The 114,500-nt window shown below is 73.0% G+C and carries 98 protein-coding genes and 1 pseudogene (1 of these 99 running past the window's edge); 37 read left to right on the top strand and 62 right to left on the bottom strand.

What is annotated here, in order from left to right; genetic code table 11:
- The 13 genes from ABTW87_RS14335 to ABTW87_RS14395 form a co-directional block, all read right to left on the bottom strand.
- The coding region (locus ABTW87_RS14335; RefSeq protein ID WP_350651252.1) for an adenosylhomocysteinase at positions 1 to 797 on the bottom strand (797 nt) is incomplete at its 3' end.
- Between the two features lie 293 nt (positions 798 to 1,090).
- Positions 1,091 to 2,257 carry a mannose-6-phosphate isomerase, class I gene (gene manA, locus ABTW87_RS14340; RefSeq protein ID WP_350651253.1) on the bottom strand — a complete coding sequence of 389 codons (1,167 nt, stop codon included), beginning with the start codon at positions 2,255 to 2,257 and terminating at the stop codon, positions 1,091 to 1,093.
- A gap of 4 nt (positions 2,258 to 2,261) precedes the next feature.
- Positions 2,262 to 3,254, bottom strand: a complete 993-nt coding sequence (locus tag ABTW87_RS14345) for a cation diffusion facilitator family transporter (RefSeq protein WP_350651254.1) — start codon at positions 3,252 to 3,254, stop codon at positions 2,262 to 2,264.
- On the bottom strand, positions 3,251 to 4,447 hold the full coding sequence (locus ABTW87_RS14350) for an SIS domain-containing protein (protein WP_350651255.1): 1,197 nt from the start codon (positions 4,445 to 4,447) through the stop codon (positions 3,251 to 3,253). Before ABTW87_RS14350 ends, ABTW87_RS14345 begins: the two co-directional genes overlap by 4 nt.
- On the bottom strand, positions 4,444 to 4,629 hold the full coding sequence (locus ABTW87_RS14355; protein ID WP_350651256.1) for a Trm112 family protein: 186 nt from the start codon (positions 4,627 to 4,629) through the stop codon (positions 4,444 to 4,446). Before ABTW87_RS14355 ends, ABTW87_RS14350 begins: the two co-directional genes overlap by 4 nt.
- Before the next feature lie 62 nt (positions 4,630 to 4,691).
- Positions 4,692 to 6,077, bottom strand: coding sequence for a phosphomannomutase/phosphoglucomutase (locus ABTW87_RS14360; protein WP_350651257.1), 1,386 nt, complete (start codon positions 6,075 to 6,077; stop codon positions 4,692 to 4,694).
- Between the two features lie 86 nt (positions 6,078 to 6,163).
- Entirely contained in the window at positions 6,164 to 7,330 is a 1,167-nt protein-coding gene (locus tag ABTW87_RS14365) for a hypothetical protein (RefSeq protein ID WP_350651258.1), read from the bottom strand.
- A gap of 216 nt (positions 7,331 to 7,546) precedes the next feature.
- Positions 7,547 to 8,215, bottom strand: a complete 669-nt coding sequence (gene nfi / locus ABTW87_RS14370) for a deoxyribonuclease V (RefSeq protein WP_350651259.1) — start codon at positions 8,213 to 8,215, stop codon at positions 7,547 to 7,549.
- Between the two features lie 73 nt (positions 8,216 to 8,288).
- The gene (locus tag ABTW87_RS14375; RefSeq protein ID WP_350651260.1) at positions 8,289 to 8,483 is read right to left on the bottom strand and encodes a helix-turn-helix transcriptional regulator; all 195 of its coding nucleotides are present in this window, start codon (positions 8,481 to 8,483) and stop codon (positions 8,289 to 8,291) included.
- Between the two features lie 86 nt (positions 8,484 to 8,569).
- Positions 8,570 to 9,016: a hypothetical protein gene (locus tag ABTW87_RS14380; protein WP_350651261.1), complete on the bottom strand. Its 447-nt coding sequence runs from the start codon at positions 9,014 to 9,016 to the stop codon at positions 8,570 to 8,572.
- Between the two features lie 2 nt (positions 9,017 to 9,018).
- Positions 9,019 to 13,476 carry a toxin glutamine deamidase domain-containing protein gene (locus ABTW87_RS14385; RefSeq protein WP_350651262.1) on the bottom strand — a complete coding sequence of 1,486 codons (4,458 nt, stop codon included), beginning with the start codon at positions 13,474 to 13,476 and terminating at the stop codon, positions 9,019 to 9,021.
- Between the two features lie 16 nt (positions 13,477 to 13,492).
- The gene (locus tag ABTW87_RS14390; RefSeq protein WP_350651263.1) at positions 13,493 to 13,822 is read right to left on the bottom strand and encodes a hypothetical protein; all 330 of its coding nucleotides are present in this window, start codon (positions 13,820 to 13,822) and stop codon (positions 13,493 to 13,495) included.
- Positions 13,822 to 14,241, bottom strand: a complete 420-nt coding sequence (locus tag ABTW87_RS14395; protein WP_350651264.1) for a YbaB/EbfC family nucleoid-associated protein — start codon at positions 14,239 to 14,241, stop codon at positions 13,822 to 13,824. The genes ABTW87_RS14390 and ABTW87_RS14395 overlap by 1 nt, the downstream gene beginning before the upstream one ends.
- 75 nt (positions 14,242 to 14,316) lie before the next feature.
- On the opposite strand from ABTW87_RS14395, the gene ABTW87_RS14400 reads away from it, so the two are divergent.
- A complete protein-coding gene (locus ABTW87_RS14400) occupies positions 14,317 to 15,549 on the top strand; it encodes an SUKH-3 domain-containing protein (RefSeq protein WP_350651265.1) in 1,233 nt (410 codons plus the stop codon).
- Between the two features lie 64 nt (positions 15,550 to 15,613).
- Here ABTW87_RS14400 and ABTW87_RS14405 read toward each other — a convergent pair whose 3' ends face one another.
- Positions 15,614 to 17,053: an aldehyde dehydrogenase family protein gene (locus tag ABTW87_RS14405; protein WP_350651266.1), complete on the bottom strand. Its 1,440-nt coding sequence runs from the start codon at positions 17,051 to 17,053 to the stop codon at positions 15,614 to 15,616.
- Positions 17,054 to 17,188: 135 nt separating this feature from the next.
- Between ABTW87_RS14405 and ABTW87_RS14410 the strand changes: the two genes are divergently transcribed.
- Complete coding sequence (locus ABTW87_RS14410) at positions 17,189 to 18,625, top strand: gamma-aminobutyraldehyde dehydrogenase (protein ID WP_350651267.1); 1,437 nt, start codon at positions 17,189 to 17,191, stop codon at positions 18,623 to 18,625.
- Positions 18,626 to 18,628: 3 nt separating this feature from the next.
- Positions 18,629 to 19,900 carry a 4-aminobutyrate--2-oxoglutarate transaminase gene (gabT, locus tag ABTW87_RS14415; protein ID WP_350651268.1) on the top strand — a complete coding sequence of 424 codons (1,272 nt, stop codon included), beginning with the start codon at positions 18,629 to 18,631 and terminating at the stop codon, positions 19,898 to 19,900.
- Between the two features lie 391 nt (positions 19,901 to 20,291).
- Here the strand turns inward: gabT and ABTW87_RS14420 are convergent, their stop codons facing one another.
- The 6 genes from ABTW87_RS14420 to ABTW87_RS14445 all read right to left on the bottom strand — a co-directional run bounded on the left by ABTW87_RS14420 (position 20,292) and on the right by ABTW87_RS14445 (position 25,757).
- Positions 20,292 to 20,963: an RlpA-like double-psi beta-barrel domain-containing protein gene (locus ABTW87_RS14420; RefSeq protein WP_350651269.1), complete on the bottom strand. Its 672-nt coding sequence runs from the start codon at positions 20,961 to 20,963 to the stop codon at positions 20,292 to 20,294.
- Positions 20,964 to 21,076: 113 nt separating this feature from the next.
- A complete protein-coding gene (locus ABTW87_RS14425) occupies positions 21,077 to 21,712 on the bottom strand; it encodes a M15 family metallopeptidase (RefSeq protein ID WP_350651270.1) in 636 nt (211 codons plus the stop codon).
- Positions 21,709 to 22,842, bottom strand: coding sequence for a D-alanine--D-alanine ligase family protein (locus tag ABTW87_RS14430; protein ID WP_350651271.1), 1,134 nt, complete (start codon positions 22,840 to 22,842; stop codon positions 21,709 to 21,711). The genes ABTW87_RS14425 and ABTW87_RS14430 overlap by 4 nt, the downstream gene beginning before the upstream one ends.
- Positions 22,839 to 23,894, bottom strand: a complete 1,056-nt coding sequence (locus ABTW87_RS14435) for a threonine ammonia-lyase (RefSeq protein WP_350651272.1) — start codon at positions 23,892 to 23,894, stop codon at positions 22,839 to 22,841. Before ABTW87_RS14435 ends, ABTW87_RS14430 begins: the two co-directional genes overlap by 4 nt.
- Positions 23,895 to 24,036: 142 nt before the next feature.
- Positions 24,037 to 25,095, bottom strand: coding sequence for a sensor histidine kinase (locus ABTW87_RS14440; protein WP_350651273.1), 1,059 nt, complete (start codon positions 25,093 to 25,095; stop codon positions 24,037 to 24,039).
- The gene (locus ABTW87_RS14445; protein ID WP_350651274.1) at positions 25,092 to 25,757 is read right to left on the bottom strand and encodes a response regulator transcription factor; all 666 of its coding nucleotides are present in this window, start codon (positions 25,755 to 25,757) and stop codon (positions 25,092 to 25,094) included. Before ABTW87_RS14445 ends, ABTW87_RS14440 begins: the two co-directional genes overlap by 4 nt.
- 225 nt (positions 25,758 to 25,982) lie before the next feature.
- On the opposite strand from ABTW87_RS14445, the gene ABTW87_RS14450 reads away from it, so the two are divergent.
- From ABTW87_RS14450 to ABTW87_RS14460, 3 genes are read left to right on the top strand one after another with little or no spacing between them, the layout of a single operon-like run.
- The gene (locus ABTW87_RS14450; protein ID WP_350651275.1) at positions 25,983 to 27,263 is read left to right on the top strand and encodes a GAF domain-containing protein; all 1,281 of its coding nucleotides are present in this window, start codon (positions 25,983 to 25,985) and stop codon (positions 27,261 to 27,263) included.
- 41 nt (positions 27,264 to 27,304) lie between these two features.
- Positions 27,305 to 28,810, top strand: a complete 1,506-nt coding sequence (adh, locus tag ABTW87_RS14455) for an aldehyde dehydrogenase (RefSeq protein ID WP_350651276.1) — start codon at positions 27,305 to 27,307, stop codon at positions 28,808 to 28,810.
- Positions 28,810 to 29,151 (top strand): DUF779 domain-containing protein, encoded by a 342-nt coding sequence (locus ABTW87_RS14460; RefSeq protein ID WP_502891581.1) that lies wholly within the window; start codon positions 28,810 to 28,812, stop codon positions 29,149 to 29,151. Before adh ends, ABTW87_RS14460 begins: the two co-directional genes overlap by 1 nt.
- A gap of 98 nt (positions 29,152 to 29,249) precedes the next feature.
- Here ABTW87_RS14460 and ABTW87_RS14465 read toward each other — a convergent pair whose 3' ends face one another.
- The 9 genes from ABTW87_RS14465 to ABTW87_RS14505 all read right to left on the bottom strand — a co-directional run bounded on the left by ABTW87_RS14465 (position 29,250) and on the right by ABTW87_RS14505 (position 39,053).
- Positions 29,250 to 29,960, bottom strand: coding sequence for a G5 domain-containing protein (locus tag ABTW87_RS14465; protein WP_350651277.1), 711 nt, complete (start codon positions 29,958 to 29,960; stop codon positions 29,250 to 29,252).
- A 264-nt stretch (positions 29,961 to 30,224) separates the two neighbouring features.
- On the bottom strand, positions 30,225 to 31,076 hold the full coding sequence (locus ABTW87_RS14470; protein ID WP_350651278.1) for an endonuclease domain-containing protein: 852 nt from the start codon (positions 31,074 to 31,076) through the stop codon (positions 30,225 to 30,227).
- 234 nt (positions 31,077 to 31,310) lie between these two features.
- Positions 31,311 to 32,324 (bottom strand): agmatinase, encoded by a 1,014-nt coding sequence (gene speB / locus ABTW87_RS14475; protein WP_350651279.1) that lies wholly within the window; start codon positions 32,322 to 32,324, stop codon positions 31,311 to 31,313.
- Positions 32,321 to 33,523 carry a saccharopine dehydrogenase family protein gene (locus tag ABTW87_RS14480; RefSeq protein WP_350651280.1) on the bottom strand — a complete coding sequence of 401 codons (1,203 nt, stop codon included), beginning with the start codon at positions 33,521 to 33,523 and terminating at the stop codon, positions 32,321 to 32,323. Before ABTW87_RS14480 ends, speB begins: the two co-directional genes overlap by 4 nt.
- Positions 33,523 to 34,965, bottom strand: coding sequence for an NAD(P)/FAD-dependent oxidoreductase (locus ABTW87_RS14485; protein ID WP_350651281.1), 1,443 nt, complete (start codon positions 34,963 to 34,965; stop codon positions 33,523 to 33,525). The genes ABTW87_RS14480 and ABTW87_RS14485 overlap by 1 nt, the downstream gene beginning before the upstream one ends.
- Positions 34,962 to 35,801 (bottom strand): ABC transporter permease, encoded by an 840-nt coding sequence (locus ABTW87_RS14490; RefSeq protein ID WP_350651282.1) that lies wholly within the window; start codon positions 35,799 to 35,801, stop codon positions 34,962 to 34,964. The genes ABTW87_RS14485 and ABTW87_RS14490 overlap by 4 nt, the downstream gene beginning before the upstream one ends.
- Positions 35,798 to 36,712, bottom strand: coding sequence for an ABC transporter permease (locus ABTW87_RS14495; protein ID WP_350651283.1), 915 nt, complete (start codon positions 36,710 to 36,712; stop codon positions 35,798 to 35,800). The genes ABTW87_RS14490 and ABTW87_RS14495 overlap by 4 nt, the downstream gene beginning before the upstream one ends.
- Complete coding sequence (locus ABTW87_RS14500; RefSeq protein ID WP_350651284.1) at positions 36,709 to 37,863, bottom strand: ABC transporter ATP-binding protein; 1,155 nt, start codon at positions 37,861 to 37,863, stop codon at positions 36,709 to 36,711. The genes ABTW87_RS14495 and ABTW87_RS14500 overlap by 4 nt, the downstream gene beginning before the upstream one ends.
- Positions 37,864 to 37,868: 5 nt before the next feature.
- Entirely contained in the window at positions 37,869 to 39,053 is a 1,185-nt protein-coding gene (locus tag ABTW87_RS14505; RefSeq protein ID WP_350651285.1) for a polyamine ABC transporter substrate-binding protein, read from the bottom strand.
- A 207-nt stretch (positions 39,054 to 39,260) separates the two neighbouring features.
- Between ABTW87_RS14505 and ABTW87_RS14510 the strand changes: the two genes are divergently transcribed.
- Complete coding sequence (locus ABTW87_RS14510) at positions 39,261 to 39,773, top strand: Lrp/AsnC family transcriptional regulator (RefSeq protein ID WP_130321813.1); 513 nt, start codon at positions 39,261 to 39,263, stop codon at positions 39,771 to 39,773.
- Positions 39,774 to 39,786: 13 nt separating this feature from the next.
- Here ABTW87_RS14510 and ABTW87_RS14515 read toward each other — a convergent pair whose 3' ends face one another.
- Positions 39,787 to 39,981: a DUF397 domain-containing protein gene (locus ABTW87_RS14515; protein WP_350651286.1), complete on the bottom strand. Its 195-nt coding sequence runs from the start codon at positions 39,979 to 39,981 to the stop codon at positions 39,787 to 39,789.
- Positions 39,972 to 40,742: a helix-turn-helix domain-containing protein gene (locus ABTW87_RS14520; protein ID WP_350651287.1), complete on the bottom strand. Its 771-nt coding sequence runs from the start codon at positions 40,740 to 40,742 to the stop codon at positions 39,972 to 39,974. The genes ABTW87_RS14515 and ABTW87_RS14520 overlap by 10 nt, the downstream gene beginning before the upstream one ends.
- Positions 40,743 to 41,257: 515 nt before the next feature.
- Here ABTW87_RS14520 and ABTW87_RS14525 point away from each other — a divergent pair.
- The gene (locus ABTW87_RS14525; RefSeq protein WP_350651288.1) at positions 41,258 to 42,604 is read left to right on the top strand and encodes an aspartate aminotransferase family protein; all 1,347 of its coding nucleotides are present in this window, start codon (positions 41,258 to 41,260) and stop codon (positions 42,602 to 42,604) included.
- 64 nt (positions 42,605 to 42,668) lie between these two features.
- The gene (locus ABTW87_RS14530; RefSeq protein ID WP_350651289.1) at positions 42,669 to 44,045 is read left to right on the top strand and encodes an NAD(P)/FAD-dependent oxidoreductase; all 1,377 of its coding nucleotides are present in this window, start codon (positions 42,669 to 42,671) and stop codon (positions 44,043 to 44,045) included.
- 101 nt (positions 44,046 to 44,146) lie between these two features.
- Here the strand turns inward: ABTW87_RS14530 and ABTW87_RS14535 are convergent, their stop codons facing one another.
- Complete coding sequence (locus tag ABTW87_RS14535) at positions 44,147 to 44,509, bottom strand: DUF3499 domain-containing protein (RefSeq protein WP_350651290.1); 363 nt, start codon at positions 44,507 to 44,509, stop codon at positions 44,147 to 44,149.
- Between the two features lie 153 nt (positions 44,510 to 44,662).
- On the opposite strand from ABTW87_RS14535, the gene ABTW87_RS14540 reads away from it, so the two are divergent.
- Positions 44,663 to 45,112 (top strand): metallopeptidase family protein, encoded by a 450-nt coding sequence (locus ABTW87_RS14540; protein ID WP_350651291.1) that lies wholly within the window; start codon positions 44,663 to 44,665, stop codon positions 45,110 to 45,112.
- Positions 45,113 to 45,183: 71 nt separating this feature from the next.
- On the opposite strand, the gene ABTW87_RS14545 is transcribed toward ABTW87_RS14540, so the two are convergent.
- The 6 genes from ABTW87_RS14545 to ABTW87_RS14570 all read right to left on the bottom strand — a co-directional run bounded on the left by ABTW87_RS14545 (position 45,184) and on the right by ABTW87_RS14570 (position 51,869).
- On the bottom strand, positions 45,184 to 45,441 hold the full coding sequence (locus ABTW87_RS14545; protein ID WP_013731688.1) for a WhiB family transcriptional regulator: 258 nt from the start codon (positions 45,439 to 45,441) through the stop codon (positions 45,184 to 45,186).
- Between the two features lie 446 nt (positions 45,442 to 45,887).
- Positions 45,888 to 46,211 (bottom strand): phospholipase, encoded by a 324-nt coding sequence (locus ABTW87_RS14550; protein ID WP_350651292.1) that lies wholly within the window; start codon positions 46,209 to 46,211, stop codon positions 45,888 to 45,890.
- Positions 46,212 to 46,225: 14 nt separating this feature from the next.
- Entirely contained in the window at positions 46,226 to 47,614 is a 1,389-nt protein-coding gene (locus ABTW87_RS14555; RefSeq protein ID WP_350651293.1) for a DUF4331 domain-containing protein, read from the bottom strand.
- Between the two features lie 97 nt (positions 47,615 to 47,711).
- Complete coding sequence (locus ABTW87_RS14560) at positions 47,712 to 48,119, bottom strand: hypothetical protein (RefSeq protein WP_350651294.1); 408 nt, start codon at positions 48,117 to 48,119, stop codon at positions 47,712 to 47,714.
- Between the two features lie 159 nt (positions 48,120 to 48,278).
- The gene (locus ABTW87_RS14565) at positions 48,279 to 50,789 is read right to left on the bottom strand and encodes a bifunctional FO biosynthesis protein CofGH (RefSeq protein WP_350651295.1); all 2,511 of its coding nucleotides are present in this window, start codon (positions 50,787 to 50,789) and stop codon (positions 48,279 to 48,281) included.
- Positions 50,790 to 50,957: 168 nt separating this feature from the next.
- A complete protein-coding gene (locus tag ABTW87_RS14570; protein ID WP_350651296.1) occupies positions 50,958 to 51,869 on the bottom strand; it encodes a hypothetical protein in 912 nt (303 codons plus the stop codon).
- A 99-nt stretch (positions 51,870 to 51,968) separates the two neighbouring features.
- On the opposite strand from ABTW87_RS14570, the gene cofD reads away from it, so the two are divergent.
- Entirely contained in the window at positions 51,969 to 52,970 is a 1,002-nt protein-coding gene (cofD, locus tag ABTW87_RS14575) for a 2-phospho-L-lactate transferase (protein ID WP_350651297.1), read from the top strand.
- A complete protein-coding gene (locus tag ABTW87_RS14580; RefSeq protein WP_350651298.1) occupies positions 52,967 to 54,055 on the top strand; it encodes a coenzyme F420-0:L-glutamate ligase in 1,089 nt (362 codons plus the stop codon). The genes cofD and ABTW87_RS14580 overlap by 4 nt, the downstream gene beginning before the upstream one ends.
- 27 nt (positions 54,056 to 54,082) lie before the next feature.
- On the opposite strand, the gene ABTW87_RS14585 is transcribed toward ABTW87_RS14580, so the two are convergent.
- Positions 54,083 to 55,072, bottom strand: a complete 990-nt coding sequence (locus ABTW87_RS14585) for an ArsR/SmtB family transcription factor (RefSeq protein ID WP_350651299.1) — start codon at positions 55,070 to 55,072, stop codon at positions 54,083 to 54,085.
- Between the two features lie 298 nt (positions 55,073 to 55,370).
- On the opposite strand from ABTW87_RS14585, the gene ABTW87_RS14590 reads away from it, so the two are divergent.
- Positions 55,371 to 55,970 (top strand): NUDIX hydrolase, encoded by a 600-nt coding sequence (locus tag ABTW87_RS14590; protein WP_350651300.1) that lies wholly within the window; start codon positions 55,371 to 55,373, stop codon positions 55,968 to 55,970.
- Here the strand turns inward: ABTW87_RS14590 and ABTW87_RS14595 are convergent.
- Both ABTW87_RS14595 and ABTW87_RS14600 read right to left on the bottom strand, forming a co-directional pair.
- Positions 55,939 to 57,030, bottom strand: coding sequence for a mannose-1-phosphate guanylyltransferase (locus tag ABTW87_RS14595; protein ID WP_350651301.1), 1,092 nt, complete (start codon positions 57,028 to 57,030; stop codon positions 55,939 to 55,941). The two genes, ABTW87_RS14590 and ABTW87_RS14595, sit on opposite strands and share 32 nt — an antisense overlap.
- Positions 57,031 to 57,091: 61 nt before the next feature.
- On the bottom strand, positions 57,092 to 58,237 hold the full coding sequence (locus ABTW87_RS14600; RefSeq protein WP_350651302.1) for a glycosyltransferase family 4 protein: 1,146 nt from the start codon (positions 58,235 to 58,237) through the stop codon (positions 57,092 to 57,094).
- A 152-nt stretch (positions 58,238 to 58,389) separates the two neighbouring features.
- Between ABTW87_RS14600 and ABTW87_RS14605 the strand changes: the two genes are divergently transcribed.
- Positions 58,390 to 59,076 (top strand): TIGR03089 family protein, encoded by a 687-nt coding sequence (locus tag ABTW87_RS14605; RefSeq protein WP_350651303.1) that lies wholly within the window; start codon positions 58,390 to 58,392, stop codon positions 59,074 to 59,076.
- A gap of 108 nt (positions 59,077 to 59,184) precedes the next feature.
- On the opposite strand, the gene ABTW87_RS14610 is transcribed toward ABTW87_RS14605, so the two are convergent.
- Entirely contained in the window at positions 59,185 to 61,176 is a 1,992-nt protein-coding gene (locus ABTW87_RS14610) for an acetoacetate--CoA ligase (protein WP_350651304.1), read from the bottom strand.
- 218 nt (positions 61,177 to 61,394) lie between these two features.
- Complete coding sequence (locus ABTW87_RS14615; protein ID WP_350651305.1) at positions 61,395 to 61,913, bottom strand: acyl-CoA thioesterase; 519 nt, start codon at positions 61,911 to 61,913, stop codon at positions 61,395 to 61,397.
- Between the two features lie 23 nt (positions 61,914 to 61,936).
- On the opposite strand from ABTW87_RS14615, the gene ABTW87_RS14620 reads away from it, so the two are divergent.
- From ABTW87_RS14620 to ABTW87_RS14635, 4 genes are all read left to right on the top strand, one after another.
- A complete protein-coding gene (locus tag ABTW87_RS14620; RefSeq protein WP_350651306.1) occupies positions 61,937 to 62,584 on the top strand; it encodes a hypothetical protein in 648 nt (215 codons plus the stop codon).
- Positions 62,585 to 62,661: 77 nt separating this feature from the next.
- On the top strand, positions 62,662 to 63,525 hold the full coding sequence (locus ABTW87_RS14625) for a hypothetical protein (protein ID WP_350651307.1): 864 nt from the start codon (positions 62,662 to 62,664) through the stop codon (positions 63,523 to 63,525).
- Positions 63,526 to 63,545: 20 nt separating this feature from the next.
- Positions 63,546 to 64,457 (top strand): hypothetical protein, encoded by a 912-nt coding sequence (locus ABTW87_RS14630; protein ID WP_350651308.1) that lies wholly within the window; start codon positions 63,546 to 63,548, stop codon positions 64,455 to 64,457.
- Positions 64,457 to 66,730, top strand: coding sequence for a BREX system ATP-binding domain-containing protein (locus tag ABTW87_RS14635; protein ID WP_350651309.1), 2,274 nt, complete (start codon positions 64,457 to 64,459; stop codon positions 66,728 to 66,730). Before ABTW87_RS14630 ends, ABTW87_RS14635 begins: the two co-directional genes overlap by 1 nt.
- Positions 66,731 to 66,774: 44 nt before the next feature.
- On the opposite strand, the gene ABTW87_RS14640 is transcribed toward ABTW87_RS14635, so the two are convergent.
- From ABTW87_RS14640 to ABTW87_RS14650, 3 genes are read right to left on the bottom strand one after another with little or no spacing between them, the layout of a single operon-like run.
- Positions 66,775 to 67,830 (bottom strand): hypothetical protein, encoded by a 1,056-nt coding sequence (locus ABTW87_RS14640; RefSeq protein WP_350651310.1) that lies wholly within the window; start codon positions 67,828 to 67,830, stop codon positions 66,775 to 66,777.
- Positions 67,827 to 71,594 (bottom strand): FxSxx-COOH system tetratricopeptide repeat protein, encoded by a 3,768-nt coding sequence (gene fxsT / locus ABTW87_RS14645; RefSeq protein WP_350651311.1) that lies wholly within the window; start codon positions 71,592 to 71,594, stop codon positions 67,827 to 67,829. Before fxsT ends, ABTW87_RS14640 begins: the two co-directional genes overlap by 4 nt.
- On the bottom strand, positions 71,591 to 71,947 hold the full coding sequence (locus ABTW87_RS14650; RefSeq protein ID WP_350651312.1) for a hypothetical protein: 357 nt from the start codon (positions 71,945 to 71,947) through the stop codon (positions 71,591 to 71,593). The genes fxsT and ABTW87_RS14650 overlap by 4 nt, the downstream gene beginning before the upstream one ends.
- Before the next feature lie 35 nt (positions 71,948 to 71,982).
- Here ABTW87_RS14650 and ABTW87_RS14655 point away from each other — a divergent pair, with 35 nt between their 5' ends.
- Positions 71,983 to 73,383 (top strand): aKG-HExxH-type peptide beta-hydroxylase, encoded by a 1,401-nt coding sequence (locus tag ABTW87_RS14655; protein ID WP_350651313.1) that lies wholly within the window; start codon positions 71,983 to 71,985, stop codon positions 73,381 to 73,383.
- Here the strand turns inward: ABTW87_RS14655 and ABTW87_RS14660 are convergent.
- Positions 73,373 to 74,536, bottom strand: coding sequence for an acyl-CoA dehydrogenase family protein (locus ABTW87_RS14660; RefSeq protein WP_350651314.1), 1,164 nt, complete (start codon positions 74,534 to 74,536; stop codon positions 73,373 to 73,375). The genes ABTW87_RS14655 and ABTW87_RS14660 overlap by 11 nt on opposite strands.
- A 242-nt stretch (positions 74,537 to 74,778) precedes the next feature.
- Between ABTW87_RS14660 and ABTW87_RS14665 the strand changes: the two genes are divergently transcribed.
- Positions 74,779 to 76,206 (top strand): UDP-glucose dehydrogenase family protein, encoded by a 1,428-nt coding sequence (locus tag ABTW87_RS14665; protein WP_350651315.1) that lies wholly within the window; start codon positions 74,779 to 74,781, stop codon positions 76,204 to 76,206.
- 160 nt (positions 76,207 to 76,366) lie between these two features.
- Positions 76,367 to 81,304: an SCO7613 C-terminal domain-containing membrane protein gene (locus tag ABTW87_RS14670; RefSeq protein WP_350651316.1), complete on the top strand. Its 4,938-nt coding sequence runs from the start codon at positions 76,367 to 76,369 to the stop codon at positions 81,302 to 81,304.
- 119 nt (positions 81,305 to 81,423) lie between these two features.
- On the opposite strand, the gene ABTW87_RS14675 is transcribed toward ABTW87_RS14670, so the two are convergent.
- A complete protein-coding gene (locus ABTW87_RS14675) occupies positions 81,424 to 81,840 on the bottom strand; it encodes an Hsp20/alpha crystallin family protein (protein ID WP_350651317.1) in 417 nt (138 codons plus the stop codon).
- Positions 81,841 to 82,009: 169 nt separating this feature from the next.
- On the opposite strand from ABTW87_RS14675, the gene ABTW87_RS14680 reads away from it, so the two are divergent.
- A complete protein-coding gene (locus ABTW87_RS14680) occupies positions 82,010 to 82,666 on the top strand; it encodes an AMIN-like domain-containing (lipo)protein (protein ID WP_502891583.1) in 657 nt (218 codons plus the stop codon).
- 36 nt (positions 82,667 to 82,702) lie between these two features.
- On the opposite strand, the gene purE is transcribed toward ABTW87_RS14680, so the two are convergent.
- From purE to ABTW87_RS14695, 3 genes are all read right to left on the bottom strand, one after another.
- Complete coding sequence (purE, locus tag ABTW87_RS14685) at positions 82,703 to 83,173, bottom strand: 5-(carboxyamino)imidazole ribonucleotide mutase (protein ID WP_350651388.1); 471 nt, start codon at positions 83,171 to 83,173, stop codon at positions 82,703 to 82,705.
- Between the two features lie 14 nt (positions 83,174 to 83,187).
- On the bottom strand, positions 83,188 to 84,372 hold the full coding sequence (locus ABTW87_RS14690) for a 5-(carboxyamino)imidazole ribonucleotide synthase (RefSeq protein ID WP_350651319.1): 1,185 nt from the start codon (positions 84,370 to 84,372) through the stop codon (positions 83,188 to 83,190).
- 147 nt (positions 84,373 to 84,519) lie between these two features.
- Entirely contained in the window at positions 84,520 to 86,565 is a 2,046-nt protein-coding gene (locus ABTW87_RS14695) for a thioredoxin domain-containing protein (protein ID WP_350651320.1), read from the bottom strand.
- A 115-nt stretch (positions 86,566 to 86,680) separates the two neighbouring features.
- Between ABTW87_RS14695 and ABTW87_RS14700 the strand changes: the two genes are divergently transcribed.
- Positions 86,681 to 87,709 (top strand): phosphatidylinositol-specific phospholipase C domain-containing protein, encoded by a 1,029-nt coding sequence (locus ABTW87_RS14700; RefSeq protein WP_350651321.1) that lies wholly within the window; start codon positions 86,681 to 86,683, stop codon positions 87,707 to 87,709.
- 153 nt (positions 87,710 to 87,862) lie between these two features.
- Here ABTW87_RS14700 and ABTW87_RS14705 read toward each other — a convergent pair whose 3' ends face one another.
- The 3 genes from ABTW87_RS14705 to mca form a co-directional block, all read right to left on the bottom strand.
- Positions 87,863 to 90,394, bottom strand: coding sequence for a putative bifunctional diguanylate cyclase/phosphodiesterase (locus ABTW87_RS14705; protein WP_350651322.1), 2,532 nt, complete (start codon positions 90,392 to 90,394; stop codon positions 87,863 to 87,865).
- A 188-nt stretch (positions 90,395 to 90,582) separates the two neighbouring features.
- Positions 90,583 to 90,867: a hypothetical protein gene (locus ABTW87_RS14710; RefSeq protein ID WP_350651323.1), complete on the bottom strand. Its 285-nt coding sequence runs from the start codon at positions 90,865 to 90,867 to the stop codon at positions 90,583 to 90,585.
- A 48-nt stretch (positions 90,868 to 90,915) separates the two neighbouring features.
- On the bottom strand, positions 90,916 to 91,797 hold the full coding sequence (mca, locus tag ABTW87_RS14715; protein WP_350651324.1) for a mycothiol conjugate amidase Mca: 882 nt from the start codon (positions 91,795 to 91,797) through the stop codon (positions 90,916 to 90,918).
- 191 nt (positions 91,798 to 91,988) lie between these two features.
- Here mca and ABTW87_RS14720 point away from each other — a divergent pair, with 191 nt between their 5' ends.
- Both ABTW87_RS14720 and greA read left to right on the top strand, forming a co-directional pair.
- On the top strand, positions 91,989 to 92,420 hold the full coding sequence (locus tag ABTW87_RS14720) for a DUF4307 domain-containing protein (protein WP_350651325.1): 432 nt from the start codon (positions 91,989 to 91,991) through the stop codon (positions 92,418 to 92,420).
- A 163-nt stretch (positions 92,421 to 92,583) separates the two neighbouring features.
- Positions 92,584 to 93,081: a transcription elongation factor GreA gene (gene greA, locus ABTW87_RS14725; protein WP_350651326.1), complete on the top strand. Its 498-nt coding sequence runs from the start codon at positions 92,584 to 92,586 to the stop codon at positions 93,079 to 93,081.
- Positions 93,082 to 93,165: 84 nt separating this feature from the next.
- Here greA and ilvA read toward each other — a convergent pair whose 3' ends face one another.
- From ilvA to ABTW87_RS14740, 3 genes are all read right to left on the bottom strand, one after another.
- On the bottom strand, positions 93,166 to 94,386 hold the full coding sequence (ilvA, locus tag ABTW87_RS14730) for a threonine ammonia-lyase (protein ID WP_350651327.1): 1,221 nt from the start codon (positions 94,384 to 94,386) through the stop codon (positions 93,166 to 93,168).
- Positions 94,387 to 94,517: 131 nt separating this feature from the next.
- Positions 94,518 to 95,918, bottom strand: coding sequence for an amidase (locus tag ABTW87_RS14735; protein WP_350651328.1), 1,401 nt, complete (start codon positions 95,916 to 95,918; stop codon positions 94,518 to 94,520).
- 16 nt (positions 95,919 to 95,934) lie between these two features.
- On the bottom strand, positions 95,935 to 97,077 hold the full coding sequence (locus ABTW87_RS14740; RefSeq protein WP_350651329.1) for a cystathionine gamma-synthase: 1,143 nt from the start codon (positions 97,075 to 97,077) through the stop codon (positions 95,935 to 95,937).
- Between the two features lie 148 nt (positions 97,078 to 97,225).
- On the opposite strand from ABTW87_RS14740, the gene ABTW87_RS14745 reads away from it, so the two are divergent.
- The 4 genes from ABTW87_RS14745 (at position 97,226) to ABTW87_RS14760 (ending at position 100,971) form a co-directional block, all read left to right on the top strand.
- Entirely contained in the window at positions 97,226 to 99,394 is a 2,169-nt protein-coding gene (locus ABTW87_RS14745) for a S8 family serine peptidase (protein ID WP_350651330.1), read from the top strand.
- A 90-nt stretch (positions 99,395 to 99,484) separates the two neighbouring features.
- Positions 99,485 to 99,808 (top strand): hypothetical protein, encoded by a 324-nt coding sequence (locus ABTW87_RS14750; RefSeq protein WP_350651331.1) that lies wholly within the window; start codon positions 99,485 to 99,487, stop codon positions 99,806 to 99,808.
- Between the two features lies 1 nt (position 99,809).
- Positions 99,810 to 100,502 (top strand): nucleotidyl transferase AbiEii/AbiGii toxin family protein, encoded by a 693-nt coding sequence (locus ABTW87_RS14755; protein WP_350651332.1) that lies wholly within the window; start codon positions 99,810 to 99,812, stop codon positions 100,500 to 100,502.
- Positions 100,503 to 100,548: 46 nt separating this feature from the next.
- Positions 100,549 to 100,971: an HIT family protein gene (locus ABTW87_RS14760; protein ID WP_350651333.1), complete on the top strand. Its 423-nt coding sequence runs from the start codon at positions 100,549 to 100,551 to the stop codon at positions 100,969 to 100,971.
- Positions 100,972 to 101,025: 54 nt separating this feature from the next.
- On the opposite strand, the gene ABTW87_RS14765 is transcribed toward ABTW87_RS14760, so the two are convergent.
- From ABTW87_RS14765 to ABTW87_RS14775, 3 genes are read right to left on the bottom strand one after another with little or no spacing between them, the layout of a single operon-like run.
- The gene (locus ABTW87_RS14765; RefSeq protein ID WP_350651334.1) at positions 101,026 to 101,529 is read right to left on the bottom strand and encodes a GNAT family N-acetyltransferase; all 504 of its coding nucleotides are present in this window, start codon (positions 101,527 to 101,529) and stop codon (positions 101,026 to 101,028) included.
- A gap of 3 nt (positions 101,530 to 101,532) precedes the next feature.
- Positions 101,533 to 101,721: a DUF397 domain-containing protein gene (locus ABTW87_RS14770; protein WP_350651335.1), complete on the bottom strand. Its 189-nt coding sequence runs from the start codon at positions 101,719 to 101,721 to the stop codon at positions 101,533 to 101,535.
- Complete coding sequence (locus ABTW87_RS14775) at positions 101,712 to 102,512, bottom strand: helix-turn-helix domain-containing protein (RefSeq protein ID WP_350651336.1); 801 nt, start codon at positions 102,510 to 102,512, stop codon at positions 101,712 to 101,714. Before ABTW87_RS14775 ends, ABTW87_RS14770 begins: the two co-directional genes overlap by 10 nt.
- A gap of 238 nt (positions 102,513 to 102,750) precedes the next feature.
- Between ABTW87_RS14775 and msrA the strand changes: the two genes are divergently transcribed.
- The 7 genes from msrA to ABTW87_RS14810 all read left to right on the top strand — a co-directional run bounded on the left by msrA (position 102,751) and on the right by ABTW87_RS14810 (position 111,666).
- A complete protein-coding gene (gene msrA, locus ABTW87_RS14780) occupies positions 102,751 to 103,413 on the top strand; it encodes a peptide-methionine (S)-S-oxide reductase MsrA (RefSeq protein WP_350651337.1) in 663 nt (220 codons plus the stop codon).
- A gap of 273 nt (positions 103,414 to 103,686) precedes the next feature.
- The gene (locus ABTW87_RS14785) at positions 103,687 to 105,471 is read left to right on the top strand and encodes an N-acetylglutaminylglutamine amidotransferase (protein ID WP_350651338.1); all 1,785 of its coding nucleotides are present in this window, start codon (positions 103,687 to 103,689) and stop codon (positions 105,469 to 105,471) included.
- A gap of 2 nt (positions 105,472 to 105,473) precedes the next feature.
- Positions 105,474 to 107,303 (top strand): N-acetylglutaminylglutamine synthetase, encoded by a 1,830-nt coding sequence (gene ngg, locus ABTW87_RS14790; RefSeq protein WP_350651339.1) that lies wholly within the window; start codon positions 105,474 to 105,476, stop codon positions 107,301 to 107,303.
- Entirely contained in the window at positions 107,300 to 108,493 is a 1,194-nt protein-coding gene (locus ABTW87_RS14795; protein WP_350651340.1) for an osmoprotectant NAGGN system M42 family peptidase, read from the top strand. The genes ngg and ABTW87_RS14795 overlap by 4 nt, the downstream gene beginning before the upstream one ends.
- A gap of 662 nt (positions 108,494 to 109,155) precedes the next feature.
- Positions 109,156 to 110,085, top strand: a complete 930-nt coding sequence (locus tag ABTW87_RS14800) for a ribonuclease Z (RefSeq protein WP_350651341.1) — start codon at positions 109,156 to 109,158, stop codon at positions 110,083 to 110,085.
- Positions 110,082 to 110,591, top strand: coding sequence for a GNAT family N-acetyltransferase (locus ABTW87_RS14805; RefSeq protein ID WP_350651342.1), 510 nt, complete (start codon positions 110,082 to 110,084; stop codon positions 110,589 to 110,591). The genes ABTW87_RS14800 and ABTW87_RS14805 overlap by 4 nt, the downstream gene beginning before the upstream one ends.
- A 118-nt stretch (positions 110,592 to 110,709) precedes the next feature.
- Entirely contained in the window at positions 110,710 to 111,666 is a 957-nt protein-coding gene (locus ABTW87_RS14810; protein WP_350651343.1) for a S1C family serine protease, read from the top strand.
- A gap of 58 nt (positions 111,667 to 111,724) precedes the next feature.
- On the opposite strand, the gene ABTW87_RS14815 is transcribed toward ABTW87_RS14810, so the two are convergent.
- Positions 111,725 to 113,095: a cystathionine beta-synthase gene (locus ABTW87_RS14815; RefSeq protein ID WP_350651344.1), complete on the bottom strand. Its 1,371-nt coding sequence runs from the start codon at positions 113,093 to 113,095 to the stop codon at positions 111,725 to 111,727.
- A gap of 77 nt (positions 113,096 to 113,172) precedes the next feature.
- Positions 113,173 to 113,529: a YkvA family protein gene (locus tag ABTW87_RS14820; protein ID WP_350651345.1), complete on the bottom strand. Its 357-nt coding sequence runs from the start codon at positions 113,527 to 113,529 to the stop codon at positions 113,173 to 113,175.
- Between the two features lie 146 nt (positions 113,530 to 113,675).
- On the opposite strand from ABTW87_RS14820, the pseudogene ABTW87_RS14825 reads away from it, so the two are divergent.
- A pseudogene (locus tag ABTW87_RS14825) lies at positions 113,676 to 114,500 on the top strand (SGNH/GDSL hydrolase family protein) (it continues 266 nt past the right edge of the window).

The raw sequence follows: 114,500 nt of genomic DNA on the forward strand, positions 1-114,500 counted from the left end.
ATCCCATCAATCAGCGAATGCCGACACCCGTACTTGTTGTCGAACTTGCTCTTCGTCACCGAATCATTCACGTTGATCGCCGGGAACAACAACGTGCCGGCCCGGTGCATCTCATACAACCGGTGCACCCCGGTGGTGGTCTCCTCCGTCACACCCTTGATCCCGGCAGCGATCCGCGTCCACCGCTGCCCGTCCTCGCCCAGCGAACGCCGCAACAGTTCAAGGATGACCCCGTACTCCTCCGAGTCAGCCGACCCGACCGGCGGCACCACACCCGCCCGCTCGAACTCCACACCCTTGTGCACCAACAACGTGGCATCCCCACCATCATCGAGGATCATGTTCGGACCCTGCCCGTCCGGCCACGTCAACACCCGCTCCGTGCACCACCAATACTCCTGAAGGCTCTCGCCCTTCCACGCATACACCGGCACCCCCGCCGGAGCCTCCGGCGTGCCCTCCGGACCGACCACCACCGCAGCAGCGGCATGATCCTGCGTCGAGAAAATGTTGCACGACGCCCACCGCACCCGCGCACCCAACGCCACCAACGTCTCAATCAACACCGCGGTCTGCACCGTCATGTGCAACGACCCCGTCACCCGCGCACCCGCCAACGGCTGCGACCCCGCGAACTCAGCACGAATCGCCATCAAACCCGGCATCTCATGCTCCGCAAGCCGGATCTCCTTACGCCCGAACTCCGCAAGCGACAGATCCGCCACCTTGAAGTCGCCCTCAGCGAGGGTGCTCGGCCGGGAGGTTCCGCTCGCGGACGCCGGAAGGGTGCTGGTCATGAAAGCTCCTGTCGGACGATTGTGCAGCGCGACCATCCACCTTACGCCCGCGCACCGACGGAGCGCCGCCCGGTCCAGGACAGCGCACGGGGCGGTCGGTTGTGGACGGACTTTCCGTCCACCCTCCGGCCGCCCCGTGCATCCCCCCGGTTTGGTTCCCCGCGCGCTTCTCGGGACCGTCGTCGCGATAACGCTGCGTACCCATAGAGTCACACTGCGCTGATAGCGCGTCAAGCGATTCCGGGAAAGTCGGACTTGTGCCGCGTCGATTCACCCCGGGCGTGGCCGCCCGCTCAGCGCACCGGCCCGCAACTCCCGACGTACGCCTCACCCGTACCGGAGACGTGCAGGTCGCCGGCCGCGGCCGGACCGACCGCCGCCTGCCCCGGCCCGAGCACCACCCTGCCGGTGCCATCGTCCACCGCCAGCCGGCCGGAGCAGCACAGCACCACCCGGGGCCCGGCGAGCGGCAGCGTCACCTCGGGGAGGTCCGCGTCCACCCGCACCCGGTGCAGCGCGAAGTCGTCCACCGGCACCGGCCAGCAGGCCACCCCCGGCGCTACCGTCGTCGCCCCGACCACCGGATCGTGCAGCACCTCGAACCGGAGCACCCGCAGCAGCTCGTCCACGTCCACGCGCTTCGGCGTCAGGCCGCCGCGCAGCACGTTGTCGCTCGCGGCCATGATCTCCACACCCATGCCCCGCAGGTAGGCGTGCAGGTTGCCCGCCGGCATCCAGATCGCCTCACCGGGCTCGATCCGCACCCGGTTGAGCAGCAACGCGACAAGCACCCCCGGGTCGCCGGGGTAGGCAGCCGCCAGCTCCCGGGCCAGTTCCGCGTCCGGCCCGTCGACCGGAGCCGACGCGACCGCCGCCACCATCCGGCCACGCTCGGGGGCGGGCCACGTCAGCAGCAGGCGTACCGCCTCGGACAGGCCCGCGGGCCCGGTCCGCAGCGCGGCCAGCACCGGCTCCAGCTCCGGTACGCCGAACGCGGCGAGCGCCTCCGCCGACACCGCCGGATCCCGGAATCCGCAGAGCGCCTCCATCGGCGAGAGCGCCACCAGGAGCTCCGGCTTGTGGTGCGGGTCCACGTAGTTGCGTTGCGCCGCCGGCAGTGCCGCGTCGGCGGCGTGGCCGGCGAGGGCCTGCTCCGGGTCCGGGTGGGCCTGAAGGCTGAGCGGCGCCTCGGCGGCGAGGACCTTCAGCAGGAACGGCAGCCGGGTGCCGAACCGGTCCACCACCTGCTCGCCCAGCCAGTGCCCCGGTTCGGCGATGAGCAGGTCCACCAGGCTGACCCGCGCGCCGTCCCGGTCCACCGCTGCGGGCGCGCCCGGATGCGCGCCCAGCCACAGCTCCGCCTCGGGCTCGGCGGTCGGGATCGGCCTCCCCTGCAACGTGGCGATCCCTGAGCGGGAGCCCCAGGCGTAGTTCCGGATCGGCCCGTACAGCAGCTCCATGAGGTCAGCCTCCGGACCGCCCCGCGACGTCTCCCGGCTCGGTCGCTTCCGTTTGCGCCGCGCCCTCGGCGGCGGCCTGCGCGGCGGCGTTGTAGATGTCGGGCTCCAGGTAGATCACCCGGGCAGTGGGAACGGCGGCGCGGATCCGCGCCTCGACGGCGTTGATGCCGCGGGCCAGCTCCTCGGCGCTGTCGCACGGTGGCACGCCGATCTTCGCCGCCACCATCAGCTCCTCCGGACCGAGGTAGAGCGTCTTCATGTGGATGATCCGATCGACCTCCGGGCCGGCGACGACCGCCTTCTCGATGGCCTCGACGTCGTGCGCCTCGGCGCCCTCGCCGAGCAGCAGGCTCTTGGTCTCGATCGCGAGGATGACGGCGATCACCACCAGCAGGACACCGATCATCGCGGTGCCGAGCGCGTCCCATTCCCCGTTACCGGTGATCAGCGTCATGCTGACGCCGAACAGCGCGAAGACCAGACCGACCAGTGCGCCCAGGTCCTCCAGCAACACCACTGGCAGCTCCGGTGCCTTGGCCCGCCGGACGAACCGCACCCAGGACTGCGTGCCCCGGACGCGGTTCGACTCGACGATCGCGGTGCGGAACGAGAACGTCTCCATGATGATGGCGACCACCAGCACCACGACCGGCACCCACTGCCAGTTCTCGATCGGGTGCGGGTCCGAGTACTTGTGCCACGCCTCGTACAGCGCGAAGAGGCCACCGACGCTGAACAGCACGATCGCGACGATGAACGCGTAGATGTAGCGCTCCCGGCCGTACCCGAACGGGTGCTGTGGGGTGGCCGCACGCTTGGCGCGCCGGCCGCCGAGCAGCAGCAGGCCCTGGTTGCCGGAGTCGGCGACCGAGTGGATCGACTCGGCCAACATCGACGACGAGCCGGTCAGCATGAACGCGATGAACTTCGTGACGGCGATGCCGACGTTGGCCAGCAGGGCGGCAACGATCGCCTTCGTCCCACCGTTGGCGCTCACTGGTTCGCCAGCTCCTTCATTTCGGTGATGGCCGGAACGGCCATCGGGTCCAGCCCGTGGGCCAGGGCGAGGTAGATCGACGCGAAGTCCGGAACCGCGATCAGCGAGGCCAGGCGTTCCAGCGCAGAGCCACCCTCGGCGGTGACCACGTCGCAGCGCACCCCGCGCCGCTCGGCGAGGGTCTGGACCGCGTCAGCGCGCCGCTCCTCGACCACGAGCGGCTCGTCGGCGTCGTCCTCCGGGTTGAGGCCGCCGTCGCGCAGCAGCACCAGCCGCAGCCGGGTGCCGCTCGGCGCCTCCTCGTCGGGGTCGGCGAAGATGTCCCGCTCCCCCTCGACCAGCCCGCCGAACACGCCGTCGAGCAGGCCGACCCGGCCACGGCCGGCCTCGCCGAGCGCCCCGGAGACCACCGGGTAGCGGGCGTTCGCCGACAGCGTGTCGCCGAACCGGCGGGCCGCGACGGTGGCCAGCGGCGACGAACCCCAGACGATCGGGATCGAGCCGGCCAGGCCCAGCGCGAGCGACTTGGCCGGATTGACGAAGGACTCGGCGGACGGGCGGCTCCGGTCGGCGTCGGCGTCCAGCCGGGCCGCGGTCTCCGCCAGGTCCGCCTCGTTGACCTTCACCAGGCCGAGCGTACGAGCCGCGAGCAGCACCGGCACGGTCAGCGCCCAGAGACTGGCCCGGGCCGGGGCGCGCCGGGGCACCGGAATGAACGGGGCACGGGCGCGCTCCGCCACCGACTGCAGCTGCGAGTCCGGAGCGCCGACCGCGACGAGGCGGGCGCCCCGACGGTGGGCCGCCTCGGCCGCGCCGAGCGCCTCGGGGCTGCGGCCGGAGGCGCTGACCGCGATGACCACGTCGGCGGCGCCAACCCAGCCGGGGACACCGGCGCTGCGGTGCGGGATCACCGGCACCGGGCAGCGCGGCCCGGCGACCGTCGCCAGCACGTCACCGGTGCGTCCCGCGGTGCCGATGCCGGCGATGACGACCGCTCGCGGGCGCCCCTCACCGGCCAGCAGCGACAGGTTGGCCTCAGCGGCGAGGGCGGCCGACTCACGCACCTGCGCCCCGGCCGACGCGGTGTGCCGCAGCATCCCACCCGGATCCCGCTCGGCGAGCGCGTCCGGGTCGTCGAGCAGAGCCTCGTCGGCTTCGCGATGGCCGCTGACCCCGGCCGTACCGTCGATCACGACCGCTCCGCCGGGCCGCCGCGCGCCTCGTCCAGCAGCAGCACCGGTACGCCGTCGCGGACCTCGAAGATCCGGCCGCACTCTGTGCAGGTCAGGGTCTGCTCCTCGGCGTCGTAGTCAAGCGGGGCGTGGTGCGTGTCCGGACAGGCGAGGATCTCCAGCAACTGCGGGTCCAGGGCCACGGCGCGGCTCCTTCCACCTCTGTGGCTTCACCGGTCGGCGGTGCCGACCGGCGCACGGGATCTTATCGGCGAACCCGGTCGAGCACCTCGTCGCGGAGCGAGGTCATCCGTTCCCGGGTCGGGGCCTCGACGTTGAGCCGCAGCAGCGGCTCGGTGTTGGAGGCCCGCAGGTTGAACCAGGCGCCGTCGGGAAAGCGCAGCGTGAGGCCGTCCAGCTCGTCGGCCTCCGCCTCGGGGTACGCCGCCCGCACCTCGGCCACCTTCGCCGCCTGGTCGTCGACGGTGGAGTTGATCTCACCGGAGGCGACGTACCGCTCGTACTCGCCGGCCAGCACCGACAGCGGAAGCGACTGCTCGCCCAGCGCGGCCAGCGTGTGCATCGCGGCGAGCATGCCGGTGTCGGCGAACCAGAAGTCCCGGAAGTAGTAGTGGGCGGAGTGCTCGCCACCGAAGATGGCGTTGGTCCGGGCCATCTCCGCCTTGATGAACGAGTGCCCGACCCGGGCCACCACCGGCTCGCCGCCGTTCTCCCGGATGATCTCCGGGACCGCGCTGGACGTGATCAGATTGTGGATCACCGTCGAGCCCGGGTGCTTCGCCAGCTCGCGGGCGGCGACCAGGGCAGTGATCGCGGACGGCGAGACCGGCTCACCGCGCTCGTCGACGACGAAGCAGCGGTCGGCGTCGCCGTCGAAGGCCAGCCCGATCTCCGCACCGTGTTCCAGGACCGCCCGCTGGAGGTCGACCAGGTTCCTGGGGTCCAGCGGGTTCGCCTCGTGGTTGGGGAACGTGCCGTCCAACTCGAAGTAGAGCGGCACGATCTCCAACGGCAGCGCCGGCAGCGCGGCGTCGCCGAGCACGGTCGGGACGGTGTAGCCGCCCATGCCGTTGCCGGCGTCCACGACGACCTTCAACGGCCGGATCCGGGAGAGGTCGACCAGCTTGCGCAGGTAGGCCGCGTAATCCGCGAGCAGGTCACGCCGGTGCACCGGTGCGGCCGGCTCGCCGGCCGGGCGCGAGCCGCCCGAATCCAGCAGCGCCTGCGCCCGGCCCCGGATCTCGGCGAGGCCGCTGTCCTGCCCGATCGGGCGGGCACCGGAACGGCACAGCTTGATGCCGTTGTACTGCGCGGGGTTGTGGCTGGCCGTGAACATCGCGCCGGGCAGGCCGAGCGACCCGGAGGCGTAGTAGAGCATGTCGGTCGAGGCCAGGCCCAGCTCGACGACCGCACGCCCCTCCGCCCGGACGCCGGCGGCAAAGGCGGCGGCGAGACCGGGACCGGTGGCCCGCATGTCGTGGCCGATCAGCACAGCGTCACCGGGCTCGTCGGAGGCGTTGAGCACCTGGGCGAAGGCGGCCCCGAGCGCCTCCGCCACGCGCTCGTCCCACTGGTCCGGCACCGTCCCACGCACGTCGTAGGCCTTCACGATCTGGGACAGATCAGTCACCGGTTCCGCTCCTCGCGCTGCTGGTCGTCAACGGCCTGAGCGTATCGGAGGGCCGCCGGGCACTCTGGCCCAGACGGGGAGCCGCCCTACTCCGGCTGCCGCGGCATGAACCGGGTGCGGTCGTCCTCGGCGGGCGGGTTGGCGGCCGGAGTCCCGTACTGACCGGGGACGGGTGGGGCCGGTGGGGCAGCAGGACGGCTCTGCGCCGGCGGCCCCGGCGGCATCGCCTGGGTGGCCTCGGGCGGCAACGCCTGGGTGGCCTCAGGGGGCATCGCCTGGGTGGCCTCAGGCGGCATCGCCTGGGTGGCGTCGACCGGGGCACCGTAGAGGCCCGGGGCGGGGCGTTGCGCGGGCGGGGTGCCGTACAGCCCCGGCGTGGCCGGGCGGCCGGCAGCCGGCTGTCCGTACACCTGGCCGGGTCGGCCCGGCACGGGGGGCGGCCCCTGCGCGGAGCGGTAGGTGCCGCCACCGGGGGCCGGTGGGGCGCCGGGCCCAGCCTCCTTGTCCTCGCGGAAACGGCGGACCAGCAGAACGATCAGGACGATACCGACCGCGACCATGGCCAGCCCGAAGAACATGATCATCGAACCGCCGGACGACTGGGCCGCCGCGGGGTCGACCGCACCACCCCCGGGGTCCGCCAGGGCCTCGACCGACGTGCCGTCCTCCGCCGTGGCCGCCTCCGTCACCTCGGCACTCGGCGTCGGGGAAGGTGTCCGTGACCGGGACGGCGTCGGCGAGGCGGAGGCGCGGCCGCCGACCACGCGGGAGCCGTCGGAGCCCCGGCCGAGCACCTGGCCGACCGCGTTGGTGGCCTCGCCGACGACGGCCAACAGGCCCTCCCGGGTGTCGGCGGCGAACGCCACCCGGTACCGGACGGTGATCCGCTTGCCCTTGCAGAGGCGCGGGTTCGCCGGCGAGGTCGCCGCGGTGGTCGCACCGCCCCCGCCACCGCTCAGCGCCACCGGGAACCACTGGCCGCCCGCGTTGACCTGCACCCGGACCTGATCCCCCCGGAGCCCGTCGAGGCGCAGGGCGAGCGCGGTACGCAGCAGCACACAGCCCTCCGTACGCTTGCGCACCTCCACGGCGACGCCCTGGGCCGAACCGCCGGCGGTGAAACGCCCGGCCGCGCTCACCCGCACCGAGTCCTCTTCAGCCAGCGCCGGCGGCGCGTTGAGCGCCACCAGCGCGCCGACGACCGCGCAGACCGTCGCCAGCCGTGCCGTGAGCCGCCCTACCGCCATGATCACCTCGCCGTTCCTCCCCGATCGGGGTTCGCCGGTCAGGCTACTACCGGGCCCGAACAGGCCCCGGTCATAGAGCGCCCCGGATGTGCTCGGCATTACCCTCCCCCACTCCACCCAACGCCCCCTGCCCGCCCTCGCCCCTTCCCCGCCCCTTCCCCGCCGCTTCTCCGTTGATCATGAAGTTGTAGCCGTCGTCGTCGGCGTGTCGCAGCTACAACTTCATGATCGACTGACGGTGGCGGCGGGGTGGGTGGCGGCCAGGGTGTCCCGGCAGAGCCGGTCGGCGGTACGCGTGGTCTCCGGCAGCCGGAAGCGTGGAGTCACCGCGAGCACCTGGTCGACTGCATTCGTCAGGCTCATCCGGTGCCCGACGCTGACGAACACCGGCTTCACCCCGTCCCGGGTCCGCAGCACCGCGCCCACCACCTCGTCACCGTCCACCAGCGGCGTCCACGCACCGCGCTCCCCGGACGGCGGATCCCACCGGCCCACCAGCGGCGTCTTCCCGACCCCGACCGCCGGCAGGCCGGTCACCACCCCCAGATGGCACGCCAACCCGAACCGGCGCGGGTGCGCCAACCCGTGGCCATCACAAACCAGCAGGTCCGGCACCGTACGCAGGCGGTGCAGCGCGTCGAGCAGCGCGGGCAACTCCCGGAAGGCGAACAGCCCGGGAACGTACGGGAAGGCCGGTCGACCGACACTCACCGCCCGGTCGACGACCGTCAGGGTCGCCGCATCCAGCACCGTCACGGCCGCGGCGAGCCGGTCACCGCCCTCGTCGTACGCGACGTCCAGGCCGGCCACCCGGGCGGGTGCGGTGGGCCCGGGACCGACCAGGTCGACGAGAGGACGCAGCCGGTCCTGGGTGACGAGAGCGGCGGCCACGTCGGCGGGAGGCTCGTAAGGAACTGTCGGACGCAGCAAGGTGAGAGCCTCCGCAGCGGGTTGATTCCCAGTTTCAGTCCAGGTCAGAGCGCTTGGCGGCAATCCAGCGCTCTACGTCCTCAGCGAGCCACACGTTGCCCATCGACAGCTCGGCTACCGGCTCAGGGAAGTCTCTGCGACTGGTGATCTGGTAGACGCGCTGACGTGAGATTCCGCCCAGCATCACTCTGATCTCCGCTGAGCCGACCAGCCGCAGCTTCTTCGCCATGAGCAGGACGCTAGGTGTCTGCCTACTAGTCTTTCAACCGCAGGCGATGCTGCACCGCCCTGGATTGGCGGAATGGCAAGTTCTGCTCACGACTCAATCTGCTGGACGAGGCCCGGGTCTGCCGCTGGATCGCCACGATGCCTGAGTTCCTCCTCGAACATCACGTACGTTTGTAGCCTGATGCCGCGTATCAAGGCCAACTCCGTCGCAGTTAACGGTCGCTTCTCACGCTCCGCAACGTCCAGGATCGCTTCCACCGTTTCGTACAAAGCAAAGACAGGCCCCTCTCCGCGCAAATGCCGACCGCGATCGCGCTCGGTCGACTGAATGAACGAGTCGACTGTCAGGTGACTGATCTCGCCACCAACGGCGGACAAGATTTCGCGAACAAGGTCGTTGGCCAGTTCCCAGCCACCAGTCTCGTCGGAGAGACGCCAAGCCTGGATGCCTTCGTCGTCGGTGGCGACCATCTTGACGGGCGACTTGTAGTAGCTGAAGTAGGCAGGAAGGACGAGACCGGGTGCCTGCGCCATCACTACACAACTCCATCCACTGCCGCTTGGAGAGCACGCCAGAAGTGACGCTGTTCCTGCGCGATCACACCGTTCCAGATGGCTCGCTCCATGCTGGACATCGTACGCCCCTCTTCCTCAGCGATCGATTGCATGTCCCGCCGCACTTCGTACAGGGCGTGTTCCCACTCCGCGACTTCGGTCAGGCCACGCAACTCAAGGCGAAACTCGGCGACGTGTCCATTCGAAGTGCTTATACACAACCTGATATCGCGATATCCACTCAATTGTGGGCGCAGAAAACGATCTTCGCATTCAACGATTCGGATCGAATCATCATCCAGGAGCGCTCCGAAAGCAAGGTAAAGCTCCGACAGGGTTTGAAACGTAGTCCGCGCGGCAGCCAGGTCCGTCAGCAGGGACACATCGCCCCGATACTTAACGATCTTGTCATTCGCTCGTTTCCTGTCTTTCGGTTCACGGCGGCCGGTGGCAACAGCACCTTCCGAACAGGAGGCGATGTGTTCGGCCAAGGCGTCCACCTCCTCCTGCGCGCTCACCGAGTCGCGGTACAACAGATTGAGAAACTCTCGCCGATATCCGGCGTCCGCTTTTCTTCTCGCATCGAAGCCAGGCTGACGCGCCTGATCAATCATTGGCGACGCTGCCAGACTTCGAGCGCGTTGGACAGCAGTGAGTGGAGTTGGATCCGGCTGCGCCATGTCACGACCGAAGGCATCCACCCCCCGCGTGTCGATCTCAGCTAGAACGCCGCCGAGGACGTTGACCGCTTGGGGGTGGCCTGCCAGGTGATGAAGCGTCACAGGTCGGGCGGTCAGCGATGCCAGCAACTCGGGGATCGTGTGGACAATCCGAACCAGGTCAGGTGCCTCGATCAGCTGCCGCAGCAGGGTGTCGGCGAACCGCGGCTTGTACCTTTCGGGATCTCGCAGGATCGCCTCGAACATGGAGCGCGTGCGCGCGTCGCCCAGCACCTCGGCGAGGGCGCCTGCGGCCTGTTCGTCGAGATGGGGAGCCGCAGCCCGCAACTCCACCCCGAGACCGACAGCCGACCCGTCTCCGGCGACGGAAGCCAGGAGGGCCGTGAGGTCCCGCCCGGTGCGGTCCGAGAGCCCGGCTGTCCCGGGCTGTGCATCCTCGGATGCCTGATCCCGCAGCCGGGCATCGCTTGCTCGGCTCTGTTCGGCGCCTCCTGGCCGCTCATCGCGAGGTTGAGCCGGCGGTTCCGCCGAACCGGGGCTGGCGAGGAGGTGGAGGCGGTTGAGGTACGGCTCGCCGTACCCCTGGTGTTCGGTGGCGGGCGGGTACGCCGGCAGGTCCGGTCGTTGGCTGAACAGGCCGCGCTGCAGGCCCGCCAGCGGCATCGGCGCCCCGTCGCCACCGATCACGAGGACGTCGACGTCCACCGCGTTGTACGGGTGCGGGACGCCACGGTGGCGGCCCAGCGGCCGGTCGGCGATCTCGCCGGATTGCGGGTCGAGGTAGAGGATGCTGCCGTTCTGGTTCAGCGCCACCCAGATGTGCGAGCCGCCACCTTCCCACTGGTTGATGACGAACGCGAAGCTGCCGTGGCCGCCGACGAGCAGTTGGTCACGCAGGTTGCGGTACCCGGTGTCCAGGACACGGGCCCGTTCGTCGGGCGACGTCCCGGACGGCGGCTGGCACAGGCGCTGGAAGCGCCCGCCGGTGACGTCCTCGATCCGCCCGGGGCCGTTGGCCTCGCCGTTGAGTGGGCGGGTGACGTCGCCGAGGGCGTACGCGTCGAAGGTGCGGGGCGCCGAGACTCGCGGCCGGCCGTGCACCCAGGTCTCGAAGAGGGACAGGGTGCAGTCGACGCAGTTGATGCCACGGGTCGGGTCGGCCTGCGGCCCGCCGTCGTTGAGCAGCCGGAACCAGCTGCCGACGCGGGGGTCGGGCGTGCGCACCATCGTCCCGTCCGCTCGGCGGGGCACCTGCCGCTCGACGTCCCGCTGGTGCAGCGCCAGCGGTGGGCGCAGCCCGCCTCGGCGGTCGTACGGTCGGGAGCGGTCGATCGGCGGTGGGTGGTCGTCTCCCGTCAACGCGGAGCGGTCCTCAACCCGGACGGGACCGCGCGCAAGGTCCCCTACGTCGTCGTTGATCCGCTCGAAGTCCTCGCCGGTGACGGTCACGACGCCGGGCGCGACCGTGCCGGCCAGCACCGCCTCCGCCAGGTCCCGCTGGCGGTGGCACCAGCGCTCACGGTCCCGCCCCTCGGTGAAGAGCTGGTCGGACACCGCCCGGTAGCCGGCCCGGCCCAGGCGCCGGCTCTCGCTGAGCAGCCACCGTGCCTCGTCGTACGCGCGGTCCGCCGCGTAGCGCAGTTGCTCCGCCCGGTCGCGTCGACGGTTCTCCTCGTGGTTGGTCCGCTGGTGCTCGAAGTGCCCCCGGTACCGGCGCCGCTCGAAGGCATCCTGATCGGCCGCCCAGCGCGCCGCGTACCACTCGGGGGTGCGGGGGCGGGGCGCCGCCGGCCGGGCCACCAGCGGCTCATCCCTCGGTGGCAGCGGCGGAGGGACCGGCGGCAGCGGCGGAGCGAAGCCGGCATCGAGCGGCGGCAGCGGCGGAGCGAAGCCGGCGTCGAGCGGCGGGGACGGCGGAGGTAGCTGCGGCGCGCCGCCAGCGCGTGTCGGCGGGGGCGCGGGGGCGGGCGCGGTCGGCCCGGCAAGGGGCTGCACCACCGGACCCGGCTGCGGCACCGGACCCGGCTGCACCACCGGACCCGGCTGCGCCAAAGGACCCGGCTGCGTCGGCCCGGTCACGGGCGGGACCGGTACGGCTGCCACCAGCGGCACCAGCCCGGCGGTCACCGGGACGCCCGGCCCGGGAGCAATCAGCGCGTTCGGCCCGGCCCCGACCGGTCCTGCCGGGCCAGCGGTCACGGGAGCGACCTGCCCGGCGGTCGCAGGCGCGACGGGCCCGGCGGCTGACGGTCCCGTGTGGCTCGCGTGTGCCAGCGGACCGGTCGTGACCGCCGCCGGACCCGTGGAGCTGGATGCCGGTGGGCCGGCCGCACCTGAGCCGGCGAGGGATGGCGCGGAAACCGCCGGTGCGGCACCCGAGCCGGTGACCGGCGCCGAAGGCCCGTCGGCGACCGAGGAGAGCGTCGGGCTGGCGGGTGACGGGGGCGTCTCGGGCACCGCCCGGTCCACCGACGACGGGACGCCCGACCGGGACGCGTCGGCCGCGAGAGCACCGTCACCGACCCCCGGCGACGTCGGCTCGGCTGCCCGCGTACCCCCGGTGGACGCCTCGCCGCCGATTACCGGTGCCGGCGCGACGGCGGCCGTGGGGCCGTCGCCGGCCCGCTGAGTGGGCACGACGGCGTCCACCGGGACGGCGCCGGCCGCGGTCGGACCCGCGGCGCCGGCCAGGAGCGCCGACGACCCGTCCGGCCCTGGAACGGCGGACGGCATCCCCGCCAGCGCGTCGAGCCGCCCGTCGAGGCGGGCGTGCAGAGCCGCGTCGGCCTGGGTGGTCACCGAGCCACGGGCACCCGAGACGGCCGCACGGACGGCCTCCTCCACGGACGCCGGCCCCTGGCCGGTGGCGAGGCTCGCGGCCTGCTCGGCGAGCACCTCCCCGGTCATCTCCCGGGCGACGTGTTCGCCGATCCGGGCACCCCGGCCGGTGGCGTGCCGACCGAGACCGGCGAGCGGCGCGACCGCGCCGCCGGCCAGCCCACCGACCGCGGAGGCGGTCAGGTCGGTCACGTCCAGGCCGTGCCGGCGGCCGGTGGAGTTCTGGTACGCCTGCGTGGCGAGCGTGATCCCGGACTCCTCGGCCGCCTCGGACAGGCCGCCGGCCGCCGCCCGCCGGGCGAACCCGCGGACGCCGCCCTCGGCGACCTCCTTGGCGGCGCGTTCCCCGACCTCCTTCAGCCCCCGCTTGAGGGTCTTGCGGGCGAGCTGCGCCAGGAGCCGCCTGAAGATCTGCTGGACGATGACACGGGTCGCGGCGATCGCGGCGGCCGCGGCGGGTGAGGCCGCGCCGGCGGTCAGCACGGTGGCGACCGCCAGGCCGATCAGCTCGACGACCAGGATCCCCAGCTCGATCCAGACCTCCAGCTTGGCGCCCTCGATGTCGCAGCCGCACTCCTCGACGAGTCGGCCCAGGTCGTGACTGACCGCCAGGAGCGCGGGCAGCGCGGCGTCGTCGCCCTCGGCGATCCGCCGCCAGGCACCGTCGAAGGCGGCCTCCACCGCGCCGACCCCGCCGTACCCGCCGCGTACCTCGGCGGCTGCGGCGACGGCGTCGGCGTGCGGGCCGGCCAGCGTGGCGGCGACCGCGTACCACTGGTCGGCCAGGTCCCACACCGCCCGCTCGTCGCCGTCCGGCCACTCCACGCCGACCACCCAGTCGAGGGCGTCGTACATCCAGCCCGGCAGGTCCCAGGGCGAGTAGTCGAGCGGGTGCGGAATCGGGCTCGGCAACAGGGTCATCGGGCCTCCTCGCCGGTCAGCGACCGTCGGCCACGCGGTCGATCCGGTCCGCGTTGGCGGCGTCGGTACGCAGCGTGGCGTCGACGGAGCGGACGACGTCCGTCCCCAGACCTTCGAGGTGGCGGCCCACCCCCTCCCAGACACGGAGCGCCGTCTGCTCGAACCCGCGGTAGCCGCGTTCGAACGCGGCGCCGATGTCGTCCCGCCCCCACGGCCGTACCGCGCTGGCGGCCGCGATCTCACCGCCGGCCCGCCGCCGGCGGGCGGACACCTCCGCGCCGGCGGCGGCCAGGTCGGCGCCGCCGCGCCGGGCCCGCTGCGGGTCGAGCCAGAGCTGGTCGCCCATCAGCCCTGCCCGCGCAGCGCGGCGTCCGCCCGCCCGAGCAGGGCCGACAGATCTCCGGTACGCAGGAAGTCCGCCGCTCCGGTGCCCTCGGGCAGGTAGCCGGTGGTCAGCTCGCGGGTGGCGTCCGCCGCCGCCGCAGCTGCCCGCAGGGCCGTCTCGGTGATCGTCCGGGCGAGCCCCCGGGCGTCCCGGTCCCGGTAGATCGCGGGATCGAGCTCCACCGAGATCAGCTCACCCCGGGCGCCGACGACCACGGTCACCCGCCCGTCGTCCGAACGTCGGGTCACCCGCAGCTCGGCTAACTTCCGGTGCAGTTCGTCCACACCGGATCGCAACTGCTGGTACTGCCCGTACACCTCGTCGAACCGCGCCCGTAGCGCGCGGTTGGCGTCCCGGTCCGCGCTCTCACCCAACGCCACCCTCCCCGGTCACCGTCGGTAGGGGGAACCATACCGGCTGCCACGGGGGCCGTGGGGTCCGGTAGTTTCGGAGGCGTGATCGACCGCCAGCAGGCCGAGCAGATCGCCGCCGTGTGGGCCCGGCGCGACTCACAACGTCTCGGTTACGAGTGCCAGCCGATCGTCGACGAGTTCGACCTGGGCTTCGTGATCCGGTCCATCGTGTCCACTGAGGCCCGCACGGTCCCCGGTGACCTGCCGACCACCGTGGTCGACAAACGGACCGGCGAGGTGAGCACCTGGCCCCGGGTCCCGGTCGATCAGGTCGAGCGGATGTACCGGCGCAGCCGCGAGGACGGCCCGCGCCCGCCGCGTACGGTCGAGCCCGCCGGTCAGCTGCTGCGCGAGATCCGGCGACTGCCCACCCCGACGACCGCCGCGCACCTGAGCCTCGACGGCCGGCTGTTCCGGGCGCAGGGGGCCAAGGGCGACATCGAGCTCAATCACCACCCGCTGGTGCGGGCGTACCTGGCCGAGCTGCCGCCGGGTCACCTGGTCCGCGGCGGCGAGCGGCACGCCGAGCTGATCGTCGTCTCCGACGTCCTGCACGAGTACGACCACCGCCGCGCCGCCGAGGGCATCGAGCCGATGGCCATGCCGGACGCGGAGACGCTGCTCGGGCAGGCCCGCTTCGAGGTGTTCCGGGTACGCGAACCGGGCGACCGCTACGCCGGTAGGGCCGAGCGCGGCTGCGACTCGTGCCTCAACTTCCTTGTGCACTTCAACGTCCTGCCCTGGTCGGAGCTGGCCTTCACCGCCGAATGGCGGCCCGGTCCGCAGCCGCCGCACCACCCCGGCCGCTTCCCCTCCGAGGTCGCCGACGCCCTCATGGAGGGCGGCTGGGAGGACAGCGAGTTCAACCCGGCCCTCGCGGCGGGGGCGATCCGCGAGACGTGCGAGGTGGCCGGTCGCTCGCACCGCCACGAGCCGTTCCCCGCCGCCCGGCAGGCCCTCACCGACTTCCCCGCCGTGGTGAGCAGCCGCCGCGGCCCGGGCGAGGCGGTGTGGATCAGCCGGTTCACCACGAACCCGCTGCACGGTGCGCACAGCGCCGACGTCCTGGCGGATTTCGGGGCGGTGCTCGGGGCGCGGCTGTTCCCGTTCGGCTCCGAGTTCGGCGACAGCATCTTCGCCGTCGACGAGCGCGGCCGGGTGTTCGCGCTGGACCAGGCGGGCGAGTGGTTCCTCGGCGAGACCGTCGACGCCGCCCTGACCACATTGGTGCTCGGCCGCGCCCCGGCCCGCGTCCGTGACGACGGCACGTGGTGAGCGGTGACCCCGTTGTTAACAGGGGGCCCTTTTACTACGCCAGGCGTTAATAAGGGGCCCTTCCTTACACGGCGATGCCGGTCAGGACCAGGACGCGCGGCTCGGTGTAGTCGTCCATCGCGCTGCGCACGCCCTCACGCCCGACGCCGGAGCCCTTGACCCCGCCGTACGGCATCTGGTCGGCCCGGTACGACGGGACGTCCCCGACGATCACCCCGCCCACCTCCAGGACCCGCCCGGCCCGGAACGCCGTGTCCAGCCGGTGGGTGAACACGCCGGCCTGCAACCCGTACGCCGAGTCGTTGACCGCCGCGAACGCGGCGTCGTCGTTCTCCACCCGGGCGACCACAAGCACCGGCCCGAACACCTCCTCGGCGCTGACCTTGGCGTCCCTCGGCACGCCGGACAGCACGGTGGGCTCGTACGTGGCACCCTCGCGCCGGCCGCCGACCTCGATGGTGGCGCCGGCCGCGACCGCCTCGTCCACCCACGCCTCGACCCGGCGGGCGGCGTCCACGGAGACCAGCGGACCCACGTCGGTCAGCTCGGACGACGGGTCACCGCTGCGCAGTTCCTGCACGGCGGCCACGAGCCGGGGCAGGAACCCGTCGTAGAGCCACTCGTGCACGTACACCCGCTGCACCGCGATGCACGACTGCCCGGCCTGGTAGTTGGCGAACGTGGCGATCCGGTGCGCGGCGAAGGCCAGGTCCTCGGCGGTGTTCCAGTCCTCGCAGATCACCGCCGCCGCGTTGCCGCCCAGCTCCAGCGTGACGTGCTTCTCCGGCACGGACCGCCGGATCGCCGCGCCGACCGGCCCGGAGCCGGTGAACGACACCACCGGCAGCCGCGGGTCGGTGACCAGGTCGGCGGCGCGCTCGTTGGGCAGCGGCAGCACCGAGAACATGCCCTCCGGCAGGTCGGTCTCGGCCAGCAGCTCGCCGAGCAGCAGCGCCGACAGCGGGGTGGCCGGGGCCGGCTTGACGATGATCGGAGCGCCGACGGCGATGGCCGGGGCGACCTTGTGCGCCACCAGGTTGAGCGGGAAGTTGAACGGCGCGATCCCCAGCACCGGCCCCTTCGGCACCCGGCGTACCAGGGCCGTCCGGCCGCCGGCGGCCGGGTCGGTGTCGAGGCGTTGCAGCTCGCCGGAGAAGCGCCGCGCCTCCTCGGCGGCCCAGCGGAACGTGGAGACGGCCCGGCCGACCTCGGCCCGGGCCCACTTGACGGGCTTGCCGTTCTCGGCGGTGATGAGCGCCGCGATCTCCTCGGCCCGCTCGGCGAGCCGCCGGGAGACGTGGTCCAGGGCCGCCGCCCGGGCGTGCGCGGGCAGGGCCGCGGCCGCCGCGGCCACCCCGGCGGCTGCCGCGACGGCGGCCTCGACCTGGTCCGGGGTGGCGAGGGTGGTACGACCGACGGCGCGGCCGTCGTACGGGTGGTGGACGGTCAACTCGCCCTCGCCGTGAACGGGACGGGAGGCGACATAGAAGGCTACGGACTCCACGCCGAGCAGCGTAGACGACGAGCCAGCCGACGGAAACAGTCGCCGCAGGCCTTGTCTGCCGCGAATTCAGTAGCCAATATGGCAGACACATTGCGATAACCGCGCAGACCGCACCCCCAACGGAGTGATCCCGTCATGAGCGACCAGCAGAAGCTGCGCAACTTCGTCAACGGCGAGTACGTCGAGCCGGCCGACGGCGGCTACGCCGACCTGATCGACCCCTGTACCGGGGAGGTGTTCGCGCAGGCGCCCGTCTCCGGGGCCGCCGACGTGGACACCGCGATGAAGGCCGCCGCCACCGCCTTCGAGAGCTGGCGCGACACCACCCCCGCCGAGCGGCAGAAGGCGCTGCTCAAGCTCGCCGACGCCGTCGAGGCCCGCGCGGCGGAGCTGGTCGACGCCGAGGTACGCAACACCGGCAAGCCGCGCCAGCTCACCGCCGACGAGGAGCTGCCGCCGGCCGTCGACGAGTTCCGGTTCTTCGCCGGCGCCGCCCGGCTGCTGGAGGGCCGTTCCGCCGGCGAGTACCTGGCCGGCCACACCTCGTACGTGCGGCGCGAGCCGATCGGCGTCTGCGCCCAGGTGACGCCCTGGAACTACCCCCTGATGATGGCGGTCTGGAAGATCGCCCCGGCCCTGGCCGCCGGCAACACGGTGGTGCTCAAGCCGTCCGACACCACGCCGGTGTCGACGCTTCTGCTGGCCGAGATCGCGGCCGAGTTCTTCCCGCCGGGCGTGTTCAACGTGGTGTGCGGCGACCGGGACACCGGCCGGGCCCTCGTCTCCCACCCGACCCCGCAGCTCGTGTCGATCACCGGCTCGACGCGCGCCGGCATGGAGGTCGCCGCCGCGGCGGCGCCCGACCTCAAGCGGACCCACCTGGAGCTGGGCGGCAAGGCCCCGGTGGTGCTCTTCGACGACGCGGACGTCGCGGCGGCGGCCGAGGCGATCGCGGTGGGCGGCTACTTCAACGCCGGCCAGGACTGCACCGCCGCGACCCGGGTGCTGGCCGGGCCCGGCATCCACGACGATTTCGTGGCCGCCCTCGCCGAGCAGGCCCGCAACACGAAGACCGGCGCGCCGGACGACGAGGACGTGCTCTACGGCCCGCTGAACAACGCCAACCAGCTCACCCGGGTACGCGGCTTCGTGGACCGCCTGCCGGACCACGCGAACGTCGAGACCGGCGGCTCCCAGCTCGGCGAGCGCGGCTACTTCTACGCCCCGACCGTCGTCTCGGGTGTACGCCAGGCCGACGAGATCATCCAGCAGGAGGTCTTCGGCCCGGTCATCACGGTGCAGCGCTTCGACGACGAGGACGAGGCGGTGCGCTGGGCCAACGGCGTCGAGTACGGCCTGTCCGCCTCGGTCTGGACGAAGGACCACGGCCGGGCGATGCGGATGACCCGCCGGCTGGACTTCGGCTGCGTCTGGGTGAACACGCACATCCCGTTCATCTCGGAGATGCCGCACGGCGGCTTCAAGCACTCCGGGCACGGCAAGGACCTCTCGGTCTACAGCCTGGAGGACTACACCCGGATCAAGCACGTCATGCACAACATCGAGGGCTGATCCTTGGCATCGTCGGAGGAACTGCACAAGCGGCGCGGCGCCGCCGTCGCCCGTGGTGTCGGCAGCGTCATTCCGTCCTATGTGGCCCGCGCGGGCGGCGGCACCATCACCGACGTCGACGGGCGCGAGTGGATCGACTTCGCCGCCGGTATCGCCGTCACCAACGTCGGCAACTCCGCCCCACGGGTGGTCGAGGCGGTGAAGGCGCAGGTCGAGCGCTTCACCCACACCTGCTTCATGGTCGCGCCGTACGAGTCGTACGTGGCGGTGTGCGAGCAGCTCAACGAGCTCACCCCGGGCACCTTCGAGAAGCGGTCGGCGCTGTTCAACTCGGGCGCCGAGGCGGTGGAGAACGCCGTGAAGATCGCCCGGCACGCCACCGGCCGGCCCGCCGTGGTGGTGTTCGACCACGCGTACCACGGCCGGACCAACCTGACCATGGCGTTGACCGCGAAGAACATGCCGTACAAGCACCGGTTCGGGCCGTTCGCCGGTGAGATCTACCGGGTGCCGATGTCGTACCCGCTGCGCGACGGCGGCCTCGACGGGGCGACCGCGGCGGCCCGGGCGATCGAGACGGTGGAGAAGCAGGTCGGCGCCGAGAACGTCGCCGCGCTGCTGATCGAGCCGATCCAGGGCGAGGGCGGCTTCGTCGTACCCGCCGAGGGTTTCCTGCCGGCGCTGCGCGAGTGGGCGACGGCGGCCGGGGTGGTCTTCATCGCCGACGAGATCCAGACCGGCTTCTGCCGCACCGGCGACTGGTTCGCCTGCCAGCACGAGCGCGTCGAGCCGGATCTGGTCACTCTCGCCAAGGGCATCGCCGGCGGCCTGCCGCTCGCGGCGGTGACCGGCCGGGCCGAGCTGATGGACGCCGTGCACGTCGGCGGTCTCGGCGGCACGTACGGTGGCAACCCGATCGCCTGCGCGGCGGCGCTCGCCAGCATCGAGACCATGCACGAGCTGGACCTGGCCGCCGCCGCCCGCCGGATCGGGCAGGTCATGGGCGACCGGCTGCGGGCCGTCGCCGCCCGTGACCCGCGGATCGCCGAGGTGCGCGGCCGCGGGGCGATGCTCGCCGTGGAGATCGTACGGCCGGGCACCCTCACCCCGGATCCGGCCGCCACCGCGGCGGTGTCGGCGGCCTGCCACGCCGCCGGGCTGCTCACCCTCACCTGCGGCACGTACGGCAACGTGCTGCGTCTCCTGCCGCCGCTGGTGATCGGCGACACCGACCTGGCCCGCGGCCTGGACATCCTCGACACCGCCTTCGGCTGACGAAGACCGGGACCCGTCGGAGGCGTGGTGACCGGCGCGGACCGGCCTCACCATCGAGGCCGACCGGTCGGAAGAGGCGGATCGGAGCCCACGTCGATTCGACCAACCCTGGCCGAGGCGACCGCCAGAGCGGCCGGGGCCGGGCCATGACGCCGCTGAGCGATATGCCTGTCAGGCATATTCATGTCTGACAGGCATATCGCTCACGGGCACCACCTTGCCCGGCCGCGACACGCCCGGACCGGCCCACCCGCCCTGGCGGAACTGCCCACGCCGGCACACCGCCCGACTGGCGCAGGCCCGTGGCGCACCTCCGGCGACCGGCCCGGGCCCGTCGCGCACCTCCGGCGAGTGGCGCGGCGCCACTCAGCCAGGGCGCGGTGCCGCTCCGTCAGCGCACCAGTTCGACGGTGTTGCGGCGGACCAGGTTCTTGCCCGGCTCCCGGATCGCGTCCATCGCGGTCGCGTTCAGCAGTACGCAGCTGCCCGACGGGCCGGTCACGCTCACCGTCACCGCCCTGCCGTTGTCCAGGTTGGTCACCCGCAGCCGCGTGCCGACCGGGAACCGGTCGCTGGTCGCGGCCGGCGCGCCGGCCTCGGCGGAGAAGGTGATCGCCCCCTGGCAGGCCGAGCCGGGGGCCGGGCCGGCCGCGCCCGGCGAGGCGGCGCCGGGGCGTACCGCCCCCGGCTCGGCCGGCGCGCCCGCCGCGCCCCCGCCGACCACCTCGACCACGTTTCGCCGGACGACGTTCCTGCCCGGCTCCCGGACCAGTTCCATCGCCGCCGCGTTGAGCAGGACACAGCTGCCCGACGGCCCGGTCACCGTCACCTCGGTCGACCGGTTGTTGTCCAGGTTGGTCACGCGCAGCCGGGTGCCCACCGGGAAGCGGTTGCTGGTCGCGGCGGGCGCACCGCCCTCGGCCGAGAAGGTCACCGAACCCTGGCACACCGAGGCGCGGGGCGAGCCGGTGTCCGCGAACCCGAGGCCCGTGCCCACCGCCACCGCCCCTGCGGCGACCACCGCCACACCCGCCGCCAGCACGTGCTTGCGCTGCACCCTCACGTCGTTCCTCCTCGTCCGGTGGTGCCGTGTCGCGGGCGGGTACGGCGTGGGAGCGATGACGGGTTCAGCGTTGTGACCCTTGTCGAAAACAAACCTTCGAATGAACCCGACGGTCACACCGGGCCGTAGCGGGTGTGGGTGGCCCCGGTCAGCAGCGCCCAGTACCGGTCCCCGTAGGACCAGTGCCACCACTCCGTCGGGTAGTTCACGAGTCCCGCCCCGCGCAGCGCCCCGGCCAGCAGCCGCCGGTTGCGCCGCGCCGCCGCCGGGATGTGCCGGGCGGCGGTGAAGCAGGCGTTCGCGCTGGCCTCGGGGGTGGCGTCGACGGCCGTGCCCAGGTCCAGTTCGGTCCCGTCGGCGTCGCACAGCGTCAGGTCCACCGCTCCGCCGGTGCTGTGCGGGGCCACCTCCACCGGCGAGACGAACTTGGTGGTCTCCCGGTGCAGCCGCTCCGCCGACCACTCCGGGTACCGGCTGCGCAGCTCGTCCCGGTAGCCGAGGAAGATGTCCAGCTGCGCCTGGTACGGCCGGTACCCCTCGATGACCAGCAGGCGCAGCCCGGCGGGCAGGGCACGCTGCGCGGCCAGCAACCGCTCCGCGACACCGCGACGCACCCGGGCGTACGCCCCGTCAGGGTCGGCCGCACGGCCGTCCAGCCGCAACTCCGGAAGCTCCCGCAGGTCGATCAGCGGATCGCCGTCGTCGCTGCTCGGCACCGCCGCCACGCGCGGGTCGGAGAGCAGGATCATCGGGTGCCCTCCGGCCGTACGCCGCCGGGCCGCCCGCCGGGCCGCTCGACGGCGAGGGCGACGAGCCGGTCCACGACCTCCCGGTAGCCGACCCCGGAGGCGGCCCACACTTTCGGGTACATCGAGTGCGCGGTGAAGCCGGGCATCGTGTTCAGCTCGTTGACGTACAGGTCACCGGTCGCCTCGTCGTAGAGGAAGTCGACCCGGGCCAGACCCCAGCCGCCGATCGCGGCGAACGCGCGTACCGACAGCTCGCGGATCCGCTCGGTGACCTCCTCGGGCAGCGGGGCCGGCACGACCATCGGGTCGGCATCGCCGAAGTACTTCTGGCGGTAGTCGAACCAGCCGCCGGTCACCCGGACCTCGCCGACCGCGGACGCCTCCGGGCGCCAGCCGCCGAGCACGCCGCACTCCAGCTCGCGGCCGGTCACGCCCTGCTCGACCACGACGACGTTGTCGTGCCGCAGTGCCTCCTCGATCGCCGCCGCCAGGTCGTCGCCCTCGGCCACCCGGGAGATCCCGATCGAGGAGCCCATCCGGGCCGGCTTGACGAACAACGGCCGGCGCAGCCCGAGCACCAGCTTCTCCGGGTCGTCGGTCTCCGCCCAGGCCAGCGCGTCGACCGACACGTGCGGGGTGATCGGCACCCCCTCGCTGCGCAGCGCCCGCTTCATCGCGACCTTGTCCATGCCGACGGCGGAGGCGAGGATGCCGCACCCGACGTACGGCACGCCCAGCGACTCGAGCAGCCCCTGCACCACCCCGTCCTCCCCGTACGGGCCGTGCAGGACCGGGAAGACCACGTCCAGCTCGGCGTGCACCGCCCCGGACGCGTTCGTCGCGGTGACCACCGCCGTTCCCGCCCGGTTCCCGGCCCGCAGGTCCACAAGCGGCCCGGTCACCGTCAGCCGGTCGTCGATCGCCCGGCCGGCGCCGGTGCCGGCGCGCAGGCCGGCGAGCACCGAGTCCGGCACCAGCCGGAAGCCGCCGGTGCGGGTGACCCCGATCGCCACCACCCGGTGACCGGCGTCGGCCAGCGCCCGGGCCACGCCGAGCGCCGAGGCGCACGAGACCTCGTGCTCCGCCGAAGGGCCGCCGAACAGGACTCCGACCCGTACCCCCGTGGTCATGCCGCCCTCCCTTCCGCGAGCTGCCGGGTCGCCAACCGCGCCACCAGCTCCGCCTCGACATTCCCGCCGGTCAGCACCACGCCGACCGTGCGGTACCGCTGACCGGCCCCGGTGCGGCCGACGCCGGCCGGACCGGGCACCACCGCGCCGGGATCCGCCACCAGGCGCAGCGCACCCGCCAGCCCGGCTGCGCCGGACGGCTCCACGACCACCTTCAGCTCCAGCAGGAGCAGCCGGAACGCCGCGGCGATCTGGTCGTCGTCGACCCGGACGACGCCCCGGACAGTCCCGTGCGCGACCGCGAACGGCAGGTCCCCCACACAGGTGGGGCGCAGCCCGTCGGCGATCGTGGCGGCCGGGGCGACCGGCGTGGGCCGCCCGGCCGCCAGGCTGCGCGCCAGCGAGTCGCAGCCGACCGGCTCGACCCCGTACACGTCGATCGGTGTACCGGACGCGGCCAGGCACGCGCCCGCCACGCCGCCGCCGCCACCGACCGGCACCACAAGCGCGTCCAGCGGCGTCCCGGCGCGCTCCGCCTGCTCGATCAGCTCCCGGCTCGCGCTGCCCTGCCCGGCGATGACGTCCGGGTGGTCGTACGCGTCGATCATGGGGTGGCCCTGCTCGTCGCTGAGCCGGCGGGCGGCGGCGAGCCGCTCCTCGACGGTGGTGCCGGCCAGGACGACCCGTGCGCCCGCCGCCCGGGCCCGGGCCACCTTGGTCGGCGCGGCGTCCACCGGCAGCACGACGGTCGCCGCCAGCCCGTGCCGGCCGGCGGCCAGCGCCACCGCCACCGCGTGGTTGCCGGTGCTCTGGGCGACCACGCCGGTGTGCCCGGCCGCGACGAGCCGCCCCACCGCGAGCATCGCCCCGCGCATCTTGTAGGAGCCGCCGGCCTGGAGGTTCTCCGCCTTGAGCAGGATCCGGACGCCGGCCAGCCGGTCGATGGCCGGGGAGTTGAGCACGGGCGTACGCACCACCCGCCCGGCCAGCCAGCGGGCGGCCTCCTCGACGCGGGACCGGTCCGGCAGGACCGCGACATCGGTACGGGACATGGTCTCTCCTGACGGGTTCGAGGTGCGGGCGTCCGGTCCCGTTCACCGGACCGTCCGTTTTTCGGGCAGGTTGCGGCCGGGGAGGCCGCCCCGGGCGGCTCCCGTGCCGTCGATCGATGTGTGGTCCGGCCGGACGGCTGGGTCAGTGCGGTCCGGGTAGCTGGACGTCGACCCGCAGGCCGCCGTCCTCGCCCGGCCGGGCGGCGATCACGCCGTCGTGCGCCTGGGTGATCGAGCGGGCGATGGCGAGGCCGAGACCGGCGCCGCCGCCGGAGTTGGTCCGGTCCCGCGCCAGGCGCCGGAACGGCTCGAAGAGGCCGGCGACCGCCTCGGTCGGTACGACCTGGCCGGTGTTGGCCACGGTCAGCGCCGGAGCCCCGTCGACCGTGACGGTGAGCCGGCCACCCGGCCGGTTGTACTTGATCCCGTTCTCCACGAGGTTGGTCACCAGGCGCTCCAGCAGCACCCGCTCACCCATCACCACGCGGGGCGCGAGCCGGCTCGCCACGGTCACCCCGGCCTCGGTGGCCCGGTCGGCGTACGCGGCGAGCACACCGGCGGCGATCTCGTCGAGGCGTTGCGGGGTGGACGAGCGCAGCCCCTGGTCGCTCTCGCTGAGCGCGAGCAGCCCCTCGATGAGCCGCTCGTTGCGCTCGTTTGTCTGCAGCAGCTGGGCGGTCAGCAGTTCGAGCTGCTCGCCGGTGAGCGTCCGGGCCATGCCGACCTCGATCAGGGTCCGCTGGACCGCAAGCGGCGTCCGCAGCTCGTGCGAGGCGTTCGCGGCGAACCGCCGCTGCCCCTCGTACCCGGCGGTGATGCGCTCCATCATGTCGTCGATCGCCCGGGCCAGCCGGGCCAGCTCGTCCCGGCCCCGCGGGCGGATCCGGTAGCCCAGGTTCTGCGGACCCACGTGCGTGACCGGCTCGGCGAGGTCGCGGACCGGGCGCAGGCACCACCGGGCGGCTCCCCAGAGCGTGGCCACCGCCACCACGACCAGGCCGAGGAGGGCCAGCGGCGGCAGCAGCGCGCGGAACTCGCCGCCCGCCTCGCACACCGTCCCCAGCCCCGGCACCGGCAGCTGGCACACCTCGTAGGCCCGCCACCACACCGCGCCCAGAAGCCACTGGACCAGACCGGGCAGCAGGTAGCCGACGAGCAGGGCGAGCACCCCGACCAGCAGGACCCGGCGCCGCGGGCTCACTCCGGGCCGCCGATCCGGTAACCGGCCTTGGGCACGGTGTGCACGACCGACGGCTGGCCGAGCTTCTTGCGCAGCGTCATCACGGTCACCCGGACCACGTTCGTGAACGGGTCGGCGAACTCGTCCCACGCCTGCTCGAGCAGGTCCTCCGCGCTGACCACCCGGCCGTCCGCGCGCATCAGCACGTGCAGCACCGCGAACTCCTTCGGGCTCAGGTTGAGCGGCCGGCCGTCCCGGGTGACGGTGTGCCGGGCCACGTCGAGCACCACCCCCTGCTGTTCGAGCACCGGCGGCAGCGCCGGCGCGGACCGCCGGCCGAGCGCCTGCACCCGGGCGACGAGCTCGGCGAAGGCGAACGGCTTGGTCAGGTAGTCGTCGGCGCCCAGCCCCAGGCCCTCCACCCGGTCCCGGATGCCGGCCGCCGCGGTGAGCAGCAGCACCCGGGTGCCGGCGTCGGACCCGGCGAGGCTGCGGCACACCTCGTCACCGGTGTGCCCCGGCATGTCCCGGTCCAGCACCGCCACGTCGTACCGGTTCACGCCGACCCGCTCCAGCGCGGCATCGCCGTCGTAGCAGACGTCGACCGCCATCGAGAGGCGGCGCAGCCCCTCGGCGACCGTGTCCGCCAGCAACCGCTCGTCGTCCGCCACCAGCACCCGCACGCTTCCGCTCCCCGTGGTTCCTCGTTGTCCCGCATACGGTCTCAAGCAGGAGATAAGGGTTCCGTAAACACCCGCCGGAGCCATCCTCCACGCCGGCCCGCCCGGGACAAACGGGGTCAAGCCGGATCGCACCCGCTGCGCCGTCCGGCCGTGTTCGTCCTCCTCACCCGCACGGGTTGGCGATCCCGGGTGAGCTGCGTCACCATGGGCGCGAGGAGGTCGCCCGTGGCCGACCCGTGGCTCGCCCTGGAAATCGGCGTCGATCCGGCGGAGCGGATCGCGCAGGTGGGTGCCGCCCACGAGGCGTTCCTCACCGGCGCCGTGCCGCAGCGGGTACGCGAGGTGGTCCGCCGCTCCTGGGAGCGGTCGGCGCTGCTCGACCCCGAGGGCACCCCACCGGTCGACCTCGCCGACGACACCCTGGAGAGCTACCGGTCCGGGCACCCCCTCGCCCGGGTGCTGCCGCTCTTCCGTGACCTGCTCGGCGGCATCGCCCAGGACGGCGCGCACCTGATGGCGGTCTGCGACGCGTACGGGCGGCTGCTCTGGGTGGAGGGGCACCCCGGGGTGCTGCGCCGGGCCGAGCGGATGAACTTCGTGCCCGGCGCCCGCTGGGACGAGGCGCACGCCGGCACCAACGCTCCCGGCACCGCCCTCGCCGTCGACCACAGCGTGCAGATCTTCGCCACCGAGCACTTCAGCCGCCGCGTCCAGCGGTGGACCTGCGCCGCCGCGCCGATCCACGACCCGACCACCGGCCGGCTGCTCGGCGCCGTCGACATCACCGGCGGCGACCACCTGGCGAACCCGCAGAGCCTGGCGCTGGTCCGGGCCACCGCGCGGGCCGCCGAGGCGCTCCTCGCCGGGACGGCGCCCGTCGAGCCGGACGTGGTGCACGTGGCGGCGCTCGGCCGCGACGAGGCGGAGCTGCGGGTCGGCGGGCGCCGCATCCGGCTCGGCCGCCGGCACAGCGAACTGCTGGTGCTGCTCGTCGACCATCCGGAGGGGCGCACCGGCGAGCAGCTCGGCCTGGACCTCTACGGCGACGACCGGCTGCACCCGGTCACCCTGCGCGCCGAACTGTCCCGGCTGCGGCGGGTGCTCGGCCCCGAGCTGCTCGACTCCCGCCCGTACCGGCTGCGCGGCCGGGTGCGCGCCGACTTCCGTACCGTCACCGACCTGCTGGAACGCGGCGACCCGGCGGGCGCGCTCGACGCGTACCCGGGAAGTCTGCTGCCCGGCTCCGACGCGCCGGGCGTCGCGCGACTGCGCCGGCTGGTCGACGGGCAGCTGCGCGCGGCCGTGCTGGCCAGCGCGGACCCGGGCCTGCTCGCGGCCTGGACCGCGACGCCCGCCGGCGCCGACGACCTCACCGTCTGGGAGACCCTGGCGCGGGCCCTGCCGCCGGGCGCGCCCCGCCGGCCCCTCGCGGTCGCCCGCGCCCGCCAGCTCGCCGAGGAGTACGACGTGGGCGGCGCAACGTCGCTGCAACGTACCCGGAACTAGCGTCGCCGCCATCCACCCCCAACGGATCGGCGGAGGTACCCATGACGCGCTACGACGCGCCCACCCACTGGCAGTCCCGCTACGACCACTTCATCGGCGGGGAGTACGTGAAGCCGCACGGTGGGCGGTACTTCGAGAACCCGACCCCGGTGACCGGGCAGCCGTTCTGCGAGGTGGCCCGGGGCACCGCCGAGGACGTCGAGCGGGCCCTCGACGCGGCGCACGGCGCCGCCGACGCCTGGGGCCGCACCCCGGTCGCCGAGCGGGCGCTGATCCTCAACCGGATCGCCGACCGGATGGAGGAGAACCTGGAGTCCCTCGCGGTCGCCGAGACCTGGGAGAACGGCAAGCCGGTCCGGGAGACGCTCGCCGCCGACATTCCGCTCGCGATCGACCACTTCCGGTACTTCGCCGGCGCGATCCGGGCACAGGAGGGCTCGCTCGGCGAACTCGACGACGACACCGTCGCGTACCACTTCCACGAGCCGCTCGGCGTGGTCGGGCAGATCATCCCGTGGAACTTCCCGCTGCTCATGGCCACCTGGAAGCTGGCCCCGGCGCTCGCGGCCGGCAACGCGGTGGTGCTCAAGCCGGCCGAGCAGACGCCCGCGTCGATCCACCACTGGCTGTCGCTGGTGGCCGACCTGCTGCCGTCCGGCGTGGTCAACGTCGTCAACGGTTTCGGCGTCGAGGCCGGCAAGCCGCTCGCGTCCTCCCCGCGGGTGGCGAAGGTGGCGTTCACCGGGGAGACCACCACCGGGCGGCTGATCATGCAGTACGCCAGCGAGAACATCAAGCCGGTCACGCTCGAGCTGGGCGGCAAGAGCCCGAACATCTTCTTCGACGACGTCAGCGCGTCGCGCGACGACTTCTTCGACAAGGCGCTCGAAGGCTTCACGATGTTCGCCCTGAACCAGGGCGAGGTGTGCACCTGCCCGTCGCGGGCGCTGATCCAGCAGGGGCACTACGCGGACTTCCTGGCCGCGGCGGTTTCCCGGACGCGGGACGTGCGGCAGGGCCACCCGCTCGACACCGAGACGATGATCGGCGCGCAGGCGTCCAACGACCAGCTCGAGAAGATCCTGTCCTACCTGGACATCGGCCGGCAGGAGGGCGCTCGCGTGTTGACCGGCGGCGGGCGGGCGGACCTGGGCGGCGAGCTGTCCGGCGGGTACTACGTCGAGCCGACGATCTTCGAGGGCGACAACTCGATGCGGATCTTCCAGGAGGAGATCTTCGGCCCGGTCGTGTCGGTGACCTCGTTCGCCGACCTGGACGACGCCGTGAAGATCGCCAACGACACCCTGTACGGGCTCGGCGCCGGCGTCTGGACGCGGGACATGAACACCGCGTACCGGGCCGGGCGGGCCATCCAGGCCGGCCGGGTCTGGACGAACTGCTACCACGCGTACCCGGCGCACGCCGCGTTCGGCGGGTACAAGCAGTCCGGCATCGGCCGGGAGAACCACAAGATGATGCTGGAGCACTACCAGCAGACCAAGAACCTGCTGGTCAGCTACTCCCCGAAGAAGCTGGGCTTCTTCTGATGTCCGTCGTCTCGCTGACTCCCGCGGCGGCCGAGTTGATCCGGTCGCTGCGGGAGCGGCACGGGGCGTTGATGTTCCACCAGTCCGGCGGCTGCTGCGACGGCAGCGCCCCGATGTGCTTCCCGGCGGGCGAGTTCCGCACCGGCGGGTCGGACGTGCTGCTCGCCAGCCTCGCCGTGGACGGTGTGCCCGAGCCGGTCGAGTTCTGGATGTCCACGTCCCAGTGGGAGCTGTGGAAACACACGAGGCTGACGGTCGACGTGGTCCCCGGCCGGGGCAGCGGCTTCAGCCTGGAAGCCCCCGAAGGCGTCCGCTTCCTGATCCGCTCCACTGTGGCCTGACCCCCGCTTTCCCCGGTCGATCATGGAGTTGTGGTGGGCGAAGGGCCATGAATTACCCCTTTTACGTGGCACCACAACTCCATGATCGACGAGATCAGTCAGTCGCAGCCCCAGCCGTCGTTGTCGCGGTCCAGGTCGTAGATGTCCGTGCCGATGACCTTGACGGGGCCGGTCACGTATGCCGGGCCGTTGCCGCCGCCGCCGGCGCAGTCCACGTCGCTGGCGATCGGGACACACGGGCTGTAGTTCGGGTCGCAGCGCGACGCGGGCTTGGTGCCGACCGCGACGACCTCGGTGACCGGCTTCTTCGTGACCTCCGAGCCGATCAGCTTCCGGCCGGTCTGCACCCCGTCGGTGACCGTGACCTCGTAGGTCAGCGTGCGGACGCCGTCGACGCCCCGGGTCCGGACGACCCGCTTCCCCTGGGCGAGCGACGAGTCCTTGACGGTGCGGGTGGCGTGCGGGATGCGCTGCGTCGCGGTCACGGTCCGCACCTCCACCACCGGAGACGGCATCGGGCTGGCCGCCGTCGCCGACGGGGTGACCTCGGACGGTTGCTCGCTCGGCGTACTCTCGCTCGGCGCGCTTTCTGCGGAAGCGGCGACGACCGGCTCCGGCGCCGCGTCGGCGGACGTGCCGGTGCGCTGCGGCTGCGGCTCACCGAACACGGCACTCACGACCGCCGTGCCGGCGCAACAGAGGAGTACGACTGACAGCAACGCACCGCCGAGGATCACCGATGCCCGGCGGCCGGGGCCGAGCCGGTGGAACCAGGTGGGGGAGGGCTGATTCGAGAGTGGTTGAGTCACCCTCACGAGTCTCGTCAGCAGGACTCTCTCCAGAATCCCCCGCCACGGCGGTCACCGCCACCAGTCGAGCACTGTGGGTGACCATCAGGATGCCTCGATCCATCGACCGTCCCTCCGGCCCTGGCGCATTCGTGAGCGTCCCACTGCCGATCGGCGACCCCGGCATCGACCCCACGGCTCACCGACCGTCGATCATGGAGTTGCGGTGGGCGGATTGACCAGATAAGCACCGTTCACAGGCACCACAACTCCATGATCGACGGGTCAGGAGCGCAGCAGGTCGGCCACGGTCGCCACTATGTGGCGTGGGTGGCGGTAGAGGTCGCGGTCCGTGAAGTACCTGACCCGCCAGCCGTGCGCGGCCAGCCAGTTCATCCTCGAGCGGTCATGCCGTAAGCGCTCACGGTCGAGGTGTGACGCCCCGTCGTACTCGAGGCCGATGCGCCGCCTGCGATAGCCGAGGTCCAGCCGGTAGAGGGGCACACCGGCCTCGTCCGGCACCCAGAGCTGCGGCTCAGGACACGGCAGTCCACCATCGACAAGCAGGAGCCGCAGTTGGCTTTCCTGCCGGCATTCCGAGCGCGGATCAGCTAGCTGAACGAGTCGCCGCGCCTGACAGACTCCGCGCAGACCGGAGTGCCAGGCGACCTCCGACGCGAGATCCTCGCGTCGACACGCTCCGCCACGAAGGCAGGCGTCGAGCACCGGCAGGGCATCCATCCGGGGTAGCACCCGTGCCAGGTCGACGGCGCACCGGGATGCGGGCGCGCACGGCACCCCGGCCACCAGCACCGGATCGCGGACCGGCAGTACGGACTCGTGCGCGACGACTCCGGCTATCTGCGGTACGACCGACCCGGCCGGCACGATGACGTGGATGTCACGGGTTCCGGACATCCCGAACCCGTGCAGCCCGGCGCCGGTGTGGAAACCGGCGACCGCACCGTAGGGCAGCCGGCGGAACGTCGCCTGGAGGCGTGCGGCGAAGCTGTCGTCCGGCCCATAGACACCGCGGGTCAGCCGCTTCAGTTGCCCGCTGGCGGTCTGCCTCCGCACGACCTCACGGCTGTGCCCGGCGGCGAGCAGCTCCGAATAACGATGTGGTTCCTCTGGCACAACCGCAGACTGTTCAGCCCGGACGTCGGCCCCGCCACCCGCAACTACCGTCCTGTGGACAACCAGGCGCCCTGTGGACAACCCCCGAAACGACCCCAGATCTGCTATGGCACTAGCGCCGACACTCTCGTCGATCATGGAGTTGTGGCGCCTCAGATAAGCCGCAAATGCCTACCAACCGGCCACCACAACTCCATGATCGACAGGAGCGGGGGTGGGGGGCCGGGAGGGGGATCAGCGGGAGTCTAGTAAGGGTTGGGTTGGGGTCCAGGGCAGGCCGCCGGCGGCGTCGCGGCGGCGTCTCGCGATCGCGGAGAGGGATTCCAGGACTACGCGGTTGCCCAGGTACGCGGTGATGTCGGCGTGGTCGTACGGCGGGGCGACCTCGACCACGTCGACTCCCACGACGGGCAGTTCGTAGCAGACCCGGCGGACCGCGTCGAGGAGCTGCCGCGACGTGAGGCCGCCCGGTTCGGGAGTGCCGGTGCCGGGTGCCATGCCGGGGTCGACCACGTCCACGTCGACGGAGAGGAACACGCCCTCGCACTCGTCCACCGCGATGTCGAACGCCTCGGTGAGGCAGACGTCCAGGCCGCGCGCCACCAGCTCGGTCATCTCGTACGACCGCATCCGCTGCTCGGCCATCCAGGACAGCACGGAGGGGCCGGGCCAGTAGCCGCGCAGGCCGATCTGGAGGAACCGGTCGCCGCGTACCGCGCCGGACTCGATGAGCCGCCGCATCGGCTGGCCGTGCCCCTGCAGGGAGCCGAACTCGACGTCCCCGGTGTCGGCGTGCGCGTCGAAGTGCACAAGCGACACCCGTCCGAGCCCGTGGTGCCGGGCCACCCCGGTGGCGTCGGGCAGGGCGATGGAGTGGTCGCCGCCGAGGACGACCGGGATCGCCCCGGCCGACGCCACCGCGAACACGGCCTCCTCGAGGGCGGACAACGACCGCTCGATGTCGCCGGAGAACATCTCCACGTCGCCGGCGTCGTAGACGCGCAGGTCCCGCAACGCGTCCACGCGGAAGGCGAGCGAGGGGCGGGAGCCGTCGTGCGGCAGGTAGCAGGCCTGCCGGATGGCCGACGGTCCGAACCGGGTGCCGGGCCGGTGCGACGTGCCGCCGTCGAACGGCGCACCGATGATGACCACGTCGGCGTCGGCGTAGGTGACCGGCTCGCCGAGCGTGCAGGGCGGCACCCCGAGGAACGTGATGTCGGGGCCGTACATGGGTCCGTAGCGGGTCACCGCTCCTCCATTCCCCACGGCGAGCCGTAGGCGGTCAGCAGGTCGAGGAAGGGCACCGGCGGGAACGCCTCCGGGCCGAGCACGCCGGTACCGGACCAGGCGCCGCCGGCCAGCAGTTCCAGCGCCACGACCGGGTTCACCGCCGTCTGCCAGACGACGGCCTGGTGGCCGTACTCCGCCATCGACCATTCGTTGTCGACCACGTGGTACAGGTACACCTCGCGCGGTTGCCCGTCGACGCCGGTCCCACGGACCCAGGTGCCGGCGCAGGTCTTGCCGCGCATCCGGTCGCCGAGGGTGGCCGGGTCGGGCAGGCAGGCCGCCACCACGTCGCGGGGCGAGACCGACACGCCGCCGACCCGGACCGGCGACGTCGACGAGAGGCCGAGCTTGTGCAGCGTCTTCAGCACCTCGATGAACTCGTTGCCGAGGCCGTACTTGAAGGTGACCCGCTTCGCCTCCACCCAGCGCGGGATCAGCAGCACCTCCTCGTGCTCGACGTTCACGCACTCGACCGGGCCGATCCCCTCCGGGAAGTGGAACACCTCGGGCTCGGAGAACGGCGGGGTCGTGTACCAGCCCCGGCCGGCCTCCCAGATGACCGGCGGGTTCAGGCACTCCTCGATTGTCGTCCAGATCGAGAACGACGGCGCGAAGTCGTACCCGTCCACGGTGAGGTTTGCCCCGTCGCGGACGCCGATCTCGTCGATCTCACCGAACAGCTCGTCGGCGGCGTACCGGGCGAACACGTCGGACAGGCCCGGCTCGACCCCGATGCCGCACAGCGCCAGCCGGCCGGCGTCCGTCCACGCGGCGGACCGGGTGAACTGCTCGTCGCCCAGTTTGACCCCGGTTTCGGCATGCGGCCGGGACGGGTGCGGGTGGGACAGCGACATCGCCATGTCGAGGTAGTCGGCCCCGGCGGCGTAGGCGCCGTCGAAGATCGGCATGACGAAGCGCGGGTCGACGGCGTTGAGCACGTGCGTGATCCGGTGCTCCCGGCAGAGCGCGGCGACCGCGTCGGCCGAGGAGGCGTCGACCGCCGCGGCGACGAAGCGCCCGTCCCGGCCGGTCACGGCACGCGACGCGCGGCCCAGGTCGTGGTCGGCGACGACCATGGTCTCGAAGAAGGTACGCCGGGCGGCGATGGATACGGCGGCGGAGCCGACGCCACCGGCGCCGACGAGCAGGATGCGCATCAGGAATCGAACCCCAGTCCAAGGCGGTCGAGAGTACGGAGCCAGAGGTTGCGCCGGCCCTGCCGCTCGTCGGCGCGGGCGAGGGACCAGCGGGTGAGGTGGATGCCGGCGGCCCGGACGGGTTCCGGCGGGAACGGCAGCGGCTTGCCGCGCACCAGGTCGAGCCGGGTCAGCGGGGTGTCCTCGCCGGCGAGCAGGTCGAGCATCACGCGGGCGCCGAAGCGGGTCGCGCCGACGCCGAGCCCGGTGTAGCCGGCCGCGTACGCCAGCCGCCCCTCGTGGGCGGTGCCGAAGAACGGGCAGAACCGGGTGCTGGTGTCGATGACGCCGCCCCAGCGGTGGCTGAACCGCAACCCGTCGAGCTGCGGGAACGTGGTGAAGAAGTGCTGAGCCAGAGCCGTGAAGGTGGCGGCGCGCTGTTCCAGTGCGGGCGCGACCCGGTTGCCGTAGTGGTAGACCGCGTCGTACCCGCCGAAGAGGATCCGCCCGTCGCCGGTGATCCGGTAGTAGTGGAACTGGTTGCCGGTGTCCGCGAGCCCTTGCCGGTTGGTCCAGCCGATCGATTTCCGCTGGGCGTCGGTCAGCGGCTCGGTCATCAGCGCGTAGTCGTACACCGGGACGATCCACGCGCGCAGGCGGCGCAGCAGCGGCGGGAACGCGTTCGTCGCCAGCACCACCTGCCGGGCACGCACCTGCCCCGGCGCGGCCTCCGCGCCCCCGGCGGTGGTCGCCCGCAACGCCGCGCCGTCGCGGCGCAGGCCGGTGACCCGGGTGTGCTCGTGGATCCGTACGCCCAGGTCGCGGGCGGCCCGGCGCAGTCCCCAGGCCAGCTTCGCCGGGTCGACCATCGCCACCCGGTCGCGGTCCCAGAGCCCACCGAGGTACGTCGGTGAGTCCACCTCGGCACGCACCTCGTCGGCGTCGAGCAGGGTGACGTCGTGCCCGTACCGCCGGGCCAGCTCCGCGTCCTCGGCGAGCCCGGCGAGCTGGTACGGCTCGACCGCCACCGACAGCTCGCCGGTGCGTTCGAAGTCGCAGTCGATGCCGTACGCCTCGACGGTCGCCGCGATGCCGTCGAGGTTCTCCCGGCCGAGGCGGTCCAGCTCGGCGATCTCGTGCGGGAACCGCTCGACGCCGTTGGCGAGGCCGTGGGTGAGCGACGCGGCGCAGAAGCCGCCGTTGCGCCCGGACGCCGCCCAGCCGCAGGTGCCCGCCTCGACCAGCAGCACGTCCCGGTCGGGGTGGTCCTGCTTGGCGAGCAGCGCCGTCCACAGCCCGGAGTAGCCGCCGCCGACGACGAGCAGGTCGGTGTCGGTGGTGCCGTGCAGCGGCGGCAGCGGGTCGGGACGTTCGGGCCGGTCGAGCCAGTACGGCACGGGTGCCGCGTCGGCGAGGGTCCGCGCCACCGGGTGGGCGGTCCGGCCGGTATGGGAGCCGGTCATGACCGGCCGCCCGCCTGCCCGACGGCCACGGGCGCGGCGACCGCGGCCCGGCGGGCCCGCCGCCCGCGCAGCGTGGTGGCCAGCACCAGCAGCAGCGCGATCGCGAACATCGCGGTGCCGATGACGTTGACCTGCGGCGGGATGCCCCGCTGGGCGGCGCCCCAGACGTACATCGGGAACGTGACGGTGGTGCCGGAGTTGAAGTTCGTGATGATGAAGTCGTCGAACGACAGCGAGAAGGCGAGCAGCGCGGCGGCCACGATGCCGGGCAGCACCAGCGGGAGGGTGATCCGGCGGAACGTCTGCCACTCGCTGGCGTAGAGGTCCATCGCGGCCTCCTCCAGCCGCCGGTCCATGCCGGACAGCCGCGCCTTCACGGTGACCACCACGAACGACACGCAGAACATGACGTGCGCGATGACCACGGTCCAGAAGCCGAGCGGCACCCCGCCGGCGACGAACAGCGCGAGCAGCGACGTGCCCATGACCAGCTCTGGCGTCGCCATCGGCAGGAAGATCAGCACGTTGATCCCGGACCGGCCGCGGAAGGCGTGCCGGGCCAGGGCGAACGCCATGAGCGTGCCGAGGACGGTGGCGACGACGGTCGAGATGAACCCGATCTGCACGCTGCGCACGACCGCGTCGCACATGTCCGAGGTGGCGCAGGGATTGCGCCAGTTGTCGAGGGTGAACTCGTTGAAGTCGTACGACAGGCGGCTCGACGGCCGGTTGAAGGAGAGGGCGGCGACCACGGCGATCGGCAGGAACAGGTAGCCGAGCACGAGCAGCGCGACGCCCATCACCCAGCGGTCGGCCAGCCAGCGGGAGAACCTCATAGAACTTCCTCCGTGCCGGCCTTGCGCAGGTACACGAACACCACCGCGAGGATCGCCGCCATCAGCAGGAACGACAGCGCCGCGCCCTGCGGGTAGTCCAGCCGGACCAGGAACGCCGAGTCGATGACGTTACCGATCATGTACTCGTTGGGCGTGCCGAGCAGTTCGGCGTTGATGTAGTCGCCGGTCGCCGGGATGAAGAACAGCAGCGTGCCGGCGATCAGGCCGGGCATCGACAGCGGCAGCGTGACCCGCCGGAACGTCTGGAGCGGGCTCGCGTACAGGTCGCTCGCCGCCTCCAGCAGCCGGTAGTCGAGCCGCTCCAGGCTCGCGTACAGCGGCAGCACCAGGAACGGCAGGAAGTTGTACGTCAGGCCGAGCACCACCGCGACCGGGGTGGCCAGCAGCCGGCCGTCGGGGCCGAGCAGGTGGATGTCGCGTAGCAGGCCGACCAGCCAGCCGTTGTCGGACAGGATCGTCTTCCAGGCCAGGGTGCGCACCAGGAAGCTGGTGAACATCGGCGCGACCACGCAGACCAGCAGCAGGTTCTTCCACCGGCCGGCCTTCTGGGCGATCGCGTACGCCAGCGGGTAGCCCATCAGCAGCGCCAGGACCAGGGCGATGCCGGCGTACAGGAACGAGCGGCTGAACTGCGGCCAGTACGTCTGGAGCGCCTCCGGGTAGTTGCCGAACGCCCAGGTCATCGCGTACCCGGTGGCGAGCGAGCCGGTGGGGTCGTACAGGCTGGCCGCGGCGAGCTGGAGAAGTGGCAGGGCGAAGAACAGGAACAACCAGGCCGCGCCGGGAAGGAGCAGGAGGTACGGCAGGAGCCGGTACCGCCCGCGCCGGGCGGCCGGCGGCGGGGAGGACGCCGCCGACTGCCCGGTCGGCACATGAGCGAGGACGGTCATGAGCTGGCACCAACCGGCTCGTCGAGCACCGGGGTGGTGCGGTCGTCCTCGCCCGGCTCCCGCGGCAGCAGGAACGCGTGCCGCGGGTCCCAGTACGCCACCGCCGCACCGCCGACCGGTAGCTGCTGGTGAACGCCGCTGTTCGCCACGAACACCGACAGCTCGCTCCCCCAGCTCGTCCGCAGCAGGTACTGGGTGCTCACCCCCACGTAGGAGGCGTCGGTGACCACGCCGTCGACGTGCTGGTGGCCGCTGGGAACCTGGTCGGCGGAGCCGGCCAGGTGCAGCTTCTCCGGGCGTACCCCGAGGTAGACCGGGCCCCGGTCGGCGCGTGCGCGGGCGGCGGGCACCGAGAAGCGGCTGCCGTGCGCCGAGACCGGGACCTCGTCCCCGGCGGGCCCGGCGGCCTCGCCGGCGAGCAGGTTGGACTGGCCGAGGAAGTTCGCGACGAAGGCGGTCGCCGGGAACTCGTAGATGTCGGCGGGCGCGCCGAGCTGCTCGATCCGGCCGGCGTTCATCACCGCGACCGTGTCGGCCATCGTCATGGCCTCCTCCTGGTCGTGGGTGACGTGCACGAAGGTGATGCCGACCTCGGTCTGGATCCGCTTCAACTCGATCTGCATCTGCCGGCGCAGCTTCAGGTCGAGCGCGCCGAGCGGCTCGTCCAGCAGCAGCACCTGCGGGTGGTTGATGAGGGCCCGGGCCAGTGCGACACGTTGCTGCTGCCCGCCGGAGAGCTGGGCGGGGCGGCGCTTGCCGAAGCCGTCGAGCTGCACCAGCGACAGCATCCGCTGGACCTCGTCGTCCACCTTGCGGATGCCGCGCCGGCGCAGCCCGAAGGCCACGTTCTCGGCGATGTCGAGGTGCGGGAACAGCGCGTACGACTGGAACACCGTGTTCACCGGCCGCTTGTACGGGCGCAGCCGGGCGATGTCCCGGTCGCCGAGCAGGACCTGCCCGCCGGTCGGCTCCTCCAGCCCGGCGATCATCCGCAGCGTGGTGGTCTTGCCGCAGCCGGACGCGCCGAGCAGGGCGAAGAAGGAGCCCTGCGGGATGGTCAGGCTGAGGTCGTCCACCGCGGTGAAGACGCCGAACCGCTTGGTGAGGTTGGCGAGCCGGAGGTCACCGGCCGGTGTCGCGTCGTGCCCCATCCTCGTCACGCTCCGATGACCTGCTGGAACTTGCGCTCGTACTCGCTCTCCTGCTTCTCGTCCAGCGCCATGAACACCTTGGACTTCGACAGCATCGCCTCGTCCGGGAAGATCAGCGGGTTGGCCGCCAGCTCCGGGTCGATCTTCTCCATCTCGGCCTGGGCGCCCTGGACCGGGCAGATGTAGTTGACGTACGCGGCGAGCCGCGCGGCGACCGCCGGGTCGTAGTAGTAGTTGATGAGCTGCTCGGCGTTCGCCTTGTGGGTGGCCTTGTTCGGCACCATCATGTTGTCCGACCAGAGCATGACGCCCGAATCCGGCACCACGAACTTGATCTTCTCGTCCTCGAAGCCGAGCTGGATCACGTCACCGGACCAGGCGATGCACGCGGCGATGTCGCCCTTGGCCAGGTCCGGCGCGTAGTCGTTGCCGGTGAACTTGCGGATCTGGCCGGAGTCGACTGCCTTCTTGAGCTTGTTGAGCGCGTCGTCGAACTGCGCGGCGGTGAAGTTGGCCGGGTCGTGGCCGTTCGACTGGAGCAGCAGGCCCATCGTGTCGCGCATCTCGGACAGCGCCGTCACCTTGCCCTTGAGGTCGGGGCGGGTGAGCAGCTCGTCGACCGTACGGATCTCCTTGGTGACGTTGCCGTTGTAGGCGACGCCGGCGAGGCCGGACTGCCACGGGACGGCGAGCTGGCTCTCCGGGTCGAAGGAGCGGTTGCGCAGCGAGGAGAGGAGGTTCGCCTCGACGTTCGGCAGCTTCGACTTGTCGAGCTTCTGGACCCAGCCGAGCCGGATCATCCGGGCCGCCATCCAGTCGGTGACGACGAACATGTCCCGCCCGGTGCCCTGGCAGGCGGCGAGCTGGTTCTGCACCTTGCCGAAGAACTCGTTGTTGTCGTTGACGTCCTCGGTGTAGGTCACCTCGATGCCGGTCTTCGTGACGAACTCGTCAAGGGTGGGCCGCTTCGACTCGTCGTTCTCGTCGACGTCCATGTACTGCGGCCAGTTCGAGAAGGCCAGGGTCTTCTCGTTCGCGGAGAGGTCCTCGCTGACGCAGCCGGCCTCGGTCTGCGTCGCGGCTTTCGTGCCGCAGCCGGCGAGCGAGCCGCCGGCGGCGAGCAGCGCCGCCGAGCCGAGGGTGCCGGTCAGCAGTCCACGCCGGGTGAGGGGCCGAAAGGGAGTACGCATGTGACGACTCCTAAGGGGTCAGCGTCGGCGACGCGGGACGGGGGTGGCGCGCCGGCGGGAGGGTCAAGTGCGGTGGACGACTGATCCTGACATGGGGTGACCTTCCTTACAAGGGATTCCGTTGCGGGAATAGCCTCTGGCAACGAAATACGCCAGACTGCGCGATGGCACTAGGCTCATCCCGGGAACGGACATGGGGAGCGGTCGATGACGAACCGGAACCACGACAACGGCAACGGCGGGCGGCGCGTCACCGTCCGTGAAGGCGCCAGCCACGCTCTGCTCGATGACGTGGCCAAGCAGATCATCGAGCAGCTCCAGGAGGACGGCCGCCGGCCGTACGCGACGATCGGCAAGGCGGTCGGGCTCTCCGAGGCGGCGGTGCGCCAGCGGGTGCAGCGCCTGCTCGACGCCGGGGTGATGCAGATCGTGGCGGTCACCGACCCGCTCCAGCTCGGGTTCCCCCGCCAGGCCATGATCGGCCTGCGGACCAACGGGGACCTGGAGGCGGTGGCCGACCGGCTCGCCGAGCTGGACGAGGTCGACTACGTGGTCATCACCGCCGGCTCGTTCGACCTGCTCACCGAGGTGGTCTGCCGCAACGACGACCACCTGCTGGAGATCCTGCAACGGCTGCGCGCGGTCGAGGGCGTGCTGTCGACCGAGGCGTTCGTCTACCTCAAGCTGCGCAAGCAGACGTACACCTGGGGCACGGCCTGATCGGCGCGCCGGGTCAGGGGGCGCGCCGCGCGGTGGCGGCGACGAACGCGCGCCAGGCGCCGGGGCTGAACGCCAGGGTGCCGCCGTCGCGGTCCTTGCTGTCCCGCACCAGGACCCGGCCCGGCAGGTTGTCGGCCACCTCGACGCAGTTGCCGCCGTTGTTGCTGCTGCGGGTCGCGGTGCGCCAGCGGGCGTCGGTCATGTCCATGTCGTCGCCACTTCCCTGATCAGCTCGACGGACCGGCGACGGGGCAGCGCCTCACCGGTGACGCTCTCCCATCTCGCGCCCAGGCTAGCAATGTCGGCACGCTCGGTCACCATCTGACCGCGGAGCTGATTGTCCAGATAGGCCACCTCCTCGCCGTCCGGCATCCGGGCCAGCACGAACGGCCCGGCCAGGCCGGTGTGCCACGGGTGCTCCGCCGGGATCACCCGCACCTGCACGTGCTCCCGCTCGCCCGTCGCGGCCAGGTGCGCGAGCTGCCCGGCCATCACCGACCGGTCCCCCACCCGGCGACGCAGCACCACCTCGTCGATCACCACGACGAGCTGCATCGGGACCTCCCGGGCGAGCACCCGCTGCCGGTCGAGCCGCGACGCCACGATCTCCTCCACCTCGGCGGGCGGCAGCAGGCCGCCGGTCGACAGCACCGCCCGGGCGTACGCCTCGGTCTGGAGCAGCCCCGGCACCAGCAGCGGCTCGTAGGACCGGATCGAGGCGGCGTCCTGCTCCAGCTCGGCCCACGGCCGGAACCACGGCAGGTCGCGGCGGCGGAACGCCTCCGGCCAGAGTTCGGCGGCCTCCCGCCCGAGGATCTCCGCTACCGCGATCCGGGTCCGTGGATGCGGGATCCGGCCGTCGGCGAGCCAGCGGCCCGCCGTCTTCGGGTCGACGCCGACCTTCGCCGCCAGGGACTCGGCGGTCTCGCCCTTGTCCGCCATCGCCACCCGCAGTACCTCGTTGCCCATCGGCCCTCCCGTCCATGGTCACGTTGGGGCGCAGGTTAGCCACTGTGCGTGGCGGTGTCGCCGGTCTACCGGCGTGTTGCGGTCAGGACTGTTTCGCGCACTTCCGGACATCACGAAGAGCCCCGCGGATGCCCTGGACAGGTCGGTCAGCAAGGGGCGCAGGGGTCAGCCGATTCGCGCGCCATCCGCGCCCCGACCACCCCGCCGGACCCCCTTTGCTCTGCTTCAGCCCACGCACCATTTCGAAGCGGAACCTGTTGCGCCGGTTGAAGCAGAGCAAAGGGAGCGGCCAGGATGTCGGCCCGCATGCGCTGACGCACGGGCGGGCCGGCGGCGCCTCCGCCGACGTCCGGTACGGAATCCGTCGTAACTAACCGCTACGGCCTCGCGAATCCGTTGCATCATGCCCGTAGCGCAACCGATACCACTTGCCAGGAGGCCACGCGCTGTGGGATAACCGTGGTCACGAGCGGCCGGTGTCACCCCTGACCGGCCCGAGACCCGATGGGGCTGACATGGCCAACGCCACCGACCACCTCTGGATGCACTTCACCCGGATGGCGAGCTACTCCGCCGGCGAGGTACCGACAATCGTGCGCGGCGAGGGCGCGTACGTCTGGGACTCCCAGGGCCGGCGCTACCTGGACGGGCTCGCGGGGCTCTTCGTCGTCAACGCCGGCCACGGCCGCACCGAGCTGGCCGACGCCGCCGCCAAGCAGGCGAGCGAGCTGGCGTACTTCCCCCTGTGGTCGTACGCCCACCCGAAGGCCGTCGAGCTGGCCGAGAAGATCTCCACGCTGACCCCGGGCGACCTCAACCGGGTCTTCTTCACCACCGGCGGGTCGGAGGCCGTCGAGGCGGCATGGAAGCTCGCCCGGGCGTACTTCAAGCGCACCGGCAAGCCGACCAAGCACAAGGTGGTCAGCCGGTACATCGCCTACCACGGGACGTCGATGGGCGCGCTGTCGATCACCGGCCTGCCCGGAATCAAGACCGACTTCGAGCCGCTGGTGCCCGGCGGGATCAAGGTGCCGAACACCAACTTCTACCGGGCGCCCGAGCACGGCGACGACCCCGAGGCGTTCGGCCGCTGGGCCGCCGAGGAGATCGGCCGGGCCATCGAGCGGGAGGGGCCGGACACCGTCGCCGCCGTTTTCCTGGAGCCGGTGCAGAACTCCGGCGGCTGCTTCCCGCCGCCGCCCGGCTACTTCGAGCGGGTCCGGCAGATCTGCGACGCGTACGACGTCCTGCTCGTCTCCGACGAGGTGATCTGCTCGTGGGGCCGGCTGGGTGAATACTTCGGCGCCACCCGGTACGGCTACCAGCCCGACATCATCACCACCGCCAAGGGGATCACCTCCGGCTACGCCCCGCTCGGCGCGATGATCGCCAGCGACCGGCTGATGGAGCCGTTCCTCACCGAGACCGGGATGTTCGCCCACGGCGTGACCTTCGGCGGGCACCCCGTCTCCTGCGCCGTGGCCCTGGCCAACCTGGAGGTCTTCGCCCGCGAGGACCTGATCGGCCACGTACGGGCCAACGAGGCGGCGTTCCGCGCCACCCTGGAGAAGCTGCACGACCTGCCGATCGTCGGCGACGTACGCGGCGACGGGTACTTCTACGGAATCGAGCTGGTCAAGGACAAGGCGACCCGGGAGACGTTCGACGAGGCCGAGTCCGAGCGGCTGCTGCGCGGGTTCCTGTCCACCGCGCTCTTCTCCGCCGGCCTGTACTGCCGGGCCGACGACCGGGGCGACCCGGTCGTGCAGCTCGCCCCGCCGCTGATCGCCGAGCAGCAGCAGTTCGACGAGATGGAGCAGATCCTCCGGGCCGTCCTCACCGAGGCGTGGTCCCGGCTGTAGCTTCCGCATCCGCTCCGGCCGGGCCGACCCGTCCTCGGCCCGGCCACCGCCGTCAGGAGGACCCGTGCGCTACCCGGAGCTGTCGTACTGGCTGTCCACGGTGGACGAGCCGCTGGCGCCGCGCCCGTCGCTGCCCGGTGACACGCTCGCCGACGTGGTGATCGTGGGTGCCGGCTACACCGGGCTGTGGACGGCGTACTACCTGACAGCCGCCGACCCGACGCTGCGGGTCGTCGTGCTGGAGGCCGAGATCGCCGGGTACGGCGCGTCCGGCCGCAACGGCGGGTGGTGCTCCGCGCTCTTCCCGACGTCGCTGCCCGCGCTCGCCCGCCGGCACGGCCGGGACGCCGCGCTCGCCATGCAGCGCGCCATGCACGAAACGGTGCGCGAGGTCGGCCGGGTGGTCGCGGCGGAGGGCATCGACTGCGACTGGGCGTACGGCGGGACGGTCGTGCTCGCCCGCACCGCCGCGCAACTGGACCGGGCCCGCGCGGAGGTCGCCACGGCCCGGGCGTACGGGCTCGACGACGGTGACCTGGTGCTGCTGGACGCGACCGAGGCGTCCGCCCGGTGCGCCGCCGAGGGGGTGCTCGGCGGCACGTACACCCCGCACTGCGCGGCGGTGCACCCGGCGCGGCTGGTCCGCGGGCTCGCCCGCGCGGTGGAGCGCCGGGGGGTGACCATCCACGAGCGCACCCGGGTGACAGCGGTCCGCCCGGGCGCTGCGGTGACCCCGGCCGGCACGGTACGGGCGCCGGTCGTGGTCCGGGCCACCGAGGGGTACACGCCCGGGCTGCCCGGGCTGCGCCGGACCGTCGCGCCGGTGTACTCGCTCATGATCGCCACCGAGCCGCTCACCGCCGCGACGTGGGCCGCGATCGGGCTCGCCGCGCGGGAGACGTTCGCCGACCACCGGCACATGGTCATCTACGGTCAGCGCACCGGCGACGGGCGGCTGGCGTTCGGCGGGCGGGGTGCCCCCTACCACTTCGGCTCCCGGGTCCGCCCCGCGTACGACCGGGAGCCGCGGGTGTTCGCCGCGCTGCGGCGTACCCTCTCCGAGCTGTTTCCGGTGCTCGGCCCGGACGTGCCGGTGACCCACACCTGGGGCGGCCCGCTCGGCGTGGCCCGGGACTGGGCCGCGTCCGTCGGCCTGGACCGGGCGACGGGCCTGGCCTGGGCCGGCGGTTACGTCGGCGACGGCGTCGGCACCAGCAACCTGGCGGGCCGCACCCTGGCCGACCTGATCCGCGGCGAGGACAGCGACCTGACGGCGCTCCCCTGGGTCAACCACCGCTCCCCGAGATGGGAGCCGGAGCCGGTCCGGTGGCTGGCGGTGAACACCGGCCTCAAGATCATGCAGAGCGCCGACCGCGCCGAACTCCGCACCAGCCGCCCCTCCCGCCGGGCCGCCACCTTCACCCGCCTCCTGGGCCACTGACCCACCGGCCCGCCGGGGGGCCTAGTTGATCATGAAGTTGTAGCGGCGACGCGCCGACCCAAGGCGCTACAACTTCATGATCAACGCGGGGGTCTGCGGGGTCAGTGGGTGGGGGGGATTACTCGCAGGTGACCGCGGCGGCCGGTTGACGGGGTCGGGTCGTGAGGGTCGTCCGGAGGGCGGGGTGGGGCCGGGCGGGCGGCTTCGCGGACGGCTTCGGCCAGGGCGACGAGATCGTCCGTCGTAGGGGGCGGCGGCTCGAACTCACCCTCGTGGCGGACCACGTCCCAACCGCGCGGCGCGGTCAGGCTACGGGCGTGCGGCTCGCAGAGGTCGTACGTGTGCGGCTCGGCGAACGCGGCCAGCGGGCCCACCACGGCGGTGGACTCGTTGTAGACATAGGTCAATGTGGCGACCGCTTGCCGGGGGCAGCCGTTTCGGGAGCAGCGCCGTGGTGACCTCACGGCGGCAGGGTATCTCCATTACCGGCTCCGGCGCACCGGTTCGCGTTGCGACACGCCCGTCTTGGTGATCACAATTCCGCCGGTCCGGCGCCGCCGCGCCAGCGGGACGCCACTGCCGCGGGCCGGCGCAGGTCGGGGGCTACCCTGTGCGTCATGGGAAGCCCGGAACACCGCCGCCCCGGCTCCGGCCGGCGCACCCGCCGCGACCGCCACGGCCGCGGCCTGCGCGGCCGGCTCGTGCCGGCGACGGTGCCGCTGGCGCGGACCAAGGCCGAGGTCTTCGACGACCTCGTGCTGGACACCGTCGAGGCGCTGGAACGGCGGTTCGCCAAGGAGCTGGCGGGCGTCGAGTTCGCCGTGGAGGACGTGCCGCCGGAGCTCAACGTCTACGACTCCGACGTCCTCGAGGACGGCGAGGTGCCGCTGGCCCGCCTGCTGCCCGGCCGGCCGGGCCGCCAGGAGGTGCCGCCGCGGATCGTGCTCTACCGCCGGCCGCTCGAGTTCCGCGCGATGGACCGCGAGGACCTGGCGGACCTCGTCCACGACGTCATCATCGAGCAGGTGGCGAACCTGCTCGGGGTCGATCCGGACGAGCTGGCCTGAGTCGGCCATGACGACGCCCGGGCCGCGGAGCGGATCCGGAGCGGCCCCCACCACCCCGGACCGCCGCGACGTCAGGCGGCGCGCCGCTTGAGCTTGCGGCGCTCGCGCTCGGAGAGGCCTCCCCAGATGCCGAACCGCTCGTCGTGGCCGAGAGCGTATTCCAGGCATTCGGTCTTGACCTCGCAGCGCGAGCAGATCCGCTTCGCCTCGCGGGTCGAGCCGCCCTTCTCGGGAAAGAACGCCTCCGGGTCGGTCTGCGAGCACAACGCCCGCTCCTGCCACTCCGGCGCGTTACCGAGCAGGTCGGCCGCCTCAAGCTGGCCGTCCATCAATTGCCTCCTTGTCGCGCACCGGCGTCATCGCCGCTGCAACCCCCCACGCGAAAGGCGTGCTTGTCCGTCCGGTACCGATTTGTAGCGTTCCGTGCGAACAACCCCATTCAAATTACACGCGTGTAATGCGTGCGCCGTCAAGCCAAACTTGATAATGGAGTCGCCCTCCCGACACCATCCGGACGACCATCCGACCGCCCGGCCCCGCAACCTGCCCTATCGATTCAAACCCCGGCCGAGTAACGCCCTCTCCGGCGAGTTGCCGGAGTTTTCTCTTGTGGCGCCGGCGCGCCGGCTGGCCGGCGGTGCGGCGACCAGGATCGTTGATCTTGGTGAAGCACAGGTTAACGCGGCGGCGCCCGACCCGCCCGCCGAGCCGCCAAACACCGCGAGCGCCCTGCCCACAATGTGGACAGGGCGTGACGGCGGAAGCGGGCCTGGCCTCAGCCGGTCCCGCGGGGAGGGCTGGTCGGCCAGACGAACTCCGCGATCGCTCCACCCGGGACGTCAACCGAGCCGGCCGGCGTACGCTCGTCCCACCAGACGGTATAGCGGCCGGCGGGCAGATCCGGGTAGACCGCACTGTGGAAGGTGCCGTCCTGCACCCGGCGCTCCCGCACGGCCGAGTGGGTACGCGGCGCGCCGTCCCGGCTGATCTCGATCTCCTGACCACGCCGGCCCTGTCCGGTGTAGATGATCAACGCGCCGGTGTCGCCGCCCAGGTCGAGGACGACACTCCCCCGCTCCGAGGGCCCGTACGAATGCATCGCTACTCCCAGATTCAGGCGGCCGGATTGTTGAAGCCGTCGTACGGCGTACCCAGGTAGGGGAAGGCACCGAGAAACGGTGCGGTCACGTCGGTGGCGTCGAGCCCGGGCGTGACCGCCGCCGCCGCGGCGTCCGGCTGGAACGTCCGGTCGACGAGCGGCACGGTCAGCCCCGCGATCGCCCGCAGCGCGATCGTCACCACGTCGTCGGTGACCCGCCGGCCGTTCGGGAAACCGGCGAGATCGCCGCCCAACAGGCCGAACCGGTTCGGCCGGCGGCTCGGCGGGATCGCCGTGTTCAGCCGCAGCAGGTCGGCCTGGATCTCACCGGTGTTGTTGGTGAACCCGTCGATCAGCCCCTCCGGGATGCCGGTCAGCAGGATCGCCACCAGGTCGGCGCGGGCCTTCTTCGACTTGTTGAGCCGGTCGAGGTTGGGAAAGACGTCCGGGTAGAGGGCCGGCAGCAGGGCGGCGAGTTCCGGCCGCTCGACGAACCGCGCGAAGCGCTTGTCCTCGGTGGGCGGCAGCGAGTTCCACAGGTCCTTCTGCGCCATCGGCACCACGACCTCGTTGAACAACGGGTTGCCGAGCCGGGAGACCTGCGTGAACGGGCCGGCCGGGGTGTCCGCGGCCCCCCGGTCGCCGAGCACCCGGACCTGCCGCCGGGACGCGGTCGTCCACACGCCGATCACCGAGGCCCGGTCGGTCACGCCGTACCGGTTAGCCCGGCGGCGCACCTTGGTGAGCGGGATCTGCATGGCGATGCTGTGCACGTTCAACCGGTCGGTGGCGTTGACCGGCTCCCCCTCGGCCTTGAAGAGCTTCCTCCCGGCGACGTGGAGTTGCTGGAACGGCCGCAGCGTGCCCAGGTCGAAGATCGCACCCAGGTCCACGAAGAACCCGTCGGCCCGCTGCCCGGCGAACACCCGCTCCCCCGTCGAGAGCGTGAACGTGGCCTGCCGCACGAGGTCGGCGTACTTCGGGGTGGAGAGCGGGCCGACGTTGCACGGCGGGCAGGGCAGCCGGTGTGCGAGCTGGTGCGCCCGGCCGTCGGCGATGCGGGTCAGGCTGTAGAACTGCCGGCGGTTCCAGTTCGGGCTGTCCAGCGAGTCGATCGGGCCGGTGTTGTAGAGAAAGCTGTTCGGGTTCGTGATCTCGGTGGTGAACTCGAACCGGTACGTGACGTCGGCCTGCCCGTCGCCGTCGTTGTCGACGTGGATCTCGTACCGCACGTCGTCGCCGAACTCGAAGAAGTTCGGGCCGCCGGAGGGCAGCTGCAACGGTACGTAGTTCGCGATCACCGTCACCGAGTCGGGACGGTCGGGGCTGACGAAGGCGTACAGGTCGGACGAGTCGGCGACGGGATCCTTGGCGATCTCCGGTGCCTCGCGGTGCGAAGACATGGCGGACCAAACCTCACTGTGCGGGGAAGGGAGCTGCGGAAAAGGCGGGACGGCAGCGGCGCCGGGCCGGTGGGCGCGGAGGGCGGACGGCGCGGGATCAGCGCCGCGCGGCGCGTCGCAGCCGGTCCGCCAGGCCGCGGTCGCGTACCTCGATGCGGGACGTGCCGACGAAGACGTCCAGCACGCCGGTGTCGGCGTCGCGCAGGTGGACGACGATCGGGTCGTCGGCGTCCCCGGCCACGCCGGGCGCGTTCTGCGCGGAGGACAGGCCCGGCACGGTGAGGGCGGCGGCGCCCAGGGTGGCGCTCGCCGCCGCGGTCAGCGTCTGCCGGCGGGTCAGTCGCGGCAAGCGCCGCTGCCCGAAGCCCGGCAGGCCGCGGGCCGGCGGGTCCCGCCGCGCATCGGTGGCCGCGGCGGGAATCCCGGTCACGACGATCTGCGGACCGGCCTCCGGCTCACCCGCCCCGGCCGGGCCGTCGGGCTGATCACTGGTGATGGGCGTCATGGGCAACCTTTCCGGCGGCGGGCACGGCCGCCCGCACGATGACGGACGCGGGGCCCGGGCCGGCGCGCGCCGGCCCCGCGGGAGGTAGCCGGCGGCGGTCCTCGCCGTAACCGCCGCCGGCACGCTTGGGTACGGCCGGCGGCGGGGAAAGGTTCGACGCTACGCGGACAGGTGACCGTACGCGGTCGTACGCTTGCGCGCCGGTCGCCCGGCCGCCGCCGCGATCGCGATCAGCTGCTCCTCGGTACGGGCCGAGCCGTTGCCCGACCCGGCCATGCGCGAAATGGTCTCCTCCATCAACGTGCCGCCCAGGTCGTTGCAGCCACCGCGCAGCAGCTCGGCCGCGCCCTCGTCGCCGAGCTTCACCCACGAGCACTGGATGTTGCCGATCCGGCCGTGCAGCAGCAGCCGGGACATCGCGTGCACCACCCGGTTCTCCCGCCAGGTCGGCCCCGGTCGGGCGATCCCGGCCAGGTAGATCGGGGCGTTCGTGTGCACGAACGGCAGCGCGACGAACTCGGTGAAGCCGCCGGTGCGGTCCTGCACGCCGGCCAGGACGCGGAAGTGCGCGAGCCACTGCGCCGGGTGGTCGACGTGCCCGTACATCATCGTGGAGCTGGACCGGATGCCCAGCTCGTGGGCCGTCGTCACCACCTCGACCCAGGCGGCGGCGGGCAGCTTGCCCTTGGTGAGCACCCAGCGCACCTCGTCGTCGAGGATCTCGGCGGCGGTGCCGGGGATGGTGTCCAGCCCGGCCGCGCGCAGCTCGCCCAGCCACTCCCGGACGGACACGCCCGCCTTGGCGGCCGCGGTGACCACCTCCATCGGGGAGAACGCGTGCACGTGCATCCCCGGGACCCGTGCCTTGATCGCGCGCACCAGATCGGCGTAGATGGTCACCGGAAGCTTCGGGTCGATGCCGCCCTGGAGGCAGACCTCGCTGGCCCCGGCCGCCCACGCCTCCTCGGCCCGGTCGGCGACCTGCTCGACGGAGAGCCGGTACGCGTCGGCGTCCCGCTCCCGCTGCGCGAAGGCACAGAACCGGCAGCCCACGTAGCAGACGTTGCTGAAGTTGATGTTCCGGTTGACGACGTACGTCACGTCGTCGCCCACCGTGTCGCGGCGGACGTCGTCGGCGAGCCGGCACAGCTCGTCAAGCGCCGGGCCGTCCGCGGCGAACAGCGCCAGCGCCGCGTCGGCGTGCCCCGGCGCCAGCAGGGCCGCCGGGTCATCGGCGGCGAGCCGCAGGCCGGCACGCAGGTCGTGGTCACCGGCGCCCGGGGTCGCCCCGGCGGTGACCTTGCCGGCCACCGCCGACCAGTCGCCGTAGACGTGGTCGAAGTCGCCCCGACGGTCCGCCGTCCGGCCCGTGGTGTCGATGGTGACGTGCAGGTCGGTGCGCCCGCCGTACGCCTCGTCCGGCTCCTGCCAGGGGCGGCCCACCGGGCGGGCCTCCTCCACCGCCAGCCCGGTCGCCGGGTCGGCCAGGGCGGTGACGTGCGGCAGCAGGCGCGGGTCGAGCCACGGGTCGCCGGCGCGGACGTACTCGGGGTAGATCGTCAACCGTTCGCGCAGCGTGAAGCCGGCCTTCTCGGTGTGCCGGGCCAGCTCGTCGATCTGCGGCCAGGGACGCTCCGGATTCACGTGGTCCGGCGTGAGCGGGGAGACGCCGCCCCAGTCGTCGATGCCGGCGCGCAGCAGCAGGTCGTACTCGCCGGCGATGAGGTTCGGCGGGGCCTGGATACGGGCCTTCGGGCCGAGCAGCACCCGGGCCACCGCGACGGTGGCGGCGAGGTCGTGCAGCTCGGCGTCGGGCATCCCGCGCATCGCCGTGTCCGGCTTGGCCCGGAAGTTCTGCACGATCACCTCCTGGAGGTGGCCGTACTCGCGGTGGGCGCGGCGGATCGCGAAGATCGCGTCGACCCGCTCCGCCGGCGTCTCCCCGATGCCGATGAGGAGCCCGGTGGTGAACGGCACGTTCACCCGGCCCGCGTCGTCGAGAACCCGAAGCCGGACCGCCGGCTCCTTGTCCGGCGAGCCGTAGTGCGGCCCGCCGGGCTCCGACCACAGCCGGGTCGCGGTGGTCTCCAGCATCATGCCCATGCTCGGCGCGACCGGCTTCAGCCGTTGCAGCTCCGCCCAGGAGAGCACCCCCGGGTTCAGGTGCGGCAGCAGGCCGGTCTCCTCCAGCACCGCCACCGCACAGGAGCGCAGGTAGTCGAGGGTGGAGTCGTACCCCCGCTCGTCCAGCCACCGTCGGGCCGCCGGCCAGCGCTCCTCCGGCCGGTCGCCGAGGGTGAACAGGGCCTCCTTGCAGCCCAGCTCCGCGCCCTGCCGCGCGATCGCCAGCACCTCGTCGCGATCGAGGAACGCCGCCGGCAACCGGTGCGGCACGGTGGCGAAGGTGCAGTAGTGGCAGCGGTCCCGGCACAGCCGGGTCAGCGGAATGAAGACCTTCTTGGAGTACGTGACGACGCCCGGACGCCCGGCGTCGCGCAGCCCGGCGTCCCGGATCGCCCCGGCGACCCGCAACAACTCGTCCAGCGCGTCGTCGCGCGCGCCGAGCAGCGCGGTGGCCTCGTCGGCGTCCAGCGCCCGTCCGGACGCGGCCCGGCGCAGTGCCCGCCGCATGCTCGCCTCGGTCGGGCCCGGGTCGGTGCGATCAACCATCCGCTCAGCGTAGGCGTTCCGCACCGAGCCCCGCTCGAACCGATCCCGAGCGTGGGACAGCCCACCTGACCGGGCCGGCACCCGACCGGCGGTGATCAAGAGGTTGTGGCCCGGAGAAGGCGCTCACCAGGACCGAAACCTCTTGATCACCGCTCGAGTCCGGGGCGGTCAGTCGCCGGAGGGGTTGATCCGGCGGGTGCGGTTCGGGTCCTCGTCCCGGGGCGGCGCCGGGGCCTCCGCCGGCTGACGCGGGATGGCCTGGGTGGGGTCGGCCGAGGGCGGCTGGCCGAACGGCGCTGCCGGGGCGGCCGGCGACGCCGGGGCCGGGTTGGCCGGCGGGGTCGGAGCCGGGTTGGCCGGCGGGGTCGGGCTCGGCGTACCGGGGAAGGGCGGGGCCGGCTGGCCGTACGGGGCGCCGTACTGCGTCGGGGCGGTCCATCCGCCGGACTGGCCCGCGCCCGGCCACCCGGACTGGCCCGGGTGGCCGCCGCCGGACTGGCCCCCGCCCGGCCACCCGGGCTGGCCGGGGTACTGCCCGCCGGGGTGGCCGCCGGGCCAGCCGGGCTGGGGCGTGCCGTACATGCCGGGCTGCGGCTTCGGCTTCGGCACGTGGTAGAGCGTCCGCCAGACCCGGTACACGGCGAAGCCGGCCGTCAGCAGGAGCGCCAGCCCGGCGAGGCGGGTGAGCAGGCCGAGGAAGGCATCCAGCACCTCGCCCTCGGCGAGCCGACCGAACGACCAGATCAGGAAGGTGAGCCCGCCGAGGGCGGCGCTGACCGCGTACTCGCCGATCGCCACCTGCGTGATCAGCTTCGCCCGGGGCACCACCGGCCGGAGGTGGGTGGCCAGCAGCACCGCAAGCAGCGGCAGGACCACCGCCTCGATGCCGGCGAACGCGAAGAAGGTGCTGCCCGCCCGCCCGGTGACGTACCCGTTGGGGGTCAGCAACCGGAGCAGGCCGACGAAGAGGAAGACGGCGTTCGCGCCGAGGAGCACGAACGCGGCCGGCTCGCGCAACGGCCGGGTCAGCTGGCTGGCCGGTGTCGGGTCGGTCGACGCCGGCTCGGCGGGGCTGTTCACGGTATCCCCCTTCGGGCGGAAGCGGACAGATGCCGACGTGAGCCTAGTCTCCCCGATCGGCGGCGGACCGGAGGCGGCCCGTGCGCGAGGATGGACGGCATGCGCATCGTGGTTCTGACCGGAGGCATCGGCGGCGCACGGTTCCTGCTCGGCGTCCGGGCGTACGCCCGGGAGGTCGGGGCCGAGGTGACCGCCGTGGTCAACGTGGGCGACGACCTGTACCTGCACGGGCTGAAGGTCTGTCCAGACCTCGACAGCGTCATGTACGCGCTGGGCGGCGGCGCCGACCCGGAGCGCGGCTGGGGCCGCGCCGGGGAGACCTGGGCGGTGAAGGAGGAGCTCGCCGCGTACGGGGCGGAGCCGACCTGGTTCGGCCTCGGCGACCGGGACCTCGCCACGCACCTGGTACGCACCACCATGATCGGCGCCGGCTACCCGCTGCACCAGGTGACCGAGGCGCTCGCCACCCGCTGGCAGCCCGGCGTACGCCTGCTGCCGGCGACCGACGACCGCCTGGAGACCCACGCGGTGGTGAGCCTGAGGAGTGAGCCTGCGAGCCCCGCGGTCGCGAACGGAGCCGGCGCTGCCGACCTCGACGGCGGCCAGCGGGCGATCCACTTCCAGGAGTGGTGGGTGCGGTACCGGGCCGAGGTGCCGACGCACCGGTTCGTCTTCGTCGGCGCGGAGACCGCGAAGCCGGCACCCGGCGTGGTCGACGCGATCGCCGGCGCGGACGTGGTGCTGATCGCGCCGAGCAACCCGGTGGTGAGCATCGCCCCGATCCTGGCCGTGCCGGGGCTGCGCGAGGCGGTCGCCGACGGTCCGGCCCCGGTGATCGGCGTGTCGCCGATCATCGGCGCCGCGCCGGTCCGTGGGATGGCCGACCGGTGCCTCGCCGTCCTCGGCGTCGAGTGCAGCGCGGCCGGCGTGGGCGGGCTCTACGGCGGGCGCTCCGCGGGGGGCCTGCTGGACGGCTGGCTGGTCGCCGAGGAGGACGCGGAGACGGTGGTGCCGGGGGTGACGGTCCGCGCGGTGCCGCTGCGGATGACCGACGAGGCGGCGACGACGGCGATGGTCCGCGCCGCGGTGGAGTTGACGTGAGGCTGGAGATCCTGCCGGTGCACGGCATCGGCCACGTTTCCGAGGGCGACGACCTGGCGGCCATGATCGCGTCGGCGGCGCCGTGGCTGCGGGACGGCGACGTGCTGGTGGTGACCAGCAAGATCGTGTCCAAGGCGGAGGGACGCCTGGTGGACGTTCCGGCGGACGGGCCGGAGCGGCTCGCCGCCCGGGAGGAGGTGCTGGCGGCGGAGACCGCGCGGGTGGTCGCCACCCGGGGGGCGACCCGGATCGTGCAGACCCACCACGGCTTCGTGATGGCCTCCGCCGGCATCGACGCGTCGAACGTCGACAAGACCCGGCTGGTGCTGCTGCCGGTCGACCCGGACGCCTCGGCCCGGGCGCTGCGCGCCGCCCTGCGGGACCGGCACGGGCTCGACGTGGCTGTCGTCATCAGCGACACGATGGGCCGGCCGTGGCGCAACGGGCTCACCGACGTCGCCCTCGGCGTCGCCGGCCTGGCCGCCATCCGGGACCACCGGGGCGAGGTCGACCCGTACGGCAACGAACTCGAGCTCACCCAGATGGCGGTGGTCGACGAACTGGCCGGCGCCGGTGAGCTGGTCAAGGGCAAGTGCGACCAGGTGCCCGTGGCGGTGGTGCGCGGTTACCTGACCGGAACGGGGGCCGCCGACGGCGCTGGCGCGAAGGCTTTGGTGCGGGAGTCGGCACTGGATCTCTTCTCGCTCGGCACCGCCGAGGCCCGGGCCGCCGGGCTGGCCGGCGCGGCCACCCTCCCGGAGGGCACCGGCCCGGCGGCACCGGACCCGGCGGCGGTCGAGCGGGCCATCGCCGCCGTGGCCGGCTCGGTCGCGCCCGGCACGGTGTTCACCCCCGTCACCGATCCGGAGGTACGCGGACGCCTGGCCGGCACGGTGCCCGGCTGGCCGGACGGCGCCGGAGCCCTGGTGCTCGCCGCCCCGCCGACCCCGGTCGACCAGTTCGGCCTGGTCCGGTTCGGAGCCGACCTGCACCGCCTGCGTGCCGCCCTGGCCGCCGAGAACGTCCCGTCGACCCTCCTCCCACCCCCGCCCAACACCCCCGCCATGGCCACCCTCGCCCTCTGACAGTGATCGCGGAGCGGGTCGCCGGGGTCAGGCGTTCAGGACCGCGCGGCCCAGCGGGGTGATCGTGTGCAGGACCGTGTTGCGGTCGCGCCGGCTCACCAGCAGGCCGGCGTTGCGCAGCACGCTCGTGTGCTGGCTCGCCGCGGCCGCCGAGACGCCCAGGCGGCGGGCCACCTCTCCGGTGGTGCAGCCGTCGACGCTCGCCTCCAGCACGGCGGCCCGGGTCCGCCCGAGCAGCGCCGCCAGGGCCTCCCGCCCGGAGGGGTGGCCGTCGCCGCCGCCGGCCGGCGCCAACCCGCCCAGCCGGTCCACCGGATACACGAGCACCGGCGGAAGCTCCGGGTCGAGCAGCGCCACCGGGGTGCGCGCGCAGAAGAACGACGGCACCAGCAGCAGCCCGCGACCGTCGAGGTGAAGTTCCCGGCTGTCCGGGTAGTCGCGCACCTCCAGCGTCCCCGACTCCCACCGCATCGCGGGGCGCAGGCTTGCCAGCAGCCCCTCCACCCCGCCGTCGAGAAGGGCGCGGGCGCGCTGGGTCCGGTCCGCCTCGACCGCCGCCTGGATCCGCGGCCAGTACGGATTGATCGCCAGGTCGCGGTAGTGCGCCATCGACCGGGTCAGGTGCTCCAGCACCTCCGGCTCGCCCCGGGCCAGCGCCGACGCCGAGGCGGGCAGGGGGTTGGCGGCGGCCAGCACGGCGAGATCGCGCCGCAGCATCGGCACGGGAGTGCTGCGGACGGCGTCCAGCCCCGCCTCGAAGCCGGACACGCTCTCGTACGGGGTGAGGAAGTCGGGGAAGTATCCGCGCGGCGGATTGAGGGCGAAGAGGAGCCGTACCTGCTCGGACGTGTCGTGGCTGAGCCGGCTCGCCACGCTCCGCTGCCAGGTGAACATCAACGGGTCACGGCTGCGCCCCTGGAGCAGGTGCAGGCTGAGGACCAGCTCCCAGAGCGGGTCCGGGGCCGGCGCGACTCGGGTCCGGAGGATGTCCTCGCCGGTGAAGTGGATCTTCAACATCGGGGCTCCTGTGCCGTCGGCGGAGGGGACGCCGGTGGCGGTTCGCACTCTACCCGGGCGGCAGTTATCACCACCTTTAAGCCTGAACTGAAAATCCTCGACGCCTCCGGCCGGGGTTGGGCATGCTTCCAATGCCTGGGACGAGCACATCTGTGCCGCGCCCCGGGCCACCGGGGGGCCAGTCGGCGACCGGGGCGACACCACGAGGGTCTGCGGCCACACGTCCGCAGAGGTGTCCCCGGTCGCCGCCGTGCGTTTGCGATACCGTCAGGCCCGCACGGATGAAAGGAAGGGCCCCTTGTTAACGCCTGACGTAGTGGAAGGGTCCCCTCTTAACACGCAGCTGCACGCCGACGCCGTCGCCGTGCTGCGCCGGTGGACGCCCACCTCCGCCCGTGCCGCCGAGGCCCGGGACCGCACGCTCGACCTGATCGCCGCCGGGCCGGTGGCGATGACCCGGGCGCACCGGGCCGGCCACGTCACCGCGAGCGCGCTGGTGCTCGACGCCACCGGCTCGCGGGTCCTGCTCTGCCTGCACGGTAAGTTCCGCCGCTGGGTGCAGCTCGGCGGGCACTGCGAGCCCGCCGACCGGACGCTGGCCGCAGCGGCGCTGCGCGAGGTGACCGAGGAGTCCGGCGTGGCCGGGCTGCGGATCGACCCGGACCCGATCGACGTGGACATCCACCCGGTCAGCTGCCAGGGCGGCTCGTTCCACTACGACGTACGCTTCGCCGTCCTCGCGCCGCCCGGCGCGGAGGTCCGGGTCAGCGCGGAGTCCGAGGACCTGGGCTGGTTCCCGCCGGACCAGCTGCCGGAGCCGCTGGCCGGCGGGACCAGCCAGTTGATCGGGCCGGCGCTGGCGGCGCTCAGACGAGCCCCTCTTCGCCCCGCTCCTTGAGCTCGTCCACGACCTTCTTGACGTCCTGGGCGCGATCGCGCGGACACACCAGCAGCGCGTCCGGAGTGTCGACCACGATCAGGTCGTGCACCCCGACGGTCGCGACGAGCCGGCCCGAGTGCGGGACGACCACCAGGTTCGTACTGTCCCGCAGGATCACACCGGGCTTCGCGTCCCCGCCCAGCACCACGTTGCCGTCGGCGTCCGCCGGCAGCACCTCGCCGAGGGTGTGGAAGTCGCCGACGTCGTTCCACCCGAAGTCGCCAGGGACGGTCGCCACCTTGCCCGCGGTCGCCGCGCCCTCCATCACCGCGTAGTCCACCGAGATCTTCGGCAGCGTCGGCCACACGGTGCCGAGCACCTCGTCCTGCTCATCGGTGCCCCACGCCGCGGCGATCGTGGCGATGCCGGCGTGCAGCGCCGGCTGCTGACGGGCCAGCTCGGCGAGGAAGACGTCCACCCGCCAGACGAACATGCTCGCGTTCCAGAGGTGCCGCCCGGACCGCAGGTACGCCTCGGCCACCTCGGCGCTCGGCTTCTCCTTGAACTCGGCCACCGGACGCAGCGGCCCGTCCCCGACCGGCTCCCCGGTGGCCAGGTAGCCGTAACCCGTCTCGGCACGGGTCGGCGTGATCCCCACCGTCATCAGCAGGCCCTGCTCGGCGCCGCGGGCGGCCTCGCGGACGGTCTCCCGCCACCGCTCCGGGTCGCCGATCAGGTGGTCGGCCGCGAACGAGCCCATCACCGCCGTGGGATCGCGGCGGGCGATCACCGCGGCGGCCAGGGCGATCGCCGCGCAGGAGTCCCGCGGTGACGGCTCGACCAGGATGTTCTCCTCCGGCAACCCGGCCAGTTGGCGCGCCACCGCGGTGACGTGCGCCGTGCCGGTGACCACGAAGGTGTGCTCCGGGGTCGTCAACGGGCCCAGCCGATCCACGGTGGCCTGGAGCAGCGACGCGGCGGACCCGGTGAGGGGATGGAGGAACTTAGGGTGCCCGGCGCGGGACAGCGGCCACAACCTGGTGCCGCTGCCACCCGCCGGGATGACGGCGTAAATCACCCGGACATCATGCCCGACCCCGCGGAGCGGGACCGGGCGGTCGCCGCGACCGGCGCTGCGCTCACGACCGGGCCCGGGACCAGGCCGCGATGTGCACCTCGGCGCTGGACTCCCAGGTGAACTCCTTGGCCCGGTCGAAACCGGCCTTGGCGAGCGTCAACCGGCGCTGCTCGTCGTCGAGCAGCGCGGTCAGGTCGGCCGCGATCTGGTCGGCCGCCTCACTTGTGTACGCGACCGCGTCGCCGCCCACCTCCGGCAGCGAGAGCCGGGGAGTGGTCAGCACGGGCGCGGCGCACGCCATCGCCTCCAGGATCGGCAGGCCGAAACCCTCACCGTACGACGGGTAGGCGGCGACGAGCGCCCCGCCGAGGAAGCCCGGCAGGTCGGCGTACCGGAGGTAGCCGGGACGCAGCAGCCGCAGGTGCGACGGGACCTCGGCCACCGCGTGGTCGATCTCGTCGTCGTGACCCTGGCCGCCGGCGACCACCAGGGCCGGCGGGTCGGGTCGCTCCGCCACCGCGCGGGCCCAGCCCCGGATCAGGTTGGGGACGTTCTTGCGGGGCTCCTTCGCGCCCAGGAAGGCGATGTAGCTCTGGCCGCCGAGGCCCAGCCGGGCCCGGACCCGGGCCTTCTCCTCCTCGCTCGGCGCGTGGAACGCGGCGTGGTCCACGCCGTGGTACGCGACGTCGATGCGGGTCGGATCGGCGTCCAGCAGCCGGATCAGCTCGTCCCGGGTGGCCTTGCTGGGCACGATCACGCGGTCGGCGCGGCGCAGCGAGGTCTTGATCGCACTGCGGAAGAACGTGCGGCGGGACTTGTCGTAGTGCTCCGGCTCAGTGAAGAAGGTCGCGTCGTGCACGGTCACCGTGACCGGACATCCCGCGCGCAGCGGGCACGTGTAGAAGGGCGAGTGCAGAACCTGCGCGCCGACCTGCTGGGCGAGCAGCGGCAGGCCGGTCTGCTCCCAGGCGAGCCGGGCGGGGCGGTGCGCGACGGCGGCCGGCGCGGGGATGATCTCCGCGCCGGGCAGCATGCGTGAGTAGCGCTCGAGATCGGTGCGGAGGCTGACGACGGCCAGCTCCACGCCCGACCCGCACACCTTTCCGAGCGCACCGAGCAGGCCGTCGACGTATCTACCGACGCCGCCGCGATCGGCGGGGACACTCGTGGCGTCGATGAGCACGCGGGGCGGGCGGCCGGCGGTCACGGGGCGACTCCTTGAACTGGCGGGTCTGTGGGAAACAACACTCCGGAGCAAGCCTACGCCGGGCCCGGGGGGCGGCGGTGACTGCGACCCGACGGTACGCCGACTTGTCATCGATCTCTTCTACGGCCCGCGGGCGCGTATCGTTCGCGCCGATGGCCGACAACATTGCCCGGGTCCTCGCCGACGCGGTCGCGTCCGATCCGACCCGACCCCTGCTGACCTGGTACGACGACGCCACCGGCGAACGCACCGAACTGTCCGGCGCGACCTGCGCCAACTGGGTGGCCAAGACGGCCAACCTGCTCGTCGACGGGCTCGGCCTCGGCCCGGGCGACGCGGCCGGCGTGCTGCTCCCGCCGCACTGGCAGACCGCCGCGGTGCTGCTCGGCTGCTGGTCGGCGGGCCTCACGGTGGCCGACACTCCGGGCGACGTGGACGTCCTCTTCGCCGGCGCGGGGCGGCTGGCCGAGGCGGACGGGTGGTCGGCCGGTGACCGCTACGCCCTCGCCCTCGACCCGTTCGCGCTGCCGATGCGGCAGGTCCCGGCGGGGTTCGCCGACTTCGTGTCGGAGGTCCGGACGCACGGCGACCACTTCACCCCGTACGCCGGCCCGGGTCCGGAGGACGCGGAGCTGCTGGCCCGCGCGGCGGCCCGCGCGACGGAGCTGGAGCTCACCCCCGGTGCCCGGGTCCTGATCGACGTCGACCGGTACCCCGACCCGGTCGACTGGCTGCTGGCCCCGCTGGCCGCCCGGGCGTCGACGGTCCTCGTCGCCAACCCCGACCCGGCCCACCTCCCCGCCCGCGCCGAAACGGAACGCGCAACCCTGACCCTCTGACCCTCGCGTGACCCACCCGCCAGGTCGATCATGGAGTTGTGGTGGGTGATTCGGTGGACCTCGCCCTTTTTGCGGGGCACCACAAGTCCATGATCGACGGGGTGGGGGTCAGGCTGGGGAGGGGTGGTCCTCGATGGCGCGTCGTTGGTGGGCCAGGGTGGCGAAGGCGGTCAGGGACTCCGGGTTGGCCAGCGCGCCCTTCGCCGCGGCGCTGTCGACCGGGGTGCCGGTGAGGATCTTCTTGACCGGGACCTCGAGCTTCTTCGCCGAGAGGGTACGCGGGACGGCGCGGACCTGATGGATCTCGTCCGGCACGTGCCGGGGCGACAGTGCGGTGCGCAGCTCGCGGGCGATCTTCTTCCGCAGCTCGTCGTCCAGCTCCAGGCCCTCGGCGAGCACCACGAAGAGCAGCAGCTCACCGGCGCCACCCTCGTCGTCCTCCAGGTGGACGACCACCGAGTCGACGACCTCGTCCAGCCCTTCGACCACGGAGTAGAACTCGGCGGTGCCGAGACGGACACCGCCCCGGTTCAGGGTGGCGTCGGAGCGGCCGGTGATGACGCAGCCGCCACGCGAGTTGATCGTGATCCAGTCGCCGTGCCGCCAGACGCCCGGGTAGACGTCGAAGTACGCCTCCCGGTACCGGCTGCCGTCGGCGTCGTTCCAGAAGCCCACCGGCATGCTCGGCATCGGCTCCGTGATGACCAGCTCGCCCAGCTCGCCGATGACCGCGGTGCCGTCGGCCGACCGCGCCTCCACCTTCGCCCCGAGTGCCCGGCAGGCGATCTCACCCGCGTGCACCGCCAGCAGCGGCACCCCGCCGACGAAGCCGGTGCAGACGTCGGTGCCGCCGGAGAGCGACTGGAGCTGGAGGCGGTCACCGACCGCCTCGTACACCCAGGTGAAGCCCTCGGTGGGCAGCGGCGCGCCGGTGGAGCCGACCCCGCGCAGCGCGGACAGGTCGGCGATCTGCTTCGGGACCAGGCCGGCCTTGCGGCAGGCCAGCAGGAACGGCGCGGAGGTGCCGAAGTACGTGGTGCCGGTCTCCTCCGCCAGCCGCCACAGCGCACCGAGGTCGGGGTGACCCGGGTTGCCGTCGAACAGCACGATCGTGGCGCCCACGGCCGGCCCGGAGACCAGGAAGTTCCACATCATCCAGCCGGTCGTGGTGAACCAGAAGAACCGGTCCGCCGGGCCCAGGTCGTGGTGCAGGGCCAGCATCTTCAGGTGTTCCAGCAGGATGCCGCCGTGGCCGTGCACGATCGGCTTGGGCAGGCCGGTCGTGCCGGACGAGTAGAGCACGTAGAGCGGGTGGTCGAACGGCACCGGGGCGAAGGTCAGCGGTTCGTCGGTGGTCGCGGCGAGGTCGGCCCAGGCGATCGCGCCGGCGGGCGCGGCGCCGGCCGGATCAAGGTACGCGATGCCGACGGTGTGCCGGAGCGACGGCAGGGCGGCCCGGACGGCGGCCACCTCGGCCCGCCGGTCGACCGGCTTGTCGCCGTACCGGTAGCCGTCGACCGCGACCAGCACCTTCGGCTCGATCTGCTGCCAGCGGTCGGTGACGCTGCGGGTGCCGAACTCGGGCGCACACGAGGAGAAGATCGCGCCGAGGCTGCCGGTGGCCAGCAGCAACACGTACGTCTCGGGGATGTTCGGCGCGTACGCCGCCACCCGGTCGCCGGGGCCGACGCCCAGTCGGCGCAGCCCCGCGGCCACCCGGCGGACCTGGTCCCGCAGGTCGGCGGCGGTGAGGGTGACCGGCGGGCGGGTCTGGCCGTGGGCGATCACCACCGGGTCGTCGTCGGCCCGGCCCGGCATGCGCAGCACGTTCTCGGCGTAGTTGAGGGTGGCCCCGGGGAACCAGCGGGCGCCGGGCATGGCCCGTTCGGCGAGCGTGGCCGTCGGCGGGGTGTGCGCCACGACCTCGAAGTGGTCCCAGATCGACCGCCAGAAGGCGTCCAGGTCGGTGGTCGACCACCGCCACAGCTCGTCGTAGTCGGCGAAGTCGAGCCCCCGGTGCTCGCGCAGCCAGCGCAGGTACGCCCCGATCCGGGACCGCTCACGGACGTCCGCCGGCGGCGTCCACAGCACGTCACCCATCGCTCCACCCTCCCTCGGCCCGGCACGACACTGTGAATGGGCCGTGGCGCCATCTTGCCCTACCTCGAAGCGCCATTCTCCGCACCCGGCCGCCGCCGGCGCACGTGCCCGGCCCACATGCCCGGGGCGCACCCGGTGTGGGTGGACGTCCGGGATGGGGTGTTAAGAAGGGGCCCTTCCTCTACCGGAGGCGTTAAGAAGGGGCCCTTCCTTACACCTCAGGCGGCGCGGTGTGCCTGGATGGCCCGGCGGCGGGCCAGCCGGTGAGCGCGGCGGATCTCCGCCTCCCGGAAACGCCGCTCGTCGTCGACCGTCTCCGGCAGCACAGGAGGAACCGAGCGGGGGCCGCCGCCGACGTCGACGGCCACGAACACGAGGTACGCGGTGGCGACCCGCACCGCCTCGTCCTCGGCCGAGTCCCACCGTTCGGCCGTGACCCGCACCCCGACCTCCATCGACGTCTGCCCGGTCCAGTTGACCTGGGCGTACGCGTGCACCAGGTCACCGACCCGGACCGGTTCGGAGAAGACGATCTCGTCGATCGCCGCGGTCACCGCCGTGCCGCCGCTGTGCCGCGCGGCGGCGGCCCCCGCCACGTCGTCCACGAACTTCATGAGCACCCCGCCGTGCACCGTGCCGTACAGATTGACGTCGACGGCGGTCATGATCCGGCTCAGCGTGACCCGGGAGTACGAGGTCGGCCTGCCCGGCGGAGTGGTGGAGGGGTGCTCGGTCATGCCGAAGACGGTACGGTGCGCGGATGCGACATCTGTGGAGCTTCCTCGCCGGCCTGGTGGTGGCGCCCGTCACGTGGGTCCTGGTCACTCTCGGTCAGGACGGGTCGGCGCGCACCGTCGACCGCTGGGTGGAGGTCGGAAGGTTCAACTCGGCCAACCTGATCGAGCCAGCCGTCTGGCTCGTCGTTGGCGGCGTCGTGCTCGGCCTGCTCGGCACGCTACGCGTCTCGCCGCTCGGTCCGATCGTGGCCGGGCTGCTGCTCGCCGCCCCGTACGTGGGGCTGTTCATCGCGCCGTTCACGGTGCGCGACCGCATCCCGGACGGGTGGACCTTCATCGGTGATCCGCTTCCGCTGCTCCTGCCGGTGGAGAACGGGACGCTGTTCCTGATCGGCCTGCTGCTGCTGATGGCCACGTTCAGCAGCCAGCGCTGGCGCCCCTGGCCGCTGCCGGCGGCGCCGCCCGCCGCGGCGACGACCGTCGAGCCGCAGCCGGAAGCGCCCACGCTCGGGGACTGGCCGCCCGCCGCGGCCGAGCGCGACACGGCGCCGATGAGTCTCGGCTACCCGGATCTGACCCCGACGGAACCGTTGCCGCGCCGCACCGGCGGGGAGTCGCCCTGGTCCGCGCCTCCGGGCAGCCTCGGCCGGCGCGACGACGCGTCCGGCTGACACCGGCGTCCGGCCCGTCCGCCTCCCCCGTACGTCCCCTACCGTCAGTTCGACGGTGTTGATTACAGTCAGCGGCTATGCGAGTACGACTCGTCGCCGGCTTTCGGGCGGGCGCCGCAACCGTCACCGTCGTTCTCGTCGTGCTGCTGCTCACCGGCTACCTGTGGCGGCGGGCCGGTTCCCGGCCCGCCGCCGACGACGCCGCCGCGGTCTGGTGCCTCGCGGCTGCCCAGCGCCCCGCGCTGGCCGAGGCGGCCCGCAATCTCGGGGCCGTTCACCCGGAGTCCACCGCCGACCGGCTGCACTGGCCCGGTGGCGCGGGTGAGGCGATGCGGTGGCGGGAGGCGAGACCGGGCGACTTCGACCGCGTCTGCTTGGCACTGATCGCTTCCCGGCAGGTCGGCGGGGCGGCCGCCGCATCGGCGTCCTCCTGGTCCACCCTCGCCCCGTCGTTGGTGGTCACGCTGGCCGGCGGGTTGCTCGCCGTCGGCACCGGCGTGCTCGGCGCCTTCTTCAGCCGCCGCCTGGCCACGGCCGGGGGGCGTCGGCTGGAGGCCGAGGCGTTGCGCGGCGCGGCGCGGGCGTACCGACTGGCCGTGGAGCGGCTGCTGCGCAGCCTCGAGCAGCCCGGGCCCGGGCTGGCACCCGAGGACGAGGAGGTCACCGAGCGGCGGCTGGATCTCGCTGCCCGGCTGAACGCGGTCGCCGCGGCCCACGCCGGGTGGGTCCTGCCGCGACAACTCAGCGAAGCGTTGGACGCCGGGCCGTACGGCGGGTCGCTGGTGGTGCGGTGGAACGCTGAGCGCCCGGAGCGCCGGCTCCTCTGGTTGACCGAGGTACGCGCGGCGCTCGGCCGGCTGGAGGCCGACGTCGAGCGGGTCGCCCAGGCGATCCAGGAGCCGGGGCTGTTCCGGGACCGCGAACCGGCGGAGCGGCGATGAATGACGGGAGAAGAGCACAGGTGACGATGCCGGAGAACCCGTTCGCCCTGCCGGGACTGATGCGCGACGTCGATCCGCTGAACCCGGTCCGGAACGAGGGTCACCTGTCGTTGTACGTGCCGGTGGACAACACCGAGCGCGCCTTCGAAGAGTTCTGCCGGCAGTTCGCCGACCCGTCCTACCTTCGCGACGACGGCCGGTTGGTACTGACCGCCGGTGGTCGTGGCTGCGGGAAGACCTCGTTGATCAACCGGTGTGCTCACTGGTTGCAGCAGCAACTGCGCGCCGCGAACCTGATCGGCGAAGTCATCGACGTCACGAAGGAGGCGCAGGACAACGAGTCCATGGCCGACCGCCGGGCAAAGGCGTGCAAGGCGCTGCTTGACAAGTTGTACGAGCGGAAGGTCTTCGCCTCGAAGCTCGCCTACGAGCACCGGCACAGCCCGGACGACGCCCTCAGCATGCTGCCGACCTGCCTCGCCCCGGATCGGGTCCTCATCGTGCTGCTGCCGCCTTCGGAGGACCTGACCGAGGAACTGGTCCAGTACACAGCGGACGCCCGCCGGCGCATGGTCTTCTTCGCCGAGACGAGTTACGACCTGCCGGACGAGCACCGGCGACGGATGGACCGGGCCGGGGCGCTCCCGCCGGTGCACCTGCGAGTGGGGCGGCTCAACCCGACCGACGCGGGAATCTTCGCCCGTGAACGGCTGAGTTCGGTGCCACCAGGGGCGTTACCGCCGGTGGCCGACACGGCACTGGACGAGTTCACCAGTCACCGGCTTGTCCCCATCGGAGAGATTCAACGGTTACTGTACGGGTTGTACGAGCAACTGCGCGTACAGAATGACCGACCGGAGGAAGTGACCTTTCACCACATCGTCCACCATTTCCTGAGGACCGCAGGAAGTCTGCTGGAGACACAACCCTGATGGACGCCGAAGACCTGGACCTGAGCGGTGAGGTTAATCCCTACCCGTCGAGCGCGGTCGCCCAGATCGCCGACGCCGGTTCCACCGTGGTCACCATAGAGACGCCGGCGGTACGCAGGGCCGTCAGCATGATGGAGGCGTATCTCGCAGCGCGGGACAACACCGACCACACACCGTCGGGACGGGTGGTGGCCGCGGTCGGCGACTACGGCACCGGGAAGACCCACCTGGCGGCGTACCTGATCCGGTACGCGACCGATCGGCACGCCGGTGCCGTGCAGTCCATGCACCTCAATGCGCCGCCGGACACCTTCGTCTCGCTGTACCGGGCGTTCGCCGACCGACTCGGCCAGCGGCGGGAGCTGGTGCACGACCGGGTCCGCCGCTACTACGCCGACATTCTCGCGGAGGAGCTGCGGGCGTCGGAGGCGACACTCCCGGTCGCCGAGCAACTGGCATCGGGAGCGCTCGATCCGGTGCGGGTGGTCGACCGGCTCAGCCTGATGGAGAGCGAGTTCCTGCGCCAACTCCGGGACCGACTGCGGCAGGTCACCGACAACGTCGAGTTCAGTCAGGCGCTCACCCTGCTGTTACGCGGCGGCTTCGAGGACGCGGTGTGGGAGTGGTTCAGCGGCCGACCGCCGGCCGAGGTGCTGCGGGAGCGGGGCATCACCGGCACGATCACCGGCAGCGAGTCCACCGCCCTGCAGGCGATGGGAGTCTTCGCGCTGCTGATCGGTCACGGCGCGCACCCGTTCATCGTGGTCATCGACGAGCTGGACCAGCTGTTGACCGCTGCCGGCCGGCGTGAGGACGAGGCCCTCGACGCGTTCAAGGAGATGCTCCGGGTATTTGCCGCCTCGAACACCTTCCTGCTCCTGGCCGGCCTGCCGGACCTCCTCAGCAGCATGCGGCGGGACGTGCGTGACCGCATCGACGAGCAGATCGTCATGTCGCCGCTCACCGCGGCCGAGGTCCAGTCCTACGTCCTGGAGCGGCAGCGCGGACGGCTGGCGCCGTTCACCGAACAGACCCTGGCGTACGTGGTCGAGCTGGCCAACGGCGTGCCACGCGGCGTCATCTCGCTGTGCCACCGGTTGTGGCGTCGCGCCCGCGACCAGCGCTCCACGGTCACCCACCCGATGGTTCGGCAGGTGGCCCGCGAGTTCTACGACGCCACCGGCCTGGCGAACGTGCAGGGCGAGATCCGCCAGGTGCTGGTGGCCTCCGGCTACGACACCTATGTGCCGGGACACCTCGTCGGCGGTACGGAGGACACCCGCGTCGACTACTGGGTACCGGTCGGGAGCGAGGGCGCGGGCTGCGCGATCCTCCTCGCGGAGCCTCTGCTCGACGAGGCCGACGTGACCGGCGTCCAGCGCCGTGGGCAGGCGATCCGCGCCCACGCCGACTGCGAACTGCTGCTGGTCGTCCTCGGGCCGCCGCCGGTGCGATTCCACGACCAACTGCTGGAGGCACTCGGCCGCGAGGCTCTCGCGTACCGCCCGCGGTCGTTCGTCGACCAGTTCGCGGTGGAGTTCAAGGCGATGGTCGCCCGGTTGGAGGAGCGGTACGCCCCCGAGGGCCCGTTGACGACGCTGGCACCGCAGCTGGCGCGCCTGGACCGCCGGCAGTCCGCCACCCAGCACATGATCACTCTGCTGGCCGGATCGCTCGACGACCTACGCGGCCACTACGACCAGCAACTGAACGCGATCCATCGCGAGTTGCACGAGATCCAGCGCGGGGTGTCCGGCGGCAGCGCGGACGCGCCCGGCCACATCAGCGTTGTCACCACGCTGCCGGCGCCGGTGGTCCAGTTGTTCGACGACGCGTTCGTCTCGGTGGACCTGATGACACCCACTCGGGAGTTGCTACGCCGCACCTTCCTCGACGACGACAGCGGTCGGACGGCGCGACAGGCGGTGCGTTCCCGGATCCGGTTGTCGCAGGTTCAGGCCGCCACCGGCATCACCGCGCTGTTGAACGCGCTGATCGAGGCGTTCGGTCACGCGCTCGTCGACTGGTACCGCACCGTGCGTTCCGCGCCGGACGGACCACTGGACGTACGCCACCGCGAGCGCCTGGACGACCTGTGCCGGATCTTCGATGCGGTGTACGACTATCTCCCGCTCTACGAGCTGCGGGCCTTGCGCGAGCTTGTCGGCCAGGCCGGCACCGCGCAGCAGCAGGAGGCCGAGGACGTCCTCAGCGACTTCAGCGAGCGGGTCCATCGCGAGCTGCTCAGCCCGTTCGGCACGGCCGAGCGGTGACGCCCCGCGGCTTCCCGGGCGCCGCCGGATCGGCGCGGGAGCTGTCAGGGCAGCGCCCGCCCCAGTGCCAGGGCCTGCTCCTCCGCGGCGCGCACGCGGTGTTGGTCAAGGGTGGCGGCGATCAGGTAGTGCTCCGCCGCCAGCGGGAGGCAGTAGATCTCACCCTGCTCCACGTCGAGGACCAGGCGGCGCACCTCGGCTCCGACCGCGGGGTGCGCGGCCCGGATCAGCGTCCGCAGTTGCACGTCCGCGCGCCTGCCCAGCGCCGCGTAGAAGTTGCGGCGTGCTTCGGGGGACGTGCCGTCGAAGAACGCCACCAGCCGGGGGTCGTCGAGGACGTCCGCCGTGGCCAGCACCTCCCCGGGCCGGCAGACGGCGGCGAAGTGCAGGCCGTCGACGCTCAGGTACTGGCGGCAGACGGCCGTCAGTGACTCGACGGTGTCGTTGAGTGCCCAGGTTCGTGCGGGCAGACCGCCCGCGTCCAGCGAAGACCTGGTTGCCGCGGGTGCGGACCGGACGATGGCGGCCCGCTCCGCGTCGGTGAGTTCGAGCCATCCGCCGTAGTCGGCCGGACGCTGACTCACCGCCCGACGCAACTGGTTCGCCAGGGCGGACAGCGCGGCATCCGTGTGCCGGACCGCCTCCACGGCCTCGTCGGGTGCGCCGAGCGCGGTGTCCGGCCAGGTGAGCGCGATCAGGTACTGCTCACGCAGAACGGCGAGGCCGATCAGGGCGCCCCGCTCGGTGTGCAGCAGCAGCCGCACCAGGTCGCCACTACGGGCACCACGGAGCTGCGCATCCAGCGCGACCATCGCGTACACCACATCACGACCGATCAGCTGGCGCTCCGCCACCGACGGCCCCGGGCCGTCGGCGTCGACCGCGAAGTCGCAGGTACCGGAGGTGTAGCGGGCCAGATGCGCAAGCGTCGGCGACCCGGCGACGAGGTCCTCGCACAGCCCGAGCGCCGCCGGTGGCCGGTCCGCGAGGTGGCTGCCGACGGTGACGGAGACCGACCGGACCCGGCCGTCGTCCGTCGTCGGGTCCGCTGGCGTGTCCGCGCGGGCGACGGCGGCGTCCGCCGCGTTGTCGGCGCTCATGTTTCCGGTACCTCCATGTCGACGAAGCCGAAGGTGACATTGTCGATCTCGTGCCCACCGTCGACCTCGCCGGCGCTGATCACGGTCGCCAACGTCCGGCGCGCCGCGGCCAGGTACGGGTGACCGGGCCCGAGGAACGCGCGGCCCTGCCCGAGCGCGGCGCGCAGCAGTCGGTCCGCGGCGTCCGGCTCGCCGGCCACGGCGAGGTTGCCCGCCTGGTTGACCATCCCGGCCACGACCCAGGGGTGTCCAGGGCCGAGGCTGGTCTCGAGGCCTGCCACCGCCTTCGCGCCCTCCACCACGGCCTGTCCGTCCTGCGCCGGGCGCAGCAGCACGGAACGCAGGCTGCGGCACACCTCGGCGAACGGGTGGGCCGCCCCGAGGTCGCGCTCGTAGCCGGTCAGACTCTCCTCGATGAACCGGATCGCGTCCGCGGCCTCCCCGGTGAGGTGATAGTCGACGGCGAGGCTGACCCGTGAGCCGCGGGTCAGCGGGGCGTCCTCACCCAACATGCGCCGCAGCGTGACGTACACCTGGCTGTTGAGCTCCTTCGCCCGGCTCGGATGCCCACGGCGTCGCTCGGTCACGGCGAGGCTCCGGCGGATACGTAGCAGGAGCTCGTCCTCGTCGCGCTGGCCGAGTTCGTGTTGACGACGCTGCTGGGCGTCGAAGAGCAGCCGCCGTGCCTGATCCAGGTCGCCCAGCTCGGACAGGTACCGGCCGATGTCGTTCAGCAGTCGGAGGTTGCTGGGATGGCGCCGGCCCAGCAACCGCTGCCGCCGGTCCAGCGTACGACACGCCTCGTCGACCGCCTCGTCCACCCGGCCGGCGAGGTACAGGGACGTGGCCAGGTTGTGCGCGGCGATCAACGTCTCCGGGTGGTCGTTGCCCAACTGGTCGCGGAAACCGCGCCAGGTGGTCTGGTCCTCCACCAGGGCCGCCCGGAACTGGCCCAGCCCGCGAAGGTCGCCGGCTAGACCGCGCCGGGTCACCAGGACCCGGGGGTGGTCCGGGCCGAGCAGTGCCAGCCCTTCCCGGAGCGCGTCGCGACTGATCCGGTGGGCGTCGTCGTACCGGCCGAGCGACCGGTGCACATCGGCCAGTCGGGTGGCGAGCTGGAGGGTCAGCCGGTCGCTCCAACCGTGCCGGTCCAGCCAGCGCCGCAGCACCGGCTCCCACAGTCGCAGCGCCTCCCGTCCCTCATGGCTGCCCCGGACCAGCAGATGTTCGAGCTGCTCGACGATCAACCTGCGGACCTCGTCCGGGCCGTCGGCGTCGAGGCCACCCGAACCCTGCAGGTGCCGGTGCAGCTCGCGGCGCTCGGGCAGGTCGGCGGCCACGGACGGTGGTGCGCTGTCGGCAAGTCCGCGCAGGAACTGGGCGCGCCGCTCCGCCCGCTCCTCGTCGGGCATCTCGCGGAGCAGCACCTGCTGGACCAGCGAGTGCATCCGCAGCCGTCCACTTCTGCCCCAGTCGACGTCGAGCAGCCGGTACCGGGCGGCCGTCGCCAGGGCCCGATCCATCTCCCCGGCGTCGAGCCGGAGCATCTGCGCCTCCTCCACCGGCAGCGCGGCGGCGAGTTGCGCCCGCATGGCACGCGAACGGACGATGGCCAGCGACATGCCGAGCGGTGAGGCGAAGGCGCAGGCCTGGAGCAGCACCACGGCCATCCGGCCGGGCAGCTTCTCGCTCATCAGCGCCAGCCCCACCTGAATGATCCGGGTCGACGGCGGAAGCGCGGGGTCGCGCTCGGCCACCGCGGCGCAGAACGCCGGTACGACGCTGTCGGCCGCCCTGGACTCAGCCGCGCCCTGTCGCTGGTTGAGCAGGATGCCGGCCTGCCCGAGAAGGCCCGCCGCGAGCCGCAGGTCCAGCGGCAGGCCGCCGACGGTCCGCACGATGGTCGCCGCCGCGCCTTCGGACAGCCCCGGCACCCGGCTGGTCAGCAGCTCCACCGCCTCATCCTCGACCAGCTCGCCGAGGGTCAGCACCGTCGCGTTCGGATCGCCGGTGGAGACCCGGCGGGTGAGCACGACGTGGCCGGCTCCCTCGGGCAGGAGCCCGGTCAGGTCCTCCTCATCGGCGCCGTCGTACACCAGCAGCCAATTCCCGGAACGCCTGCTCAGCTCCTGCAACACCTCCCGAACGGGATGCCCCTTCGGATCCACGCCGAGTTCGACGGCCAGATCGACGAGCGCGCTCCGCACGTCGTACCGGCTGTCGGCAGCGATCCACGCGATCAGCTCGTAGTCGTGGCGGAAGCGGTACGCGTACTCCGCGAGCAGACTGGTCTTGCCGACCGCCGCCGGACCGCACAACTCGACCACACCGCCCCGCGGCCCGGACAGCAGAGCGTCTCGCAGCTTCTCCAGGCCCCGGTCCCGTCCGACGAAGCGGCGGCGGCGACGGGGCACCCGGAACATGACCGGATCCGGCCCGCCCGGCAGTGCCCAGTGCCGGTCCCGGCCCTCGTCGTCCGCCGACGTCAGTCCCGCCAGCCCGAGCGCCCCGGCGAGGCGTTGCCGGGCCACCTCAGGCGCGCACCCGGCGAGGTCGACGTGGCAGGACCGCTCGGCGGACGGTCCGTCCGGTGGCGGGTCGCCGGTGCGGACCACCAGCAACTCGGAGCAGCCCCGGGTGTGGGCCTCCTCGCTGCGCCGGATCAGCCAGTCATCGGCGGAGCCGTCCCACGGCACCACCGCCAGAAGGGTCGCCGCCGCACCGGGAGGATCCGCCTCGATCGACGACCACGGCCGTCCGTCCACCCCCAGGCCGGCGAGCTCGGCACGGAGCCAGTCGGCCCAGGGCCGTTGCGGGGCCGGATAGGTGACCGTCATCGCGCCCGGCCCGTCGGGCAGGACCCGTCCCTGGGCGTACCGGTAGCGGGTGCGGGCCGGCAGCGGCTCCGGCGCAACCGAATCCAGCCGGTCCTCGGTGACGGCGGCCATCAACCCGCCGTACGCGTCGAGCAGCCGGGTCTGGTGCGCCGACTCCTCGAGCAGCGGCACGAGAGCCGGCCCGCTCGCGACGGCCGGCAGCTCGACCGTCACCAGGTCGTCGCTGTCCGTCGGCAGCCCGAGCGCGTCGGTGAAGCGGAGCCTGGTCTCCGCACGGTGCCGCGCGACGACCGCCGGGTCCTGATCGGACAGGCCGGTGGTCACCGAGACCAGCCGGATGCCGGCGGGGGCCGCCTGGTGCACCTGCCCGGCCAGCCGTACCGCCTCGGCCAGCCAGGCACGGTCGTCAGGGAAGCACACGGCCATGGTGTCGCAGAGCACCGCGACCCACCGGGCCACCCAGTCGCCGGTGAGCCCGGGCACCAGCAGCACCGTGTCGTACTCGGTGAAACGCAGCTGCCGGCGCAGTTCGCTGCGCGAGACGTCGCCGACGCCGTCGGGCGACGACGGGGCCGGGTCGGGGATCCAGACCAGATCCAGCCGGCCTGGCGCTGCCGCGTACCGCCGGAGGACCGGTTCCGGTGCGGTCGCGGCGCCGCGGGCGGCGAACAGCAGCCGGGTGAGGCCCGGTGGCAGCTGCTCGGCAACCGGCCACTCCTCGGTGTGGAAGGTCCGCAGGTGCTCGTGTACTCGGGAGGCGCCGCGACCGACGTCGACCACGAGCACGCGCTGGCCGGACCGGGCGAGCATCCAACCCAGATTGCTCACGATGCGGGTACGCCCCACCCTCCCGGAGGGCGCCAGGAACGTCACCACCTGCGTGGAGCCCGCCGGGGACCCGCCCGCCGGCCCCACCCGACCGGTCACCGGCGCTCCGGGCGGCCGTCGCCGCCCGCGCCGCCGGCATCTTCCGACCTCGACGGGCGGTCAGCTCCTTGGGGAACCAGGCCGGAGACGTTGTCGAACCAGAGGAAGTCCGCCGGACGCCCGCCAGTTTCGTCGACCAGCCGCCGCAGCGAACGGTGCAACCGAATCCCGGACAACGTGTCCAGATCGGTCTGATCCAGACTGTCCACATCGAGCAGTTCGGAGATCAGTGCTCGGGGCTCACCCCCCGTCCTCCCCGGCATGCCGCCTCTCCTTCGGATCCGCCCCGGCGCCCACGACGAGCACAGCCAGCGTTTCGCCAGTAACATATCGTAGCTTTCATAGATGTTCACCGTCCTCGCCGTCGAGTGGCGGCACCGGAGGCAGCATGGGGATCACCCAGCACCGGATGCCGGTGGAGTCGTTCCGTGCGGTGGCTCGCGGCGGCGGCGGACCGGTCGGCGTCGATCGGTTGTTCGCCGCACGCTACAGCCGCAACCTGTTGAGCCTGCGAGCGATGGTCGACCTGACCGCCGAACGGGCGCACCCGGACGCGGAACCCGTCGCGCGGGCGTGGCGGCAGCTCGTCCGCCTGCGTACGGCGCACCCGGAGGCCACTCGACGGATCCTGCTCTACCCGACGGTCGGGGTGTGGATCGCGGACACGCTGGCGACCCTGCGCTCGGCCGACCCGGCGTCCGCCCGGCCGGCGGCTCTGGCCCAGGTAGCCGCTGCGGTGGCGCTTGCCGCCCGGTCCCGTGCGCGTGTCGACTTTCCGACACCCACCGACGTGCGCGGCGTGTTCGCGCTTCCCGGACTCGGCCACCTACGCGTCCCGGGTCGGGCTGGCACCGTCGTCCTGGAGGTGAACCCGGGAGCGATGTCGGTGGACGGTGTACCGGTGTCCCGGCCGGCGTTGCCGGACGGCCCGGTCTGGTCACCCCTGCCCCGGCTGCGCAGCCGCAGCGGCGTGGACATCAGCCTGGACCGGCTGTGGACCCTCGCCGACCCGGCGACCGCGCGGCCGGTGTCACGCGCGGAGGCGGACCTGCTGCACGCGTCCCTCGCTGACGCCTGGTGGCTGCTCGCGGTACACCACCGGCACAGCGCCCGGGAGGTGGCCGCGGCCATCAGCATGGTGATGCCGGTGTCCCGTCGGCCCGTGGCGGCCGGTGACCCACCGGCACGCGCGCCCGCCGGTGCGCCCGCGGCGGGCGACCCGTCGCCCGGCCCGGATCCGGGTCGGGCCGACAGCGGGCACGGACTGGTCAGCGGCACCCACCCGGCCGGAGCCGGTTGCGTCGCCCTGTCCGCCGGGGGTGATCCGCCGGCGCTGGCGGCCGCGCTGGTGCACGAGTTGCAGCACAGCAAACTCGCTGCCCTGGCCGACCTGTTCCCGCTCGTCGAGCCGCACCATGACCTGCGCCTGCCCGCGCCGTGGCGGCCCGACCCCCGCCCGTTGCCCGCCCTGGTGCAGGGCGTGTACGCGCACGCGAGCGTGCTCGGCTTCTGGCACCGGCAGTGGCACCGTGAGGCGCAGCCGCGCGGCCGGCTGGTCGCCCAGGTGGAGTTCAGCCGCCTGCGCGCGGCCTGCCGGGAGATGGCCGAGGCGCTCCTGGCCACGGATGGCCTCACCAGCTACGGGCGGCTGCTGGTTGGGGAGATCCGGCGCGCCGTCGCGGGGTGGCAGCGGGTGGCGGTGCCGCGCACGGCGCTGGCCATCGCCGGGCGGGCGGCGGCCGGGCAGCCGTCGCGCCGCCCGCCGGGCGATCCGATCATCAGTCCTTGAGCAGCTGGCGGGCCACCACGATGCGCTGCACCTGGTTGGTGCCCTCGTAGATCTGGGTGATCTTGGCGTCCCGCATCATCCGCTCGACCGGGTAGTCGCGGGTGTAGCCGTAGCCGCCGAGCAGCTGCACCGCGTCGGTGGTGATCTCCATGGCGGCGTCGGAGGCGAAGCACTTGGCCGCCGCGCCGAAGTACGTCAGGTCCGCGTCGCCGCGCTCCGACCGGGCCGCCGCGGCGTACGTCAACTGCCGCGCCGCCTCCAGCTTCATGCCCATGTCGGCGAGCATGAACTGGATGCCCTGGAACTCGGCGACCGCCTTGCCGAACTGCTTGCGCTCCTGCACGTACCCCTTGGCGTAGTCGAGCGCGCCCTGCGCGATCCCGACGGCCTGCGCCGCGATCGTCACCCGGGTGTGGTCCAGGGTCCGCATGGCGGTGGCGAAACCGGTGCCCTCCGCGCCGATCATGCGGTCGGCCGGGATGCGGACGTCGTCCAGGTAGACCTCGCGGGTCGGCGAACCCTTGATGCCGAGCTTCTTCTCGGGGGCGCCGAAGCTGACCCCGGGGTCGGACTTCTCGACCACGAAGGCCGAGATGCCCCGGGAGCGGGCGGACGGGTCGGTAACGGCGAAGACCGTGTAGAACTCGGACACCCCGGCGTTGGTGATCCACCGCTTCACGCCGTTGAGCACCCAGTGGTCACCGTCCCGGACCGCGCGGGTGGTCATCGAGGCGGCGTCGCTGCCCGCCTCCGGCTCGGACAGGCAGTACGAGAACATCGCGTCCCCGGACGCGACCTGCGTCAGGTACTTGCGCTTGAGCTCCTCGGACCCGGCCAGGAGCAGCGGCATGGTGCCCAGCTTGTTGACCGCCGGGATCAGCGAGGACGACGCGCAGGCCCGCGCGACCTCCTCGATCACGATGGCCGTGGCCAGGGCGTCCGCGCCGGCGCCGCCGTACTCGACCGGGATGTGCGGTGCGTGGAAATCGGCGACCCGCAGCGCGTCGTAGGACGCCTTCGGGAACTCGCCGGTCTCGTCGGCCTCCGCGGCGTGCGGTGCCACCTTGGCCGCACAGACCTCACGGACCGCCTCCCGGACGGCCTGGTGCTCATCCGTCAGCCGGTAGACGTCGAACGATTGCTCTGCGGCCATGTCGGCCCCTCCCCTTCACCGCTATCATGCGCAGTCTGTAACGTCACCTGGCCGGGGACGGCGCAGACTAGAGGATAGCTACCCGGTCAGGCGAAGTTACCGCCGCGTAGGTTCGGGACGTCCCGCACGCCCCGCTTACGACGGCACAACAGGACAGAACGAGACAAACCTCCGGTGCCCGGGCAGGCGCCGCAGCAGGATGCGACGCGTACGCGGCGCCAGTGCGAGCGGAGAAGACAGGCGTGACGATCCCGTACCCGAACACCCAGCCGGTCCCGCCGATCGGCTCGGTGACACCCCCGTCCGGCGCCGCCCGCCCACGGGTCACCTTCCTCGGCACCGGGTACCTCGGTGCGACGTACGCCATCTGCTACGCGGAGCTGGGGTACGAGGTGCTCGGCTTCGACGTGGACGCCGACAAGATCGGCATGCTCAACGCCGGCGAGGTGCCGATCCACGAGCCCGGCCTCGACGAGCTGCTCAAGCGCAACCTCGCGGCCGGGCGGCTGCGGTTCAGCACCGACATGGCCGAGGTGGCCGAGTTCGGTGACGTGCACTTCATCTGCGTCGGCACCCCCCAGCGCGCGGACGGGATGGGCGCCGACCTGTCGTACGTCGAGGCCGCCGTCACCAGCCTCGCCCAGCACCTCGACCGCAAGGCGCTGATCGTCGGCAAGTCCACCGTCCCGGTCGGCACGGCCGAGTGGGTCGAGCAGCTGGTGAGCAAGCACACGCCGGTCGACCTGGGCGTCGAGGTGGCGTGGAGCCCGGAGTTCCTCCAGGAGGGCTTCGCCGTCGACGATGTGCTGCGCCCCAACCGGATCGTGGTCGGGGTCAAGAGCGAGTGGGCCAACGGCATGCTCTACGCCGCCCACAAGGGGGTCTTCGACCTGGCCGCCACCGAGGACCGCGAGGTGCCCCTGGTGGTCACCGACTTCGCGACCGCCGAGCTGGTCAAGGTCGCCGCGAACGCCTTCCTCGCCACCAAGATCTCGTTCATCAACGCGATGGCGGAGGTCTGCGAGGCCGCCGGCGGCGACGTGACCCACCTCGCCCGGGCGATCGGCTTCGACCCGCGGATCGGCAACCGGTTCCTGCAGGCCGGGCTCGGCTTCGGCGGCGCCTGCCTGCCCAAGGACATCCGGGCCTTCCAGGCCCGCGCCCAGGAACTCGGCGCCGGCGAGGCGCTGCGCTTCCTGCACGAGGTCGACCTGATCAACCTGCGCCGCCGGACCCGGGTGGTCCAGCTCGCCGCCGAGCTGCTCGGCCGCCGCTCCGGGCCGGCCGGCCCGGACCTGTCCGGCACGCGGATCGGCGTGCTGGGCGCGACCTTCAAGCCCAACACCGACGACGTCCGCGACGCGCCGGCCCTCGCGGTCGCGTCGCTGCTCCGCAAGGCCGGGGCGGACGTGCACGTGTACGACCCGCAGGGCATGGAGCGCGCCCGCGCGGTGGCCCCCGAGCTGACCTACGAGCCCGGCGTCAACGAGGCGGTCACCGGCGCCGACCTGGTCTGCGTCCTGACCGAGTGGGCCGACTTCCGCAACGCCGACCCGGTCGCCCTCGGCGAGCTCGTCGCCGGCCGCAAGGTGGTCGACGGCCGCAACTGCCTCGACCAGGCACTGTGGACGCAGGCCGGCTGGGAGTACCGGGGCATGGGCCGGCCCTGACCGAGGACTTCACCGGCCGGTCGCGGACGCGCTCCGCGGCCGGCCGTCCTCGTCTACGCGGGGAGCGCGCCGTCCCGGACCCGCCGACAACTGTCGAAATCCACGCCGGCATTGGGCATGCTGCGACAGTGGGAGTCCACAGTGCGGGTGGAGGGGTGTCGTGGCGAGCTTTCAGTGCTCCTCGTGCGGCCGGGAGATCAAGCCGGCCGTCCGCTGCCCACGGTGCGGGGCGGAACAGCCGCAGTGGCTCGAACACCTGGCGGAGATCGAACGGTCCATCGCGGAGATGAAGGCGCGCGACGCCGAGATCGCGCGCGAGCAGCGGCAGATCGCCGCGAAGATGCAGGCAGCCCTGTTCCAGCGGGACATCCTCGCCCACGCCGGTGAGGAGCGCCTCAAGCAGGCGACCCGACCGCGGCGGGTGCTGCGCCGCCGCCCGTCCCGCCGTCCGCCGACCGCGGGCACCGGCGCGCCACCCCGCGTCCCCCGGCAGGGCAGCCCGCCGGGGTCGGACGTCCCGCCGCCACCGCCCACGACCGCCGTCTGGCTCGACGCCGACGACCCGGAACATCCACCCGAGGCCTCCAGCCGCGAGGTGCAGAACATCCCCCTCGGGCTGGGCGCGCTGCTGCTCGGCGTCGCCGCGGTGGTCTTCGCCGCGGTGGCCACCAGCTCCATGGACGCGCTCGCCCGGCTGGGCGTGCTGGTCCTCGCCACGGTACTGATGCTGCTCGCCCCGCCGATCCTGGCCCGGCGGGGCCTCACCTCGACCGCCGAGACCGTCTCCGCCGTCGGCCTGCTGCTCGTGCCGCTGGCCGGCTACGCGCTGTGGGCCGTGGACCGCATCGGCAACGGCGGCGCGTCCGGCGCCGTGTTCGCCGGGACGATCTTCGCGGTCACCGCCGGCGTGGCGTTCGCGTACGCCGGGTGGACCGGGCTGCGCGCTCCACGCTTCGCCACCGTGCTGGCCGCTCAGCCGGTCCTGCCGCTGTTCGCGTACGACCGGATCGACGGCCCGACGGGCTGGGCGGCCGTGTTGACCCTCGTGGCCGTGCTCGACCTGTGGCTGGCCGGCTCGGCGGTCACCGTGGAGCGGCCGGTCCGCCGGGACCTGCCCGAGCCGCCTCCGGCGCCCCCGACCGGCGCCGGGCAGGAGCCGGGCCGGCCGGACGACAGCCCCGTTGCACCCCGCCAGCGCCGGGCCGAGGGCCGTCCCGAGGGTGCCCCGGAGGAGGCCGGCGAGGTGCTCGCCGGCGTACCGGACGACGCCGCCCCGAACGCCCGCCCGGTCCCGTGGCTGCGCGAGCTGGCCTTCGGGCTGCACGCCGTCACGGCCGCGGTCGCCCTCGCGTACGCCGTCACCGCGCTGTTGCAGGCGGCGACCGTTCCGGCCGCGGTGGGGGCGGGCGCGGCGCTGCTGCTCGCCGCCGCCGTCACGTACGTCGGGACCCTGGCGCTGCGCCGCCCGCCGCTGCCCGACGTCGGCGCCGGCATCCTCACGCTCGCCGTGATCGGCGCGCTTAGCCGGATCGTCTCGGTCGCGCTGCCCGGGCGGTCGTTGCTGCTGATCGCCATCGTCATCGCGGTCACCGGGCTGGCCGTGCGCGCGCTCCCGGAGAACGCCCGGCGCGGTCCGCAGTTCGCCGCCGCCATCGCGCTGACCGTGAGCGGTGTCGTCGTGGCCGGCGGCGCGCTGCGCGCCGGGGTGGCCGCGGTCCGGGCCGCGTTGCCGGCGTGGGCCGCCGACCTCGACGGCTACGCGGCCGAGCTGGCCGCGGAGGCCGGCCCGGCCACCGGTCAGCTCGCCGCGAGCGCCCTGCTGCTGACCGTGGCCGCCGTGGTGGCCCTGCCGCCGGAGATCCGCCGGGAGTTCGCGGTGGTCGGTGCGGCCCTCACCGCGCTGGCCGTACCCGCCTCGTTCGGGTTGGGGTGGGTGGGTGCGCCGTGGCCGATGGTGGTCGCGGCGGCCGTGATCGGGGTGGTCGGCCTGTCGGCGCGGACCGAGCGGGCGGCGCTGGCGCACGCCGCGACCGCCGCCGGGGTGGGGCTGTTCGGTGCGGGTGCCGCCCTGACCCGGCCGTCGTTGACCGCCGCGGTCCTGCTCACGCTCTTCGCCGCGGGTGTGCTGGTCGCCGCGGCACCCCGGGTCCGGGTCGCTCCGGCGCCGGCGGACACCGTGTCGGCCTGGGCCGCCGGCGGTGCCGCGTTCGCCCTGCCGGGGGCGGTGGCGGCGTTCGTGACGGCCACCGCGCCCGCCGGTGCGGCACCGACGCCGGCCGGTCTCCGCGAGGTGACCGTGCCGGTGCTGGCGGCGAGCTTCCTCGCGGTCTGCGTCACCCTCGGGTACGCCGCGCTCGTGCAGGTCTCGCAGCGGCACCTTCCGATGCCCCTGGCCGTCGGCGCGGGCCTCGGCGCCCTGGCCGTCGCCGCGGCCTCGTTCGGCGCGCCCGGCGCCGCGGCCGCGGACGCCTGGGTCGGCGCGCTGCTGCTGGTCGCCGCGGTCCTGTTGTTCCTCGCCCCGTCCATCGACGCCGGCCGCCGCTCCGATCTCACCCTGGACGGGTCGGACCTGGCCGCCGCGGCGGTGACCGCCGCCCTGATCGCCACCCTGGTCCGGGTCGCCGCGGTCATCGCGCCGGGCGGGCAGCTGGCCGTGGCGGCCGGTCTGCTGCTGGTCGTCGCGGTGGCGGCCCGCGCCCTGCCCGAGGAGTGGCGGCGCGGCCCGATCCTCGGTCTCACCCTCGGCGGCGTGCTTATCGGGTTGCTGGCCGGTTGGTCGGCGCTGCGGGGCGGTCTCGGCGTCCTCGCCACGCCGGGACCGATCTGGGCCGGCGACCTGAGCGGTTGGCCGGCCGCGCCGACCGGCGGCTCGACCTGGCAGGCTCCGGTCGCGCTGGCACTGCTCGCCGTCGCCGCCGCCGTGCTCCTCCCGCCGCCCTGGCGGTACGACGTGTCCGGCGCGGCCGTCGTCCTGGCCACCATCGGAGCGCCGGCGGCGTTCGCGCTGCCCTGGTGGTCGCCGGTGCTGGTGGGTGCGGCCGTGGCCACCGTGTACGGCATGGCTTCGGTGGCCTCCGTCGACCCCCGTGCCGCGCTCTCCCGGGCCGTCGTGGCCGGCGTGGTGGCGCTGCACGCCGCCGGTGCCGGCCTGGTGCGGCCGTGGACGACCGCGCTGGCCCTCGGCAGCATCGCGCTGATCGGTGTGGTGGTGGCGGCGCTGGCCCGCATGCTGGCCACCCCGCTGGTGGACGACGTCGAGGCCGAGGGGATGCCGTCGCACCTGGCGCAGATCGGCGGGGCCGCGACCGGAGCCGCGCTGCTCGCGCTGCCCGGCGCGGTGGCCGCCCTGGCCGCCGAGTTCGGCCACGCGCCGCAGGTGGTGCTGACCGCCGCGTTGGCCGCGTCCAGCCTCGGCCTGGCCGCCGTCGCCGCCGCCCGGCGCCGGGTTCCGCAGTACCTGCCCGGGGCCAGCGCCGCGGTGGCCGGCGGCGCCACGGTGAGCGCGCTCGCCGCGGTGCCCACCGGCGTGCCGGTCGGCGTGTACGCCGCCGCGGCGGCCCTGCTCGGCGTCCTCGCCGAGCTGGTCCGGGGCGCCACCGAGCCGCCGGCGGGCGCGGCGGCCCCGGCCCGGCGGTGGACGGTCCTCCTCGACGGCGCCCTGCGGCGGTTCCCCGAGCCGGGCACCCGCCGCTGGCGGGTCAGCCCGGCCGCCGGGGCGCTCGCGGCGGCGGCGCTGCCGACCGTGCTGGCGCTCGTCTCGCTCGCGCCCGCTCTCTACGTGGCGCTTGTCGAGCCGCAGCGCACCCTCGGCCGGATCTGGCAGGGGCCGCCCCCGGAGCTGCTCGCCCCTCCGCGCGAGGCGGTCGACCCGACGCACGTGCTCACCGCCCTGCTGCTGACCGCCACCGCCGCGCTGGCCGCCGTCGGCTTCAGCGGGGGACGGCGCAGCCGGGCGGTGCCGGTGGTGCTGCCGGGTGCGGCGGTGACCCTGCTGATCACTCCGGTGGCGCTGGGCCTCGGCTGGCGGGCCAACACGCTCGCCGGGCTGGCCGTCTTCACCATCGCCATGCTGGGGCTCGCGCTCACGCCGCCGCCGGCCCTGGTGGAGCGCGCCCGCTCGGTCCGCCTGGCCCGGGTGCTCGTCTTCGTCATCGGTCTCGCCGCCGGCGGCGCGGGCCTGGCCGGCAGTCTCGCCACCCAGGAGCTGACGCTTTTCACGCTGGGCGGGGCGGTGGGCGTCGGCGCGGTCGCCGCGCTCTTCGGCACCACCCAGCGCGCCCGCATCCTCGGCTGGCTGTTCGCCTCGCTCATGGCGCAGCTCTTCGTCCTCACCGCCGGCCTGGTCGCCGGTCTGGCGGCGGTCTGGTCCGCGTTCGGCGTCCTGGCCGTCGGCGCGGCCCTCCAGGTGTTCGCGGCCACCCTGCCCCGCCTCCGCCGTCCGGAGGCGCAGCGCGAGGCGGCCACCGTGGAGTGGAGCGGGTACGCGGCCGCCCTGATCGCCCTGGCCCTGGCGTACGACTCGCCCCGGCACATCGCCGCCCTGCTCGCCGCCTGGGGTGCCGTCCTCGGGGTGGCGGCGGCCCGGCCCGGCCGCCGCCCGGTGGAGCGGCGGATCCTGTTCTGGGCGGTGGTGATCTGCGAGATCACCGCCTGGTGGATCCTGATGCGGGTGGCCGACGTGGCGCTGCCCGAGGCGTACACGCTGCCGTTCGCAGCGCTGGCCCTGCTGGTCGGCGTTCTCGAGCTTCGCCAGCGCCCGGAGATCAGCAGCTGGGTGGCGTACGGGCCGGCGTTGGTGGCGGCCTTCGTCCCGACGCTGGCGATCGTCCTGGCCACCGACACCAGCACGCTGCGCCAGGTGCTGCTGCTGCTCGGGGCGGTGGCCGTGCTGATCTTCGGCTCGATGAGCCAGCAGCAGGCGCCGGTGATCGTCGGTGCCACGGTCACCGCGATCACGGCGATCCACGCACTGTTCAGCCTCGGGCCGTGGCTCGCGCTGATCCCCGTCGGGATCCTCCTGCTGATCCTCGGCGCGAGCAACGAGCGCCGCCGCCGGGCCCAGGAACGCCTCCAGACCGCCCTGCGCGGCATGCGATGACGCGCCGCGCGGCGACCGGACTCGGTCGGCGCGCCGCCGTCGCGCGGGACGGGCAGCGGGTGCCGGTCGGCGGTCAGGCCGCCACGGGCGTGGTGAACTCGACGCGGCCCGGCGGTGGATCAGCTCTTCCTGCCGTTCTCGACCTTGACCGGGATCTCCTTCGCGACCGGCGTCGGCTCGGCGACCTTCGCCGTGATCTCGAGGATCCCGTCGACGTAGCGGGCGGCGATGGTCTTCTCGATGGCGCCGGCCGGCAGCGGGATCGTCCGGAAGAAGGATCCGTAGTGGAACTCGGAGCGGATCTTGTCGTGGACCGCCTCCTTGCGCTCCACCTCCAGCCGCAGCTCACCACCAGCGAACGTGATCCGGACGTCCTTGGCCGGGTCGATGCCGGGCAGCTCGGCCTTGATGACGTACTGGTCGCCCTCCAGGTAGTTCTCGATCCGGATGCTGGGCGTGAGCATCGGGAACAGGGACAGGTCGGCCCAGTCGAACGGGGCCAGCGGACCACGCTTCCAGCGTGCGATCGTCGACATAACGACCTCCTTGTCGTCTCGTCGTCATCTCCATCCGAACTCGCCGTAACCGGACCGGACAGGGCCGACCGGCCCATAGCCGGCCGCCGATGGACCCTGGTCCGGTGGACCCCCGCGGGCGACCGTGGAAGGGTGGGGTGAGGGCGCCCGCGGAGGGGAGACGACGGTGATGGGACGGACGGCTTCAGCGGTCACCGTGGCGCTGCTCGTGCTCGTGGCCGCGCTCGGCGGTTGCGGCGGCGGAGACGACGACGCCGGCCCGGCGCAGACCGGCAGTCCCAGCGCGTCCGCCCCGGCGACGCCGGACGGGACCTCCGCCGCACCGACCAGCCCGGCCGGCGCGACCCCGACCGCACCGCCCGCGACCACCCCGGGGGGCGACCCGGCGGCCGGCTGGACCACCGGGCCGGTCACCGTGGAGAGGCAGGTGCTGGCGCCGCCGCTGCCGCTGTTCCAGGGCATCCGGTCGGCCGCGCACCCCGGCTACGACCGGATCACGTTCGACTTCGCCGGCACCCTGCCCGGCTACCAGGTCCGCTACGTCGACACCGTGACGCAGGACGGGTCCGGCGAGACCGTCACGATGCCGGGCCGCCGGTACCTTTTGATCACTCTCCGGCCGGCGCAGGCCCACACCGACAGCGGCGAGCCCACGGTACGGCCGCGACGGGCGACGCTGGATTACCCCATGCTGCGCGGCTACGTGATCACCGGCGACTTCGAGGGGGTCGTCAACGTCGCCCTGGGCCTCGACGACGTGGTCGGCTTCCGGGTCGGCGAGATCCCGGGCACGCCCGGCCGCGTGTACATCGACGTCGCGGCGTAGCCCGGCCGCCGCGTCCCGGGGCCGCCCGGTTCCGGCTCAGGCGAGGGAGGCGCGCAGCGCGGCGTCCTTCTCCGCGACCAGCCGCTCCAGGTCCGCCTGGTAGGCCGACATCCGGTCGAGCAGGGCCGGGTCGCTGGCGGCGAGGATCCGGACCGCGAGCAGGCCGGCGTTGCGGGCGTTGCCGATCGACACGGTGGCCACCGGCACGCCGGCGGGCATCTGGACGATGGAGAGCAGCGAGTCCATCCCGTCCAGGTGCTTCAGCGGCACCGGTACGCCGATCACCGGCAGCGGGGTGACCGAGGCGACCATGCCCGGCAGGGCCGCCGCGCCACCCGCCCCTGCGATGATCACCTTGAGGCCCCGGCCGGCGGCTGCCCGACCGTAGTCGATCATCTTGACCGGGGTGCGGTGGGCGGAGACGACCTCGACCTCGTACGGCACCCCGAACTCGTTCAACACCTCGGCCGCGGCCGTCATCGTCGGCCAGTCCGAGTCGCTGCCCATGATCACTCCGACGGTCACGAGTCGCGCCCCTCCCGCAGCCACCGGGCCGCCCGCGCGGCCCGCGTCCGTACCTCGTCCAGGTCGTCGCCGAGCACCGTGACGTGCCCGATCTTGCGGCCGGGCCGCACCTGCTTGCCGTACAGGTGCACCTTCGCGCCCGGCTCGGCCGCGAAGAGGTGGTGCAGCCGCTCGTCGATGGACCTGCCGCCCGGTTCGCCGCCGAGCACGTTCGCCATGACCACGGCGGGGGCGGTGAGCGAGGTGTCTCCCATCGGGTAGTCGAGCACCGCCCGCAGGTGCTGCTCGAACTGCGAGGTCCGGGCGCCCTCGATCGTCCAGTGCCCCGAGTTGTGCGGGCGCATCGCCAGCTCGTTCACGACGATGCGGCTGCCCGCCGGCGCCGCCGGGTCGGCCACCTCGAACAGCTCCACGGCCAGCAGGCCCACGACGCCGAGCGCGGTGGCCAGGTCGATGGCGAGCTGCTGGGCGCCGACCGCCAGTTCCTCCGGCAGGCCCGGCGCGGGCGCCAGGACCTCGACGCAGATGCCGTCGCGCTGCACGGTCTCCACCACCGGGTACGCGGCGACCTGCCCGAACGGCGAGCGGGCCACCTGCACGGCCAGCTCCCGGCGCAGCGCCACCCGTTCCTCGGCGATGAGGCGGGTGCCGCCGGCCAGCAGCGTGGTGGCCAGCTCCGCCGCCTGGACGGCGTCCTCGGCCATCCACACGCCCCGGCCGTCGTACCCGCCGCGGGCCGCCTTGAGCACCACCGGCCAGCCCACCTCGTCGCCGAACGACACCAGGTCGGCGGGAACGGCGACCGGCCGCCAGGCCGGGTTCGGCGCGCCCAGCGCCGCCAGCCGCTCGCGCATGACCCGCTTGTCCTGCGCGTGCACGAGCGCCTCGGCCGGCGGGAAGAGCTTCACGCCCTCGGCGGCCAGCGTGACGATGTGCTCGGTCGGCACGTGCTCGTGGTCGAAGGTGACCACGTCACAGCCCTTCGCGAAGGTGCGCAGCGCGGCGAGGTCGGTGTGGTCGCCGTACTGCACGTCGGCGGCGACCAGGGCGGCCCCGTCGTCGGGGGCGAGCGCGAGCACGCGGAGCGACTGGCCGAGGGCGATCGCGGCCTGGTGGGTCATCCGGGCCAGCTGGCCGCCGCCCACCATGCCGACAACGGGCAGACCGGTACGGGAGTCCATAGCGGCGCCAGCCTATCCGGCCCGCCGACCGGCCCGTCCGCCACCCGGCCCACCGCCGCTGCCGGCGATCATGGAGTTGTGGTGCCCATCGCGCCCCGTTTCGTCACCTTTGTTCAGCACCACAAGTCCATGATCGACGAGGTTGGGCTAGCCGGCGGTCAGCTGCGTCACCAGGTCGCCGGCATCGGTGACGGGTCGGTCGCAAACAAAACCCCGGCAGGCGTACGCGGTGGGCCGCCCGTCGACCATCGGGCGGCCGGCGAGCAGCGGCACACCGGGCTGGTCCGGCCGCCCGGCCACGATCACCGCACCCGGCGGGGCGTGCCGGTGCGCCGCCAGGACCAGCGGCTCCCCGGCCGGGTCGTCGGTGACCACGGCCACCTCGTACGGCCCGGAGAGCACCGCCTCGCCGACGGTGGCGGCGTACCCGGTGAAGCGGGCGTGCTGGGCTGCGATCGGCGCCACGGTCGCCAGGGCCGCCTCCGCCGCCTCGCGGTAGCGGGTCTCCCCGGTGAGCGCCGCGTACACGACAAGCGCGGCGGCGACCGCCGACCGGCCGGACGGGGTGGCGTTGTCGGTGGGATCGGCCGGCCGGGCGACGAGGCGTTCCGCGTCGTCGGCCGTGTCGTAGAACCCGCCGTCCGGCCCGGCGAACCGCTCCAGCGCGACGTCGAGGAGCTGCCCGGCCAGGGTGAGCCACCGCCCCTCCCCGGTGATCTGGTGCATCGCGCAGAACGCCTCGGCCACGCAGCCGTAGTCCTCCAGGACGCCCGCGGAGTCGCCGACCCGACCGTCCCGGGAGGTCCGCCGCAGCCGCCCGTCCACCAGGTGCACCCGGGCGAGGTGCTCGGCCGCGTCCCGCATGGCGCCGTCGGCGACGATCGTGACGCCCTCCATGAGGTTGGCGTCGTCACCCGGGGCGTCCTCGGCGTACCCGGCGGCGACCTGCTGGAACTCGGCGATCGCGGTGATCGCGAGGCCGTTCCACGCGGCCACCACCTTGTCGTCGCGGGCGGGCTGGGGGCGCGCGTCACGGACGACCAGCAGCCGGCTCACGACGTCCTGCCAGCGCCGCCGGATCTCCGGGGCGGCGTCGTCGACGTCCCGGGCCAGCCGCAGCACGCTCGTGCCACCCTCGAACGAGCCCTGCTCGGTGACGTCGAACAGGTCGGCTGCCCAGCGGCCGTCCTCCTCCCCGAGCACCTCGATGAGCTGGGCGGGCGTCCAGACGTAGGTGCGGCCCTCGACGCCCTCGGTGTCCGCGTCCAGCGCCGACGCGAAGCCCTCGCCGGGCCGGTGCAGCTCGTCGGCGAGGAAGCGGGCCGTGTCCCGGGCGACCCGCCGGGCCATCGGGTCACCGGTGAGCCGCCACAGGTGTGTGTAGACACGCAGCAGCAGCGCGTTGTCGTAGAGCATCTTCTCGAAGTGCGGCACGGTCCAGTGCCCGTCCACGGAGTACCGGGCGAAGCCCCCGGCCAGCTGGTCGTGGATCCCGCCCCGGGCCATCGCCTCGCAGGTGTGCCGGACCAGCTCCAAGTCGCGCTCCGAGCCGGTGCGCTGGTGGTGCCGCAGCAGGAAGAGCAGATTCATGTGCGGCGGGAACTTCGGTGCGCCGCCGAAGCCGCCGTGCGTCTCATCGTACTCCTTGGCCAGCTGGTCCGCGGCGGCGTCGAGCAGTTCGGCGGTGAGCGGGGTGGACGGACCGCCGACGGCCTGGGCGCCGCCGACCGCCTCGACCACCGCGGCCCCCTGCCGGAGTACGGCGTCGCGCTGGTCGCGCCAGGCGGTGGTGACCGACTGCAGCAGGCGGAGGAAGTTGGGCTTCGGGAAGTACGTCCCGCAGAAGAACGGGGTGCCGTCCGGGGTGGCGAGGACGGTCATCGGCCAGCCGCCCTGCCCGGTCATCGCCTGCGTCGCGGTCATGTAGACGGCGTCGACGTCCGGACGCTCCTCCCGGTCCACCTTGATCGACACGAAGTTCTCGTTCATCAGGGCGCCGACCTGCTCGTCCTCGAACGACTCGTGGGCCATGACGTGGCACCAGTGGCAGGCCGCGTAGCCGACCGAGATGATGACCGGCACGTCCCGCCGTCGTGCCTCGGCGAACGCCTCCTCGCACCACGGCCACCAGTCGACCGGGTTGTCCTTGTGCTGGAGCAGGTACGGGCTCGTGGCGCCGGCGAGTCGGTTCACCCGACGACCATAACCAGCTCCGGCCGTGGCCGCCCGGCCGTCGGTCGCGCGCCTTCCGTCGTTCACATTTATCTACTTGGATCTGTGCATACGCCGACCGAAGGAGACCAGGCCGATGCGCAGACTCCCCCTCCTGTCCGCCCTCGCCGCCGGCACGCTCGCCGCGGCCCTGCTCAGCCCCGCGCCCGCGCGGGCGTCGGTCGACCCGGCCACCCGGGTCTCGGCCACCACCGCCGTCGGCACACACAACGCGTACGAAAAGGCGACGTACCCCTACCTGGCGCAGGCGCTCGACGCCCGTCCCGGCCTGATCGAGCTGGACGTCTGGCCCGACATATTCACTCGGCAGTGGCGGGTGAGCCACTCCAACCCGCTCGGCAACGACAACAACTGCGTGGCCGCGACAAGCGCCGCGCAGCTCTACACCGGAACACGCAACCGCAACCTGGAACACTGCCTGGACAACATCCGACTGTGGCTGGGCGCCCACCCGGACGCCGGTCCGCTGATCCTCAAGCTGGAGCTGAAGACGGGGTTCAGCAGCCGCACCGGCCAGGGTCCGGCCCAGCTCGACGCGGTGCTCGCCGCGCGGCTCGGCGACCGCGTGTTCACCCCCGCCCAGCTGCGCGGGTCGCACCCCACACTGGACGCCGCCGCCCGCGCCGACGCCTGGCCGACCCGCGCCCAGCTCGCCGGTAAGGTCGTCGTCGAGCTGATTCCCGGCACGGTCGAGGAGAACAACCCGACGGACGTGCTCTGGACCGACGTCGAGTACGCCCGCCACCTGGCCGCTCTCGCCGCCGCCGGCAACCTGGGCCGGGTGCAGGCCTTCCCGGCCGTGCACCGCGCCCAGGCCGGCGATCCCCGCACCCGGTACGCCGACGCCGGTCTGCGCCCCTGGTTCGTGCTCTTCGACGGGGACGCCACCGCGTACGTGACCGGCGGCATGGACACCGCCTGGTACTCGGCCAACAACTATCTGCTGATCATGACCGACGCCCAGAACGTGCCCCCGGCCGTCGGCGCGGACCCGGACGCCGCCCGCGCGAGGCTGGCCGACCTGGCCGCCCGCCACGCCAGCATCGCCAGCGCCGACTGGGCCGCCCTGCCCACCGTCCTCCCCCTGGTTCTCCCCCGCGCGTAACCCCCTACCCCCCAGCCCCCAGCCCCCAGCCCCCGGCCCCCGGCCCCCCAGCTCCCGGTGATCAAGAAGTTTTGGTGTCCCAGGTGCCCGTCCGGTGCCCCAAACCTCTTGATCAACCTCGGCGGTGGGTGGGCCGGGGGCCGGGGTGGGGGGTCAGGAGGCGTCGTCGGTGGCGGTGCGGAGGGGGAGGACCCGGGGGCGGGCATCGTCGAGCAGGGTGCCGAGGACGGCACCGATCTTGTCGGCGGGCATCGGCTTGAAGAAGTGGTAGCCCTGCGCGGCGGTGCAGCCCAGCTCGGCCAGCGCGCTGCGCTGCTCGGCGGTCTCCACGCCCTCGGCGACCACCCGCAGCCCCAGCTCCTGGGCGAGCCCCACGGTGGTACGCACGATCGCCGCCGCCTCCGGCGAGTCGGCCATCCGGATGACGAAGGAACGGTCCACCTTCAGCTCGTCCACCGCGATCCGGGTGAGGAAGGTCAGCGACGAGAAACCGGTGCCGAAGTCGTCGACCGCCAGCTGCACGCCCATCGTGCGCAGCGTGGTCAGCACCTCGTCGATGACCTCCAACTCGCTCATCACCACGGTCTCGGTGATCTCCAGGACCAGCCGGTGCGCCGGCACCTGGTGGCGGCGCAGCGCGTCCGCGATCTCCGCGGGCAGCCGGGGGTCGAGCAGGCTGCGGGCGGACAGGTTCACCGAGATGGGCAGGTCCAGGCCCTCCCGGGTCCACTGCGCCGCAACGCCGAGCGCCTTGTCCAGCACGTACCGGGTGAAGGTCCCCAACTGCTCGCTGTTCTCCACCGGGCGGATGAAGTCGTGCGGGCTCAGCCAGCCGCGCCGCGGGTGCCGCCACCGGATCAGCGCCTCCACCCCGGTCGGCGCGCCGGTCGCCAGGTCGACAGCCGGTTGCAGGGCCAGCACCAGTTGGTCGTCGGCCGCGAGGGCCTCACGCAGCTCGGCCAGCAGGGCGAGCTGGTCGGTGCTGGCCGCATCCCGGGTCGAGTCGTACGCGGCGACGCTGCCGCCACCCTCCTTCGCCTGGTACATCGCGATGTCGGCGCGCCGCAGCAGCTCCGTCATGTCGGCGGTGCCGGCGTCGGCGACCACCACGCCGACCGACACCTCGACGGACATCCGGACGCCGGCCACCTCCGTCGGTGCGGCGAGCCGCTCGGCGATCTCCCGGGCCTGGCGCAGCGCGTACGCCATCGGGGCGGTCCGGTCCCCGATCACCGGTACCGACGTCACCAGCAGAGCGAACTCGTCGCCCCCGAGCCGCCCGAGCAGGTCGCCGCCACGGGCCAGCGCACCCAGCCGGTTGGCGGTCAGCCGGAGCAGCTGATCGCCGGCGGCGTGCCCGAGGGTGTCGTTGACCTCCTTGAACTGGTTGATGTCCAGCAGCAACAGCGCCACCGGGTGGTCGTGCGCGAGCTGCCGCAGCGCCTGGTCACCCTTGCCGAGCATGGCCGCCCGGTTGACCAGCCCGGTCAGCGGGTCGTGCACCGCCTCGTACGACGAGCGGGCGATGACCAGCCGCAGCTCCCGGTGGGTAGCCGCATCGTGCAGGGCGGCCGCCAGCGCGTCGCCGTACGCGGCGAGCGCGTCGCGCTCCCGGTCACTGGGCGGCGCCGAGCGGGGGAACCGGACCCGCAGATGGCCGACGGGCGTGGCACCGACGGCGAGCGGCCGGACCAGGTCGCGCTCGTCCGGGTCGGCGGTGTCGGGCGGCCCGACTTCCCGGTCGACCACCTGGCCGCCCGCGTCACCCCGGTACCGTCGAAACCGGCCGTCGCCGCGCGCCACGTCCACATCGACCAGTTCGGCCTGGAACAGCGTCAGCGCACCGCTCACCGCTGCCGTCGCCACGCCCCGCTCGTCGAGCTGGTTGAGCGCCGCCGTCGCCTCGGCGAAGGCGCGCCAGGCCCGCCGCTCCTGGTCGGCGCGCAGCCGGTGCCGATAGGTCTGCTGAAGCAGCCACAGCGGCGGCGGGAGCAGCAGCAGCCAGCGCGGGTCCACCTCCAGCAGGGCCACCACGACCAGGCCCACCAGGACGTTACCGACGAACATCAGCAGCTTGCCGCGCAGAGCCGCGACCAGCAGGCTGGCCATCGAGGTGCCGTGGCGCAGCGTCAGGCTGACCCCGCCGAGCCAGGCGCTCGCGAACAGGTAGGTGACCGCGCCCGCGACCACGGCCAACGCGAGGGGCGGGGTCGGCGCGGCCAGCAACGGCCGGCCCAGAGCGGTGGTGACCGACACGGCCAGCGCGGTCGCCGCGGCCAGGGACGACGCTATCCGGACGAGCTCCAGCGCCGGCCGGCGCTCACCGAACAGCGACATCGCGGACCAGGCCAGCCCGGCGCCGAGCAGGGTGGCGGCCGGAAGCCAGTTCGCGGGCACCTGGTGGAGGCAGACGATGAGGGCGGCCTCGCCCCAGGTGATGTTGACGACGCCGGCGGCGGCCCGGAAGCGGAGCCGGGCGAGCTGTGCGAGCGCGAACACGCCGACCGCCAGCCCGAACCGGGCGGGGCCACCGAGGGGGTCGTCGGCGGGCAGGCCAGCCGGCAGCGTGAGGCCGACGACCGCCGCGACCAGGGCCGTCGCCGCCACCGCGGCCGTGAGCAGGAGGGCTCGCGTCGGGGCGTCGCGGGCCTCGACCCGCGACCGCCCGGCCGGGGCGGAGGTCACCGACCCGCCCCGGTGGCGGGCCGCACGAGGGTATGCCGGGCAGCCGCTGCTGTGCTGGTCATCGGCGCCCCCTCCCGCGCACGGCTGAAGGACTTTCCGTCCCCCCGGCGGAAGGCTAAGCCAATACCGGTGGCCGCAACAGGGGGTGACGGCCCGCTCGGCCGTGAATCATGCGGGGACTACCCGTTTCAGCGCTGCTGGAGCCCGTTGGGCGGGTTCGACGATGAATCCTGCGGTCCCGTGCCGTCTGTCGGATCAACGACTGCCGCGTCCGCCCGATCGGCGTCGCCCGGGCCGCCCTGGTGCGGGAACCGGTCGGGCAGGCGGCGCAGCCGCGCGTTCATGTTGCGGATCAGCAGAACGGTCGCGGTGGCCAGAACGAGGATCAGGAACAGACCCATCGGGCCGGCCAGGCCACCCGTGCGGGTGTCCCCGAAGTTGTTCTGGGCGAGCACCTGGGCAGCGGTCAGCATGGCGTCCCTCCGATGAGCGGTTGGTGACCAGCGTACGCCCGGGCAGGATCAGCAGGCATGCGCCGTCTCGCGTACGCCCGCGAAGAGGTCCGACTCGGGCAGCGGGCTGTCGACAAGCGACCGGACGAGCTCGAAGTCCTCCGTCGGCCAGGCGCGCTTCTGCAACTCCATCGGCACCTGGAACCAGAAGCCGTCCGGGTCGATCTGGGTCGCGTGGGCGCGCAGCGCGTCGTCGCGGACCGGGAAGTATTCCGCGCACTCGACCCGGGTGGTGATCCGCGGGCCCTTGTCCGGCCGATCCTCCCACCGCTTGAGCCACTCCTCGTACGGCGACTCGAGGCCGGCGGCGAGCAGCGTCTCGTGCAGCGCGAGGATCTTGCCCTTGGAGAAGCCGATGTCGTAGTAGAGCTTCAGCGGCTGCCAGGGCTCGCCGAGGCCCGGATAGCGCTCCGGGTCACCGGCGGCCTCGAACGCGGCCACGCTGACCTTGTGGGTCATGATGTGGTCGGGGTGCGGGTATCCGCCCTCCTCGTCGTACGTGGTGACGACGTGCGGCCGGAACTCGCGCATCAGGCGCACCAGCGGCCCGGCGGCGTCGGCCACGTCCTGGAGGGCGAAGCAGCCCTCGGGCAGCGGCGGCAGCGGGTCGCCCTCCGGCAGGCCCGAGTCGACGAAGCCGAGCCAGGCCTGCTCCACGCCGAGGATCGCGCGGGCGGCGTCCATCTCGGCCCGGCGGATGTCGGCGATGTTGGCCCAGACGTCGGGCCGGTCCATCTTCGGGTTGAGCACACTGCCACGCTCGCCGCCGGTGCACGTCACGACCAGGACGTCCACCCCCTCGGCGACATATTTCGCGGTGGTCGCCGCACCCTTGCTCGACTCGTCGTCCGGGTGTGCGTGGACGGCCATGAGTCGCAGTCGCTCTGCCAACGTCGGCGCTCCTCGTCTCTGCCCCCGGCGGTCCGCCCCCGGGCCGCCCAGCTGACCTGCCGGAATACTCCCCCCGTGGCGAAACCCGCCGGCACCGGCCTGAGATGCTTGACGCATTCGGCCGGCTGGGAGAATGGAACCCTGCCATTCTTGCCGATGCCCCCGACAACGACGCCAGGAGATACCCGCCGGTGAGCGAGACGCACGCCACAATCCCGTCCGGCGCGCCGGTCTTCCCGCCCGGCCGGTACGGGCGACGCCGCGAGCCGGGGCGCCGCCGCCCGCTGCTGGCCGCGCTGCTGGGGCTCGCCCTGGTGGCGGCCCTCGGCCTGATCGTGGTCCGGCTCTACCAGCAGTACGGCCCGGAGTACAAGGCGACGGTGATCACCTACACCGGGATCACCGACACACAGGTGCTCGTCGACTTCCGGGTCACCGTGCCGCCGGGCGGGTCCGCAGTGTGCCTGCTGCGCGCCCGGGACCGGGCCGGCGCGGAGGTCGCCCGCGAGCAGGTCACGGTTACCGCCCGGCCCGGCGAGCGGCAGGTGACGACGCAGCACCGCCTGGTGACCACCGCCCGTCCCTTCATCGGCGAGGTCCTGCGCTGCCGAGCGCCGGACTGACCGGCGCCGATCCCGATCTGACCGGCGCCGGAGGGCGGTCGCCGGTGCTGGCGTGACCGTCCCGCGGAGGGCCGGTCAGTGATCGTCGACACGCCGTGTCGGCGGTCACTGGTAACTTGGAAGTTCACCTGTCAGCCAGCACGCAAGACTGAGGAGATCGCCTGTGTCCACTGGCAACGAGGCGCCCGCCACCTGGCTGTCGCAGGAGGCGCACGACCGCCTCCAGGCGGAGCTCGACGAGCTGATCGCCAACCGGCCGGTAATCGCCGCCGAGATCAACGCCCGGCGCGAAGAGGGCGACCTGCGGGAGAACGGCGGCTACCACGCCGCCCGCGAGGAGCAGGGCAAGGCCGAGGGGCGCATCCTCTATCTGAAGGAGCTGCTGCGCACCGCGCAGGTGGGCGAGGCGCCCACCGCCGACACGGTCGCGCCCGGCATGGTCGTGACGATCTACTTCGACGACGACAAGGACGACACCGAGCGGTTCCTGCTCGGCTCCCGCGAAATCGCGTCGACCACCGACCTGACGGTCTACAGCCCGGAGTCCGCCATCGGCAAGGCCATCCTCGGCTGCCGCCCGGGCCAGACCTGCACCTACACCGCGCCGAGCGGCGCCGACATCAAGGTGACCGTGGTCGCCTTCGAGCCGTTCAGCGGCTGAGCACGCCCGTTCCCGACGCGCCGGCGCCCCTGGGGCCCCGGCGCGTCGCCGTCTCCGCACCGGTGCCGGCCCGGGGGCCCGGGATCACGCCTCACCGGCGAAGACCACCTGGTAGCCGCTGGCCCGCAGCGCGCTGATCAGCGTGTCCGAGTGCTCCACACCGCGGGTCTCCACCGACAGCGCCACCTCGACCTCGCCGAGCCGCAGATGCGGGTTCGCCCGCTGGTGCTCCACGTCCACCACGTTCGCCCGGTGCTCGGCGATCTCGCCCAGCAGCGAGGCGAGCTGCCCGGGCCGGTCCGAGCAGCGGACGGTGAACCGCAGGTAGCGGCCGGCCGCCGCGAGGCCGTGCTCGATGACGCGAAGCATCAGCAGCGGGTCGATGTTGCCGCCGGAGAGCACCGCCACCACCGGGGCCTCGACCTCGACGGCGCCGGTCAGCAGCGCCGCCACCCCGACCGCGCCGGCCGGCTCGACCACCTGCTTGCCCCGCTCCAGCAGCATCAGCAACGCGCGGGAGATGTCCTCCTCGGAGACCGTCACGATCTCGTCGACCAGCTTGCGGACGTGCAGGAAGGTCAGCTCGCCCGGGCGGCCGACGGCGATGCCGTCCGCGATCGTGGTGAACGACGGCAGTCGTACCGGCTCGCCGGCCACCAGCGAGGGCGGGAAGGCGGCGGCGCTGGCGGCCTGCACGCCGACGACGCGTACGTCCGGTCGCAGGGTCTTCGCCGCGACCGCCATCCCGGAGACCAGGCCACCGCCGCCCACACCGGTGACGATGGTCTTCACGTCCGGGCACTGCTCGAGGATCTCCAGCGCCACCGTGCCCTGTCCGGCGATCACGTCCCGGTGGTCGAACGGGTGGATCAGGGTGGCGCCGGTGCGGTCGGCGTAGGTCTGGGCGGCCACCAGCGACTCGTCGACGGTGTTGCCGACGAGTTCGACCTGGGCGCCGTACCCCTTGGTGGCCGCCACCTTCGGCAGCGGCGCGTTCACCGGCATGAACACGGTGGCCTGCGTGCCGACCAGGCCGGCGGCGAGCGCCACGCCCTGGGCGTGGTTGCCGGCGCTGGCGGCGACCACACCGTTGGCCCGCTCCGCCTCGGACAGCCGGGAGATCCGCACGTACGCCCCGCGCACCTTGTACGAGCCGGCGCGTTGCAGGTTCTCGCACTTCAGCCACGTCGGCCCGCCGAGCGCCGCGCTGAGCGGCCGCGAGGGCTCCATCGGGGTGGTCCGGACGACACCGGCGAGCAGTTCCCGCGCGGCCCGTACGTCCTCCAGGCTGACCAGTTCCGTCATGCCCCGATCGTGCCACCCGGCCCGGCCCCGAACTCGCCGCCCCTCCCCGCGATCATGCAGTTTCTGCCCTTGATACGCACCCTTTGCACCACTCTGCCGGGCAGCCCGTGCAGGATCGCGGGGCTCGGGCGTCAGCGGGTCGGGGTTGTCACGCGGGGGTAGCCGGGGGCGTGGCGGGTCCACGGGGCCTGCATCTCGAACTGACCGGCGACGCCGAGCAGGAGCAGCTCGCTGCCGGGCGGACCGACCAGCTGGACCGCCACCGGGAGGCCGTCCGGGCGGCGGCCGACCGGGATCACGATCGCCGGCAGGCCGGCGATGTTCCACGGGGCCGCGTACGGGGCGTACCGGATGTTGGTGGCCATGTTCGCCCGCCAGGAGCGGGCCGACCAGCTGTTCGCCTCCGGCGGCACGCTGGCCAGGGCCGGGGTGAGCAGCAGGTCGACCGAGTGGTCGGTGAAGAACCCGATCGAACGCTCGCGCCAGGCGGCCCGGTCGGCCTCCCGCACGTACCCCCGGCGCTGCGCCCACTCGCCGAACGTGACGTGCCGGCGGCTGCGCCTCTGGAGGCTCCGCCGGTCCAGCCCGGCGGCGCGGACGTCGGCGGCGGCCGCCGCGAACCAGGTCGCGATGCCCTGCAGGCCGAGCGCGGTCGGATAGACCGGGTCGGCCGGCACGGTGTCGTGCCCGGCGGCGGCGAGGAGCCGGCCGGCGGCGGCGACCGCGTCCCGGTTCGGCGCGTCCGGCGACACGCCGCGCACCGGGGAGCGCAGCGACACACCGACGCGCAGCCGCTGCGGCGGGACCAGCTTCTCCTGCGGGCGGCCCGCGAGCACCTGGAACCCGACCGCCGCGTCGGCGACGGTGGTGGTCAGCATGCCGTGTTCGGTGAGACCGAACCAGTCGTCCGCACCGAGCTGGCAGGGCACCACGCCGCGCCCGGGCTTGAGGCCGACCAGCCCGCAGCAGGCGGCCGGGATCCGGATCGATCCGAGCCCGTCGTTGGCGTGGGCGATCGGCACCAGCCCGGCGGCCACCGCGGCGGCCGAGCCACCGGAGGAGCCGCCGGGGGTACGCGTGAGGTCCCAGGGGTTGCGGGTCACCGCGGTCTCGTCGTCGGTGACGCCCCACAGGCCCAGCTCCGGCATCCGGGTCACGCCGAGGATCACCGCGCCGGCACCGCGCAGCCGCCGGACCACCTCGTGGTCGGCCTCCGCCACCGGCGTACGCACGGCGGCCGAGCCGTTCCAGGTGGGCAGCCCGGCGACCGCGGTGTTCTCCTTGATGGCGACCGGTACGCCGGCGAGGGGCAGGTTGGCCAGATCCTCCTGCTCGTCGACCTTCTCCGCCTCGGTGACCGCCTCGCCGCCCCGGACCGCGCGGAACGCGGCCAGCTCGGTGTCGGTGCGGGCCAGGTGGTCGAGGTGGTCCGCCACGACCTGCGTGGCGGAGACGTCACCCCGGCGTACCCCCCGGGCTATCTGCTTGGCGGTCGCCCCCACCCAGGTCGGCATGATGTCCTGCACGGCCACCCTCCCCAGCCCGCGGTCAGCCCAGCGCCTGCTCCAGATCGGCGAGCAGGTCGTCGACCGTCTCGATGCCGACAGACAGTCGCACGAGATCGCCGGGAACTTCAAGCGGCGAGCCGGCCGCACTTGCGTGTGTCATCCGGCCCGGATGCTCGATCAGGGACTCCACCCCGCCCAGCGACTCGGCGAGCACGAAGAGCTTCGCCCGGTTGCAGATCTCCACGGCGTGCTCCTCGCCGCCGGCGGCGCGGAAGGAGATCATCCCGCCGAAGCGGCGCATCTGCTTCGCCGCCACCTCGTGGCCGGGGTGCGCGGGCAGGCCGGGGTAGATGACCTCGCCGACCTTGGCGTGCCCGTCCAGGTACGCGGCGATGCGCTCGGCGTTGTCGCAGTGCCGGTCCATGCGTACGCCGAGGGTCTTGATGCCGCGCAGCGTGAGCCACGCGTCGAACGGGCCGTTGACCGCGCCCATCGCGTTCTGGTGGTAGCGCAGTTCCTCGCCGAGCCCGGCGTCGGCCGCGATCAGCGCGCCGCCGACCACGTCGGAGTGGCCGCCGATGTACTTGGTCGTCGAGTGCACCACGACGTCCGCGCCGAGCGCGATCGGCTGCTGCAGGTACGGCGAGGCGAACGTGTTGTCCACGACCAGCAGCGCCCCCGCGTCGTGCGCGACCGCCGCGAGGGCGGCGATGTCGGCGATGCCGAGCAGCGGGTTGGTGGGGGTCTCCAGCCAGACGATCCTCGTGCTGCCCGGCCGGATCGCGGCCCGCACGGCGTCGATGTCGGAGACCTTCGCCGGGGTGTACGTGAGGCCCCACCGCTCGGCGACCTTCGCGAAGAGCCGGTAGGTGCCGCCGTAGGCGTCGTCCGGGATGACGACGTGGTCACCCGGCTTGCAGGCGGTGCGGAGCAGGGTGTCCTCGGCGGCGAGGCCGCTGGCGAAGGCGAGCCCGACGGCGCCGCCCTCCAGCGCGGCCAGGCACTCCTGGAGCGCGTCCCGCGTCGGGTTGCCGGAGCGGCTGTACTCGTAGCCCTGGCGGGGCGCGCCGACCGCGTCCTGCGCGTACGTGCTGGTCTGGTAGATCGGTGGGATCACCGCGCCGGTGCGGGCCTCGGGGTCCTGGCCGGCGTGGATGGCGAGCGTCTCGAAGCCGTGACTCATTCCCGGAACGTTAGTCGTCCAGTCCGTCCCAGCGTATGGAACCCGGCCGTGGTCACGTCGGGTCGTGCCGTGGCGTGGCTCTGCCACCATGCGGGGGACCGCCGCCGGACCGTCCCCCGCCCGGCCGGCGTACCCCCGAGGAGATCCCATGGCTCGTCTCCCGCGCCGCCGCCGGATCCTGGCCGCGGCCGCCGCCTGCCTCCTGGCCACGGCGTCCGGGTCGCTCGCGGCACCGGCCCCGGCCTTCGCGACGGAGAAGTTCGCCCCGGCCCTCGCCGGCGGGGTGGCCGACAGTTGGATCGTGGCGCTGCGCGGTGACGCCGCGCGGGACGTCGACGGCAGCGCACGCTCCCTGCTGCGCCGGCACCACGGCGTGCTGGGGGCCAGCTACCGGGCGGCGCTCCCCGGGTTCGCGGCCCGGCTGTCCGCGGCCGACGCCCGCCGGCTCAGCCAGGAGCCCCAGGTGGCGTATGTGGCCCAGAACTCGCTGCTGGTCCCGCAGGACACCCAGATCGACCCGCCGTGGCACCTCGACGCCCTCGACCAGCACGGCGGCGAGTGGAACGACGCGTACACCTACGACACCACCGGCCAGGGCGTGCACGTCTACGTGGTGGACAGCGGGATGCGGCACACGCACACCGACTTCGGCGGGCGGGCCACCGGGGACGTGAACTTCGTGCCGCAGGGCATCGACCGGTGGGGCACCGGCGACTGTTCCGGGCACGGCACGCAGGTGGCCGGTGTGATCGGTGGGCGGGTGCACGGCGTGGCGAAGGGCGTACGCCTGCACACCGTCCGGGTGGGTGGCTGCACGCCGGGGCAGGTCGAGTGGGCCATCTCGGCGCTCGACTGGATCGTCCGGAACGCGGTGCGGCCGGCGGTGGTCAACGTCAGCCTGGCGACGACGGCGAACCCGGCTCTCGACGCCGCCGTCGGCGCGGTGCTCGCGGCGGGCATCCCGGTCGTCGCCGCCGCCGGCAACCACGGCCGCGACGCCTGCGAATTCTCGCCCGCCCGGGTACCGGACGTGATCACCGTGGGCATGGTGCACGCCCTGCGGGACCGGTTGCCGGGCTCGAACTTCGGCCCGTGCGTGGACCTGTTCTCCTTCGGCGACCGGATCCCCACCACGACCGCCGTCAGCGACACCTCCACCACCCTGGACTTCGGCGGCACGTCCGCGGCCGCGCCCATCGTCACCGGTGCGGTGGCCCGCTACCTGCAACGCTTCCCCACCGCGTCACCGCCGACCGTGGCCGCGCGGCTGGCCGACGAGGCCACCCGGGACCGGATGGCCGACCCGGCGGGCGCACCCAACCTGGTCCTGTACGCCGACCCGGGCGGGCCGGGCAACGACGGCTTCTCCGGGCGGCACGCCGACGTCAACGGGGACGGCCGCGACGACATCGTCAGCTTCACCCGGGGCGCCTCGGCGGACGTGCACGTGGCCCTGTCGAACGGCGCGACGTTCGGCGCACCCGCGCTCTGGCACACCTACTTCGGGGCGGGTCAGGAGTTCCCGATGCTCGGGGACGTCAACGGCGACCGCCGCGACGACCTGATCACCTTCACCCGGGGCAACACGGCGGACGTCTACGTCGCGCTCTCCACCGGCACCTCGTTCGGGCCGAGCCAGCGCTGGCACACCTGGTTCGCCGCCCTCAAGGAGACGCCGCTGGTCGGCGACTTCAACGGTGACGGACGGGCCGACCTCGCGACGTTCGTCCGGGAGGGCGTCCGGGACGTCTACGTCGCCCTCTCCGACGGCACCCAGTTCGTCGGCAGCGGTGTCCGGTGGCACTCCGACTTCGTCGGGGACGACCAGGTCCCGTTGGCCGGGGACGTGAACGGGGACGGCCGGGACGACGTCATCGCGGTCGACCGCTTCACCGGCACCAGGGTGAACATCGGCATCTCCACCGGCAGCGGCTTCGTGATCTCGTACTGGTGGCTGGACCATCTCCTCACCCACGGCAGCAGCGAGGTGCCGGTGGTCGGCGACTTCGACGGTGACCGGAGGGCCGACCTCGCCGCGGTCAACCTCAACCAGGGGTACGTCGACGTGGCGCTCTCCACCGGCACGCGGTTCCTCCCGCGTACCCGCTGGGGCTGGATCTTCCCGGGCGGCGGCGCGATTCCGGGGGCCGGCGACTTCACCGGCGACGGCCGGGCCGACATGGTCGCGTTCAGCCGGGGCACGGAGGCGGACGTGCACGTCCTGCGCTCGTCCGGCACGTACCTCACCGACCTGCGCCGCTGGCACGACAACTTCGCCGTCGGCACCGCCGTCCCGATGCCCGCCAGCCTCTGGTGACCCGGCCACCCCGCCGCGCTGCCGCACCGGCCGACCCGGCGGGGCGCCCGGTGGGCGTGCGATGTCGGACCGCCGGGTGATACTGGCCGGGTGAGTCCGACCGCCCTGCCGTCCCGTCTCATCGGCGCAGCCGATCGCATTCCGGCCTCGCTCGACCTGCTGGCCGGCCCCGACCACGGCCGGGTCGCCCTGCCGGTGCGGCTGGCCTGGTCCGGCCTTACCGAGTTCGACGTCACCGACCCCCGACAACGGCTCACGCTCTATCGGACACTGCTGGACTGCGGCCAACGGGAAGACATCATCCGCTACGTCAACCCCAGTCTGTTGCGCGCCGACTGGCCGCGGATCAGGCGGTTGACCTCCCGGCGACTGATCGCTCTCTGGGAGCGGAAGCTCCCCGGACTGAGCACCTGACATGGACGAACTTCATCGACGGCTTCTGCACATCGGCTTCGCCGCCGGCACCGAACTTGGGCTGGTCCTCGCTGGCGGTTACGCGCTCGCGGCACACGAGTTGACCAACCGACCGTCGCGGGACATCGACTTCGCAACCGCCACCCCCCTGCCGCTTCCTGTGGTGGCGGAGCGGCTCGCCGATGCGTACGCCGGCGCAGGGTTTGCCGCTCGTCTCATCGAAGCGACTCCGCGAATGGCTCGTCTGCTGGTCACCGGAGAGGCAGTGGCCTGCGAAGTTGATCTTCTGAAGGAGGCGATCGGGCCCCCCGCTCATCTCACCATCGGGCCGGTTCTGGCCCTCGAAGACGCGATCGGCCTGAAGGTGCGGGCCTTGCACGAGCGGGCGGCCCACCGTGACTACATTGATGTCCGAGCCGCCAACAGCCGAATGAGCCTGCATGAGCTGGAATCAGCCGGTGCGCGACACACGGTGGGTTTCACTCTCGCGGAATTGGCCGACCGCCTCGGCGGCGTCCATGATCTCGACGAGGAGACCTTCCTGTCCTACGGGCTGGATGAGGCACAGGTCGACGTTTTGCGCAGGTGGGCGCTGACCTGGGAGGCGGACATCCGGGCGCGCCTGGCGGGCGGCGAGACCGGGCCGGTCGGTGTGGTCGACGACGAGTGGGACGCGTACCTCGACCCGGCCTGAGTCCCTCGCCGGGGCACGGCGAGGGTCCAGGGCCTAGCCTGGGGCGATGGCGGCGTGCGTGTTCTGCGGGATCGTCGCGGGCGAGGTGCCCGCGTTCCGGGTCGTCGACGAGCCGGACGGGGTGGCCTTTCTCGACACCCGGCCGGTGTTCAAGGGCCACGTGCTGGTGGTGCCGCGTCCGCACCTGGTCACGCTGGCGGACCTGCCGCCGGAGTCGCTGGCCGGCTACTTCGGGCTGGTCCGGCGGCTGGCGATCGCGGTCGAGGGCGGGCTGGGCGCGGGCGGCACGTTCGTGGCGATGAACAACAGGGTCTCGCAGTCCGTACCGCACCTGCACACCCACGTCGTGCCCCGCACGAAGGGGGACGGCCTGCGGGGCTTCTTCTGGCCGCGCACCCGGTACGCCGACGATGCCGAGGGGACCGACTACGCCGCCCGCATCGCGGCGGCGCTGAAAGCGGCGGCCTAGCCCGAGATCTTGGAAACTTTCGGCCCTTCGAGGGGCCGTTTCCCTCCGAGATCTTCAGTGGAGCGCGTAACGCGAGATCCAGAGGTGCGGGATGACCTCTTCGTCCCCAATTGCTGTGAAGCCGAGCGACTCGTAGAGGCGACGGGCCGGTCTGTTGGCCCGACCGGTGGCGACGAGGACGCGACGCACACCGGCTCGGGCCAGCACCGCGCCGACGAGAGCCCGTCCGACGCCGCGCCGGTGGGCGGCCGGGTCGACCACCAGGCGGTCGATGTCCACGGTCGTGTCGTCCTCGCTCCACGCGATCGCGCCGACGGGTCGAGGCTCGACACCGGGTTTCACGCCGGGCAGGTCGGCGGCGAACGCGGCGAGCCAGCGCAGGGACGCCTCGCGTAGGTCGGCCACCGTCTCGCGCAGCGGCGGGATGCGGTCGTCGCCGATCATGGCGGCCTCGACGGCGTACGCGGCGTGCTGCACCGCCAGCAGCGACCGGGCCAGCGCCTCGTCGGCGTCGGGCCGGACCTCGACGATCGTCGGCGGCGCGGGGAGCGGGTTCACCCGTCAGCGGGTGGGCGGGGTGGCGACGAACGCGCGCCAGGCGGCGGGCGGGAAGGCCAGCACCGGGCCCTGCCGGTCCTTGCTGTCCCGCACGGCGACGACGCCGGGCAGGTTGCGCGCCACCTCCACGCAGTCGCCGGAGTTGCCGCTGCTGCGCGTGCTCTTCACCCACACCGCCCCGGTCAGGTCCATGCCTGTGCCGCCTCCTCGATCAGCTCGGTGCTCTGCCGGGCGGACAGCGCCTCGGCACGCACCGACTCCCAGGTCCGCACCAGCGATAGTACGTCCGGGCCGTGCGACACGACGTGCCCCTGGAGCTGGTTGTCCAGATAGGCCACGTCGTCGCCGTCGGGCGTGGTGGCGACGACGAACGCGCCGTTCAGGCCGGGGTACGAGCCGACGGCGGCCGGCACCACGTGCAGGTGGACGTGGTGCAGCCGGCTCAGCTCCGCCAGATGGCGCAGCTGCGCCCGCATCACGTCGGCACCGCCGACCGGCCGGCGCAGCACGTACTCGTCGACGACCGCGACCAGCTGCGGCGGCGACGCCTGGTGCAGCACGGCCTGCCGCTCGATGCGGGCGGTCACCTGCTGCTCCATCGCCTCACCGGCGAGTGGGCTGGCGCCGACGTGCAGCGCCCGGGCGTACTCCTCGGTCTGCAGCAGGCCCGGGACGACCAGCGGCTGGTACGACCGCAGCGCCGTCGCCTCCTGCTCGATCCGCACCCACTCACGGAACCAGGGCAGCAGCACCTCGCGGCTGAGCTTCTCCCGGATCCGGCTGAGCAGGCCGTCGGTGCCCAGCGCCTCGTCACAGCGGGTGGTGAACTCCGGGCGGGGCAGCCGCCGGCCCTGCTCCACCGCGGCCACCAGTGCCGCCGAGTAACTGATCTGCTGTGCCAGCGCCTCCTGGGACAGCCCGGCCGCGCCGCGCGCCCGGCGCAGCTCCCCGGCGAACAACTCCACCATCGGCGAACCCGCCATCCGCACCCCTTCCGCCCCGGCCGGAACGGCCACGCCGCCCGCCGACTGCCGCCGATACGGAAAGTAGCGGCGACATCACCGCAACGGGAAGGGGTCGGTACCCCGACAAGGGTGATGTCGGGGCTTCCGCCTGCGGATGCGGTGCCGGCGCGACGGCGCCTGAGGCCGCCCGGAACGGGTAAGGAAGTGGCACCCTCCGGCGTTGCAGGCTGGGAAGGGTACGAGAGGAGTCCCCACCGTGTTCCTGCGCCGCATGAAGGCCGAGATGATCACCCCCGAGCAGGCGCTGCCCGGCCGCCTGATTGCGATGCCCGTCGCCGATCGGCACGAGGTGCTGGGCACCCCGCTGAAGGGCCCGTTCCCCGAGGGCGCGCAGGTCGCCGTCTTCGGGATGGGCTGTTTCTGGGGCGCCGAGCGGCTGTTCTGGACCCTGCCCGGCGTGCTCACCACCTCCGCCGGCTACGCGGGTGGCTACACGCCGAACCCGACGTACGAGGAGGTCTGCTCGGGCCGCACCGGGCACACCGAGGTCGTCCAGGTGGTGTACGACCCGTCGCTGATCAACTACGAGGACCTGCTCAAGGTCTTCTGGGAGAACCACGACCCGACCCAGGGCATGCGCCAGGGCAACGACGTGGGCACCCAGTACCGGTCGGCGATCTACCCGACCACGGACGAGCAGCTCGCCGCCGCCGAGGCGTCGCGCGACGCGTTCGCGCCGATCGTGGCCCGCGCCGGCAAGGGCGAGATCACCACCGAGATCCGCCCGCTCGGCGACTACTACCTCGCCGAGGACTACCACCAGCAGTACCTGGCCCCGACGAAGAACCCGAACGGCTACTGCAACCACGGCCCCAACGGGCTGAGCTGCCCGGTCGGCATCGCCCGAACCACCGGCTGAACCCGCGCTCCCGCGTGGTGGGCCCGCTGCGGACGCCGCGGGCCCACCCTTACGGCCAGTCACCCCTTCAGCGAGTCCCGTCGATGCGTTGATTGTCACAACCGGTAAGGGGTCCCGATCCTCGCAGCGTGACGGCCGGGGGTACGAACCGCCACCGTCAAGTCCACCAGGACCACGCATCGTGATCGCGGGCGCGGATTTTAGCAACGCTTTTACAAGACTGTCATGGTCTCAACAGGCGAATCGCAACATCCTCTGGCAGCATCGGTCGACATGTGCGGACTTGCGGGAGAGTTCCGCCGTGACGGGTCACGCGCCGACGTATCGGCAGTGGAGCGCATGGCGGCCACGATGAGTGACCGAGGGCCGGACGACAGCGGGGTGTGGGCGCAGGGGCGGACCGCCCTGGGGCACCGGCGCCTGCAGATCATCGACCTCTCCGCCGCGAGCGGGCAGCCGCTGGTTGACGCCGCCGCCGGGCTGGCCGGGGTCTTCAACGGCTGCATCTACAACTACCGCGAACTGCGCGCCGAGCTTCAGGCCCGGGGCCACCACTTCTTCTCCTCCGGCGACAGCGAGGTCGTGCTCAAGGCGTACGCCGAGTGGGGGCTCGACTTCGTCGACCACCTCATCGGCATGTTCGCCGTGGCGATCAGCGAACGGGACACCGGCCGCCTCGTGCTGGCCCGGGACCGGCTCGGCATCAAGCCGCTCTACCTGGCCGAGTCGCCGGGGGTGGTGCGCTTCGCCAGCACCCTGCCCGCGCTGCTGGCCGGCGGCGGGATCGACACCGCCATCGACCCGGTCGCCCTCGCGCACTACCTGAGCTTCCACAGCATCGTGCCGCCGCCGCGCACCATCCTGCGGGGAGTGACCAAGCTGCCCCCGGCCACGGTCCGCGTCTACGAGCCGGACGGCCGCACCCACGAACGCGTCTACTGGGACCCCTCGTTCACCCGGCACGCCGACCGCGCCGACTGGTCGGAGAAGGACTGGCAGGAGGCCCTGCTGGAGTCGCTGACCACGGCGGTACGGCGGCGCATGGTGGCCGACGTGCCGGTCGGCGTGCTGCTCTCCGGCGGGCTGGACTCCAGCCTGGTGGTGGCGCTGCTGGCCGGCGAGGGACAGCGGGGACTCTCCACCTTCTCCATCGGCTTCGAGGCGGTCGGCGGCCGCGAGGGCGACGAGTTCCGCTACTCCGACGTGGTGGCGAGGACCTTCGACACCGACCACCACCAGATCCGGGTGCCGACCGGCGACCTGCTGCCGCCGCTCGAGGCGGCCGTCGCCGCGATGAGCGAGCCGATGGTCAGCCACGACTGCGTGGCCTTCTACCTGCTCAGCCAGGAGGTCGCCCGGCACGTCAAGGTGGTGCAGTCGGGCCAGGGCGCGGACGAGATCCTGGGCGGCTACCACTGGTACCCGCCGCTCGCCCGGGTCGCCCGCGAGGACGCCCTGGACACGTACGCGCGGGCGTTCTTCGACCGGGACGCGGCCGGGCTGGCCCGCGTACTCGACAAGGCCTGGCTGGCCGACGGCGACCCGGCGCGGGAGTTCGTGGCCGCGCACCTGGCGCGGCCCGGCGCGGAGACCGCGGTCGACGCCGGGCTGCGGATCGACACCCAGGTGATGCTGACCGACGACCCGGTGAAGCGGGTCGACAACATGACCATGGCGCACGGGTTGGAGGCCCGGGTGCCGTTCCTCGACCACGAGTTCGTGGAGCTGGCCGCGAGCTGCCCGCCCGAGCTGAAGCTGGCCCAGGGCGGCAAGGGCGTGCTCAAGGAGATCGGCCGGCGGGTCCTCCCGCACGAGGTGATCGACCGGCCGAAGGGCTACTTCCCGGTCCCGGGCCTCACCCACCTGGAGGGCAAGCTCCTCGACCGGGTACGCGACGCGCTCACCGCCCCCGAGGCCCGCCGCCGGGGCCTGTACCGCGCGGAGTACGTCGACACGCTGCTCGCTGACCCGAATGCCGAACTGACCCCGCTGAACGGAAACAAGCTGTGGCAACTCGGACTTCTGGAAATGTGGCTCCAGAGCCACGGAATCGACTGACCGTGTCCGACACCCTCGCGACCGGGGTGGCCCTCGCCGACCAGGTACGCGGGCGTAGCCGGCGGTACGAGCGGGTGGGGCCGGGCGGCGACCCGGTGGCCGCGACCGCCGGCCCGGCCGACGCCGACGACGCCGACGGCGGACCCGCCGACGGCGTGGTGCTGGACTGCGGGTGGGGCCGACTGGTGTTCGGTCAGACGTTCGCCGACCAAGCGGCCGTCGCCGACGTGCTGCGCTCGGAGGCCGCTGGGGCGCGGGACATCTGCATCTACCTCCGCGACCCGCACGTGCTGGTGTCCCGCCTGCCGGACGAGCTGTTCATCGACCCGTCGCTGACCTACCGGCTGCCGCTGGACGGTGAGCGGCCCACCGACCCGGAGGTCCCCGGGCTGCGGATCCGCCCGCTTCAGGACGCGGAGGACGCGGAGGACGTCAACCGGATCTACGCGGCGAACGGCATGGTCACCGCACCGGTGGACGTGCTTGTCGCCAACGCGGCCACGGACCGCTTCCTGCACCTGGTCGCCGAGAACGTCACCGGGGAGGTCGTCGGCACCATCACCGGCGTCGACCACGTCGCGGTCTTCGACGACCCGGACCGGGGCGCCAGCCTCTGGTGCCTGACCGTCGACTTCAACGCGGCACCGCCGGGCACCGGCCAGGCGCTGATCACCGAACTGGCGGCCCGACTGGTCGAGCGCGGGCGGGCGTACGTGGACCTCTCGGTGCTCGCCGAGAACGACGGCGCGATCCGGCTCTACGAGCGGCTCGGCTTCTACCGGACGTCGACGCTCTGCGTGAAGCGGAAGAACCCGATCAACGAGCGCCTCTTCCTGCCCGCCATGCCGGAGGGGTACGACCAGCTCAACCCGTACGCGAAGATCGTCGCCGACGAGGCGATGCGCCGCGGCATCCGGGTGGAGGTGACCGACCCGGTGTGGGGCGAGCTGCGGCTGACCAGCGGCGGCCGGACGATCCTCACCCGCGAGTCGCTGTCCGAGCTGACCTCCGCGGTGGCGATGAGCCGCTGCGACGACAAGCGGGTGACCCGGCGGATCCTCGCCCAGGCGGGGCTCGCGGTGCCCCGCGGCCGGACCGCCACCGGTGGCCAGGCCGACGCGGCGTTCCTCGCCGAGGTGGGCGAACTGGTCGTCAAGCCGGCCCGGGGCGAGCAGGGCAAGGGCATCACCGTCGGCGTGCGGACACCCGAGGCACTGCGGGCGGCCGTCGACCTGGCGGCCCGGTTCTGCCCGGACGTGCTCCTGGAGGAGTTGTGCTCGGGCGAGGACCTGCGGGTCGTCATGATCGACCACGAGGTGGTGGCCGCGGCGGTCCGCCGGCCGGCCGCGATCATCGGTGACGGCGTGCACGACATCGCGGAGCTGATCGAGCGGCAGAGCCGGCGGCGCGCCGCCGCGACCGGCGGCGAGTCCCGCATCCCGCTCGACGACATGACCCGCGAGGTGGTCGCCGAGGCCGGGTACGCGCTGGACGACGTCCTGCCGGAGGGGGAGCTGCTCCCCGTACGGCGGACGGCCAACCTGCACACCGGCGGCACGATCCACGACGTCACCGCCGACCTGCACCCCGCCATCGCGGAGGCCTGCGTGACCGCGAGTCGGGCCCTGGACGTCCCGGTTACCGGGCTGGACCTGCTGGTCCCCGCGCCGGACCGGCCGGAGCACGTCTTCATCGAGGCCAACGAGCGGCCGGGCCTGGCCAACCACGAGCCGCAGCCGACCGCCGAACGGTTCGTCGACCTGCTCTTCCCCGGCACCCGGGCACCTCAGCGGCTGTGGTCGCCACCCGGTGCGGCAAGCTCAGGGGTATGACCGCGAACAAACCCGCGCCGCTCCCGCTCGACCTCGACTACCTGCGCCAGGTGCTGGTGGAGCTGTTGGAGATCCCGAGCCCGTCCGGGCGTACCGACCACGTGCAGCAGTACGTGGGCGAGCGGCTGGTGGCACTGGGGATCCCCTCGACGCTGACCCGGCGCGGCGCGCTCAGCGCCTGCCTGCCCGGTCCCCGGACGACCGGGGCGGACCGGGCGATCGTGGTGCACACCGACACCATCGGTGGAATGGTGAAGCGGCTCAAGGAGAACGGCCGGCTCGAGCTGAAGCCGATCGGCACGCACAGCGCCCGCTTCGCCGAGGGCGCCCACGTGCGGATCTTCACCGACGACCTGGACCGGGTGATCACCGGTCAGGTGCTGCCGTTGAAGGCCAGCGGTCACCGCTACAACGAGGCCGTCGACTCCCAGGGCATCGGCTGGGAGCTGGTCGAGGTGCGGGTGGACGAGGCGGTCGACGACATCGCCGGCCTGCGCGCGCTCGGCATCGACGCGGGCGACTTCGTGGCGTTCCTGCCGAACCCGCAGATCACCCCCTCCGGGTACGTGAAGTCCCGCCATCTCGACGACAAGGCCGGCGTCGCCGCGGTGCTGACCGCGTGCAAGGCGCTTGTCGACGCGGGCGTCACCCCGGCGGTGTCCGCGCATCTGCTGATCACGGTCACCGAGGAGATCGGCCACGGCGCCTCGCACGGCCTGGACCCGGACGTGGCCGAGATCGTCTCGGTGGACGCGGCAGTGGTCGCCCCCGGGCAGCAGTCCCGGGAGGACGCGGCGACGCTGGCGATGGGCGACGGGGTGGGCCCGTTCGACTACCACCTGACCCGCAACCTCGCGGCGATCGCCCGGGAACACGGCGTCGACCTGGTCCGCGACGTGTTCGACTACTACCGCTCGGACGTGGCGGCGGCGGTCGAGGCCGGCGCCCACGCCCGGGTGGCGCTGCTCGGGTTCGGCGTGGACGCCACCCACGGCCACGAGCGCACCCACCTCGAAGGGCTGCGCCACCTGACCCAGCTGCTCTGCCTCTACCTCCAGAGCGACCTGGTCTTCCCCGAGTGGGACGCCGAACCGGAGGGCGACCTCGCCGACTTCCCGTCGCTGGCGGTCCAGCCCGCCAGCGAGGACGGCCCGCGCGAGGGCCCGATCGGCATCGCCGCGGGCAGCTGACCGGGCTCGACCGGGCCGACCGGGCCGGCGGGCAGTGCGGCGACCCGGGCGAGCACCGGCGGGGCGGCGACCGTGGCCACGCCGATCAGCACGACCAGGGCGACCTCCCCGGCCCAGGCCGGTCCGGCCACGCCGCCCACCCGGTGGGCGAGAACCGACAGGACGAGCACGGCGGCGCCCCACCCGGCCCACGCGAGACCCGACCGGCACAGTCCCGAACCCCACCTCGTCATGGGCCTCGTCGTCATGGGCCTCGTCGTCATGGACCGATGATGCCCACCGGCCGCCTCCGGCACAGGTCACCGCCGGTGTCCGGAGTCTGACGGATCGATGAACAGCCGGAACTCATTCCCGGTCGGCCTGTGATCGAAATCCGTTGCCCGGGCCCGAGGGCTCTGGATAGCGTGACGGTACACGGGAAAGGAGGTGGTCCAGACTTGTATAGCAATCGGACTCGTGAGGTGGCTGTCCGCTAGCCGCTGTCCTCGACAGTAATCGCGTCCGCCCTGCCAGGGCGGGCTCAGGCACCATCGTCGAGACCGTGTGGCAGCGGTGCGGCGAAACCACGACAGCCACCCGACCCCCGGGGTGCCGGCCCAGTCCAGCCGGCCCGCGCGTCAGCGCGGAAGCCCCGGGGGTCGCTTCATCTTCCGGAGAGCACGGTGTCGATGCGTGAGCTGGTGGTGCTCGGGACGGCCAGCCAGGCGCCGACCCGGGCACGCAACCACAACGGGTACGTGCTGCGCTGGGACGACGAGGTGATCCTCTTCGACCCGGGCGAAGGCACCCAGCGGCAACTCCTGCACAGCACGGTCACCGCCACCGACCTCACCCGGATCTGCGTCACCCACTTCCACGGCGACCACTGCCTGGGGCTGCCCGGCACCATCCAGCGCCTCTCGCTGGACCGCGTGCCGCACCCGGTGGCGGTGCACTTCCCCGCCGGCGGCGCCGAGTACTTCGCCCGGCTGAGGCACGCGTCGAGCTTCTACGAGACCGCCGAGCTGACCGTCGAGCCGATCACCGCCGACGGGCAGCGGATCACGCTGCGGTGCGGCACGCTGGAGGCGCGCCGGCTGCGGCACCCCATCGAGACGTACGGCTACCGGCTCGTCGAGCCGGACGGGTGCCGGATGCTGCCGGAGAAGCTGTCCGCGTACAACATCGCCGGCCCGGCCGTCGGTGAGCTGCTGCGCGTCGGGCACCTGGACGTGGCCGGGCGTCGCGTCACCCGGGACGAGGTGAGCGTGCCCCGCCCGGGGCAGCGATTCGCGTTCGTGATGGACACCGGCCTGTGCGACGGCGTGTACGCGCTCGCCGAGCACGCCGACCTGCTGGTCATCGAGTCGACGTTCCTGGAGTCGGAAACCGCGCTCGCCGCCGAGGTCGGGCACCTGACGGCGGCGCAGGCCGCGCGGGTCGCCGCCGAGTGCGGGGTACGCCGGCTCGTGCTCACCCACTTCTCGCAGCGGTACCCCGAGCCGGCGCGCTTCGCCGACGAGGCCCGGCGGTACTTCGACGGGGACCTGGTGATCGCCGAGGACCTGACGATCGTGCCGGTCCCGCCGCGACAGGTAGCCTCGGCCGGGTGACCGTCACGCTACGCATCGCGACCGCCGGCGACCTGATGGCCGTCGGCCGGCTGCACCAGCGGTCCCGGGTCGCCGCGTACTCGTCGTTCCTGCCGCCGGACGCGCTGGCCGACCCGACGCCCGAGGCGATGGGGCGGTACTGGTCCGAACGGTGGAGCTGGGAGCGGGACACCCACACGCTGACCGTGGCCGAACGGGACGGCGCGCTCGCCGGCTTCAGCTACGTCGGCCCGGACGACGCGGGTGACCCGGCGACCGGGCTGCTGTACGCGCTCCACCTGGAGCCCGCCGAGCGGGGGCGCGGCGTCGGCCGGGAGCTGATGATCCACGCGCTGGACGGCATGCGGGAACGCGGCTGGCGGCGGGCCGTGCTGTGGGTGCTGCGAGAGAACGCGCCCGCACGGCGCTTCTACGAGCGCGGCGGCTGGACGCCCACCGGGGTGGAACGCGACGACATGATCGGCACCGTCCGAACCCCCCAACTCCGCTACACCCGCCAGGTGTAAGGAAGGGCCCCCTGTTAACGCCTCCGGTAGAGGAAGGGCCCCCTCTTAACACGTGCGGCGTGCGTTCGCTGTCAGCGGATCCGGGCATGAGCGTCGATCCGGAGGCGTTGCCGCCTGCATGGACACCGATCGCACCGCCTCCGGTCCGGCCGAGGAGGCCGCGCTGGACGCGTACTCCCGGGTTGTCACGACCGTCGCGGCCCGCGTGCTGCCCAGCGTGGCCGCCCTGTCGGTGCGGACGGCGCGCGGCGGCGGCGCCGGCTCCGCGGTCACCTTCGGCACCGACGGCCTCCTGCTGACCAGCGCCCACGTCGTGCAGGGCGCCCGGGACGGATCGGCCACGTTCGGCGACGGCACCGAGACCCGGTTCCGGGTCGTGGGCACCGACCCGCTCTCCGACCTGGCGGTGCTGCGCGCCGACGAGACCACGGTACCGCCGGTCGAGCTGGGCGACGCCGACGGGCTGCGCATCGGCCAGTTGGTCGTCGCGGTGGGCAACCCGATGGGGCTGGCCGGCTCGGTGACCGCCGGAGTGGTCTCCGGGCTCGGCCGGTCGCTGCCGGCCCGGGACGGCCGCGTCACACGGTTGATCGAGGACGTCATCCAGACCGACGCGGCCCTCAACCCGGGCAACTCCGGCGGAGCGCTCGCCGACTCGGCCGGGCGGGTGGTCGGGATCAACACGGCTGTCGCGGGGTACGGGCTCGGGCTGGCGGTCCCGATCAACGCCACCACCCGGGGGATCATCCGGGACCTGACCGAGAACGGCCGGGTACGGCGGGCCTGGCTCGGGGTCGCCGGCGTGCCGGTGCCGCTGCCGCCCGAGGTCGCGGCGCGGACCGGGCAACGGCGTGGCCTGCGGGTGGTGGAGGTGGTGCCCGGCAGCCCCGCCGGGCTCGCCGGGATCTACCTCGGCGACGTGATCCTCGCCGCCGGCGGGCGCCCGGTCAGCGACGGGCAGGGCCTGCAACGGCTGATGCTCGGCGACGCGATCGGCAGCCGACTGCCGGTCACCGTGCTGCGCCGGGGTGCTCTCGTCGACGTGGTGGCGGTGCCTACGGAGTTGAGCCGTTAAGAAGGGCCCCTTGTACAACGCCAGGCGTTAACAAGGGGCCCTTCCTTACACCGCTCGCTCAGCGGGCGCCGAGGTGCGCCAGCAGGTCCTGGCGGGTGAGGACGCCCTTCGGCTTGCCGTCCACGAGCACCAGCGCGGCGTCGGACTTCTCCAGCAGCGTCACCGCCTCGCTCACCGGCTGGCCGCCACCGATCATCGGCAGCGGGTCACCCATGTGCCGCTCGATGGTGTCGTGCAGGTGCGCCTGCCCGGTGAAAAGCGCGTCGAGCAGGTCCCGCTCCGCGATGGAACCCGCCACCTCACCGGTCACCACCGGCGGCTCGGCCTTGAGCACCGGCAGCTGGGAGACGCCGTACTCGCGCATGTAGTCGATCGCGTCCCGGACCGTCTCGGTCGGGTGGACGTGCACCAGCTCGGGCAGGCCGCCCGGCTTGCCGGCCAGCGCGTCGCCGACGGTCGGCTCGGAACCGGAGTTGTCCAGGAAGCCGTACCGGGCCATCCAGGAGTCGTTGAAGATCTTGGACAGGTAACCGCGGCCGCCGTCCGGCAGGAGCACCACGATCACGTCGTCCGGTCCGGCCCTGCGGGCCACCTCCAGCGCGGCGACGACCGCCATGCCGCAGGAGCCGCCGACCAGCAGGCCCTCCTCGCGGGCCAGCCGCCGGGTCATCTCGAACGACGCCTTGTCCGAGACCTCCACGATCTCGTCGGCGACGCCCCGGTCGTACGTCTCCGGCCAGAAGTCCTCGCCGACGCCCTCGACCAGGTACGGGCGGCCAGTGCCGCCGGAGTAGACCGAACCTTCCGGGTCGGCGCCGACGACGCGTACCCGCCCGTCGGAGGCCTCCTTCAGGTAGCGCCCGATGCCGGAGATCGTCCCGCCGGTGCCGACGCCCGCGACGAAGTGGGTGATCCGGCCCTCGGTCTGCTTCCACAGCTCCGGACCGGTGGTCTCGTAGTGGGAGCGGGGGTTCGCCGCGTTCGCGTACTGGTTGGGCTTCCACGCGCCGGGGATCTCCCGGGCGAGCCGGTCCGAGACGTTGTAGTACGAGCGGGGGTCCTCCGGCGCGACGGCGGTCGGGCAGACCACGACCTCGGCCCCGTACGCCCGCAGCACGTCCTGCTTGTCCTGGCTTACCTTGTCCGGGCAGACGAACACGCACCGGTAGCCCTTGAGCTGGGCCACCAGGGCCAGCCCCACGCCCGTGTTGCCGCTGGTCGGCTCGACGATCGTGCCGCCCGGCTTGAGGATGCCGGCGCGCTCGGCGTCCTCGACCATGCGCAGGGCGATCCGGTCCTTGACCGACCCGCCGGGGTTCAGGTACTCCACCTTCGCCAGCACGGTGGCCTGGATGCCCTCGGTGACGTTGCGCAGGCGTACCAGCGGGGTGTTGCCGATCAACTCGACGACGTTGTCGTAGTACTGCACCTGGTTGTGCCCTTCTCCTCCGGCGCCGCCGGGTGGGCGGCCGGGCAGACGAATACTCGCGCCCAGCCTACGTCCCGTCAGCCGACCACCTCGCCCGGGACGACGGACGCGCGGCGCTCCTCCCACTCCAGGAACCGCTCGGTCTCCGCGAGCACGCTGCCGGCGAGCCAGGTCACCATGACCGCGTCGTCGGCCAGCCCGAAGATCGCCAGCGGGATCTCCGGAAGCAGGTCGACCGGCGAGACGATGTACGCCGTTGCGGCGGTCATCAGGGCCAGTCGCAGCCCCCCGTCGTACTCCCCCCGGCCGGTGGCCCGGATCATCCGGGGCAGCGCCGCCAGCCGCTTGCCCAGTGACGGCCCGCCGCGTACCCCGACCGCCAGCGCGCGGGCCAGCGCGATGAACGCCGCCCGTCGTTGCAGTGTCTTCCCCATCCCGTCGCTCCTTTCCCGTACGCCAGGGTGCCGCCCCGGCGCAAGCCGGCCGGCCATCTGGACAGGTACCCGGAACGGTCGCTTTCCAGGCCCGGGTGCCGTCCCGGCGACAGCGGCCTGTCGTGGGCTCGCGATAATGTCGGTGCATGGGGGTCGCTGGTCTGGTCGTCCCGTCCGGTTCGCGCCGGCAGCTCGTGCGGCGCGTCGCCCGGCTGGCCGCGATCGGCACGGGCGCGACCGCGGCCGCCGCCGTCGCCACGGGGGGCGTGTTGATCGGCCAGGCCCGTCAGGCCCGCCGCACGATCCCGATGGCGGAGGCGCCGCCGCCGCGCTGCGACGGGGTGTACGGGGCGAAGCTGCCCGGTCCCGCGATCACGATGGTCATCCTCGGCGACTCCTCCGCCGCCGGCTACGGCGTGCACCGCCGCCGCGAGACGCCGGGCTCGCTGCTCGCCACCGGCCTGTCCCGGCGGTTGCAACGGCCGGTCCGGCTGCACCGGTTCGCCGTGGTGGGCGCCCTCTCCGCCGTGCTGCGGCACCAGGTGGAGGCGGCCCTCGAGTGCCAGCCCGACATCGCCGTCATCCTGATCGGCGGCAACGACGTCACCAACCGCACGCCGCTGGCGCTGGCCGTGCGCTACCTGGTGGAGGCGGTCACCGCGCTGCGTGCCGCGGGCTGCGAGGTGGTCGTCGGCACCTGCCCGGATCTGGGGGCGATCCGGCCCATCCAGCCGCCGCTGCGCTGGCTGGCCCGCCGCTGGAGCAGGCAGCTCGCCGCCGCTCAGACGGTGGCCGTGGTCGAGGCCGGCGGCTGGACGGTCTCCCTCGGTGACCTGCTCGGCCCCCGGTTCGACGCCGAGCCCGCCCGGATGTTCGCGTGGGACCGGTTCCATCCGTCGGCCGAGGGTTACGCCGTGGCCGCCGCCGCGATGCTGCCGACCCTGCTGTCCGCGTTGGGCGCGGGGCAGGAG

Origin of the sequence: Micromonospora sp. NPDC126480, assembly GCF_040302465.1 — a bacterium.
Classification (GTDB): Bacteria; Actinomycetota; Actinomycetes; order Mycobacteriales; family Micromonosporaceae; genus Micromonospora.

Excerpts from the sequence above, each read along its gene's own strand:
- manA (WP_350651253.1), bottom strand. The coding sequence starts at position 2,257 with ATGGAGCTGCTGTACGGGCCGATCCGGAACTACGCCTGGGGCTCCCGC.
- ABTW87_RS14375 (WP_350651260.1), bottom strand. The coding sequence starts at position 8,483 with ATGGCGAAGAAGCTGCGGCTGGTCGGCTCAGCGGAGATCAGAGTGATG.
- ABTW87_RS14380 (WP_350651261.1), bottom strand. The coding sequence starts at position 9,016 with ATGGCGCAGGCACCCGGTCTCGTCCTTCCTGCCTACTTCAGCTACTAC.
- ABTW87_RS14385 (WP_350651262.1), bottom strand. The coding sequence starts at position 13,476 with ATGACCCTGTTGCCGAGCCCGATTCCGCACCCGCTCGACTACTCGCCC.
- ABTW87_RS14390 (WP_350651263.1), bottom strand. The coding sequence starts at position 13,822 with ATGGGCGACCAGCTCTGGCTCGACCCGCAGCGGGCCCGGCGCGGCGGC.
- ABTW87_RS14410 (WP_350651267.1), top strand. The coding sequence starts at position 17,189 with ATGAGCGACCAGCAGAAGCTGCGCAACTTCGTCAACGGCGAGTACGTC.
- ABTW87_RS14425 (WP_350651270.1), bottom strand. The coding sequence starts at position 21,712 with ATGATCCTGCTCTCCGACCCGCGCGTGGCGGCGGTGCCGAGCAGCGAC.
- ABTW87_RS14430 (WP_350651271.1), bottom strand. The coding sequence starts at position 22,842 with ATGACCACGGGGGTACGGGTCGGAGTCCTGTTCGGCGGCCCTTCGGCG.
- ABTW87_RS14435 (WP_350651272.1), bottom strand. The coding sequence starts at position 23,894 with ATGTCCCGTACCGATGTCGCGGTCCTGCCGGACCGGTCCCGCGTCGAG.
- adh (WP_350651276.1), top strand. The coding sequence starts at position 27,305 with ATGACGCGCTACGACGCGCCCACCCACTGGCAGTCCCGCTACGACCAC.
- ABTW87_RS14460 (WP_502891581.1), top strand. The coding sequence starts at position 28,810 with ATGTCCGTCGTCTCGCTGACTCCCGCGGCGGCCGAGTTGATCCGGTCG.
- ABTW87_RS14480 (WP_350651280.1), bottom strand. The coding sequence starts at position 33,523 with ATGCGCATCCTGCTCGTCGGCGCCGGTGGCGTCGGCTCCGCCGCCGTA.
- ABTW87_RS14485 (WP_350651281.1), bottom strand. The coding sequence starts at position 34,965 with ATGACCGGCTCCCATACCGGCCGGACCGCCCACCCGGTGGCGCGGACC.
- ABTW87_RS14490 (WP_350651282.1), bottom strand. The coding sequence starts at position 35,801 with ATGAGGTTCTCCCGCTGGCTGGCCGACCGCTGGGTGATGGGCGTCGCG.
- ABTW87_RS14495 (WP_350651283.1), bottom strand. The coding sequence starts at position 36,712 with ATGACCGTCCTCGCTCATGTGCCGACCGGGCAGTCGGCGGCGTCCTCC.
- ABTW87_RS14500 (WP_350651284.1), bottom strand. The coding sequence starts at position 37,863 with ATGGGGCACGACGCGACACCGGCCGGTGACCTCCGGCTCGCCAACCTC.
- ABTW87_RS14505 (WP_350651285.1), bottom strand. The coding sequence starts at position 39,053 with ATGCGTACTCCCTTTCGGCCCCTCACCCGGCGTGGACTGCTGACCGGC.
- ABTW87_RS14510 (WP_130321813.1), top strand. The coding sequence starts at position 39,261 with ATGACGAACCGGAACCACGACAACGGCAACGGCGGGCGGCGCGTCACC.
- ABTW87_RS14515 (WP_350651286.1), bottom strand. The coding sequence starts at position 39,981 with ATGGACATGACCGACGCCCGCTGGCGCACCGCGACCCGCAGCAGCAAC.
- ABTW87_RS14520 (WP_350651287.1), bottom strand. The coding sequence starts at position 40,742 with ATGGGCAACGAGGTACTGCGGGTGGCGATGGCGGACAAGGGCGAGACC.
- ABTW87_RS14525 (WP_350651288.1), top strand. The coding sequence starts at position 41,258 with ATGGCCAACGCCACCGACCACCTCTGGATGCACTTCACCCGGATGGCG.
- ABTW87_RS14540 (WP_350651291.1), top strand. The coding sequence starts at position 44,663 with ATGGGAAGCCCGGAACACCGCCGCCCCGGCTCCGGCCGGCGCACCCGC.
- ABTW87_RS14545 (WP_013731688.1), bottom strand. The coding sequence starts at position 45,441 with ATGGACGGCCAGCTTGAGGCGGCCGACCTGCTCGGTAACGCGCCGGAG.
- ABTW87_RS14550 (WP_350651292.1), bottom strand. The coding sequence starts at position 46,211 with ATGCATTCGTACGGGCCCTCGGAGCGGGGGAGTGTCGTCCTCGACCTG.
- ABTW87_RS14555 (WP_350651293.1), bottom strand. The coding sequence starts at position 47,614 with ATGTCTTCGCACCGCGAGGCACCGGAGATCGCCAAGGATCCCGTCGCC.
- ABTW87_RS14560 (WP_350651294.1), bottom strand. The coding sequence starts at position 48,119 with ATGACGCCCATCACCAGTGATCAGCCCGACGGCCCGGCCGGGGCGGGT.
- ABTW87_RS14565 (WP_350651295.1), bottom strand. The coding sequence starts at position 50,789 with ATGGTTGATCGCACCGACCCGGGCCCGACCGAGGCGAGCATGCGGCGG.
- cofD (WP_350651297.1), top strand. The coding sequence starts at position 51,969 with ATGCGCATCGTGGTTCTGACCGGAGGCATCGGCGGCGCACGGTTCCTG.
- ABTW87_RS14585 (WP_350651299.1), bottom strand. The coding sequence starts at position 55,072 with ATGTTGAAGATCCACTTCACCGGCGAGGACATCCTCCGGACCCGAGTC.
- ABTW87_RS14605 (WP_350651303.1), top strand. The coding sequence starts at position 58,390 with ATGGCCGACAACATTGCCCGGGTCCTCGCCGACGCGGTCGCGTCCGAT.
- ABTW87_RS14610 (WP_350651304.1), bottom strand. The coding sequence starts at position 61,176 with ATGGGTGACGTGCTGTGGACGCCGCCGGCGGACGTCCGTGAGCGGTCC.
- ABTW87_RS14615 (WP_350651305.1), bottom strand. The coding sequence starts at position 61,913 with ATGACCGAGCACCCCTCCACCACTCCGCCGGGCAGGCCGACCTCGTAC.
- ABTW87_RS14620 (WP_350651306.1), top strand. The coding sequence starts at position 61,937 with ATGCGACATCTGTGGAGCTTCCTCGCCGGCCTGGTGGTGGCGCCCGTC.
- ABTW87_RS14625 (WP_350651307.1), top strand. The coding sequence starts at position 62,662 with ATGCGAGTACGACTCGTCGCCGGCTTTCGGGCGGGCGCCGCAACCGTC.
- ABTW87_RS14635 (WP_350651309.1), top strand. The coding sequence starts at position 64,457 with ATGGACGCCGAAGACCTGGACCTGAGCGGTGAGGTTAATCCCTACCCG.
- ABTW87_RS14640 (WP_350651310.1), bottom strand. The coding sequence starts at position 67,830 with ATGAGCGCCGACAACGCGGCGGACGCCGCCGTCGCCCGCGCGGACACG.
- ABTW87_RS14655 (WP_350651313.1), top strand. The coding sequence starts at position 71,983 with ATGGGGATCACCCAGCACCGGATGCCGGTGGAGTCGTTCCGTGCGGTG.
- ABTW87_RS14660 (WP_350651314.1), bottom strand. The coding sequence starts at position 74,536 with ATGGCCGCAGAGCAATCGTTCGACGTCTACCGGCTGACGGATGAGCAC.
- ABTW87_RS14675 (WP_350651317.1), bottom strand. The coding sequence starts at position 81,840 with ATGTCGACGATCGCACGCTGGAAGCGTGGTCCGCTGGCCCCGTTCGAC.
- ABTW87_RS14680 (WP_502891583.1), top strand. The coding sequence starts at position 82,010 with ATGGGACGGACGGCTTCAGCGGTCACCGTGGCGCTGCTCGTGCTCGTG.
- purE (WP_350651388.1), bottom strand. The coding sequence starts at position 83,173 with ATGGGCAGCGACTCGGACTGGCCGACGATGACGGCCGCGGCCGAGGTG.
- ABTW87_RS14690 (WP_350651319.1), bottom strand. The coding sequence starts at position 84,372 with ATGGACTCCCGTACCGGTCTGCCCGTTGTCGGCATGGTGGGCGGCGGC.
- ABTW87_RS14700 (WP_350651321.1), top strand. The coding sequence starts at position 86,681 with ATGCGCAGACTCCCCCTCCTGTCCGCCCTCGCCGCCGGCACGCTCGCC.
- ABTW87_RS14710 (WP_350651323.1), bottom strand. The coding sequence starts at position 90,867 with ATGCTGACCGCTGCCCAGGTGCTCGCCCAGAACAACTTCGGGGACACC.
- ilvA (WP_350651327.1), bottom strand. The coding sequence starts at position 94,386 with ATGACGGAACTGGTCAGCCTGGAGGACGTACGGGCCGCGCGGGAACTG.
- ABTW87_RS14740 (WP_350651329.1), bottom strand. The coding sequence starts at position 97,077 with ATGAGTCACGGCTTCGAGACGCTCGCCATCCACGCCGGCCAGGACCCC.
- ABTW87_RS14745 (WP_350651330.1), top strand. The coding sequence starts at position 97,226 with ATGGCTCGTCTCCCGCGCCGCCGCCGGATCCTGGCCGCGGCCGCCGCC.
- ABTW87_RS14755 (WP_350651332.1), top strand. The coding sequence starts at position 99,810 with ATGGACGAACTTCATCGACGGCTTCTGCACATCGGCTTCGCCGCCGGC.
- ABTW87_RS14760 (WP_350651333.1), top strand. The coding sequence starts at position 100,549 with ATGGCGGCGTGCGTGTTCTGCGGGATCGTCGCGGGCGAGGTGCCCGCG.
- ABTW87_RS14770 (WP_350651335.1), bottom strand. The coding sequence starts at position 101,721 with ATGGACCTGACCGGGGCGGTGTGGGTGAAGAGCACGCGCAGCAGCGGC.
- ABTW87_RS14775 (WP_350651336.1), bottom strand. The coding sequence starts at position 102,512 with ATGGCGGGTTCGCCGATGGTGGAGTTGTTCGCCGGGGAGCTGCGCCGG.
- ABTW87_RS14785 (WP_350651338.1), top strand. The coding sequence starts at position 103,687 with ATGTGCGGACTTGCGGGAGAGTTCCGCCGTGACGGGTCACGCGCCGAC.
- ABTW87_RS14795 (WP_350651340.1), top strand. The coding sequence starts at position 107,300 with ATGACCGCGAACAAACCCGCGCCGCTCCCGCTCGACCTCGACTACCTG.
- ABTW87_RS14810 (WP_350651343.1), top strand. The coding sequence starts at position 110,710 with ATGGACACCGATCGCACCGCCTCCGGTCCGGCCGAGGAGGCCGCGCTG.
- ABTW87_RS14820 (WP_350651345.1), bottom strand. The coding sequence starts at position 113,529 with ATGGGGAAGACACTGCAACGACGGGCGGCGTTCATCGCGCTGGCCCGC.